This is a genomic window from Streptomyces sp. NPDC001135 (assembly GCF_053598395.1).
Map to the genome: position 1 here is coordinate 169,855 of NZ_JBSFKD010000006.1, position 91,780 is coordinate 261,634.

General features: G+C 71.6%; 80 protein-coding genes, 2 tRNA genes and 1 riboswitch (1 of these 83 cut by a window edge). Of the genes, 42 read left to right on the forward strand and 40 right to left on the reverse strand.

What is annotated here, in order from left to right; all coding sequences use genetic code 11:
* On the forward strand, positions 1–234 hold the end of the coding sequence (locus tag ACWC94_RS10670) for an AIM24 family protein (RefSeq protein ID WP_450796151.1). It extends 522 nt beyond the left edge of the window; only the last 234 of its 756 coding nucleotides appear in the window; the start codon falls outside the window, past its left edge; its stop codon occupies positions 232–234.
* A gap of 44 nt (positions 235–278) precedes the next feature.
* Here the strand turns inward: ACWC94_RS10670 and ACWC94_RS10675 are convergent, their stop codons facing one another.
* Together ACWC94_RS10675 and ACWC94_RS10680 are read right to left on the reverse strand one after the other, a co-directional pair.
* Positions 279–794, reverse strand: a complete 516-nt coding sequence (locus tag ACWC94_RS10675; RefSeq protein ID WP_450796152.1) for an NUDIX hydrolase — start codon at positions 792–794, stop codon at positions 279–281.
* The gene (locus ACWC94_RS10680; protein WP_450796153.1) at positions 791–2,218 is read right to left on the reverse strand and encodes a zinc-dependent metalloprotease; all 1,428 of its coding nucleotides are present in this window, start codon (positions 2,216–2,218) and stop codon (positions 791–793) included. Before ACWC94_RS10680 ends, ACWC94_RS10675 begins: the two co-directional genes overlap by 4 nt.
* A gap of 191 nt (positions 2,219–2,409) precedes the next feature.
* Between ACWC94_RS10680 and ACWC94_RS10685 the strand changes: the two genes are divergently transcribed.
* From ACWC94_RS10685 to ACWC94_RS10700, 4 genes are all read left to right on the forward strand, one after another.
* Positions 2,410–3,522: an SDR family oxidoreductase gene (locus tag ACWC94_RS10685; RefSeq protein ID WP_450796154.1), complete on the forward strand. Its 1,113-nt coding sequence runs from the start codon at positions 2,410–2,412 to the stop codon at positions 3,520–3,522.
* Positions 3,523–3,612: 90 nt separating this feature from the next.
* Positions 3,613–4,071, forward strand: coding sequence for a molybdenum cofactor biosynthesis protein MoaE (locus ACWC94_RS10690; protein ID WP_450796155.1), 459 nt, complete (start codon positions 3,613–3,615; stop codon positions 4,069–4,071).
* A gap of 157 nt (positions 4,072–4,228) precedes the next feature.
* Complete coding sequence (locus ACWC94_RS10695) at positions 4,229–4,402, forward strand: hypothetical protein (protein ID WP_450796156.1); 174 nt, start codon at positions 4,229–4,231, stop codon at positions 4,400–4,402.
* A 48-nt stretch (positions 4,403–4,450) separates the two neighbouring features.
* The gene (locus ACWC94_RS10700) at positions 4,451–5,548 is read left to right on the forward strand and encodes a YlbL family protein (RefSeq protein ID WP_450796157.1); all 1,098 of its coding nucleotides are present in this window, start codon (positions 4,451–4,453) and stop codon (positions 5,546–5,548) included.
* Positions 5,549–5,626: 78 nt separating this feature from the next.
* Here ACWC94_RS10700 and ACWC94_RS10705 read toward each other — a convergent pair whose 3' ends face one another.
* A complete protein-coding gene (locus tag ACWC94_RS10705) occupies positions 5,627–6,172 on the reverse strand; it encodes a PPA1309 family protein (RefSeq protein WP_450796158.1) in 546 nt (181 codons plus the stop codon).
* A 164-nt stretch (positions 6,173–6,336) separates the two neighbouring features.
* Between ACWC94_RS10705 and ACWC94_RS10710 the strand changes: the two genes are divergently transcribed.
* From ACWC94_RS10710 to ACWC94_RS10725, 4 genes are all read left to right on the forward strand, one after another.
* Positions 6,337–9,252, forward strand: coding sequence for a UPF0182 family membrane protein (locus ACWC94_RS10710; RefSeq protein WP_450796245.1), 2,916 nt, complete (start codon positions 6,337–6,339; stop codon positions 9,250–9,252).
* 41 nt (positions 9,253–9,293) lie between these two features.
* Positions 9,294–9,367, forward strand: a tRNA-Met gene (locus tag ACWC94_RS10715).
* Between the two features lie 204 nt (positions 9,368–9,571).
* Positions 9,572–11,383, forward strand: coding sequence for a tetratricopeptide repeat protein (locus ACWC94_RS10720; RefSeq protein ID WP_450796159.1), 1,812 nt, complete (start codon positions 9,572–9,574; stop codon positions 11,381–11,383).
* 98 nt (positions 11,384–11,481) lie between these two features.
* A tRNA-Met gene (locus tag ACWC94_RS10725) sits at positions 11,482–11,555 on the forward strand.
* A 116-nt stretch (positions 11,556–11,671) separates the two neighbouring features.
* Here ACWC94_RS10725 and ACWC94_RS10730 read toward each other — a convergent pair.
* A complete protein-coding gene (locus ACWC94_RS10730) occupies positions 11,672–12,088 on the reverse strand; it encodes a Fur family transcriptional regulator (RefSeq protein ID WP_450796160.1) in 417 nt (138 codons plus the stop codon).
* Positions 12,089–12,244: 156 nt separating this feature from the next.
* Between ACWC94_RS10730 and ACWC94_RS10735 the strand changes: the two genes are divergently transcribed.
* A complete protein-coding gene (locus ACWC94_RS10735) occupies positions 12,245–13,696 on the forward strand; it encodes a catalase (RefSeq protein ID WP_450796161.1) in 1,452 nt (483 codons plus the stop codon).
* 120 nt (positions 13,697–13,816) lie between these two features.
* Here the strand turns inward: ACWC94_RS10735 and ACWC94_RS10740 are convergent, their stop codons facing one another.
* Both ACWC94_RS10740 and hisN read right to left on the reverse strand, forming a co-directional pair.
* Positions 13,817–14,212, reverse strand: a complete 396-nt coding sequence (locus ACWC94_RS10740) for a CBS domain-containing protein (protein WP_450796162.1) — start codon at positions 14,210–14,212, stop codon at positions 13,817–13,819.
* 148 nt (positions 14,213–14,360) lie between these two features.
* A complete protein-coding gene (gene hisN, locus ACWC94_RS10745; protein ID WP_450796163.1) occupies positions 14,361–15,161 on the reverse strand; it encodes a histidinol-phosphatase in 801 nt (266 codons plus the stop codon).
* Positions 15,162–15,512: 351 nt separating this feature from the next.
* Here hisN and ACWC94_RS10750 point away from each other — a divergent pair, with 351 nt between their 5' ends.
* Entirely contained in the window at positions 15,513–16,118 is a 606-nt protein-coding gene (locus tag ACWC94_RS10750; RefSeq protein ID WP_450796164.1) for a TetR/AcrR family transcriptional regulator, read from the forward strand.
* A gap of 33 nt (positions 16,119–16,151) precedes the next feature.
* Here the strand turns inward: ACWC94_RS10750 and ACWC94_RS10755 are convergent, their stop codons facing one another.
* The 5 genes from ACWC94_RS10755 to ACWC94_RS10775 form a co-directional block, all read right to left on the reverse strand.
* The gene (locus tag ACWC94_RS10755; protein WP_450796165.1) at positions 16,152–16,319 is read right to left on the reverse strand and encodes a hypothetical protein; all 168 of its coding nucleotides are present in this window, start codon (positions 16,317–16,319) and stop codon (positions 16,152–16,154) included.
* A gap of 128 nt (positions 16,320–16,447) precedes the next feature.
* A complete protein-coding gene (locus tag ACWC94_RS10760) occupies positions 16,448–16,771 on the reverse strand; it encodes a DMT family transporter (protein ID WP_450796166.1) in 324 nt (107 codons plus the stop codon).
* An 85-nt stretch (positions 16,772–16,856) separates the two neighbouring features.
* On the reverse strand, positions 16,857–17,867 hold the full coding sequence (gene rsgA, locus ACWC94_RS10765; protein ID WP_450796167.1) for a ribosome small subunit-dependent GTPase A: 1,011 nt from the start codon (positions 17,865–17,867) through the stop codon (positions 16,857–16,859).
* A gap of 9 nt (positions 17,868–17,876) precedes the next feature.
* A complete protein-coding gene (gene aroA / locus ACWC94_RS10770) occupies positions 17,877–19,193 on the reverse strand; it encodes a 3-phosphoshikimate 1-carboxyvinyltransferase (RefSeq protein ID WP_450796168.1) in 1,317 nt (438 codons plus the stop codon).
* A 67-nt stretch (positions 19,194–19,260) separates the two neighbouring features.
* Positions 19,261–19,983, reverse strand: coding sequence for a M50 family metallopeptidase (locus ACWC94_RS10775; protein ID WP_450796169.1), 723 nt, complete (start codon positions 19,981–19,983; stop codon positions 19,261–19,263).
* 50 nt (positions 19,984–20,033) lie between these two features.
* Here ACWC94_RS10775 and ACWC94_RS10780 point away from each other — a divergent pair, with 50 nt between their 5' ends.
* The 10 genes from ACWC94_RS10780 (at position 20,034) to ACWC94_RS10825 (ending at position 30,034) form a co-directional block, all read left to right on the forward strand.
* Entirely contained in the window at positions 20,034–20,888 is an 855-nt protein-coding gene (locus ACWC94_RS10780) for an SOS response-associated peptidase (protein ID WP_450796170.1), read from the forward strand.
* Position 20,889: 1 nt separating this feature from the next.
* Positions 20,890–21,516 carry an alpha/beta hydrolase family protein gene (locus ACWC94_RS10785; RefSeq protein WP_450796171.1) on the forward strand — a complete coding sequence of 209 codons (627 nt, stop codon included), beginning with the start codon at positions 20,890–20,892 and terminating at the stop codon, positions 21,514–21,516.
* 256 nt (positions 21,517–21,772) lie between these two features.
* Positions 21,773–22,468: an RNA polymerase sigma factor SigR gene (sigR, locus tag ACWC94_RS10790; RefSeq protein ID WP_351238197.1), complete on the forward strand. Its 696-nt coding sequence runs from the start codon at positions 21,773–21,775 to the stop codon at positions 22,466–22,468.
* A complete protein-coding gene (rsrA, locus tag ACWC94_RS10795; protein ID WP_031163379.1) occupies positions 22,465–22,767 on the forward strand; it encodes a mycothiol system anti-sigma-R factor in 303 nt (100 codons plus the stop codon). Before sigR ends, rsrA begins: the two co-directional genes overlap by 4 nt.
* 117 nt (positions 22,768–22,884) lie before the next feature.
* Positions 22,885–24,195, forward strand: a complete 1,311-nt coding sequence (locus tag ACWC94_RS10800) for an HD-GYP domain-containing protein (protein WP_450796172.1) — start codon at positions 22,885–22,887, stop codon at positions 24,193–24,195.
* A complete protein-coding gene (locus tag ACWC94_RS10805; RefSeq protein ID WP_450796173.1) occupies positions 24,192–25,472 on the forward strand; it encodes an HD-GYP domain-containing protein in 1,281 nt (426 codons plus the stop codon). Before ACWC94_RS10800 ends, ACWC94_RS10805 begins: the two co-directional genes overlap by 4 nt.
* Positions 25,473–25,583: 111 nt before the next feature.
* Positions 25,584–26,564 carry a hypothetical protein gene (locus ACWC94_RS10810; RefSeq protein ID WP_191871517.1) on the forward strand — a complete coding sequence of 327 codons (981 nt, stop codon included), beginning with the start codon at positions 25,584–25,586 and terminating at the stop codon, positions 26,562–26,564.
* Between the two features lie 73 nt (positions 26,565–26,637).
* Positions 26,638–27,288: a peptide deformylase gene (gene def, locus ACWC94_RS10815; protein ID WP_450796174.1), complete on the forward strand. Its 651-nt coding sequence runs from the start codon at positions 26,638–26,640 to the stop codon at positions 27,286–27,288.
* Positions 27,289–27,581: 293 nt separating this feature from the next.
* The gene (gene cyc1 / locus ACWC94_RS10820; RefSeq protein ID WP_450796175.1) at positions 27,582–28,667 is read left to right on the forward strand and encodes an epi-isozizaene synthase; all 1,086 of its coding nucleotides are present in this window, start codon (positions 27,582–27,584) and stop codon (positions 28,665–28,667) included.
* The gene (locus ACWC94_RS10825) at positions 28,664–30,034 is read left to right on the forward strand and encodes a bifunctional albaflavenone monooxygenase/terpene synthase (RefSeq protein WP_450796176.1); all 1,371 of its coding nucleotides are present in this window, start codon (positions 28,664–28,666) and stop codon (positions 30,032–30,034) included. Before cyc1 ends, ACWC94_RS10825 begins: the two co-directional genes overlap by 4 nt.
* A 91-nt stretch (positions 30,035–30,125) precedes the next feature.
* On the opposite strand, the gene ACWC94_RS10830 is transcribed toward ACWC94_RS10825, so the two are convergent.
* From ACWC94_RS10830 to nagB, 6 genes are all read right to left on the reverse strand, one after another.
* Entirely contained in the window at positions 30,126–31,139 is a 1,014-nt protein-coding gene (locus ACWC94_RS10830; protein ID WP_450796177.1) for a ribonucleotide-diphosphate reductase subunit beta, read from the reverse strand.
* Positions 31,139–33,502 carry a ribonucleoside-diphosphate reductase subunit alpha gene (locus ACWC94_RS10835; RefSeq protein WP_450796178.1) on the reverse strand — a complete coding sequence of 788 codons (2,364 nt, stop codon included), beginning with the start codon at positions 33,500–33,502 and terminating at the stop codon, positions 31,139–31,141. The genes ACWC94_RS10830 and ACWC94_RS10835 overlap by 1 nt, the downstream gene beginning before the upstream one ends.
* A gap of 125 nt (positions 33,503–33,627) precedes the next feature.
* A riboswitch (cobalamin riboswitch) is annotated at positions 33,628–33,767 on the reverse strand.
* Positions 33,768–33,967: 200 nt separating this feature from the next.
* Positions 33,968–35,596 carry a monocarboxylate uptake permease MctP gene (gene mctP, locus ACWC94_RS10840; RefSeq protein ID WP_450796179.1) on the reverse strand — a complete coding sequence of 543 codons (1,629 nt, stop codon included), beginning with the start codon at positions 35,594–35,596 and terminating at the stop codon, positions 33,968–33,970.
* Positions 35,593–35,853, reverse strand: coding sequence for a DUF3311 domain-containing protein (locus ACWC94_RS10845; RefSeq protein ID WP_450796180.1), 261 nt, complete (start codon positions 35,851–35,853; stop codon positions 35,593–35,595). The genes mctP and ACWC94_RS10845 overlap by 4 nt, the downstream gene beginning before the upstream one ends.
* 133 nt (positions 35,854–35,986) lie before the next feature.
* Positions 35,987–36,751 carry a GntR family transcriptional regulator gene (locus ACWC94_RS10850; protein WP_450796181.1) on the reverse strand — a complete coding sequence of 255 codons (765 nt, stop codon included), beginning with the start codon at positions 36,749–36,751 and terminating at the stop codon, positions 35,987–35,989.
* A gap of 176 nt (positions 36,752–36,927) precedes the next feature.
* Positions 36,928–37,713 carry a glucosamine-6-phosphate deaminase gene (gene nagB, locus ACWC94_RS10855; RefSeq protein WP_450796182.1) on the reverse strand — a complete coding sequence of 262 codons (786 nt, stop codon included), beginning with the start codon at positions 37,711–37,713 and terminating at the stop codon, positions 36,928–36,930.
* A gap of 127 nt (positions 37,714–37,840) precedes the next feature.
* Here nagB and ACWC94_RS10860 point away from each other — a divergent pair, with 127 nt between their 5' ends.
* Both ACWC94_RS10860 and ACWC94_RS10865 read left to right on the forward strand, forming a co-directional pair.
* The gene (locus ACWC94_RS10860; RefSeq protein ID WP_450796183.1) at positions 37,841–38,479 is read left to right on the forward strand and encodes a TetR/AcrR family transcriptional regulator; all 639 of its coding nucleotides are present in this window, start codon (positions 37,841–37,843) and stop codon (positions 38,477–38,479) included.
* A gap of 330 nt (positions 38,480–38,809) precedes the next feature.
* Complete coding sequence (locus ACWC94_RS10865; RefSeq protein WP_450796184.1) at positions 38,810–40,285, forward strand: sensor histidine kinase; 1,476 nt, start codon at positions 38,810–38,812, stop codon at positions 40,283–40,285.
* Between the two features lie 219 nt (positions 40,286–40,504).
* On the opposite strand, the gene ACWC94_RS10870 is transcribed toward ACWC94_RS10865, so the two are convergent.
* A complete protein-coding gene (locus ACWC94_RS10870) occupies positions 40,505–40,762 on the reverse strand; it encodes a WhiB family transcriptional regulator (RefSeq protein WP_003992873.1) in 258 nt (85 codons plus the stop codon).
* A 331-nt stretch (positions 40,763–41,093) separates the two neighbouring features.
* Positions 41,094–42,062: a diacylglycerol/lipid kinase family protein gene (locus ACWC94_RS10875; RefSeq protein ID WP_450796185.1), complete on the reverse strand. Its 969-nt coding sequence runs from the start codon at positions 42,060–42,062 to the stop codon at positions 41,094–41,096.
* A gap of 221 nt (positions 42,063–42,283) precedes the next feature.
* On the opposite strand from ACWC94_RS10875, the gene ACWC94_RS10880 reads away from it, so the two are divergent.
* Positions 42,284–42,730 (forward strand): hypothetical protein, encoded by a 447-nt coding sequence (locus ACWC94_RS10880; RefSeq protein ID WP_450796186.1) that lies wholly within the window; start codon positions 42,284–42,286, stop codon positions 42,728–42,730.
* 36 nt (positions 42,731–42,766) lie between these two features.
* On the opposite strand, the gene ACWC94_RS10885 is transcribed toward ACWC94_RS10880, so the two are convergent.
* The 3 genes from ACWC94_RS10885 to ACWC94_RS10895 form a co-directional block, all read right to left on the reverse strand.
* Positions 42,767–43,858, reverse strand: coding sequence for an RNA polymerase sigma factor SigF (locus ACWC94_RS10885; RefSeq protein ID WP_450796187.1), 1,092 nt, complete (start codon positions 43,856–43,858; stop codon positions 42,767–42,769).
* A 17-nt stretch (positions 43,859–43,875) separates the two neighbouring features.
* Positions 43,876–44,292, reverse strand: a complete 417-nt coding sequence (locus ACWC94_RS10890; protein WP_031163342.1) for an ATP-binding protein — start codon at positions 44,290–44,292, stop codon at positions 43,876–43,878.
* 310 nt (positions 44,293–44,602) lie between these two features.
* On the reverse strand, positions 44,603–44,863 hold the full coding sequence (locus tag ACWC94_RS10895; RefSeq protein WP_450796188.1) for a UBP-type zinc finger domain-containing protein: 261 nt from the start codon (positions 44,861–44,863) through the stop codon (positions 44,603–44,605).
* A gap of 61 nt (positions 44,864–44,924) precedes the next feature.
* Here ACWC94_RS10895 and ACWC94_RS10900 point away from each other — a divergent pair, with 61 nt between their 5' ends.
* Positions 44,925–46,520, forward strand: coding sequence for a Na+/H+ antiporter (locus tag ACWC94_RS10900; protein ID WP_450796189.1), 1,596 nt, complete (start codon positions 44,925–44,927; stop codon positions 46,518–46,520).
* Here ACWC94_RS10900 and ACWC94_RS10905 read toward each other — a convergent pair.
* Together ACWC94_RS10905 and ACWC94_RS10910 are read right to left on the reverse strand one after the other, a co-directional pair.
* Positions 46,517–47,440, reverse strand: a complete 924-nt coding sequence (locus ACWC94_RS10905; RefSeq protein ID WP_450796190.1) for a 1-aminocyclopropane-1-carboxylate deaminase/D-cysteine desulfhydrase — start codon at positions 47,438–47,440, stop codon at positions 46,517–46,519. The genes ACWC94_RS10900 and ACWC94_RS10905 overlap by 4 nt on opposite strands.
* Before the next feature lie 237 nt (positions 47,441–47,677).
* On the reverse strand, positions 47,678–48,295 hold the full coding sequence (locus ACWC94_RS10910) for an N-acetylmuramoyl-L-alanine amidase (protein WP_450796191.1): 618 nt from the start codon (positions 48,293–48,295) through the stop codon (positions 47,678–47,680).
* 219 nt (positions 48,296–48,514) lie between these two features.
* Between ACWC94_RS10910 and ACWC94_RS10915 the strand changes: the two genes are divergently transcribed.
* The 3 genes from ACWC94_RS10915 to ACWC94_RS10925 all read left to right on the forward strand — a co-directional run bounded on the left by ACWC94_RS10915 (position 48,515) and on the right by ACWC94_RS10925 (position 51,689).
* Complete coding sequence (locus ACWC94_RS10915; protein WP_450796192.1) at positions 48,515–49,921, forward strand: family 2B encapsulin nanocompartment shell protein; 1,407 nt, start codon at positions 48,515–48,517, stop codon at positions 49,919–49,921.
* 112 nt (positions 49,922–50,033) lie between these two features.
* A complete protein-coding gene (locus ACWC94_RS10920) occupies positions 50,034–51,173 on the forward strand; it encodes a family 2 encapsulin nanocompartment cargo protein polyprenyl transferase (protein WP_450796193.1) in 1,140 nt (379 codons plus the stop codon).
* Between the two features lie 183 nt (positions 51,174–51,356).
* The gene (locus ACWC94_RS10925; RefSeq protein ID WP_450796194.1) at positions 51,357–51,689 is read left to right on the forward strand and encodes a DUF952 domain-containing protein; all 333 of its coding nucleotides are present in this window, start codon (positions 51,357–51,359) and stop codon (positions 51,687–51,689) included.
* Positions 51,690–51,972: 283 nt separating this feature from the next.
* Here the strand turns inward: ACWC94_RS10925 and ACWC94_RS10930 are convergent, their stop codons facing one another.
* The 4 genes from ACWC94_RS10930 to sodN form a co-directional block, all read right to left on the reverse strand.
* Positions 51,973–52,737 (reverse strand): VOC family protein, encoded by a 765-nt coding sequence (locus ACWC94_RS10930; RefSeq protein ID WP_450796195.1) that lies wholly within the window; start codon positions 52,735–52,737, stop codon positions 51,973–51,975.
* A 75-nt stretch (positions 52,738–52,812) separates the two neighbouring features.
* Positions 52,813–53,229 (reverse strand): VOC family protein, encoded by a 417-nt coding sequence (locus ACWC94_RS10935; protein WP_023546852.1) that lies wholly within the window; start codon positions 53,227–53,229, stop codon positions 52,813–52,815.
* 40 nt (positions 53,230–53,269) lie between these two features.
* Positions 53,270–53,668 (reverse strand): helix-turn-helix transcriptional regulator, encoded by a 399-nt coding sequence (locus ACWC94_RS10940; RefSeq protein WP_450796196.1) that lies wholly within the window; start codon positions 53,666–53,668, stop codon positions 53,270–53,272.
* Positions 53,669–53,909: 241 nt separating this feature from the next.
* A complete protein-coding gene (gene sodN / locus ACWC94_RS10945) occupies positions 53,910–54,305 on the reverse strand; it encodes a superoxide dismutase, Ni (RefSeq protein WP_014674929.1) in 396 nt (131 codons plus the stop codon).
* A gap of 145 nt (positions 54,306–54,450) precedes the next feature.
* Here sodN and sodX point away from each other — a divergent pair, with 145 nt between their 5' ends.
* On the forward strand, positions 54,451–54,885 hold the full coding sequence (sodX, locus tag ACWC94_RS10950; protein ID WP_450796246.1) for a nickel-type superoxide dismutase maturation protease: 435 nt from the start codon (positions 54,451–54,453) through the stop codon (positions 54,883–54,885).
* Here the strand turns inward: sodX and ACWC94_RS10955 are convergent.
* Entirely contained in the window at positions 54,789–55,418 is a 630-nt protein-coding gene (locus ACWC94_RS10955; protein ID WP_450796197.1) for a CGNR zinc finger domain-containing protein, read from the reverse strand. The genes sodX and ACWC94_RS10955 overlap by 97 nt on opposite strands.
* A gap of 407 nt (positions 55,419–55,825) precedes the next feature.
* Between ACWC94_RS10955 and ACWC94_RS10960 the strand changes: the two genes are divergently transcribed.
* On the forward strand, positions 55,826–56,074 hold the full coding sequence (locus ACWC94_RS10960; protein ID WP_450796198.1) for a hypothetical protein: 249 nt from the start codon (positions 55,826–55,828) through the stop codon (positions 56,072–56,074).
* 69 nt (positions 56,075–56,143) lie between these two features.
* Here the strand turns inward: ACWC94_RS10960 and ACWC94_RS10965 are convergent, their stop codons facing one another.
* The 3 genes from ACWC94_RS10965 to ACWC94_RS10975 are packed head-to-tail and all read right to left on the reverse strand — an operon-like array spanning position 56,144 to position 58,898.
* Entirely contained in the window at positions 56,144–56,896 is a 753-nt protein-coding gene (locus ACWC94_RS10965) for an amino acid ABC transporter ATP-binding protein (protein ID WP_450796247.1), read from the reverse strand.
* Positions 56,897–56,946: 50 nt separating this feature from the next.
* Entirely contained in the window at positions 56,947–57,900 is a 954-nt protein-coding gene (locus ACWC94_RS10970; RefSeq protein ID WP_450796199.1) for an amino acid ABC transporter permease, read from the reverse strand.
* Positions 57,901–57,947: 47 nt separating this feature from the next.
* On the reverse strand, positions 57,948–58,898 hold the full coding sequence (locus ACWC94_RS10975; RefSeq protein ID WP_450796200.1) for an ABC transporter substrate-binding protein: 951 nt from the start codon (positions 58,896–58,898) through the stop codon (positions 57,948–57,950).
* Positions 58,899–59,455: 557 nt separating this feature from the next.
* On the opposite strand from ACWC94_RS10975, the gene ACWC94_RS10980 reads away from it, so the two are divergent.
* Positions 59,456–60,679, forward strand: a complete 1,224-nt coding sequence (locus ACWC94_RS10980) for an NAD(P)-dependent malic enzyme (RefSeq protein WP_450796201.1) — start codon at positions 59,456–59,458, stop codon at positions 60,677–60,679.
* Between the two features lie 209 nt (positions 60,680–60,888).
* Complete coding sequence (locus tag ACWC94_RS10985) at positions 60,889–61,854, forward strand: zinc-binding dehydrogenase (RefSeq protein ID WP_450796202.1); 966 nt, start codon at positions 60,889–60,891, stop codon at positions 61,852–61,854.
* Positions 61,855–61,924: 70 nt separating this feature from the next.
* On the opposite strand, the gene ACWC94_RS10990 is transcribed toward ACWC94_RS10985, so the two are convergent.
* The 3 genes from ACWC94_RS10990 to ACWC94_RS11000 form a co-directional block, all read right to left on the reverse strand.
* Positions 61,925–62,968 (reverse strand): PadR family transcriptional regulator, encoded by a 1,044-nt coding sequence (locus ACWC94_RS10990; RefSeq protein ID WP_450796203.1) that lies wholly within the window; start codon positions 62,966–62,968, stop codon positions 61,925–61,927.
* A gap of 1 nt (position 62,969) precedes the next feature.
* Positions 62,970–63,965, reverse strand: coding sequence for a DUF4097 family beta strand repeat-containing protein (locus tag ACWC94_RS10995; protein ID WP_450796204.1), 996 nt, complete (start codon positions 63,963–63,965; stop codon positions 62,970–62,972).
* Between the two features lie 296 nt (positions 63,966–64,261).
* Positions 64,262–64,441 (reverse strand): DUF6104 family protein, encoded by a 180-nt coding sequence (locus tag ACWC94_RS11000; protein WP_003992906.1) that lies wholly within the window; start codon positions 64,439–64,441, stop codon positions 64,262–64,264.
* Positions 64,442–64,623: 182 nt separating this feature from the next.
* On the opposite strand from ACWC94_RS11000, the gene ACWC94_RS11005 reads away from it, so the two are divergent.
* The 8 genes from ACWC94_RS11005 to fxsT all read left to right on the forward strand — a co-directional run bounded on the left by ACWC94_RS11005 (position 64,624) and on the right by fxsT (position 78,691).
* Positions 64,624–65,169 carry a CU044_2847 family protein gene (locus ACWC94_RS11005; RefSeq protein WP_450796205.1) on the forward strand — a complete coding sequence of 182 codons (546 nt, stop codon included), beginning with the start codon at positions 64,624–64,626 and terminating at the stop codon, positions 65,167–65,169.
* Positions 65,166–67,922 carry a VMAP-C domain-containing protein gene (locus tag ACWC94_RS11010; protein WP_450796206.1) on the forward strand — a complete coding sequence of 919 codons (2,757 nt, stop codon included), beginning with the start codon at positions 65,166–65,168 and terminating at the stop codon, positions 67,920–67,922. Before ACWC94_RS11005 ends, ACWC94_RS11010 begins: the two co-directional genes overlap by 4 nt.
* Positions 67,923–68,031: 109 nt before the next feature.
* The gene (locus ACWC94_RS11015) at positions 68,032–69,048 is read left to right on the forward strand and encodes an AAA family ATPase (RefSeq protein ID WP_450796207.1); all 1,017 of its coding nucleotides are present in this window, start codon (positions 68,032–68,034) and stop codon (positions 69,046–69,048) included.
* Between the two features lie 184 nt (positions 69,049–69,232).
* Complete coding sequence (locus ACWC94_RS11020) at positions 69,233–72,565, forward strand: SAV_2336 N-terminal domain-related protein (protein ID WP_450796208.1); 3,333 nt, start codon at positions 69,233–69,235, stop codon at positions 72,563–72,565.
* Between the two features lie 38 nt (positions 72,566–72,603).
* Positions 72,604–72,786: an FxSxx-COOH cyclophane-containing RiPP peptide gene (gene fxsA, locus ACWC94_RS11025; protein WP_450796209.1), complete on the forward strand. Its 183-nt coding sequence runs from the start codon at positions 72,604–72,606 to the stop codon at positions 72,784–72,786.
* Positions 72,787–73,008: 222 nt separating this feature from the next.
* Positions 73,009–74,133 (forward strand): FxsB family cyclophane-forming radical SAM/SPASM peptide maturase, encoded by a 1,125-nt coding sequence (locus tag ACWC94_RS11030; protein ID WP_450796248.1) that lies wholly within the window; start codon positions 73,009–73,011, stop codon positions 74,131–74,133.
* Positions 74,133–75,554 carry an aKG-HExxH-type peptide beta-hydroxylase gene (locus tag ACWC94_RS11035; protein WP_450796249.1) on the forward strand — a complete coding sequence of 474 codons (1,422 nt, stop codon included), beginning with the start codon at positions 74,133–74,135 and terminating at the stop codon, positions 75,552–75,554. The genes ACWC94_RS11030 and ACWC94_RS11035 overlap by 1 nt, the downstream gene beginning before the upstream one ends.
* A 128-nt stretch (positions 75,555–75,682) precedes the next feature.
* Positions 75,683–78,691 (forward strand): FxSxx-COOH system tetratricopeptide repeat protein, encoded by a 3,009-nt coding sequence (fxsT, locus tag ACWC94_RS11040; RefSeq protein WP_450796210.1) that lies wholly within the window; start codon positions 75,683–75,685, stop codon positions 78,689–78,691.
* A gap of 168 nt (positions 78,692–78,859) precedes the next feature.
* Here the strand turns inward: fxsT and ACWC94_RS11045 are convergent, their stop codons facing one another.
* The 4 genes from ACWC94_RS11045 to ACWC94_RS11060 all read right to left on the reverse strand — a co-directional run bounded on the left by ACWC94_RS11045 (position 78,860) and on the right by ACWC94_RS11060 (position 85,612).
* On the reverse strand, positions 78,860–82,663 hold the full coding sequence (locus ACWC94_RS11045; RefSeq protein ID WP_450796211.1) for a multifunctional oxoglutarate decarboxylase/oxoglutarate dehydrogenase thiamine pyrophosphate-binding subunit/dihydrolipoyllysine-residue succinyltransferase subunit: 3,804 nt from the start codon (positions 82,661–82,663) through the stop codon (positions 78,860–78,862).
* Positions 82,664–82,965: 302 nt separating this feature from the next.
* On the reverse strand, positions 82,966–84,081 hold the full coding sequence (locus ACWC94_RS11050) for a HAMP domain-containing sensor histidine kinase (protein ID WP_450796212.1): 1,116 nt from the start codon (positions 84,079–84,081) through the stop codon (positions 82,966–82,968).
* Complete coding sequence (locus ACWC94_RS11055) at positions 84,078–84,818, reverse strand: response regulator transcription factor (protein WP_031163266.1); 741 nt, start codon at positions 84,816–84,818, stop codon at positions 84,078–84,080. The genes ACWC94_RS11050 and ACWC94_RS11055 overlap by 4 nt, the downstream gene beginning before the upstream one ends.
* Before the next feature lie 113 nt (positions 84,819–84,931).
* The gene (locus ACWC94_RS11060; protein WP_450796213.1) at positions 84,932–85,612 is read right to left on the reverse strand and encodes a spermine/spermidine synthase domain-containing protein; all 681 of its coding nucleotides are present in this window, start codon (positions 85,610–85,612) and stop codon (positions 84,932–84,934) included.
* A gap of 196 nt (positions 85,613–85,808) precedes the next feature.
* On the opposite strand from ACWC94_RS11060, the gene ACWC94_RS11065 reads away from it, so the two are divergent.
* Together ACWC94_RS11065 and lon are read left to right on the forward strand one after the other, a co-directional pair.
* The gene (locus ACWC94_RS11065) at positions 85,809–86,630 is read left to right on the forward strand and encodes a rhomboid-like protein (RefSeq protein WP_450796214.1); all 822 of its coding nucleotides are present in this window, start codon (positions 85,809–85,811) and stop codon (positions 86,628–86,630) included.
* A 129-nt stretch (positions 86,631–86,759) separates the two neighbouring features.
* Positions 86,760–89,180 carry an endopeptidase La gene (gene lon / locus ACWC94_RS11070; protein WP_450796215.1) on the forward strand — a complete coding sequence of 807 codons (2,421 nt, stop codon included), beginning with the start codon at positions 86,760–86,762 and terminating at the stop codon, positions 89,178–89,180.
* A gap of 82 nt (positions 89,181–89,262) precedes the next feature.
* Here the strand turns inward: lon and ACWC94_RS11075 are convergent, their stop codons facing one another.
* A complete protein-coding gene (locus tag ACWC94_RS11075; protein ID WP_450796216.1) occupies positions 89,263–91,626 on the reverse strand; it encodes a SpoIIE family protein phosphatase in 2,364 nt (787 codons plus the stop codon).
* Between the last annotated feature and the right edge of the window lie 154 nt (positions 91,627–91,780).

A 91,780-nucleotide genomic window follows, 5' to 3' on the forward strand; every position in this document is an offset into this window, starting at 1 on the left:
ACCGGGCTGCGCGTGCAGATGCAGGCCCAGACGCACTCCTCCGGGGTGTGGCGCCGGCGCGGCAACACCGGTGAGGGCTGGGAGCTGAGCTTCATGGGCTCCGGGTTCGCGCTGGTGCAGCCCAGCGAGCTGCTGCCGCCGCAGAACGCGGTGATCGGCCAGGGCCTCGCCGCCCAGTTCGGTATGGGGCAGCAGGGGGCGCGCGGGCAGAACCAGGGGAACGTCTGGAGCTGAGGAAGAGGTGAGGGGTGACCGTGGCGGTCACCCCTCTCACCCGGTCACAGCCGGGCGCGTGTCGCTTCCAGCAGCCGTACGACCGATTCGTCGGCTACGGCCCCCACCTCGCCGTAGGCGAACCAGCGCAGGTCGAGAGACTCGTCGCTGATCGCCTCCACGGCCCCGCGCGGGGCGACGGCGGCGTACTGCACGTCCAGGTGCCAGGCACAGGGAGTGCGATGGCGGTCCAGGCGCACCGGGCCGCCCGGCAGCAGGACCAGACCCGTGATGCCCGACTCCTCGGTCGCCTCGCGCAGGGCCGCGTCCGCCAGGGTGGCGTCGCACGGCTCGCAGTGGCCGCCCATCTGCAGCCACATCCGCATCTTCCTGTGGAGGGTCAGCAGGACCCGCTCGCGCGCCGGATCGATCACCAGGGCGCTCGCCGTGATGTGCCCGTCCTCGCACGCCTTCCACATGCCGTCCGGGTGGGCCGCCAGATGGTCCAGGTAGACCTGGCGCAGCTCCTCCTGGTCCTCGTACCCCTTCAGGACGAGGACCGCGTCGTCATGAAGGCTCACTCGGTGTCGTCGTCCTTCTTGTGCAGGTCCGGCTTGCCGTGAGAACCGCCCGCCGCCTCCCCGAGCATCTTGTCCAGCTCGGAGAAGTCCAGCTGCTCGCGGTGCACGAACCCGTCCGGGTCGTCCAGGTCGGTCGCCGTCGGCAGCATGTCCGGGTGCGCCCACAGACCGTCCCGGCCGTCGACCCCGCGCGCGTCCGTGAGCGAGGCCCACAGGCGGGAGGCGTCGCGCAGCCGGCGCGGGCGCAGCTCCAAGCCGATCAGCGTGGCGAACGTCTGCTCCGCCGGGCCGCCGGTCGCGCGGCGGCGGCGCAGGGTCTCGCGCAGGGCGTCGGCGGACGACAGACGCGGCTTGGCGGCCGCGTGGACCACCGCGTCCACCCAGCCCTCCACGAGCGCCAGAGCCGTCTCCAGACGGGCCAGGGCGGCCTTCTGCTCCGGGGTGTCCTCCGGCTGGAACATGCCCTGCTGGAGCGCGTCCTGCAGCTGCTCCGGGTTCTGCGGGTCGAACTGGCCGACCACGTCCTCCAGCTTCGCGGTGTCGACCTTGATCCCGCGCGCGTAGCCGTCGACCGCGCCGAACAGGTGCGAGCGCAGCCACGGCACATGCGCGAACAGGCGCTGGTGGGCCGACTCGCGCAGGGCCAGGTAGAGCCGCACCTCCTCCTGCGGCACGCCGAGGTCCTTGCCGAAGGCCTCCACGTTGGCCGGGAGCAGCGCCGCCTTGCCGGCCGGTCCGAGCGGCAGGCCGATGTCGGTGGAGCCGACGACCTCGCCCGCGAGCACGCCGACGGCCTGCCCGATCTGCGTGCCGAACATGGCGCCGCCCATCGAGCGCATCATGCCGATCAGCGGGCCCGCCATGGCCTGCATCTCCTCCGGCAGGACGTCGCCCATGGCCGCGCCGACCCGCTCGGCGACCGGGTCGACCAGCTCCTGCCAGGCCGGCAGGGTCGCCTCCACCCACTCCGCGCGGGACCAGGCCACCGCCGAGGCGGAGCCCGACGGCAGGGACGTCGCGTCGTCCAGCCACAGGTCGGCCAGGCGGACGGCCTCCTCGACCGCCTTGCGCTCGGCCGGCCCCACACTGGCGTCCTTCGTGCCGTCCGGGGTGCCCTGGGCGACCGTCTGGCGGGCGATCTGCTTGGCCATGTCCCAGTTCACCGGACCGCCCTCGTAGGAGAGCATCTGGCCCAGCTGCTGGAACGCGGCGCCCAGGTCGGTGGGGTTCAGGGAACCGAACATGGCTGCGAGCGGATTGTCGGCGCCGGGGCCGCCAAAGCCTCCGGCTCCGGGCAGGCCGCCGAAGCCGAACGGGTTGGCCGGTCCCTGCCCACCACCGCTCTGCTGGTCCTTCTTCTTGCCCTCGTCGCCGTCTTCCGGCTCCTCCGGCGGAAGGCCGAAACCGAATGGGGTGTCACTCACGGGATTCCTCGGCTGGTAAGGCCGCCGGTTCTCTCCGGCGGCGCGGCTGCCCGACAACACCACCCAGCGTAGACACCCGGACCCGATCGGGCCTCGGTGCTTCGCCCACAGCACGCCTGCGGCAGGATGGATGCACCTGGTACGTACGCGTCACTCGCGCTCGTACTGAAGACAACCGCTGGAGACGCCCGGTGAGTTCCCCAGATCCGCAGGTTCGCGCAGCGCGAAACCCCTCAGCCCCGTCCGCCGTGCGCGGACCCGTCGTCGCGGTCACCGGCGCCGCCGCGGGTGTCGGTGCCCTGCTCACCGAGCGACTCGCCGCCTCCGGGGAGATCAAGCAGGTCATCGCGATCGACGAGCGGCGCGGCGAGTGCGCCGCCGCCACCTGGCACATCCTCGACGTGCGCGACCCCGCCATCGCGGACAAGCTGCGGGGCGCCGACGTGGTCGTCCACCTCGCGCTGGACCTCGATCTGGAGACCGATCCGGCGGCTCGTACCGCTTACAACGTCCGGGGGACGCAGACCGTCCTGACGGCCGCCGCGGCGGCCGGCGTGCCCCGGGTCGTGCTGTGCACCTCGGCGATGGTCTACGGCGCGCTCCCCGACAACGAGCTGCCCCTTTCGGAGGACGCCGAGCTGCGGGCGACCGCCGAGGCCACCGGGGTCGGGGACCTGCTGGAGATCGAGCGGCTGGCGCGGCGGGCGCCGCGGGCGCATCCGGGGCTGAACGTCACCGTCGTACGGCCCGCGGTGCTGGTCGGCGGCACGGACACGGCGCTGACCCGGTACTTCGAGTCGCCGCGGCTGCTCGTCGTCGCCGGGTCGCGGCCCGCGTGGCAGTTCTGCCACGTCGAGGACCTGTGCAGCGCCCTGGAGTACGCCGTCCTGGAGAAGGTCGACGGGGAACTGGCCGTCGGCTGCGACGGGTGGCTGGAGCAGGAGGAGGTCGAGGAGCTCAGCGGGATCCGGCGGATGGAACTGCCGTCGGCGGTCGCGCTCGGCGCGGCGGCCCGGCTGCACCGGATCGGGCTCACGCCGTCTCCGGCGGGGGACCTGGCGTACACGATGTACCCGTGGGTGGTCAGCGGGAGCCGGTTGCACGACGCCGGGTGGCGGCCCCGGTGGACCAACGAGGAAGTGCTCGCGGAGCTCCTGGAGGAGGTTTCCGGGCGGCACACGGTCGCCGGGCGGCGGCTGGGGCGCAAGGACGCCACGGCCGCGGGGGCCGCGGGGGCGACGGTGGCCCTGCTGGGCGCTGCCGCTGTGGTCCGGCGGGCCCGGAAGGCCCGGCGGCGCGTCTAGCGGCGCTGTGACAAACTCCAAACGCCACCACGCGCGTGCCTGGTGAATCTCGTATTCCTCCGTGTCACAGGCGTGCGGCACGATGGGGGCATGGCACATGCGAACGAGCACCCCGGTGAGCAGGGGGCGCAGGACCCCATCAAGTTGATCGGTGTCCGGGAGACCGCGCTCTCCGTGGACGAGGTCCTCCAGGCCGTCGGGGACGCCGCGGCCGGAGGCATCGCGCTGTTCGTGGGCACCGTGCGCAACCACGACGGGGGCGCCGACGTGGACGCCCTCGGGTACTCCTGCCACCCCAGTGCCGAGGCCGAGATGCGGCGGATCGCCGAGAAGGTCGCGGCCGAGTACCCGGTGCGGGCGCTGGCCGCCGTGCACCGCGTGGGCGACCTGAGCGTGGGGGACCTCGCCGTGGTCGTCGGCGTGGCCTGTCCGCACCGGGCCGAGGCCTTCGACGCCTGCCGCAAGCTGATCGACGACCTCAAGCACGAGGTGCCCATCTGGAAACACCAGAAGTTCTCGGACGGGACGGACGAATGGGTCGGCGCGTAGCGCCGTCGTCGAGGGGCGGAGCCTGTCGACGTCCGTCACTCGGGGCATCTGTGCCCCCCAAGTTGCGTAACCGCCCCCCTCGCGTGAGCGTTGTCAGTGCGGATGGTTAATCTGCTGATCAGTCAGTTGCGGACGCTCGTGGCGTTGGGAGGTCGGCATGGGGGCGCTTGTCTGGCTGCTGATTCCGCTCTTGGCCGCGGTCGGCGGCGGACTGTGGGGCAGCTGGGCCAACAGAACACGCAAGGTGCGCGGCGACGGCCCCGAGCTGGACGGCTATGCCCGTTTCCGGGAGGCCATGGAGAGGTCCCACACGGGCGCCGACGGCGCGTGACGGGTGCCCTGACGGTCCGCTGACACAGGCGTCCCGTACTGTCGTGGCATGCCACGCCGCACCGCGACGATGCTCGCCTCCACCCTGATGCTGATCGCGCTCCTGTGCGCGGGAGTGCTCATCCCCGTGCCGTACGCGGAGATGTCTCCCGGCCCGACCGTGAACACACTGGGGGACCACGACGGCGAGCCGGTGCTGCAGATCACCGGGCACAAGACGTACCCGACCGACGGTCACCTGAACATGACGACGGTCCGGGTGACCAGCGCGGACTTCCGGATGAACCTGGTGGAGGCGGTCTACGGCTGGCTGGCGCACGACAGCAAGATCGTGCCGCACGACACGCTCTACCCGGACGGCAAGACCGAGGAGCAGTCCACCCAGGAGAACGCCGAGGAGTTCAGCCAGTCCCAGGAGAGCGCCAAGGTCGCCGCCCTGAAGGAGCTCGGCGTTCCCGTGAAGTCCTGGGTGATCGTCTCCACCGTCGTCAAGGGCTCACCGGCCGAGGGCAGGCTGCACGCCGGTGACGTGATCAAGGCCGTCGACGGTACCGCCGTGAAGCAGCCCTCCGACGTCGCCAAGTTCGTCACCGAGCACAAGCCCGGTCAGAAGGTCGTGTTCACCGTCGTCCCGGCCAAGGAGCAGGCCGCTGCCGAGAAGGCGCACAGGACGGCGACCAAGACCCAGGACGTCACCGTCACCACGACCACCTCGGAGGACAGCGGCGCCAAGCGGGCCATCGTCGGGATCTCCGCCGGGACCGACCACACCTTCCCGTTCACCATCGACATCAAGCTCGCCGACGTCGGCGGGCCGAGCGCCGGCCTGATGTTCTCCCTCGGCATCTACGACAAGCTGACCCCGGGCAGCCTGACCGGCGGCAAGTTCGTCGCGGGCACCGGCACCATCGACGACAACGGCACCGTCGGGCCGATCGGCGGCATCGAGATGAAGACCGTCGGCGCGCGCGACAAGGGCGCCCAGTACTTCCTGACGCCCGCCGACAACTGCGCCGCAGCCGCCAAGGACACCCCGAGCGGGCTCAGGCTGGTGAAGGTCAAGACGATCGGTGACGCGCTCGACGCGCTGAAGGACATCCGCAGCGGGAACACGGCGGCGCTGCCCAAGTGCACCACCAACGGCTGACCGGCACGCGCGTGTGACGCGGCTGGGGGCGCCCCGCAGAGCAGGGGCGCCCCCATCGCCGTACCGCACCGGGCGGGATCAGTCCGCGAACGTCGCCGCCAGGGCCTCCGCCAGGCCGGGGACCAGTTCCGGGCCCGTCAGGACCTCCGTCGGGGAGTCCTTCTCGCGCAGCCGCAGCGCCGACTCACGGGCGCCGTCACGCAGCACCGCGACCGTCATGCGCACCTCCTGGCGCTCGGGGTGCTCGGCGACCCACCTGGCCAGCTTGGCCTCGCTCAGGTTCTGCGGGACCTGCGCCTCGGCGGACGGCGGCAGCATCAGGCGCTCCACCGAGAGCGCGCACCCGACCACCGCGTCGGGCCAGGCGATGGTGCCGAGGAACTCGTCCAGCGGCTTGCCGGACGGGATCTCGTCCTGCTCGATCGGGGTGAGACCAGAGGTCTCGGACTCGTCCCCGTCCAGGCCCAGCTGGGCCGCGAGCGAGGGTTCCTGAGCCCGCAGCCGTGCGGTGTCGACAAGGGCGAAGAGGCGAGCGGGCTGGTCCCAGCCGAGGCCGGAGACGTACTCGTCGATCTCGAGTACGGCCCGGGTGAGCGGGCTCGCTGCCATGGGAGTGTTGGACATGGTCACAATCCTGCCTCGTTCCCCGCCGGAATCGGGAACCGAGCAGCGCGTGAGTAAGTTGCATAGGTGTTGGCCCGCGATCACGGGGGGCAACCGAGGCCCCGCGAACACGAGGGCCTGACGGATCGACAGCGAACTTCGAGGTGCACACCTTGGCTTTCCAGATGCCGGACCGCGGCGGAGGCCCGACGGGGCCGCGGATCACAGCGGGCCGCCCGTCCCGGCGCGTTCGGGCCCTGCTCATGACACTGGGCGTCCTGGCCGTCCTCGGCATGGCGTTCACCATGTTCGCGGGCTTCTGGACGGACTGGCTGTGGTACCGGTCGGTGCACTACTCGTCCGTGTTCACGACCGTGCTGTGGACCAAGATCGGGCTCTTCTTCGTCTTCGGTCTGCTGATGGCGGTCGCCGTGGGGGTCAACATCTGGCTCGCGCACCGGCTGCGGCCCCCGCTGAGCGCCATGTCCATGGAGCAGCAGAGCCTCGACCGCTACCGGATGGGCATCGCGCCGTACAAGAAGTGGCTGCTGCTCGCCGTCACCGCGCTCGTCGGGCTGATCGCCGGCACCTCCGCGGCCGGCCAGTGGCGGACCTGGCTGATGTGGGTCAACGGCGAGCCCTTCCACCAGAAGGACCCCCAGTTCCACCTCGACGTCTCCTTCTACGCCTTCGACCTGCCCTGGTACCGATTCCTGCTCGGCTTCGGGTTCGCCGCCGCCGTCCTGTGCCTGATCGCCGCCGCGCTCACGCACTACCTGTACGGCGGGCTGCGCGTCACCAGCCCCGGCGCGCGCGCCACCGCCGCCGCGACCGGGCATCTGTCGGTGCTGCTCGGCATCTTCGTCGCCCTGAAGGCGGTCGCCTACTGGCTCGACCGGTACGGCCTGGCCGTCAAGTCCAGCGACTTCAAGGCCACCGACGACTGGACCGGCCTGCGCTACGTCGACGCCAACGCCTATCTGCCGGCGAAGACGATCCTGTTCTGCATCGCCGTGATCTGCGCGCTGCTCTTCTTCGCCACGCTGTGGCGGCGCACCTGGCAGCTGCCCGTGATCGGCTTCGGCCTGATGGTCCTCTCGGCGATCCTGATCGGCGGCCTGTACCCGGCGATCGTGCAGAAGTTCCAGGTCCAGCCCAACGAGCAGGCCAAGGAAGCCCCGTACGTCCAGAAGAACCTCAAGGCGACCCGCGAGGCGTACGGCATCGACGACGCCAAGGTCACCGAGTACGCGGGCAAGTCCACGACGTCGGACCAGGCCACGGCCTCGGACAAGGCCAGGCTGCGGGGCGACGCCGACGACGCGGCGAGCATCCGCATCATGGACCCGAACATCGTCTCGCCGACGTTCCAGCAGCTGCAGCAGATGAAGAACTACTACGGGTTCCCGACCAACCTGGACGTCGACCGCTACAGCACCAAGGACGGCAAGGACCAGGACACGGTCATCGGTCTGCGCGAGCTGAACCTGGACGGCATCCCGAAGAACAACTGGATCAACGACCACTTCCGCTACACGCACGGCTACGGCGTGGTCGCAGCCAAGGGCACCGAGGCCGACACCCAGGGCCAGCCGGTCTTCACCGAGTCCAACCTGCCGTCCAAGGGTGACCTCCCGCCGTACGAACAGCGCGTCTACTACGGCGAGAAGACCACCACGTACTCCATCGTCGGCGGACCGCAGAAGGAGGTCGACTACTCGGCGGACAACGGCGACGAGAAGACCACCAGCTACACCGGCCAGAGCGGCGTCAACCTCGACAATCCGATCAACCGGGCCGCGTACGCGGTGGCGTTCAACGAACCGCAGATCCTCTACTCGGGCGCGATCGGCAAGGGCTCGCGGATCCTGTACAACCGCACGCCCAAGGAGCGTGTGGAGGCGGTCGCCCCCTGGCTCACCATCGACGGGGACGCCTATCCGGCGGTCGTCGGCGGCCATATCCAGTGGATCGTCGACGCGTACACGACGTCGAACGGCTACCCGTACTCCTCCCGTACGACCCTGGGCAACACGACGGCCGACTCGCTGACCGCCACCAACGACAACCGCGCGGTGGTGGCCCAGCAGAACCAGGTCAACTACATCCGCAACTCGGTGAAGGCGACCGTCGACGCGTACACCGGCGAGGTCAGGCTCTACCAGTGGGACACCCAGGACCCGGTGCTGAAGACCTGGATGAAGGCCTTCCCCGGCACGGTCGAGCCGCGCACGGCCATCTCCCCGGAGCTGATGGCCCATCTGCGCTATCCGCAGGACCTGTTCAAGGTCCAGCGTGAGCTGCTCACCCGCTACCACGTGACGGACGCGCAGACGTTCCTCACCGGCAGTGAGGTCTGGCAGGTGCCCGACGACCCGACCAACGACTCGGGCAGCGCGGTGCCGCCGTACTACCTGAGCATGAAGATGCCGGACCAGAGCAAGCAGTCGTTCTCGCTGACGACGACGTTCACGCCGAACGGACGGGACAACCTCAGCGCGTTCATGGCGGTCGACTCCGATCCGGGCACCAGTGACTACGGCAGGATCAGAATCCTGAAGCTGCCGACCAGCACGACGGCCGACGGTCCCAAACAGGTGCAGAGCCAGTTCAACTCCCGGCCGGACATCGCGGAGACGATCAGCCTGCTCACCCGGGGTCATTCCAAGGTCGAGTACGGCAATCTGCTGACCGTGCCGCTCGACGGCGGACTGCTCTACGTGGAGCCGGTCTACATCCTCGGCGGCAGCAAGCTGAAATACCCCTTGCTCGGCAAGGTGCTGGTTTCCTACAACGGCAACACGGCGTTCGAGAACACCCTCGGCGAGGCGCTCGACAAGGTGTTCGGCGTGGAGGGTTCGACCACCACCCCACCGGACAACGGCACCGCCAACCCGCCGTCGTCCGCCAACCCGACCGTCCAGCAGGCCCTGGACGACGCCCAGAAGGCGTTCGACGCGGGTCAGCAGGCCCTCAAGGGGCCGAAGGGCCCGGACTGGACCGCGTACGACAAGGCGCAGAAGGATCTGAAGGCCGCGCTGAAGCGGGCCGAGGAGGCGCAGGCCAGGGCCGGCAAGAACGGGACGGGAAGCAAGAGCTGATCAAGGACACCCCGCGTCGTGGTACGGTTGACACGCAACGGCGCGGGGTGGAGCAGCTCGGTAGCTCGCTGGGCTCATAACCCAGAGGTCGCAGGTTCAAATCCTGTCCCCGCTACTGCAGTCGAAGGCCCGGATCCCAAGGGATCCGGGCCTTCGTGGTGTGCGAACTCATGTACTGAGGGGAGGGACGGCCGCGCCGCCGTGGGGAGTTGGGTGGTGTGTGTTTGACTTGTCTCCCTGTGGGCATGTCGACAAAACGCTGAAGTGACCTCACGGGCTGCGGTATACCGGGTGTACCCAGGTTGCAGGTGGTGCGACGATGGACGTTATGGGGGACAAGGCAACTCTGTTCGAGTCAGGGCGATTTGTGCAGTCTGCCGATGAAGAGCCGTCCCGGGACGATGTGAGTGACATGGGGGACGCCGCGGAAGAGGTACGCCTCGGACTGGCCGCGCAGAGCGGCGACGCCGAGGCGGCGAGCGTCCTCGGAGCCATGCTGCTGCGCCGCGGTGACCTCGACGGAGCGGAATCCCATCTGCGGGCCGCCACCGCGGCCGGCGACCGGGCCGCCGCCAACAACCTGGGTGTCCTGCTGCACCAGCGCGGCTACCCCGAGGAGGCCGCCGGCTGGTGGCGCGTCGCCGCCGTCGCCGGGTCCGCCGCCGCCGCGCACGCGCTGGGCCGCCACCACCGTGAGCGCGGGGACGAGCCCGCCGCGGAGTACTGGCTGCGCCAGTCCGCCGAGCAGGGGCATGCCCTCGGTGCCTACGCGCTCGCCGACCTGCTGGAGCACCGCGGGGACGTCGGCGCCGAGCACTGGATGCGGGCCGCGGCCGAGCGTGGACACCGGGAGGCCGCCTACCGGCTCGCCCGCGTGCTCGACCACAGAGCCGGGCGCGAGGACGAGGGCGGGCCTGACAACGCTGTCGCCGAGGCCGAACAGTGGTACCGGCAGGCCGCCGCACGCGGACACCGGCGCGCCGCGCTGCACCTCGGCGCGATCCTGGAGAGGCGTGGGGAACTGAAGGAGGCCGGGCGCTGGTACCTGACCTCCGCCAAGGACGGCGAGCCGCGGGCCGCCTGCGCGCTCGGCTTCCTGCTGCGCGACGCCGGGGACACCGAGAGCGCGGCCGTGTGGTGGCTGCGTGCCGCCCAGGAGGGCGACGGCAACGCGGCCAACGCGCTCGGCGCGCTGCACGCCGAGCGTGGCGAGACCCAGACCGCCGAGCGCTGGTACCGGGCGGCGCTGGACGCCGGTGACGACAACGGCGCGTACAACCTCGGGCTGCTCTGCGCCGAGCAGGGGCGGACCGCCCAGGCCGAGCAGTGGTACCGGCGGGCCGCCTACGCCGGGCACCGGGAGGCCGCCAACGCGCTCGCCATCCTGCTGCTCCAGGGCGGCGACACCACCGGCGCCGAGCCCTGGTTCTCCAAGGCCGCCGAGGCCGGGAGCGTGGACGCCGCGTTCAACCTCGGGATCCTCTACGCCGGGCGCGGGGCGGACGTGATGGCGCTGCGCTGGTACGAGCGGGCGGCCGCCGCCGGGCACACCGAGGCGGCCCTCCAGGTCGGGATCGCCCGGCTGCGCGAGGGTGACGAGCTGGAGGCCGAGCGGCATCTGCGGTGCGCGGCGGGCGCGGGCAGCACGGAAGCGGCGTACCGGCTGGCCACGCTGCTCGACGCGCGCCGGCCGCCGGAGCCGGCCCATGAGCTGGGCGAGATCGTGCACGAGAAGACCGAGTGCGAGGAGTGGTACGAGCGGGCGGCGACCCAGGGGCACCGGCGGGCGCAGGTGCGGGTCGGCATGCTCGCGGCGGCGCGGGGGGACGTGGTCGAGGCGGCGCGGTGGTACCGGGCGGCGGCGGAGGCCGGGTCGCGCAACGGCGCCTTCAATCTGGGGCTGCTGCTGGCCCGGGAGGGGAGCGAGCCGGAGGCGGCGGTGTGGTGGGCGCGGGCCGCTGATGCGGGGCATGGCCGGGCGGCTCTTCGGCTGGCCCTTGTCTACGCGCGTCGGGGGGAGCTGGCGGAGGGGCAGAAGTGGGCGGACCGGGCGGTCGAGCTGGGGTCGGCGGAGGTTGCCGAGCGGGCGGGGCGGCTGAGGGACGCGCTGCGGGAGGAACTGTCGGCCTGATCGGCGCTCTGCGTCGCAGCAGGGGAGTGGCCCTGGTCACTCGCCCCCTAAGTGATTTGCTTCCGTCGGCTTCTCTCGCGTAATGTCGTGTTCACCGACGCGGGGTGGAGCAGCTCGGTAGCTCGCTGGGCTCATAACCCAGAGGTCGCAGGTTCAAATCCTGTCCCCGCTACTGAAGGCCGAGGGCCGGAATCCAGAGATGGGTTCCGGCCCTCAGTCGTTTGTTCGTGGAATGCGAGCAAAGAAAAAAAGGGGGCTTGCGCCCCCTCTCTCACGCGCTCGCGTCCCTCACGCGCTCGCGCAGTCGGGGCACAGGCCCCGGTACGTCACCTCGACGTCCGACACCGTGAAGCCGAAGCGCTCCGTGTCGGGGAGGTCGGCGAGCGGGTTGCCCGTCGGGTGGACGTCGCGGATCGCGCCACAGCGGGCGCAGACCAGGTGATGGTGCGGCTGGTGTGCGTTCGGGTCGTAGCGCTTGGCCCGTTTGTCCGTCGCGACTTCCAGTACCTCGCCGAGGGAGACCAGCTCGCCCAGCGTGTTGTAGACGGTCGCCCGGGAGATCTCGGGCAGCTTCGCGACAGCCCGCGCGTGGACCTCGTCGGCTGTCAGGTGCACATGCTCGCCGTCGAGGACCTCGGCCACGACGCGCCGCTGCGCGGTCATTCGCCATCCGCGTCCACGCAGCCGTTCCAGAAGGTCGCTCATGGCCACCAGCCTAACAGGAACGGGTACCAGGACGGGAATAGGTGTGACTTTGGAACATTGTTTGACTTAGATCTAGTCCAATGTAGGATCGAGACCGGATTTGGCCGCAGGGCAGGACTGGGACAGGACTAGTCAGCGATGACGCAGGAGGCGCACGTGACGCAGGGACCGCTCACCACGGAGGCCGGGGCTCCGGTCGCCGACAACCAGAACAGCGAGACGGCGGGCGTCGGCGGGCCGGTCCTGGTCCAGGACCAGCTGCTGCTGGAGAAGCTGGCCCACTTCAACCGGGAGCGCATCCCCGAGCGGGTCGTCCATGCCCGCGGCGCGGGCGCGTACGGCACCTTCACGGTGACCGCCGACGTCACCCCGTACACCCGCGCCGCCTTCCTCTCCGAGGTCGGCAAGGAGACCGAGGTCTTCCTGCGCTTCTCGACGGTGGCCGGCAACCTCGGCGCGGCGGACGCCGTCCGTGACCCCCGGGGCTTCGCGCTGAAGTTCTACACCGAGGAGGGCAACTACGACCTCGTCGGCAACAACACCCCGGTGTTCTTCATCCGGGACGCGATCAAGTTCCCGGACTTCATCCACACCCAGAAGCGCGACCCGTACACCGGCTCCACGGAAGCCGACAACGTGTGGGACTTCTGGTCGCTGTCGCCGGAGTCGACCCACCAGGTGACCTGGCTGTTCGGTGACCGAGGCATTCCGGCGTCGTACCGCCACATGGACGGCTTCGGCTCGCACACCTTCCAGTGGAACAACGCGGCCGGCGAGGTCTTCTGGGTCAAGTACCACTTCAAGACCGACCAGGGGATCAAGAACCTCACCGCCCAGGAGGCCGAGGTCCTCGCGGGCAGGGACCCGGACTCCCACCAGCGTGACCTGCGCGAGGCGATCGAGCGCGGCGAGTTCCCGAGCTGGACCGTGGGTGTGCAGATCATGCCGGCGGCCGACGCGGCGGCGTACCGCTTCAACCCGTTCGACCTGACCAAGGTGTGGCCGCACGCGGACTACCCGGTCGTCGAGATCGGCCGGCTGGAGCTGAACCGCAACCCGCGGAACGTCTTCGCCGAGGTCGAGCAGGCGATCTTCAGCCCCGCGCACTTCGTGCCGGGCATCGGTCCCTCGCCCGACAAGATGCTGCAGGGGCGTCTGTTCGCCTACGGCGACGCGCACCGCTACCGCGTCGGCATCAACGCCGACCACCTGCCGGTGAACCGTCCCCGCGCCACCGAGGCGCGGACGAACTCCCGTGACGGCTTCCTGTACGACGGCCGGCACGGCGCGGCGAAGAACTACGAGCCCAACAGCTTCGGCGGGCCGCGGCAGACCGGCCACGCGCTGTGGCAGTCCACCTCCGTCGACGGCTCCACCGGCAACCACCCGACGCCGGCGCACGCCGAGGACGACGACTTCGTGCAGGCGGGGGCGCTCTACCGGCTGATGTCGGAGCAGGAGAAGGAGCGGCTGGTCGCGAACCTGGCGGGCTTCATCGCCAAGGTCTCGCGCGAGGACATCGCCGAGCGCGCGATCGGCAACTTCCGCAACGCCGACGCCGACTTCGGCAAGCGGCTGGAAGTGGCGGTGCAGGCGCTGCGCGGCTGAGCCGGCGGCACGCCCGTGCCGCTGGGCGGGCCGGATCCCACGGTGCTCGGGGTCCGGCCCGTTCCGCGTGCTCGCAGCGCGCTCGGCGCGTGCTGCTGTGCGTGCGTGTCCGGAACGTGCTCAGAGCGCCGCCGCGGGCTCGCGGGCCGGGACCCAGCAGCGGATGATGTCGCGGACCGAGACGATGCCGGCGACCTCGCCGCGGTCGAGGACGACCAGGTGCCGGAAGCCGCCGTGGGCCATGGTGCGGGCGGCGTGCTCCAGGGTCCAGGTCGGGGCCGCGAAGACGACGTCGGTGGTGGTGTGGGCGTGGGTGCGTTCCGTGTCCGGGTCCTGGCCGAGGCCGACGGAGTTCAGGATGTCGCGTTCGGTGAGGATGCCGATGCCGCCGGCGTCCGGGTCGAGGACCACGGCCGCGCCGACGCGACGGGCGGACATCAGGGCGGCTGCCTGGCGGAGGGTGTGGGCGGGGCCGACGGTGAGGATCACCGTGCTCATGGCGTCTCGGACGAGCATGGAAGGGGCCACCTCCTAGGAATCCCCGCCGTTGGAGGGGGATTCACAATTTCACAAGTGGGGGTGGGTTCAGAGTGCCAGGTAAAGGACGGGTCAACAAGAGGGCGCGCGACGCCAGTTGGGGGCGTGTGCGGGTTCCTCCCGTGTCTCACTGGCGCTGGTTGAGATACCCCAGCAACTCGTCGTGCAGCAGGCCGTTGGACGCGGCGGCGTTGCCGCTGTGCGGGCCCGGGCGGCCGTCGAGGCCGGTGAAGGTGCCGCCGGCCTCGGTGACGACGATCGAGTTGGCGGCCATGTCCCAGAGCGACAGCTCCGGCTCTGCGCAGATGTCCACGGACCCCTCGGCGACCATCATGTAGGGCCAGAAGTCGCCGTACGCGCGCGTGCGCCACACCTTGCGGGTCAGGTCCAGGAAGCCGTCCAGGTGGCCCCGCTCCTCCCAGCCGGAGAGGGAGGAGTACGCGAAGGACGCGTCCGCGAGCTTGCCGACACGGGAGACGTGGATGCGGCTCGCGGAGGTCAGGCTGCGGCCGGTGAAGGCGCCGTGGCCCTTCGCGGCCCACCAGCGGCGGTTCAGCGCGGGGGCGGAGACGACCCCCACGACGGGCTGGTAGCCCTCCTCGCCTGCTTCCATCAGGGAGATGAGCGTCGCCCAGACGGGGACGCCGCGGACGTAGTTCTTGGTGCCGTCGATGGGGTCGATCACCCAGCGCCGGGGGCCGGTGCCCTCGATGCCGTACTCCTCGCCGAGGATGGCGTCCCTCGGGCGGGCGCGCTGGAGCTGGCCGCGGATGAGTTCTTCCGCGGCCTTGTCCGCTTCGCTGACCGGCGTCATGTCCGGCTTCGTCTCCACCTTCAGGTCGAGGGCCTTGAAGCGGTCCATGGTGGCGGCGTCGGCGGCGTCCGCGAGGACGTGGGCGAAGCGGAGGTCGTCGAGGTAGTCCAGCATATGAGGAACGGTATCTGCCGCCGCTGCCGTGGGGCCAGCAGGGCGGGGGGTGTCGGGGGCGCCGTGTGCCGTGGCTGGGCGGGGGAAGGGGGAAGTCCGCACGCTCGCGCTCGCGGGGGCCGCGAGCACCCCGTGAAGGGCGCTGGGGGACGGCGCGATCAGCCGGCCGCGCACCCGCACCGGGCCGCGGTGGCGTACGCCCACGGCGATCCCCCGCCCGCACCGGGCCGCGGTGGCGTACGCCCACGGCGATCCCTCACCCGCGGCGCGAAGCAGGCCCCGGAACCCTTGACAGTGCATACCGGCGCGTCAAATCTGGGCGCAGAGCCGCACCGTGTCAGGGAGGCGAGAATGCCTGCTGCCCGGGAGTCCCTACTGGACGCCGCCCATACGGCCCTCGCGCGCCGGCCGTGGTCCACGGTGCGGATGGTCGACGTGGCCGCGGCGGCCGGAGTGTCCCGGCAGACCCTGTACAACGAGTTCGGCAGCAAGGACGGACTGGCCCGGGCACTGGTGCGGCGGGAGGCCGACGGATACCTCGCCGGGGTGGAGCGGGCCCTCGCCGGGCCGGGCGGGCCGAGGGAGCGGCTCATCGCCGTGGTCGAGTGGACGAGCGCCGCCGCGCGGGAGAACGCGCTGGTCCGGGCCATGCTCACCGGCTGCTGGAGTGAGCGGCTGCCCGCCCCTGCGCTCGCCGCCGTGCCGTCCTCTTCCTCGGTGCCGGCGCAGCGCCGCGCGGACGGGCCGCTGCCGACGCCCCGTGACTTCGTGCGGATCGTGCGGGACCGCGCGGTCAGCGCCCTGGCGGACCCCACCGCCGCCCCCGCCGACACCGCCGAGCTGACCCGCCCCTGCGAACTGGTCGTACGCCTCGCCCTGTCCTGCGTCGCGGCCCCACCGGGCGAGAGCGGCATGGCGGAACTGGTCCGAGCGGTCGTCCCGCACCGGACGGTGTGAGCCCGATGAGCCCGAGCGGTCCCGGACGCCGGGCTACTTCGCCAGCCACCCCGCCTTCGTGTCGTCGATGTCCGCAGGCCCCTCCGCCCCGAAGTCCGCCAGGCCGGAGCGGACGGCGAGGATCTCCGGGCGCCGGTTGAGCCCGACGGAGTGGGCGAGGCGCCAGACGCCGGTGTCGGCCCGGTTGTAGGGACCCTTCACCCCGGCCTGAACGGGCCCTCGGTTCCGCCTGGTTGTGCCGCGACCAGCCCGCCGCCCCGCGGGTCCGCCCGCCACTCGGCGTTCGCGCCGCACGCCCCGCGGGTCCGCGCGCAGTCCATGCCACGGCCTCAGTGCGCCGACCCGGACAACTGCAGGCCGATCACCCCGACGATGACCAGGCTGATCGAGACGATCTTCAAGGTGGAGACCAGGTCGCCCAGGAAGACCATGCCGTAGATCGCGGTGCCGGCCGCGCCGATACCGGTCCACACCGCGTACGCGGGGCCGACGTCGAGCTTCTTCAGGGACAGGGTCAGCAGACCGAAGCTGCCGAGGGCGAAGGAGGCGAAGGCGATCGTCGGCCAGAGCCGGGTGAACCCGTGCGAGAGCTTCAGGCACACGGCGAATCCGGTCTCCAGGATCCCGGCCACCATGACCAGCAGCCACGCCATGTGCTGTCCTCCCGCTTGATCCGGATCTCCGGCTCGGTGCGATTATGCACTTACCGGCCTCGCACCCGGCCAAACAACGCGGTGGTCAGTCGCCTTCCCTGCGCTCCCGGGTGGCCAGCAGCCGGCGAAGGGAAAACAGCCGCGCCGGATCCGCGTGGCCCTCCTCGACCCAGGCGTCCAGCGCGCAGTCCGGCTCGTCGTGGCTGCACGCGCGCGGGCAGCCCTCCGTGCCGGGTTCGAGGTCCGGGAAGGCGTGGATCACACGCGAGGGGTCGATGTGCGCCAGGCCGAAGGAGCGGATGCCGGGGGTGTCGATGACCCAGCCGTCCGCATCGGACAGGGGCAGGGCCAGGGCGGAGGTCGTGGTGTGGCGGCCGCGGCCCGTCACCGCGTTCACATGGCCCGTCATACGGCGGCGCTCCTGCGGCACCAGCGCGTTCACCAGCGTCGTCTTGCCCACGCCCGAGTGACCCACGAACGCGGTGACCCTGCCGTCCAGGTGCTCCCGGACCCGGTCCGCAGCGTCCCCGTTCTCCAACTCCTCGCGGCTGGTGACGACGTAGGGGATGTCGAGCGCGCCGTACAGCTCCAGCAGCTTGTCCGGAGGGGCCAGGTCCGACTTGGTCATCACCAGCAGCGGCTCCAGACCGCCGTCGAAGGCCGCGACCAGACAGCGGTCGATCAGCCGGGGACGGGGCTCCGGGTCGGCCAGCGCCGTGACGATCGCCAGCTGGTCCGCGTTCGCCACGACCACCCGCTCGAACGGGTCGTCGTCGTCGGCCGTGCGCCGCAGCACCGATGTGCGCTCCTCGATCCGGACGATCCGGGCGAGGGTGTCCTTCTTGCCGGACAGGTCGCCGACCAGGGCCACCCGGTCCCCGACCACCGCCGCCTTGCGGCCCAGCTCGCGGGCCTTCATCGCGATCACGGGCCGGTCGTCGACCAGGCAGGTCAGCCGGCCGCGGTCGACCGTGAGGACCAGGCCCCCGGCGGCGTCCTCGTGCTTGGGCCGGATGTTCGTCCGCGGCCGGTTGCCCTTGCGGTTGGGACGGGTGCGGATGTCGTCCTCGTCGGTGTGCTTGCCGTAGCGGCGCATGGCGTGTCCCTACTGCCCGAGCATCCCGGTCCACAGCTCGGGGAAGTCCGGCAGGGTCTTCGCCGTGGTCGCCACGTTCTCGATCCGGACGCCCTCGACCGCCAGGCCGATGATCGCGCCGGCGGTCGCCATGCGGTGGTCCTCGTAGGTGTGGAAGGTCCCGCCGTGCAGCTTGCGCGGGCGGATGTGCAGGCCGTCGGCGGTCTCGGTGACGTCACCGCCGAGCTCGTTGATCTCCTTGGTGAGCGCGGCCAGCCGGTCCGTCTCGTGCAGCCGCAGATGCGCCACGCCCCGCAGGGTCGAGGGGGAGTCCGCGAGGGCCGCCACCGCCGCGATACCGGGGGTCAGCTCACCGACGTCGCCCAGGTCCACGTCGATGCCGTGGAGGGCACCCGAACCGGTGAACACCAACCCGAACTCGGTGAGTTCGCAGGAACCGCCCATCTCGGTGAAGATCTCCCGCAGCCGGTCACCGGGCTGGGTGGTGCGCTCCGGCCAGTCCGGGATCAGCACCTTGCCGCCGGTGACGAGGGCCGCCGCCAGGAACGGCTGGGCGTTGGACAGGTCCGGCTCGATCGTCAGGTCCCGGCCGAGCAGCGCGCCCGGGGTCACCCGCCACACGTTCGGCTCGCCGCCCGACTCCGGGGTGTCGACCTGGGCGCCGACCGCGCGCAGCATGTCGACGGTCATCCGGATGTGCGGCACGGAGGGCAGCGAGGCGCCGGTGTGCCGGACCTCGACGCCCTGGTTGAAGCGCGGGCCGGACAGCAGGAGGGCCGACACGAACTGGGAGGACGAGGAGGCGTCGACGGACACCGGGCCGCCGTCCAGGGCCCCGCCGCCGTGCACGGTCAGCGGCAGCGCGCCCCGGCCGTCGTCGTCGATCCGGGCGCCGAGCTGCCGCAGCGCGTCGATCACGCCGTGCAGGGGACGCTCGTACGACCGCGGGTCGCCGTCGAACCGGATGGGGCCGTCGGCCAGCGCGGCCACCGGCGGTAGGAAGCGCATCACCGTGCCGGCGTTGCCGACGTCGACCGTGGCCGGGCCGTGCAGGCCCGTCGGCAGGACCCGCCAGGCCTCGCCGGACCCGTCCGGGCCGACCCCTTCCTCGATCTCCACGCCCATGGCCCGGAGCGCACCGGCCATCAGCAGGGTGTCGCGGGAGCGCAGCGGCCGGCGCAGCCAGCCGGGCTCGGAGGCGAGGGCGGCCAGCACCAGTGCGCGGTTGGTGACCGACTTGGACCCGGGCACGTGGACCGTCGCGTCGACGGCTCCGCTCGCGTGCGGGGCGGGCCAGAGGGCGGGAGGGGCGGTGTTCGGGGCCATGGGGCCACTGTATAAGGACGGCAGTGGTGTCGTTTTTCGTGTGGGCCGAGTGGGGGCTGCGCGTGCTTCAGACCTCCAGCAGCCAGCGGCCCCCGCCGATCAGTGAACTCAGCGTCACCGCGTGGAACAGGAACAGCCACAGCCCCGCCGGTACGTGCGTGAGCCGGGACAGCTGGTCCGCGTCCGAGTCCCCCGCGCCACCCCGTGACCGCTTCATCTGCAGCTCGAAGGGCGGGCGTACCCCGCCGGACAGCAGGAACCACACCACCGCGTACGCGAACGCCGCCTGCACCTGGGGCCCCGCCAGCCAGGACACCAGCAGGAAGGCGCCCCCGGCCAGCACCACGGTCAGGACGCCGTACGCGTTGCGGATCATCACCAGCATCGCCACCAGCAGCGCCGTCGCCGCCCACAGCAGCAGCGTGATGCGCCCCGCGGCCAGGAGGGCCGCGCCCCCGAGGCCGAGCAGCGAGGGCGCCGTGTATCCGGCGGCGGCCGTCAGGATCATGCCCAGTCCGTACGGCTTGCCCCGGCTGACCGTGAGGCCGCTGGTGTCGGAGTGCAGCCGGATCCCGGTGAGCTGTCGGCCGGTGAGCAGCGCGATCAGGCCGTGGCCGCCCTCGTGCGCGATGGTGATCGCGTTGCGCGATATGCGCCACGGACGGTGCGGGACGACGACGGCGAGCGCGGCGCCCAGGGTGGCGAGCACCACCCACAGGTCGGGATCGGGCTGGGTACCGGTGAGCCGGTCCCAGAGGTCGGGCAGCGCGAGGGCGGCGAGGCTGTCCATGTTTCTGAGCGGCTCCCTGTCGTCGGACGAAGTCTGGCAGTGTGACACGTATGTGCGGACGGTATGCATCGAGTCGTAGACCCGAGGATCTCGCAGGAATCTTCGGGATCGAGATGGGGGTCCCCTCAGAGCGAGCGGAGTCGGGCCTCCGGGGGAGGGAGCCCGAGGAGACCCTGGAGCCGGACTACAACGTGGCTCCGACCAAGGAGGTCTACGCCGTCCTCGACCGTCCCGTGAAAGACGCGGACTCCCCGCGTCCGGTTCGCCAGCTGCGCAAGCTGAAGTGGGGCCTGGTGCCCTCCTGGGCCAAGACACCCGAGGGCGGCGCCCGGATGATCAACGCGCGCGCCGAGACCGTGCACGAGAAGCCCGCCTACCGCCGCGCCTTCGCCGCCCGCCGCTGCATCATCCCCGCCGACGGCTACTACGAGTGGGTCACCGGCACGCAGGAGCGCGAGCTGGAGGTCGAGGGGAAGAAGAAGCGGCCGCGCAAGCAGCCGTACTTCGTGCTGCCGGCCGACGGCTCGGTGTTCGCGATGGCCGGGCTGTACGAGTTCTGGCGCGACCGGACCCTGCCCGACGACCACCCGCGGGCCTGGTGGGTGACCTGCTCGGTGATCACCACGGAGGCCGAGACGACCCCGCTGGCCGTGGCCCCCGCCGACGGCCCGCACACCCTCGCCGACATCCACCCCCGGATGCCCCTGATGCTCACCCCGGACCGCTGGGACGCCTGGCTCGACCCTTCCCGCACCGACCCCGACCACCTGCGCGACCTGCTCGCCCCGCCCCCGCCCGGCCTGATGCGTGCCTACCCGGTCTCCACGGCCGTCAGCAACGTCCGCAACAACGGTCCGGAGCTGCTGAAGGAGCTTCAGGCGCCGGAAGAGGGCACACTCTTCTAGCGTGATCGAGATTGTCGAGACCGACGCCGGAACCGCACGCATCACCTGGCACCGGGCGGAGGACCCCGGGCTGGTCCTCGCCGTGAGCCATGGCGCCGGCGGGGGCGTCGAGGCACGTGACCTCCAGGCGCTCGCCCGGGCCCTCCCCGCGCACGGCGTGACCGTGGCCCTGGTGGAGCAGCCCTGGCGCGTCGCCGGGAAGAAGGTCGCCCCCGCGCCGAACACCCTGGACAGCGGCTGGCGCGGCATCTGGCCGGCACTGGCCGGAATGGAACTGCCCGTGGTCTCCGGCGGGCGCAGCGCCGGTGCCCGGGTCGCCTGCCGTACCGCCGCCGAACTGGGCGCGCACGCCGTGCTCGCGCTGAGCTTCCCGCTGCACCCGCCGGGCAGGCCCGAGAAGTCCCGCGCCGCGGAACTGCTCGGCGCCGGGGTGCCCACGCTGGTCGTGCAGGGCGGCAACGACCCCTTCGGGAAGCCGGCGGAGTTCCCCGAAGGCGACTTCGGGCTGATCGAGGTGCCGTACGGGGATCACGGTTTCGCGGTTCCCAAGCGCGCGGAGATCACCCAGGAGCGGGCCCTGGAGATCGTCACCGAGGGCGTCGCGCAGTGGCTCACGTCACTCGGGTGACGGGCGGGAATGCGCCGCCCCGGACCACTGTTGTGGCGGACAGAAGTGCTGAGGCCTCGGCACAGACGTCGTGGGAGAGGAAGTCCGCCGCATGGGTTCGACCGTTTGCCCGAGCCGTGAGCGCCGCGCTGACCTGGACTGGACGGTGCTGCACGCGGCCAAGGCCCCTCGTATTCGAGGGGCGGCAGGCACGGGTCGTGTTCTATCCTCCGAATCGAGTGGGACCGCTCTCGGTCCTGCCCGGGATCTTGAGGAGGTGGGTCCGGTCACCGGTACCGACGCAGGGACCGACAACGGCCAGGCGGAGCAGCCCGAGGGCCAGGGTGTGAGCGCGGAGACGACCTCCGAGTCCACCGCCGAGCGCAGTGCGCGCTTCGAGCGGGACGCGCTGGAATTCCTCGACCAGATGTACTCGGCCGCGCTGCGCATGACGCGCAACCCGGCCGACGCCGAGGACCTGGTGCAGGAGACGTACGCCAAGGCGTACGCGTCCTTCCACCAGTTCCGCGAGGGCACCAACCTGAAGGCGTGGCTGTACCGGATCCTCACCAACACCTTCATCAACTCCTACCGCAAGAAGCAGCGCGAGCCCCAGCGCTCCGCCGCGGAGGAGATCGAGGACTGGCAGCTCGCCCGCGCCGAGTCGCACATGTCGACGGGCCTGCGCTCCGCCGAGTCGCAGGCGCTGGACCACCTGCCGGACTCGGACGTGAAGGAAGCGCTGCAGGCGATCCCCGAGGAGTTCCGCATCGCCGTCTATCTCGCGGACGTCGAGGGCTTTGCGTACAAGGAGATCGCGGACATCATGGGGACTCCCATCGGTACGGTGATGTCCCGGCTGCACCGGGGCCGCCGTCAACTGCGCGGCATGCTGGAGGACTACGCCCGTGAGCGCGGGCTGGTCCCGGCGGGCGCCGGAGAGTCGGACGAAGCGAAAGGTTCGGGCTCATGAGCTGCGGAGATCCGCACGAGACGGACTGCAGTGAGGTCCTCGACCATCTGTACGAGTTCCTCGACAGCGAGATGCCGGACGTCGATCGCGACAAGTTCCAGCACCACTTCGAGGAATGCTCTCCGTGCCTGGAGAAGTACGGCCTGGAGCAGGCCGTGAAGAAGCTGGTCAAGCGGTGCTGCGGACATGACGACGTGCCCGCCGACCTGCGCGCCAAGGTCATGGGACGGATCGATCTGATCCGCTCCGGCCAGGCGGTGCCGGACCACGACGTGACCGTCACACCGCAGGAGAGCTGACCGCCGGGTCACCGCTCCCTTCACCCGAATGTGCTAATCCTCAGGTCATAGGCCCCGTACCCCCCGGTTCCCGCCCTAGGCTCCGAGCCTGGACCGGCACGGTCGGGGAGGGGCGCGATGGAGGCGGTACCGTCGAGGGCTCGCGGCTATGTGGCCGGTGTCGCCCTGCTGGCGCTGCTCTGCCTCCTGCCACTGCCGCGGCTCCACACCCCCTGGTGGGCGCTCGGCCTGCTCTCCGCCGTCTGCGCCGCCAGCGAGCACGTCGTACGCCGCCGATTCGGCGGCACCTTCTACCCCGTCCTGCTCGCCGGTGCGTTCCTGCTGCCGCCGCCGGCCGCCGCGCTCGTCCCGCTGCCCGCGGCCCTGCTCTCACCGGTCGAGCACCGGCCCGCGCTGCTCAGACGCGTCTGGCGGGCCGCACAGCCCGCGCTCGCCGTGTGGGGCGCCGCCCGGGTGCACTGGGCGCTCGGCGGGCGGGACGCCGTCGTCGGCTGCGACTTCCCGTACGCACTGCTGCCCGCCGGCGCGGCCGTCCTCGTCTTCTGCCTGGTCCTCACCCTCCTCGACGGCGGCCTGCGCGCCGTCGCCCTGGGCGTTCCGCTGCGCCGGGCCTGGCGCGGGCTGCTGTCCCGTTCCCTCGCGCCGGTCGCGGTGCACGGACTCGCGGGGCTGATGATGGCCGTGCTGTGGCGCAGCCCGTACGGCCCGGTCGCCGCGCTGCTCGTGCTGCTGCCGATGTGCGTGTCCTGGTGGATCTTCGCCCAGTACCACCGTGAACGCGCCGCCCACCAGGCCACCATCCGCGCCCTCGTCCAGGCCGTCGACATCAAGGACGGCTACACCCGCGGCCACAGCGAACGCGTCGGACAGGCCTCCGTGATGATCGCCCGCGAACTCGGCATGGACGACGACCGCGTCGAGACGCTCCGCTTCGCCGGCATCCTGCACGACGTCGGCAAGCTCGGCGTCCCCACCCGGCTGCTGCGCAAGGACGGCCCGCTGACCCCCGAGGAACGCCGGATCATCGAACTGCACCCCGAGTACGGCCACGAGATGGTCCGCGGCATCTCCTTCCTCGGCGAGGCCCGCGCCGCGATCCTGCACCACCACGAACGCCTCGACGGCAGCGGCTACCCCTACGGCCTCGTCGGCGACCGGATCCCCGAGTGCGCCCGGGTCGTCGCCGTCGCCGACGCCTTCGACGCGATGACCTCCACCCGCTCCTACTGCAGGGCCCGGCCGGTCGAGGTGGCCGTCGCCGAGCTGGAGCGGTGCGCCGGGACGCAGTTCGACCCCCGTATGGTCACCGCGCTCGCCCGGGCCCTCGACCGCCAGGGCTGGCATCCGGCCGTCACGGCCGACGAGACGGCGCGCGGGATCCCGGACCGGCAGCCGGCCGCCGGCCCCCGGACCGGGGCGCCGCGATGACCGCCCTCCGGTTCATCCACACCGCGGCCGGGCTCACCGCAGCCGCCTCCCTCGGCACCACCCTGTGGACCGGCATGGCCGACCGGGGGGTCGCGCTCGCCTTCGGGGTGCTCATAGCCGTCGGCGAGCTGACCCGGTGGAGCGGAGCCCCGGCGCGGCAGGCCGCACCGCTGGGCACCGCCGGATCCCTGTCGTACGCCCTGCTCGGACCCGACGCCGGACACCCGACGCTGCACGACGCGCCCCAGGTCGTCACCGTCGTCCTCGCCGCCTCCCTGCTCGGCGGCGTCCCGCACATCTGGTGCGGCCGTACCCCGACCCTCGATCATCTCGCCCGCCGCGTCCTGAGCGTCGGGTTCGCCGCCGTCTGCTTCCAACCCCTCTTCAACAAGGGCGTGTTCGCGTCCTGGAGCGGCCCCGCCTACGCCCTGCTGCTCGTCGCCCTCCTCGTCCTGACCGCCCTGTGCGACGCCGTCCTCGCCGCGGCCCTCGCCCACTCCCGCACCCGCTGGCCGTTCGGCCCGCTGCTGCGCGACGAACTGCGCGGGCTGCTCGGCATCGGATCCGCCGTCTGCGCGACCGGCGCGGTGATGGCGCTCGCGGTCGCCGTGGTCGGCCTGTGGGCGCTGCCCGTGTTCTGCCTGCCCCTGCTGCTCACCCAGCTGTCCGTGCGCCGGTACGCGGCCGTCCGCGCCACCAACCGGCAGACCATCGCCTCCCTCGCCCGCGCCACCGAGATCGCCGGATACACCCCCGCCGGACACGCCCGCCGCGTCGCCGCGCTCAGCCTCGCCGTCGGCCGGGACCTCGGCCTGAGCGAGGGCGAGCTGACCGTCCTGGAGTACGCGGCCCTCATGCACGACATCGGCCAGCTGAGCCTGGTCGACCCGGTCCCGGCCGGTGCCACCGCCGGCCTGCCCCCCGAGGAGCAGCGGCGCATCGCGCTGCTCGGCGGGGCCGTCGTACGGCAGACCGGGGTGGCCGCGGCCGTCGCCGTGGTGGTGGAGCGGCAGGCGGACCCCTCCTGTGAACAGCCGGTGGCCGCGCGGATCATCCGGGCCGTGAACGCCTACGAGGAGAAGGCCCGGGACGCCGGACCCGAGGGGCCCCTGCGGGCGCTGGAGGAGCTGCGCCTCGGCACCGCCGGTGACTACGCCGGTGAGGTCGTGGAGTCCCTCGCCCGGGTCCTCGCCCGGTCGCGGGCCTGGTGCGAGAGCGCGCCGGCGGAGGGCGACGGAGACGCACGGCACTGTCTGACCCCGCGCGCGGCTGGGTAACCCATGGGTAATGAGCGCCTTTCCCGCCGTACGTGGTTGGATGCGAGGGAGAGGGTGTCCGGGGGCACAAGCCAGCCCACTGTGCGGAACTGGAACTGGCAGGCGGGAATCGTGAGGATCTTCGGCAAGGGACGGCACCGGCCCTCCGCCTCCTGGCGGCAGGCCACCGACCGCGCGTTCACGCTGATCGGCGACGGCAGGTACGAGGACGCGGGCGAGCTGCTGACACGGGCCGCCGACCTGGAGCCCTGGCTGTCGGAGTCCTGGTTCAACCTCGCCCTGCTGCACAAGTTCCGGCACGACTGGGAGCAGGCCCGCGCGGCCGGGCTCCGGGCGGTCGCCCTGCTGGACCGGGAGACCGGGGCGCCCGACTGGTGGAACGTCGGTATCGCCGCCACCGCCCTGCAGGACTGGCCGCTGGCCCGCCGCGCCTGGCAGGCGTACGGGCTGAAGGTGCCCGGGGGTGCCGCCGCCTCCGCCGAGCCCCTCGGCATGGAGCTGGGCAGCGCGGCCGTACGGCTCTCCCCGGAGGGCGAGGCCGAGGTCGTGTGGGGCCGCAGGCTGGACCCGGCGCGGCTGGAGGTGCTGTCCATCCCGCTTCCCTCGTCCGGGCGGCGCTGGGGCGAGGTGGTGCTGCACGACGGTGTCCCGCACGGCGAGCGCACGACGTCCGCCGGACACTCCTACCCGGTCTTCGACGAGATCGAGCTGTGGGCGCCCTCGCCCGTGCCCACCTGGGTGGTCCTGCTGGAGGCGGCCACGGAGGCGGACCGGGACGCGCTGGAGCAGCTGGCCGCCGACGCCGGGTTCGCCGCGGAGGACTGGTCCTCGTCCGTGAGGCTGCTGTGCCGCATGTGTTCGGAGTCCCGGATGCCCTCGGACGAGGGTGAAGGTGTGCACCTCGACCCGCACGACCACAGCGAGCCCGGTCATCCCGGCCCGCTGGGGCACCGGACGGACGGGCAGCTGTGGGTGCCGGAGCGCGAGTGCGGGGTGGCCGCGCCGGCTTCGCTGGTCCGTGGGCTGCTGGACGGGTGGGTCGCGGACAGCCCGGACTCCCGGGACTGGCGGGATCTCGAAGAGGTTTGCTGAGCCGACGGTGACCGGCCGCCTTTAGGCTGTACCCGAGACTTTTCACAGGTTTGCAGGAAGGCGTACGTCGGTCATGGCGCAGCAGGACACCGATCAGCAGCACGCGGGCGTGCTCCCCGTGGACGACGAGGGCTACGTCGTCGACACGGAGGACTGCGAGGAGCGCGAGACGGCCTGGCGGGAGCGCGGCACCTCGCGGCCGATCACGGTCGTCGGCAACCCGGTGCTGCACAAGGAGTGCAAGGACGTCACCGAGTTCGGCGAGGAGCTGCAGCAGCTCGTCGCCGACATGTTCGCCAGCCAGCGCACCGCCGAGGGCGTGGGCCTGGCCGCCAACCAGATCGGTGTCGACCTGAAGGTCTTCGTCTACGACTGCATGGACGACGAGGGCGTCCGGCACGTCGGCGTGGTGTGCAACCCGAAGCTGGTCGACCTGCCGGCCGACCGGCGCCGGCTGGACGACAGCAACGAGGGCTGTCTGTCCGTGCCGACGGCGTACGCGCCGCTCGCCCGTCCCGACTACGCCGAGGTGACCGGCCAGGACGAGCAGGGCAACCCGATCAAGGTGCGCGGCACCGGCTACTTCGCACGCTGTTTGCAGCACGAGACCGACCACCTCTACGGCTACCTGTACATCGACCGGCTGTCCAAGCGGGACCGCAAGGACGCGTTGCGGCAGATGGCCGAGAATGAGCCACGTTATCCGGTGGTCGCCAACGGCTAGGCGGCACGCGGCGGTTGGGGCGCCCGGTCGGGATCACTCCCGGTCGGGCGCCCTTCCCATGCGTCGCCTCGCTCATCCGTGCGTCGTACAACTGACCTCTTCTGCCCTCGTTGTGATCCTTAATCGGTCACACAACGCGGGATTCTCGGCACCCTCGGGGTAGTGAGTGAAGCAAATCCGTTCCCATGACGGTCAGTTGTGGTGCTGAATGTAAGAGCGGGGATACGCAACGGCGCACGCCCGGCACAACCGGAGAGGGGCATGCGCTCCTGGCGGCTGAGAGGGGTTTGTTCGTGCAAGCTTTCCCACACAGCACCACAGCGACGCCGACGGCGATCGTCGTACCACCCTCACTGGCACTCCCGGTGATCGAGTCCGCCTTTCCCCGGCAACTGCATCCGTATTGGCCGCGGCTACAGCACAGCACACGGCTCTGGCTGCTGGAAAAACGGCTCATGCCGGCGGACAAGGTGCAGGAATATGCCGACGGACTGTGCTACACCGACCTGATGGCGGGCTACTACCTCGGCGCCCCCGACGAGGTCATGCAGGCCATCGCCGACTACAGCGCGTGGTTCTTCGTCTGGGACGACTGCCACGACCGCTGTGTGGTCCACGGCCGGGCGGACGACTGGCGGCGGCTGAGGTACCGCCTGCACGCGGCCCTCGACGCACCCCGGCACCATCTGCACCACCCCGACCCGCTGGTCGCCGGGTTCGCGGACTGCGCGCTGCGGCTGTACGGCTTCCTGTCGCGCACCTGGAACCAGCGGTTCGCCCGGCACTTCCACGCGGTCATCGAGGCCTACGACCGGGAGTTCCGCAACCGCACCGAGGGATACATACCCGGTGTCGAGGAATACCTCGCCCTGCGTCGGCACACCTTCGCGCACTGGATATGGACGGACCTGCTGGAGCCGAGCGCCGGATGTGAACTCCCGGACGCCGTACGAAAAAAGCCCGCCTATCGCCGGGCCGCACTGCTCAGTCAGGAATTCGCCGCCTGGTACAACGACCTGTGCTCGCTTCCGAAAGAAATTGCGGGCGACGAGGTCCACAATCTCGGAATCAGTCTCATCACCCATGAGAGGATGACTCTCGAAGACGCGGTGGACGAAGTCAGGCGGCGGGTCGAGAAATGCGTCAGCGAATTCCTCGAAGCCGAGCAGGACGCCCTGAGGTTCGCCGACGACCTCGCCGACGGAACGGTCCGCGGAAAGGAACTCAGCGCCGCGGTACGCGCCTGTGTCGGCAATATGCGCAACTGGTTCAGCTCCGCCTACTGGTTCCACCACGAGTCCGGCCGGTACATGGTCGACACCTGGGACGACCGGTCCACGCCCCCCTACGTCACGAACGAAGCGGCAGGTGAGAAATGACCGTCGAGTCTGTGCGGCCCGCCACCCCCGAGGAGACCGAACTGCGCGAACCGCCCCTGGCGGCGGGCGCGGTACCGGGCCTCGGGCACGGCCTGAAACTGGTCCGCGACCCGCTCGCCTTCATGGCGCGGCTCCGCGACCACGGCGACGTCGTACGCCTCAAGCTCGGCCCCAAGACGGTGTACGCCGTCACCACGCCGGAGCTGACCGGCGCGCTCGCGCTCAGCGCCGACTTCAAGATCGACGGGCCCCTGTGGGAGTCCCTCGAGGGCCTGCTCGGCAAGGAGGGCGTGGCCACCGCCAACGGCCCCCGGCACCGCCGTCAGCGCCGCACCATCCAGCCCGCGTTCCGGCTGGACGCGATACCGGCCTACGGGCCCGTCATGGAGGAGGAGGCGCATCGGCTCACCGAGCGCTGGCGGCCCGGCGAGACCCTCGACTGCACCTCCGAGTCCTTCCGGGTGGCCGTGCGCATCGCCGCCCGCTGCCTGCTGCGCGGTGAGTACATGGACGAGCGCGCCGAGCGGCTGAGTGTCGACCTCGCCAGCGTCTTCCGGGGCATGTACCGCCGGATGGTCATCCCGCTCGGACCGCTGTACCGGCTGCCGTTTCCGGCCAACCGCGAATTCAACCGGGCCCTGGCCGATTTGCATCTGCTGGTGGACGAGATCGTCGCCGAACGGAGGGCATCTGGTCAAAAGCCGGACGATTTGCTGACGGCATTGCTGGAGGCAAAGGACGACAATGGCGACCCCATCGGGGAACAGGAGATCCACGACCAGGTCGTCGCGATACTCACCCCCGGAAGCGAAACGGTGGCGTCCACGATCATGTGGCTGCTGCAGGTTCTCGCGGAACACCCGGAACACGCCGAGAAGGTACGGACCGAGGTCGAATCCGTGACCGGAGGCCGGCCGGTCGGATTCGAGCACGTTCGCGCGCTCACACACACCAACAATGTCGTCGTCGAGGCCATGCGGCTCAGGCCCGCCGTATGGATATTGACGCGGCGCGCGGTGACCGACACCTCACTCGGTGGCTATCGCATTCCGGCCGGGGCGGACATCATCTACAGCCCCTACGCGATCCAGCGCGACGCCCGCTCCTATGACCGCCACCTCGACTTCGACCCCGACCGGTGGCTGCCGGAGCGGGCCAAGGACGTGCCGAAGTACGCCATGAGCCCGTTCAGCGTGGGCAACCGCAAGTGCCCCAGCGACCACTTCTCCATGACCCAGCTGAGCCTGATCACCGCGGCGATCTCGGCGAAGTACCGCTTCGAGCAGGTCGCGGGGTCGAACGACACCACCCGGGTGGGCATCACCCTGCGTCCGCACAAGCTGCTGCTGAGGCCGATGCCTTGGTAGAACCTGGTACCGGCGCGCGCTCAGGCGGCTCCAGGGCCCCGGAACGCGCGCCGGTAGGTGTTCGGCGCGGTGCGCGAACGGCGCGGGAGGATCAGAAGTCCTCGTCCAGGTCGACGGTGCCCTCCACCGCCACCTGGTACGCCGACGGGCGGCGCTCGAAGAAGTTCGTGAGCTCCTGAACGCCCTGCAGCTCCATGAAGGAGAACGGGTTCTCCGAGCCGTACACCGGGGCGAAGCCGAGGCGGATGAGGCGCTGGTCGGCGACGCACTCCAGGTACTGCCGCATCGACTCGGTGTTCATGCCCGGCAGGCCGTCGCCGCACAGATCGCGCGCGAACTGCAGCTCGGCCTCGACGGCTTCCCTCAGCATGTCGGTGACCTGCTGCTGGAGCGCGTCGTCGAACAGGTCCGGCTCCTCCTTGCGGACGGTGTCGACCACGTCGAAGGCGAAGGACATGTGCATCGTCTCGTCGCGGAACACCCAGTTGGTGCCGGTGGCGAGACCGTGCAGCAGCCCCCGGCTGCGGAACCAGTAGACGTACGCGAAGGCGCCGTAGAAGAACAGGCCCTCGATGCACGCGGCGAAGCAGATCAGGTTGAGCAGGAAGCGACGGCGGTCGGCCTTCGTCTCCAGGCGGTCGAGCTTGTCGACCGAGTCCATCCACGTGAAGCAGAACCCGGCCTTCTCGCGGATGGAGGGGATGTTCTCGACGGCCGCGAAGGCCGCCGCCCGGTCGTCCGGGTCGGGGAGGTAGGTGTCCAGCAGGGTCAGATAGAACTGGACGTGCACGGCCTCCTCGAACAGCTGCCGGCTCAGGTACAGCCGCGCCTCGGGCGAGTTGATGTGCTTGTACAGCGTCAGGACCAGGTTGTTCGCGACGATCGAGTCACCCGTCGCGAAGAAGGCCACCAGCCGGCCGATCAGGTGCTGCTCGGCCGGGGTCAGCTTGGCGAGGTCGGCGACGTCCGAGTGGAGGTCGACCTCCTCCACGGTCCAGGTGTTCTTGATGGCGTCCCGGTAGCGCTCGTAGAAGTCCGGGTAGCGCATGGGGCGCAGCGTCAGTTCGAAGCCCGGGTCGAGAAGGTTCTGAGGACGGTTGGACATTACTGGCAGGCCTCGCAGGACTCGGGGTTTTCCAGGGAGCAGGCGACCGCGTCGGGATCGGCCACCTGCTGGACGGGGATGGTCTTCGGTGCCTGCGCCTGGGCGGCGCGGGCGATGCGCGTCGCGGGCCGCGAGCGCAGGTAGTACGTCGTCTTCAGGCCCGACTTCCAGGCGTACGCGTACATCGAGGAGAGCTTGCCGATGGTCGGCGTCTCCATGAAGAGGTTGAGCGACTGCGCCTGGTCGAGGAACGGGGTCCGCGCCGCCGCCATGTCGATCAGGCCGCGCTGCGGGATCTCCCACGCGGTGCGGTACAGGGCCCGTACGTCGGCCGGGATCCAGGCGAAGTCCTGCACGGAGCCGTTGGAGTCGCGCAACGCCTCACGGGTCCGCGCGTCCCAGACGCCGAGCTCCTTCAGATCCTTCACCAGGTACGAGTTGACCTGCAGGAACTCACCGGACAGCGTCTCGCGCTTGAACAGGTTCGACACCTGCGGCTCGATGCACTCGTACACGCCCGCGATGGAGGCGATGGTGGCGGTGGGCGCGATCGCGAGGAGGAGCGAGTTGCGCATGCCGACGGCCGCGATCCGCTCGCGCAGGGCCGCCCAGCGCTCGGGCCAGGTGAGCTCGACGTCGTAGTGGTCGGGGTGCAGGACCCCCTGGGCGGTACGGGTCTTCTCCCAGGCCGGCAGCGGGCCGCTGCGCTCGGCGAGGTCGGCGGAGGCCTCGTACGCGGCGAGCATGATCCGCTCGGCGATCCGCGTGGACAGGGCCCTGGCCTCCGGCGAGTCGAAGGGCAGGCGCAGCTTGAAGAACACGTCCTGCAGACCCATGGCACCGAGGCCGACGGGCCGCCACCTGGCGTTCGACCGGCCCGCCTGCTCGGTCGGGTAGAAGTTGATGTCGACCACGCGGTCGAGGAAGGTGACGGCCGTGCGGACCGTCTCGTCGAGGCGCTCCCAGTCGATGTCCCCGTTGCTCACGAACGCACCGAGGTTGACCGAGCCGAGGTTGCAGACCGCCGTCTCGCCGTCGTCCGTGACCTCCAGGATCTCCGTGCAGAGGTTGGAGGAGTGGACGACGTGACCGGGCAGGGCCGTCTGGTTGGCGGTGCGGTTGGCCGCGTCCTTGAAGGTCATCCAGCCGTTGCCGGTCTGCGCGAGGGTACGCATCATCCGGCCGTACAGCTCACGGGCCGGGATCGTCTTCTTCGCCAGACCCGCGTCCTCGGCCTTGCGGTAGGCGGCGTCGAACTCCTCGCCCCACAGGTCCACCAGCTCCGGCACGTCCGCCGGGGAGAACAGCGACCACTGCGCGTCGGCGTTGACCCGGCGCATGAACTCGTCCGGGATCCAGTGCGCGAGGTTCAGGTTGTGCGTACGGCGGGCGTCCTCACCGGTGTTGTCCCGCAGCTCCAGGAACTCCTCGAGGTCGGAGTGCCAGGTCTCCAGGTACACCGCCGCCGCGCCCTTGCGCCGGCCGCCCTGGTTCACGGCCGCCACCGAGGCGTCCAGGGTCTTCAGGAACGGCACGATGCCGTTGGAGTGCCCGTTGGTGCCGCGGATCAGCGAACCGCGGCTGCGGATCCGGGAGTACGACAGGCCGATGCCGCCGGCGTGCTTGGAGAGCCGGGCCACCTGGTGGTAGCGGTCGTAGATGGAGTCCAGCTCGTCCAGCGGGGAGTCGAGGAGGTAGCAGGACGACATCTGGGGGTGCCGGGTGCCGGAGTTGAAGAGGGTGGGGGAGGAGGGCAGGTAGTCGAGGCGGCTCATGAGCCCGTAGAGCTTGGCGACTTCGTCCACGGAGCGGACGCTGTCGTCCTCGGCGAGGCCTGCGGCGACCCGCAGCATGAAGTGCTGGGGGGTCTCGATGACCTTGCGGGTGATCGGGTGCCGCAGCAGGTAGCGGCTGTGCAGGGTGCGCAGCCCGAAGTAGCCGAAGCGGTCGTCGGCGCCGGTGTCGACCAGCGCGTCCAGCCGCTCGGCGTGCAGCCGCGCGAACTCGGCGGTCCGGTCGGCGATGAGCCCCTCGCGGTGCCCCACGGCCACGGACCCGGTGAAGGACGTCACGCCCTGCGAGGCGGCCTCGGCGCGGATGGTGAGGGTCAGCAGCCGGGCGGCCAGCCGGGAGTAGGCGGGATCCTCGGAGATGAGCCCGGCGGCGGCCTCCGTGGCCAGCTCGCGCAACTCCGCCTCGTCAGCGTGCGCCGACCGGCCGCGCAGCGCGGCGGCGGCGACCCGGCCGGGGTCGGTGTCGGGGAGGTCGGCGGTCAGCTCGGTCAGGGTCCGCAGCAGCGCGGTACCGGGACCGTCGGTCTCCAGGCCGCTGGCTGAAGCCGGATCTGCTGGCGCGATGGTCACGTGGGGCTCTCCCTCGCTCGGCACGGGGGCCTTGCGGAGGGCAGGGGGCAGCCACGAGCGCACACGGCGTCGCGTCCACCGGCCCACTCCGCGAGGCCCGGACGTCTCAGGGCACACCGGCCGGACGGCCGGGTGCGCTGTCGGCAGGTCCTCGGACTGACTCCTGGGCACGGCGTTCCGGGGAACGGACATGCACAAGTACACCGTTGCGGGACAGTTCCGGATTCGCACCGGATTCCCCTGCGGCGACAGCGAGGATGAGCATACATCTAGTGCCGGGCTGTCGTGGCAGCCCCAGATGTTGTGTCTGTTGTGTGGTGTGGTGGCTTCGGAGCGTCAACTCCCGGTGACGGTGCGGGGGTCGGGTCGCGGGCCGCCCGCCCGCCCGTCGGGGACGCCTTCCGGGACGAGAAGGCCGGGCGCACGGGCGGCCCGCAAGCCGCCCGCGCGCCCGGCCGGGTCTCGTCAGTGCGCGGAGCCCGCCGTCGCCGGCGGCAGTTCCACCTGCACGCCGGGGTCCCCCGCGTCCGCCGTGTAGTCGTCCGGGCTGGTCTCGTCGACGCCCTCCGGGGCCTTGACGGCCTTGAGGACGAAGGTGAGGACCACGGTCACGGCGACGTTGAGCACGAACGCGGTCAGGCCGATGTAGCCGATCTCCCCGATGCCGGGGATCTCCTTGGCCGAGCCGCCGAAGTGCTTCTGGGTCGGCGAGGCGACCCCGTACGCCGCGACCGTGCCGTACACCATGCCGACCGCCCAGCCGGCGAGCAGCGCCCACCGGTGGAACCAGCGGGTGAACAGGCCGCCGACCAGGGCCGGGAAGGTCTGCAGGATCCAGATGCCGCCCAGCAGCTGGAAGTTGATCGCGACCGTCTTGTCCATGGTGAGGACGAAGACCAGGGCGCCGACCTTCACCAGCAGCGAGACGATCTTGGATATCTGGGCCTCCTGCCTGGGCGTGGCGTCCGGCTTGATGAAGTCCCGGTAGATGTTGCGGGTGAAGAGGTTCGCCGCCGCGATCGACATGATGGCCGCCGGTACGAGTGCGCCGATGCCGATCGCAGCGAAGGCCACGCCCGCGAACCAGTCCGGGAACATGTCCTCGAACAGCTGGGGGATGGCCTGCTGGCCGTTGGTGACCTTGACGCCGGCCGCGATCGCCATGAAGCCGAGCAGGGCCAGCAGACCGAGCATCAGGGAGTACAGCGGCAGGATCGTGGTGTTGCGGCGGATCACCTCACGGCTCTTGGAGGACAGGGTCGCGGTGATCGAGTGCGGGTACATGAACAGCGCGAGCGCCGAACCCAGCGCCAGGGTGGCGTAGGTCCACTGACCCGCCTCCGGCGGCGCGAGCGCGCCGCGCGGCTTGCCGGTGGCCGGGTTGACCTGGCTGAACGCGTGGCCCGCCTTGGCGAAGACGTCGTCGAAGCCGCCCAGCTTGATCGGGATGTAGATGATCGCCACCGCGATGACGATGTAGATCAGCGCGTCCTTGACGAAGGCGATCAGGGCGGGGGCACGCAGACCGGACGAGTAGGTGTACGCCGCGAGCACACCGAAGGCGATCAGCAGCGGCAGGTCCCGTACGAACCAGTTGCTGCCGCTGTCCCCGCCGACGCCCATCACGTCCAGCACCGCCTGGATGCCGACGAGCTGGAGCGCGATGTACGGCATCGTCGCCAGGATGCCGGTCAGCGCCACCGCCAGCGACAGGCCCTTCGAGCCGAAGCGCCCGCGCACGAAGTCGGAGGTCGTGACATAGCCGTGGCGGTGGCTGACCGACCACAGGCGCGGCAGGAAGGTGAAGATCAGCGGGTAGACCAGGATCGTGTACGGCACCGCGAAGAAGCCGGACGCGCCCGCCGCGTAGATCGCCGCCGGTACGGCGACGAAGGTGTACGCCGTGTACAGGTCGCCGCCGAGCAGGAACCAGGTGATCCAGGTGCCGAACGACCGTCCGCCCAGGCCCCATTCGTCCAGGGAGTGTTCGTTCTCGGCCCTGCGCCAGCGTGCGGCGAGGAAGCCCATGACCGTGACGGCCAGGAAGAAGAAGACGAAGACGCCGAGCGCGACGCCGTTGACGCCGTCCTTCACTTCGCCTCACCGCCCTCGTGGGCGCGGGCGCGCTGGTCCCGCTGCCACAGCTTGTACGCGGTCATGGTGAGTGCGGCGGAGACCGGTACCCAGAGCATCTGGTACCAGTAGAAGAAGGGGATCCCCATGAGGGCCGGATCCGTCTTGGCGTAGGAGCCGACCCAGAGCATCGCCACGAAGGGCGCGACGAGACACAGGGCGATGATCACCCGGACCGGGGTGACGACCGGTGGTCTCACTTCAGGTGTATCGGACATGCCACGGCTCTCCGTCCCCTCGCTGATCACCTGTGTAATGCGCAGGCAATCTAGGTGACGGTGTCGAGACAGCGGAAGACCTCGTCCGTATGTCGGTATATCGATTCAGCGAAGGTCCCCGCCTCCAACCCGCCTACTCCGCCGGGCGCTTGAGCCTCGCCACGAACTTGTAGCGGTCCCCCCGGTACACCGACCGCACCCACTCCACCGGCCTGCCCTCGTGGTCCAGGGAGTGGCGGGAGAGCATCAGCATCGGCAGGCCCACGTCGGTCCCGAGCAGGCCCGCCTCGCGCGGGGTGGCGAGCGACGTCTCGATGGTCTCCTCGGCCTCGGCGAGGTGGACGTCGTAGACCTCGGCGAGGGCGGTGTACAGGGACGTGTACTTCACCAGGGAGCGGCGCAGCGCCGGGAAGCGCTTGGCGCTCAGGTGCGTGGTCTCGATGGCCATCGGCTCGCCGTTGGCCATGCGCAGCCGCTCGATGCGCAGCACCCGTCCGCCGGCGGTGATGTCCAGGAGCCCGGCGAGCCGGTCGTCGGCGGTGATGTAGCCGATGTCCAGCAGCTGCGAGGTGGGTTCCAGCCCCTGGGCGCGCATGTCCTCGGTGTAGGAGGTGAGCTGCAGGGCCTGGGACACCTTGGGCTTGGCGACGAAGGTTCCCTTGCCCTGGATGCGCTCCAGCCGGCCCTCCACGACCAGCTCCTGCAGGGCCTGGCGGACGGTGGTGCGGGAGGTGTCGAACTCGGCCGCGAGGGTGCGCTCGGGCGGCACCGGCGTGCCCGGCGCCTGCGTCTCCGTCATGTCGAGCAGGTGCTTCTTCAGGCGGTAGTACTTGGGCACGCGCGCCGTACGGACGGTCGTGCCGGCCTCGTTCTCCGCACTGCTGACGTCGGTGCTCATGCTCTGCCTTCCCGGCTCCGGATGCCGAAAGCGACCGACTGGCATCGGCCACGCCCGACCGACTCACATCGGCCACGGCTCACATCGTGGCACGGCTTCGCGTGTTCGGGAGTCCATCCGCACGCTCCGTGATCACCTCTATATACCGCTGCCCCAGGGCTGGTCTAGTCCATGCCTCAGATCCCCTGCCAGTCCGGCTTGTGCGCGTAGGTGTGCCGAAAGTAGTCGGCCAGCTTGAGCTTGGACGCGGCGGCCTCGTCGACGACCACCGTGGCGTGCGGGTGGAGCTGGAGCGCGGAGGCCGGGCAGACGGCCGCGACCGGTCCCTCGACGGTCGCGGCGACCGCGTCCGCCTTGCCCTCGCCGGCCGCCAGCAGCACCAGGTGCCGGGCCTCCAGGATGGTGCCGATGCCCTGGGTGACGACGTGGTGCGGGACCTGCTCGATGTCGCCGTCGAAGAAGCGGGCGTTGTCGACCCGGGTCTGCTCGGTCAGCGTCTTGATCCGGGTGCGCGAGGCGAGCGAGGAGCACGGCTCGTTGAACCCGATGTGTCCGTCGGTGCCGATCCCGAGCAGCTGCAGGTCCACTCCGCCGGCCTCGGCGAGCGCGCGGTCGTACGCCTCGCACGCCGCCTGGATGTCCCGGGCGGTGCCGTCGGGTCCGAGGAACGCGTCCATGCCGATGCCGAGCGGCTCCAGCACCTCCCGGCGCAGCACCGAGCGGTAGGACTCGGGGTGGTCCGCGGGCAGTCCCACGTACTCGTCGAGCTGGGCTATGCGCGCCCGGGAGGTGTCGGCGGTGCCGGAGCGGACCTTCGCGGTCAGCGCCTGGTAGACGGGCAGCGGGGTGGAGCCGGTGGCCACGCCGAGCAGGGCGTCGGGCTTGCGTCGCAGCAGCTGGGCCATGGCCTCGGCGATCAGCTCGCCGCCGGCCGCGGCGTCCGGAACGATGACAACTTCCACGCTGGGCCTGCCGTTCTGAAGTGGGCTCTGGGCGTCTCTATGTGGTTTAGACCAATCTAACAGAAGCGGCCTCTGCCGGCCCAGGAGGCGGGCAAGAGGGGGTCGATTCTCTAGGGTCCGCTATAAAATGCCCTCCATGGTGCAGGGGCAGGACGCGAAAGCGCAGGTCGGCACGGCCAGGACACGCGGTCGGCCGCGTTCCTTCGACCGGGCCGCCGCGCTGGAGAAGGCGCTCATGGCCTTCTGGGAGCACGGCTACGAGGCCACCTCGGTCTCCGATCTGACCCGGATCATGGGCATCGGGGCGCCGAGCCTGTACGCGGCCTTCGGTGACAAGCGGACCCTGTTCGAAGAGGTCGTCCAGGTCTACACCGGCACCCACGGCGCCTTCGTGGACCGCGCCCTCGCCGAGGAGCCCACCGCCCGCGCGGCCGTCGGGCGCGCGCTGCGCGAGGCCGCCGCCGAGTACACCGACCCCGCGCACCCCTACGGCTGCCTGGTCGTGCACGCCGCCACCAACTGCACCAGCCCCGAGGTCGAGGACCTGCTGCGCGAGCGGCGCAACGGGAACATCGCCGCCCTCGAATCCCGGATCCGGGACGACCTCGCGGCCGGGCGCCTCCCGGCCGGCACCGATGCCGCGGCCCTCGCCCGGCACACCGGCGCCGTCATCCAGGGCATGTCCCAGCAGGCCCGCGACGGAGCGAGCCGGAAGGAACTGGAGGCACTCGCGGAAATTGCCATGGCCATCTGGCCCCGCGACTGACCGAGGCGGGCTAGGCTGCGTGGCATCGGGTGCCATCAGTCGTGCATGCCGACAAGACCATGGACACGCCGTTGTGGTCTAGTCCAGAATCGACAAGAACGCATCAACGTGCACAAGCCTCCGTCTTCCCCGCACAGGAAGGCGGATCGAGGAACCGGCGCTCTCTGCCCTGACTGCCCCGGCTCCTCGACCTTCGGCCGAACGGGACCGCACACCCCGCGGCCGATGATGCTCCGGGCTGCGGTGCCGGGAGGGTTGAGGGTCCCTTCCAGGCGCCGCGGCCCGCGGGTGTTTTCCGGCCACCCGCGGCCCGCGGGTACGCTCGCAGACGTGCCCTCCATGAACGAACTGGTCCGCCAGCACACCGCCCTCGACGACTCCGACCTCGAGTGGCTCCATCTGCTGGTCTCGGAGTGGCAGCTGCTCTCCGACCTCTCCTTCGCCGACCTGGTCCTGTGGGTCCCCACCCGTGACGGCACGCGGTACGTCTCGGTCGCCCAGATGCGCCCCAACACCGGCCCCACCTCCTACCAGGACGACATGGTCGGCCACCTCGTCCCACGCGGGCGCCGGCCCCTCCTGGACGCGGCGCTGGACGAGGGCCGGATCGTGCGCGAGGGCGACCCGGAGTGGCGCGAAGAGGTCCCCGTACGGGTCGAGTCCATCCCCGTACGGCGTGAGGGTCGCGTCCTCGGCGTGATCGCCCGCAACACCAATCTGCTGACCGTGCGCACCCCGAGCCGGCTGGAGCTGACCTACCTGCAGAGCGCCTCCGACCTCGCGCAGATGATCGCTGCAGGATCGTTCCCCTTCCCCGACCAGCAGGTCGACATGGACGCCTCGCCGCGCGTCGGCGACGGCCTGATCCGGCTGGACGCCGACGGCTTCGTCCAGTACGCCTCCCCGAACGCCCTGTCCGCCTACCACCGCCTCGGCCTCGCCGCCGACCTGGTCGGCCAGCACCTCGGGCAGACCACCGCCGAACTCGCGCCGACCCGGGGACCGGTGGACGAGGCGCTCGCCAAAGTGGCCAGCGGCTGGGCGCCGCGCGAGTTCGAGATCGAGGCCAACGACGGGGTCATCCAGTTCCGGACGATCCCGCTCAAGCCGAAGGGCACCCGGATCGGTTCCCTGGTGCTGTGCCGGGACGTCACCGAACTGCGGCGCCGCGAACGGGAGTTGATCACCAAGGACGCGACGATCCGGGAGATCCACCACCGGGTGAAGAACAACCTCCAGACGGTCGCCGCGCTGCTGCGCCTGCAGGCCCGGCGCATCGACTCCGAGCGAGGCCGGGAGGCCCTGGAGGAGGCCGTCCGCCGGGTCGGCTCCATCGCGATCGTGCATGAGACGCTGTCTCAGAACCTGGATGAGCGCGTGGAGTTCGACGACATCGCCGACCGGGTGCTGGCGATGGTCGCGGAGATCTCGCCGGGCAAGGTGACCGGCCGGCGCAGCGGGCGCTTCGGCATACTCGACGCCGAGGTGGCCACCCCGCTGTCGATGGTCCTCACCGAGATCCTGCAGAACGCCCTGGAGCACGGCTTCCGCGAGGGCGACACCGGCACGGTCGAGGTCTCGGCGGTGCGGGGCGGTACGACGAAGGAGGCCCGCCTCCTCGTCACCGTCCAGGACGACGGTGTCGGCCTGCCCGAGGACTTCGACCCGCACCGCTCCGGAAACCTGGGGCTGCAGATCGTACGAACGCTGGTGGAGGGCGAGTTGGGCGGTTCGTTCGACATGGTTCCCGCGCCGGGGCGGGGGACCCGGGTGGTCCTGGACATTCCGGTGCGGGCGCAGAAGTAGCGCGTCGGGGCGAAGTGGTACGTCAACGCAAGTCCCTTTGTCCCCAAGGGGCTTGAGCGCAGCAAAAAGCCCCGGACCGTCATCGGTCCGAGGCTCGTGCTCGTTGCTGCTTATATCGCTAAGCGCATCGGGGGATACTGCGCGCTGCGGCTCGGGGGCGGGAGATGCGTGCGTGCTGCACGCGCCGCCAAGCTCAGGCTGTCAGCAGGGGTGGGTATGTCAGGCGGAGGCCTGACGGGCCCGGTTGCGGGCGGCGCGGCGCTTCATGGCGCGGCGCTCGTCCTCGCTGAGACCACCCCAGACGCCGGAGTCCTGACCGGACTCGAGCGCCCACTGCAGACACTGCTCGATCACCGGGCAGCGACGGCAGACGGCCTTGGCTTCCTCGATCTGCAGCAGCGCAGGACCGGTGTTGCCGATGGGGAAGAAGAGCTCGGGGTCTTCCTCGCGGCAAACGGCGTTGTGACGCCAGTCCATGGCTGCTACCTCTCCTAGGTTCTCTGTACGTATTACGTACAGGTTGCTTGTGAATGTGAACGCTTTCACGAATCCCTCAACAAGTGAAGGGCCGACCGCCGAGTCTTCCCCGGCGTGGTCCTTGGTGTGAAGAGGGGTTCCGGTGATCAGTGGAGGCCGGTGTTGCGGGCCGTCCCGATCGCCACGTAGAGACTCGCAAACCTCAGCGGCGGATACAACCCCTTCCGGAAAGTTTTTTTTGATTCCTCGGTGTCGACTAGGTCACAGCCGTACTTCCATGGGGTGGATCCTGGCCTAAACGTTCGAGTGAAAGGACTTTTGCGTCTTCCGCTCACACAATCACACGCAGTGCACGGCGTACGCCTGTGAACGTCACGCTCGTACGGAGCCCCAGGTGGTCACCGTCCATCTGCAGGGGGAGAGGCACCTTCGAATGCAAGGTGAACCGGTCCAGGTCGTGCAGGGAGACCACATGCCTGCCATGGGGGCCGCGCTCGGGGGACGAAGTGAGCAACTGGGTGCCATACCGGGCAACCGAGGCCGTCGACAGGCGGCTGAGACCGAGCACGTCGACGCCGGTATCGAACGAGGCCTTAGGCGACGTGTACATGGGGCGATTGCCGAGATACGTCCACGGGGACGTGTTCGAGACTATGGCGACCACAAGATCGGCGATCGGGTCCTCGCCGGGCCGCTCCAGCGTGATCGAACCGTGCCGGCGGTTCTGCTCGCCGAGGAACTGCCGGACGACCTGACGGACGTAGAGCGCGTGTGTCGATTTCTTCCCGCGCTCGCGCTGCTGCTCGACCCGGCCGACCACGCCCGCGTCGAAACCGAGGCCGGCGTTGAAGGTGAACCAGCGGTCCGGGACCGCCTCGTCCTCGGTGCCGGGGGTGCCCGAGGCCAGCCCGAGCCCGACGACCCGCTCACCGCCCTCGCGCAGGGCGTCCAGCAGGGCCCCGGTGGCCTCGACGGGGTCGTTGGGCAGGCCCAGGGCGCGGGCGAAGACGTTGGTGGAGCCGCCGGGGACGACGGCGAGACCGGGCAGGCGCTCGGGGTCGGGGCCGGCGTGCAGGAGGCCGTTGACGACCTCGTTGACCGTGCCGTCGCCGCCGAGGGCCACCACGAGGTCGATGTCGTCACTGTCCGCCGCCTGCCGGCCGAGGTCGCGCGCGTGGCCGCGGTACTCGGTGGTGACCGCCTCCAGCTTCATCTCGCTCGCCAGCGCGTGGATCAGCACGTCGCGCCTGCGTGCGCTTGTGGTGGTTGCCGCCGGATTGACCACGAGAAGTGCACGCATGGAGGGCAGCGTACCTACTGGGGGGTACCGGGCCCACACCGAGGTAGGGATCCGGTAAGAGGTGGGGGCGCGAGCCTGGGCACGTGACCCGCCGCTGGGCCGTGGCCGACTTTCGGGCGCGGTCCGCGGCGGCTGGTCGCGCCCACGGGGCGGAGCCGCGTATCGGTCCGGCCTCGCGCCCCTTTCGGGGTGCTTGCACCGCCCCCCGCTACCCTGCTGGGGTGAGCAGTGAGCAGAACCCCGCCCAGGAGACCGCCGAAGCCGGCGCAGGGGCACGCCCCCGTCGGCTGATCTACGCCGCCGTGCTGGCCGGGCTGGAGGGCGTCGCCCTCGGGGCCGGCGGGCTGTGGGTGCTCGTGCTCGGGATCACCGGCTCCCCGGACGACCGGCAGCAGGCCGTGACCCTGGGCATCACACTGGCGGTGCTCGCGCTGCTGCCGCTGCTCGCCGCGCGCGGACTGCTGCTGCGGCGCAGCTGGAGCCGCGGCCCCGCGGTGATCACCCAGCTCCTGGCGCTGCCGGTCGCGTACAACCTGATCCATGCCGACAGCGTGGCCGTCCCGGCCGGTATCGCCCTCACGGCCGTCGCCGTGGCGGCGCTGGTGCTGCTCGTCAACGGCGAGACGACCCGGGCCCTCGGCATCAAGGGACCGGGCCGCGCCGAGTAGCCCGCTCCTCGCGGATCACTCTGCGACCTTCGCGGATCACTCTTCGACGAGCAGCTTCTCCCGCAGCTGGGCCAGGGTGCGGGCCAGCAGCCGGGAGACGTGCATCTGGGAGATGCCGACCTCCTGCGCGATCTGCGACTGGGTCATGTTCCCGAAGAAGCGCAGCAGCAGGATCCGCTTCTCCCGGGGCGGGAGATCCTCCAGCAGCGGCTTCAGCGACTCCCGGTACTCCACGCCCTCCAGCGCCTCGTCCTCCGCGCCGAGGGTGTCGGCGACCGCGGGGGACTCGTCGTCGGTGTCGGGGACGTCCAGGGACAGCGTGGAGTACGCGTTGGCGGACTCCAGCCCCTCCAGGACCTCCTCCTCGGAGATCGCGAGCTTCTCGGCCAGTTCGTGCACCGTGGGGGAGCGGCCGTGCAGCTGGGACAGCTCGGCCGTCGCCGTGGTCAGCGCGAGCCGCAGCTCCTGCAGCCGGCGCGGCACGCGGACCGCCCAGCCCTTGTCGCGGAAGTGCCGCTTGATCTCGCCGACGACGGTCGGGGTGGCGTACGTGGAGAACTCCACGCCGCGCTCCGGGTCGAACCGGTCGACGGACTTGATCAGGCCGATGGTGGCGACCTGGGTGAGGTCGTCCAGCGGCTCACCGCGGTTGCGGAAGCGGCGCGCGAGGTGCTCCACGAGCGGCAGGTGCATACGGACCAGCTGATTGCGCAGCTCGGCGTACTCCGCGCTGCCCGCGTTCAGTGTGCGCAGCTCCACGAACATCGCCCGCGCCCCGCTGCGGTCCTGGGGGCCGTGCTGTGCTGCCTGCACGGCCTCCGCGCCCAGCGCGTCGTCCCCGGCGTACCGCTCGTGCTCGCTCATCGTCCCGCCCGTAGCCCTTCCCCGAGCCCTGGCCGCCGCACGGGGTTCCACCGCGGGCGCGCCCTCAACGGAACCGTCACCGCCGGCCCGCGCGGAGTCGTCCTCCGGGTGCGGTCTGGCCTGCTCGGGGATGCCGTCGATGCCGTCCGCCATGCGCCGGGAACCGTCCCGGGGGCCCTCCCCGGACGTCTCGGCCGTCCTCGACCGGGGGGCACCCCCGTCCCCGGTCGGCAGCTCCCGTGTGCCGCGCTCTTCGTCCCGCACCGGACCGTCCCCGTTCCTCACGCCGGCCCGGGACCCGCGCCGCGCTGTTTGTAGAGGCTGATCGACACGGTCTTGTCCTCGTCGACGGCGGACGAGACCTTGCCCGCGAGGGCCGACAGCACGGTCCAGGCGAAGGTGTCACGCGAGGGGGCGTGACCGTCCGTGGTCGGCGCCGCGACCGTGACCTCCAGCGAGTCGTCGACGAGCCGGAAGACACAGCTGAGTACGGAGCCGGGCACGGCCTGTTGGAGCAGGATCGCGCAGGCCTCGTCCACGGCGATGCGCAGATCCTCGATCTCGTCCAGGGTGAAGTCCAAGCGGGCCGCGAGACCGGCCGTGGCCGTCCGCAGCACCGACAGGTAGGCACCCGCAGCCGGCAGCCGGACTTCCACGAAGTCCTGATTCGCCGTGGGCTCGCCTGCGATCTGGGACACCCTCACCTCCATGGTGGTACAAGCTTTACGGGGCCGAGGGTCGCCCCCCGGGGTAACGCGTACGTGGTTCCGCGGTGACGCTATCGCGCTCCGAACGTTCCTGTCCCGGGACCCCAACCCCCCTGGCGTCACTCACAGTAAAGCTGTGCATACGCTCCGTGTCTAGAGGGTTTGCGGGCCCAAATGGGAAGAGGGCGCGCCGGGTTGACGTACCCAGACGTCACACGCTCGAACCGTCGTGCGGTCGCCGCCGCATGCAGTGTCACACGAGAACGCGGTCAGGCGGGAATGTGATCACGAGACGGCGTGCTCAGACCAGTACATGGTCCACGAAGCACCACCGCCATTCCTCGCCCGGCTCGAAGGACCGCATGACCGGGTGACCGGACGTCTCGTGGTGCTGCGTGGCGTGCCTGCCCGGCGAGGAGTCGCAACAGCCGACGTGTCCGCAGCTGAGACACAGCCGCAGCTGGACGGGGTGCGTGCCGTCCCGCAGGCACTCAGGGCAGGTGGCGTCGAGCGGATCCGGCTCCGGGTGCGGCAGCGCGTCGGCGTGCGTGCACTGTTTCATGATTGCCAGATTACGACGGGTGTGCGGGTGGCCGCGCGGAAAACGAGGGTGGGCGAGGATCATGGACGTGATGCCGCTGCTGTTGCTGGTCGCGGGCAGTGCGGCGGTCGCGGGGGCCGCCCGGCGCACCCCCCTGCCGGCCCCGCTGCTGCTGGTCGCCGTCGGCCTGGTGGTGTCGTACGCCCCCGGGGTCCCGCACTACACGCTGGACCCGGAGATCGTCCTGCCCCTGGTGCTGCCCCCGCTGCTGTACAAGGAGGGCACCGAGAGCTCGTACCTCGATCTGCGCGCCCAGATGCGGCCCGTGGGGCTGCTGTCGATCGGGTACGTGCTCTTCGCGACCTTCGCCGTCGGCTGGGTCGCCTACCTCGTCGTTCCGGGGCTGCCGCTGCCCGCCGCGCTGGTGCTGGGCGCGGTGGTCGCGCCGACGGACGCGGTCGCCGCCGCGGCGATCGCACGCCGGGTCGGGCTGCCGTCCCGGATCACCACCATCCTGCAGGGCGAGTCCCTGCTCAACGACGCCACCGCGATCACCGCGTACAAGGTGGCCCTCGCCGCGGCCGTCGGCGAGGGTGCCACCTGGGCGGGCGGCATCGGCGAGTTCCTGCGGGCCGCCGTCGGCGGTGTCGTCGTCGGACTGGTGCTGATGGTGCCGATCCACTGGCTGCGCACCCGCCTGAAGGAGGCGCTGCTGCAGAACACCCTCTCCCTGCTGATCCCGTTCGTCGCCTACGGCGTGGCCGAGCAGTTCCACGGCTCCGGAGTCCTCGCGGTCGTGGTGGTCGCGGTCTATCTCGGGCACCGCGCGTGGGAGGTCGACTTCGCCACCCGGCTCCAGGAGGACGCGGTGTGGCGGATGGTCGCCTTCGTGCTGGAATCGGCGGTGTTCGCGCTGATCGGCCTGCAACTGCCGACCGTCCTGAAGGGGCTGGGCGCGTACCAGGGCGCCGACGCGGCCTGGTACGCGGGCGTGGTCTTCCTCGTGGTCGTCGCCGCCCGCTTCGTCTGGGTGTTTCCGGCGACCTTCCTGCCCCGCCGGCTCTTCCGCCGCATCAGGGAGCGCGAGGACAACCCCACCTGGCGGGGGCCGGTCGTGACCGGGTGGGCCGCCATGCGCGGTGTGGTGTCCCTGGCCATCGCGTTCTCGATCCCGCTCACGGTGCACGGCGGCGCCCCCTTCCCGCAGCGGAACCTGATCCTCTTCCTGACCTTCACCACCGTCATCGGCACCCTCGTGGTCCAGGGTCTGACCCTCGCGCCGCTGATCCGCCTGATGCGGTTCCCCGGCCGCGACCGGCAGGCCGAGACGCTCGCCGAGGCCAACGCCCAGGCGCAGGCCTCCCGGGCCGCCGAGAGCCGCCTGGACGACCTTCTCTCCGACGAGCGCAACGCCCTGCCCCCGCCGCTCGCCGACCGTCTGCGCACCGTCCTGGAGCGCCGCCGCAACGCGGTCTGGGAGCGCCTCGGCCAGACCAACCCGGTCACCGGCGAGACCGTGGACGACACCTACCGCCGGCTGTCCCGCGAGATGATCAGCGCCGAACGGGAGGTCTTCGTCAAGCTGCGGGACCACCGCTACATCGACGACGAGATGCTGCGCGCGCTGCTCAGACGCCTGGACCTGGAGGAGGCGGCGGCCTACCGGGAGGCGGCCTAGGCTGATCCGGACGAAACCCCCTGGCCCTCCGGGAACGGCCGCCCGGTGACGACGGCCGCGATCGTCGTCCCGCGCGCGAAGGCACCCTCCCGGGCCAGGGTGACAAGTCCGTAGAGCGACTTGGCGACATAGAGAGGTTCGACGGGCAGTCCGTGACGGCGCTCGAAGTCCTCCGCGAAGGCCTGCAGTTCGGGTGTCGTGCGGGCGTAACCGCCGAAGTGGAAACGCTCGTCGAGGGTCCAGGAGCCAGTACGGGACCCGAAGGCACGTTCCTGCAGGCTCTGTACGTCGCCTTCCAGGAAACCGCCCTTGAGGACCGGTATGCCGAGCGTGCGCTGCCCGGCCGTCAGCCCGGCGGCGAGGCCCGCGAGGGTGCCGCCGGTGCCGCAGGCGACCGCGACGACGTCGGCGTACCCGCGCAGTTCCTCGCCGAGGGCCCGGCAGCCGTGCACGGCCGCGCTGTTGCTGCCGCCCTCGGGCACGACGTACGCCTCCTCGGCGCCGGCCGCGCGCAGGATCGCGGCCAGGGTCTCCGGCTCGGTCTTGCGCCGGTACGTCGACCTGTCGACGAAGTGAAGTCGCATGCCGTCCGCCGCGCACCGGGCCAGCGAGGGGTTGAGCGGGCGGCCGGCCAGCTCCTCGCCGCGGACCACGCCGGTGGTCGGCAGGCCGAGGAGGCGGCCCGCGGCGGCGGTGGCGCGCAGGTGGTTGGAGTAGGCACCGCCGAAGGTGACCAGGGGGCGGCCCTCGGCCGCCTCGATGTTCGGCACGAGCTTGCGCCACTTGTTGCCGATGAGGTCGGGGTGGATCAGGTCGTCGCGTTTCAGGAGCAGCCGCAGACCGTGCCGCTCGAACCTGTCGTCCCGTACTTCTTCAAGGGGGGAGGGGAGGCGGGGAGCGAGCGGGCCGTTGCTGGTCACGGCTTCATTGTCGCCGGTGCGGGGGCCGGGCGGGTGCGGGGGCCGCCCGCCGGCACCGGCCCGGTACCGACGAATGCGACGGCACCGCAGCTCCCCGAGGGCGCGGGGCCGGGCCGTGCGCGGCTCCGCCGCGTGGGCGCGAACGGTGACGACGCAGCCGCACCCGGCAATGGCCCGCGAGCCCGATGGCGCCCCTCCGGACGGTGCCACCTCCACGGCGCCCCCGGACGGTGCCACCTAGAGGGCGCCACCCCGACGGTGCTCTCCCGTCAGCCGCTCAGCCACCCGCTCCCGCAGCCACTCCATCCCGAACCCCCTCGGATCCACCTTCCCCGGCTGCCACTCCAAGTGGCCGATCACCGAACTCTCGGTCCACCCGTGCCGCCGGCACACCGCGGCCGCCGCCCGGGTGATCGCGTCCAGCTGGACCTGCGGCCAGGGATCCTCCCCGTCGCCCAGGTTCTCGCACTCGAAGCCGTAGAAGTGCCGATTGCCGTCGGTGTTCGCCTCGTTGTCCGGCGGCAGCCCCTCCTCGGCGACCACCGCGCGCAGCACGTCGTCGTCGCCCAGGCCGGCGTGGTTGGCGCGGCCGTAGCCGACCAGGTGCACGCTGCCGTCCTTGGTGATCACGCCGTGGCACAGCGGGCCCGGCAGCGCCGGACGGCCGTCCTTGCACATCTGCACCGTGTGCGCGCTGCCGCGGGTCACCGTGTGGTGGATCATCACACCGTGGACGGGCCCCCACGGGCCCTTGTGGTTGCGGTTGTGGTTCCGCCAGTCGCCGACCTCGACGACGGTGACGCCCTCCGCTCGCAGGGCGTCCAGAAACCCGCTCGCCGACATGGGTGGGGCCATGCCGCCTCCTTCGTTCCGTGCCGGTCCGGTCCGGCCGCCGGACGCTACCGAATCCGGACGTCCCGGACCACGACGTGATCACTCTTCGTGCCCAGTAATCCGATGATCCATTCCCGCTCTTTTGGGTAATGGCACGGCGACGGACGGTGATGAAAGGCTCGGTCCCGAGACCGGTGCCCGTGCGATTCGGCACCGGGCATACCTGGGAGGCAATTCTCTATGTCGGTAGGCGAAGAGGTCCGCACGGATCAGAGCAAGCCGCAGCAGTCCCTCGGGACGGCGGCCGCGCGGAACCTGGCCACCACCACCAAGTCCGTTCCGCAGATGCAGGAGATCAGCTCCCGCTGGCTGCTGCGCACGCTCCCGTGGGTCGACGTCCAGGGCGGCACGTACCGCGTCAACAGGCGGCTGACGTACTCCGTCGGCGACGGCCGCATCACCTTCGTCAAGACCGGGGACCAGGTCGAGGTCATCCCGGCCGAGCTCGGCGAGCTGCCGGCCCTGCGCTCCTACGAGGACGAGGAGGTGCTGACGGAACTGGCCCGGCGCTGCCGTCAGCGCGACTTCGCGCCCGGTGAGGTGATCGCCGACTTCGGCAACCAGACGGGCGAGGTGTACCTGCTGGCGCACGGCAGGGTCGAGAAGATCGGCACCGGCCCCTACGGCGACGACGCCGTCCTCGGAGTCCTCGCCGACGGCGCCTACTTCGGTGAGCAGGCGCTGCTGGACCCGGACGCCATCTGGGAGTACACCGTCCGCGCGGACACCGCGACCACGGTGCTGATCCTCAGCCGCCAGGACTTCCAGCAGATCGCCGAGCGCTCCGACACCCTGCGGGCCCACGTGGAGCAGCTGCGCTCCGTCCCGGAACAGCGGACCAACAAGTACGGCGAGAAGGAGGTCGAGCTGGCGGCCGGTCACTCCGGCGAGCCCGACATCCCGCACACCTTCGTGGACTACGAGGCACGGCCGCGCGAGTACGAACTGAGCATCGCCCAGACCGTGCTGCGCATCCACTCCCGCGTGGCCGACCTGTACAACCAGCCGATGAACCAGACCGAGCAGCAGCTGCGGCTCACGGTCGAGGCGCTCAAGGAGCGCCAGGAGCACGAGCTGATCAACAACCGCGACTTCGGCCTGCTCACCAACTGCGAGTACGACCAGCGGATCCAGCCGCACGACGGCGTGCCCAGCCCGGACGACATGGACGAGCTGCTCAGCCGCCGGCGCAGCACCAAGCTGTTCCTGGCCCACCCGCGCGCGATCGCCGCGTTCGGACGTGAGCTGAACAAGCGGGGACTGGTCCCGGAGACCGTCGAGATCGGCGGCAACCGCATCCCCACCTGGCGCGGGGTGCCGATCTACCCGTGCAACAAGATCCCGGTCACCCCGGAGCGCACGACCTCGATCATCGCGATGCGTACCGGCGAGGCGGACCAGGGCGTCATCGGCCTGAGGCAGTCGGGCATCCCGGACGAGATCGAGCCGAGCCTGTCGGTCCGCTTCATGGGCATCAACGAACAGGCCATCATCAAGTACCTCGTGACGGCCTACTACTCGGCCGCCGTGCTGGTGCCCGACGCGCTCGGCGTGCTGGAGAACGTCGAGATCGGCCGCTGGAGGTGACGTTTCCGCACTTCGCGGCCGTGTCCCCGCCCGCGGCGGCGGGTAGACCCTCGGAACATGCGTCCGGCCGGGCCGGCGACGCCGGCGTCCGCGGACGCGGCGAGGGGGAGACATGGCCGAGTTCATGACGGAGACCGAACAGCGTTCCCCCGCCGTGCCGCACCCCGGTACGGCGGGGGAACGGCGAGGGAGGACCGGCGACGCCGACGGCGGTCCGCTCGAGGGGCAGGAGGCGGCGGTCCTGCTGGAGCGCACCCGGGCCGTCGTCGACCCCGAGCTGCGCGCGGCCCTGGAGTCGCTGCCCGGCTCCATCCGCCGGATCGCGCTCTACCACTTCGGCTGGCAGCACGCGGACGGCACCCCGGCAACCGGCGAGGCCGGCAAGGCCATACGGCCCGCGCTCGTCCTGGCGGCAGCCGCCGCACTCGGCGGCCCGGCGGCCCGTACGGGGGCGGTGCGGGCGGCGGTGGCGGTCGAACTGGTGCACAACTTCACGTTGTTGCACGACGACGTGATGGACCGGGACACCTCCCGCCGGCACCGGCCCACGGCCTGGACGGTGTTCGGCGACGCCGACGCCATACTCGCGGGTGACGCCCTCCAGGCGCTGGCCCTGCGGCTGCTCGCCGAGGACCCGCACCCGGCCTCGGGCTCGGCCGCGGCCCGGCTCGCCGACTGTGTCCTGGAACTGTGCGCCGGCCAGCACACCGACACGGACCTGGAGCGCCGCGCCCCGGACGAGGTCACCCTCGACGAGGTGCTCACCATGGCCGAGGCCAAGACGGGCGCGCTGCTGGGCTGCGCCTGTGCCCTCGGCGCGCTGTACGCGGGTGCCGACGACGAGGACGTGGCGGCGCTGGACGGCTTCGGCCGCCAGGCGGGGCTCGCCTTCCAGCTGATCGACGACGTCATCGGCATATGGGGTGACCCCCGGCGCACCGGCAAGCCGGCCGGCGCGGATCTCGCGGCCCGCAAGAAGTCGCTGCCCGTCGTCGCGGCCCTGTCGACCGGTACCGAGGCAGCGGCCGAACTGGCCGAGCTGTACGGCGCGCCGTACGTCTCCGGTGACGCCGAGGGCATCGCGCGCACGGCCCTGGCCGTGGAACGGGCGGGCGGCCGGGACTGGGCGCAGGCCGAGGCGGCCGACCGGATGGCCCGTGCCGTGCAGGAGCTGTCCCGCGCGGTCCCCGCCCCCGAGGCGGCCGACGGTCTGCTGGCGCTCGCCGAGTTCGTGACCCGGCGCAGCAGCTGAGCGCCGCCGGCACCGGCGGCCGGGAGAAGCCCCGGAGTCCCGGGCCCCTGCGACTCCTGACCTCGCACGGGCCCCGGGACTCCGGCCGGGTGGTCCCGCACATCCCCACGGTGTGCGGGGCCCGCCGTTCGCGCTCGCGGGTAAGCACCGCTGAGCCCGTCGGCGGCGCCGTACCGTGGGCGCATGCCGAAACTGCCCCGGATCTTCCACATCACCGAACGCTCCCTCTGGGAGACGGCGCGCGAGCGCGGCTCCTATGAGGTGTCCACCCGTGGCCGCACCCTCCAGGACGAGGGCTTCATCCACTTCTCCACCCGCGAGCAGCTCCCGCGTATCGCCGCGTTCCTCTACGGCGACTACGACGGGCCGGACGAGCTGGTCGTGCTGGTCGTGGACCCGGCCCTGGTCGGCGTGCCGGTGAAGTACGAGGCCGTGGAGCCGGGCGGGGAGGAGTTCCCGCACGTGTACGGGCCGGTGCCGGCCGGCGCCGTGGTGGACGTGGAGTCCTGGGGGTGACCGTCGAGGGGGGTGCCCGCCGCCGGCGCCGGTGGCGGTGGGCGGTGACGGGCTGGGCGGTCATCGTGGCCGTGGGGGGAGCACTCACGCTCGTGCTCCAGGAGGACGCCCGGCCCGGGGGACCGTACGTCTGGCAGAACGGGAACGGCCCGACGCCCCCGCCGGGCCGTGCGGGCGTGCGGGCCCGGCCGGCGGGCGGTGACGACCGCGGCGAGCAGGACGGCGGCGGGGACGCGTGCTCGCCGCGTCCGGCGCCCTCCGGCACCACCGCGGTCCTGTGCCTCTACGCGTCCACCGGGGGCCGGCCGGCGCCGGGCAGTCCGCCGGTCCCCGGGTCCCGGCCGGTCAGGCAGTAGGTGCCGCCCGCCGGGTCGCGCATCACCGTCCAGTGCGGCCCCCCGCCCACCCGGACCGCCCCGTTCTCCTCGTGCCGGGCGCGGACGCCGGCGACGTCCGTGCACGCGAGGTCGAGATGGGCGGAGGCGGGCCGCTCCTCGTCGAGCCGCTGCAGGAGGATCCGGACGGGCAGGCCCGGCGGCGGCTTCAGCACCTCGAACTCCGGTCGTGAACCGGTCTGCCGTTCCCAGCCGGTGAGCCGGGCCCAGAAGGCGGACTCGGTGGCGTACACCGACGGCGGGATGCCGAGGCACACCTGGTCGAGCCGGCTGCCCGCCACCACCGGGGGCCGCACCGACTCCCCGTGCCAGGGCACGGCACAGAACAGCTGCCCCGCCGGGGAGCGCAGTACGGCCCAGCCGTCGTGGTCCGCCACCAGCCCCGCGCCGAGTTCACGGGCTGTCCCCGTCCACTCCCGTACGTCATCGACGCAGAGGTCGAGGTGGGCGCCGCCGTGGCCCTCGGTGACGCCCTGGAGCTTCACGCAGGCGTCCGCGCCGTCGGCGTCCCCGGGCAGCAGGGTCAGGAACTCCCGCTGATCGCCGCGGGGTTCGGACGGCCGGGTGCCGGTGACGGCGGTCCAGAAGGCGCGGGCCTCGGGCAGCCGGGCGGCGGGCCGGTCGACGAAGGCGTACGTCCAGCGAATGACCATGCCGGGGAGTGTAGGCGCCAACTCCTCGGCGGCCCGGCGTATTTCACGTGCGTGGCACTTCAGGCTCCCGGTAGGTCACTCCGCGGGCCGCTGGAGGAAGCGCAACTGGTTGCCCGCCGGGTCCCGGAAGGCGCAGTCGCGCACCCCGTACGGCTGGTCCGTGGGTTCCTGGAGCACATCGGCGCCGGACTCCCGCACCCGCTCGTACAGCGCGTCGCAGTCCTCGGTCGTGAAGATGACACCCCGCAGCATGCCCTTGGCGAGCAGTTCGGCCATCGCCTGCCGGTCGGCGGGGGAGGCGTCCGGGTTCGCGCCGGGCGGCTCCAGCACGATCTCGACGTCCGGCTGGAGCGGCGAGCCCAGCGTCACCCACCGCATGCCTTCGAAGCCCACGTCGTTGCGGACCTCCAGGCCGAGCACGTCACGGTAGAAGGCGAGGGCCTTGTCATGGTCGTCCACCGCGATGAAGCACTGCTTGAGTTTCACGTCCATGGGCTCACGCTAGGCCCATCCGGACCCGGGCGCGCGCGTGTCACCAGGGCCGGCGGCGCGGGCGGGTGAACGTACGGGCCACGCAGGACGGGATCACCGCGCTCTCCTCGTGGTCACGGGCCCGATAGGCGCTCGGGGTCTCGCCGACCAGCTCGGTGAAGCGGGAGCTGAAGGAGCCGAGCGACGTACACCCCACGGCGAGGCACACCTCGGTCACGGTGAGGTCGCCGCGGCGCAGCAGCGCCTTGGCCCGCTCGATCCTGCGGGTCATCAGATAGCTGTACGGCGTCTCGCCGAAGGCCTTGCGGAAGCTGCGCTGGAAGTGGCCCGGCGACATGTGGGCGCCACGGGCCAGCTCGGTCATGTCGAGCGGCTCGGCGTACTCGCGGTCCATGCGGTCGCGCACCCGCCGCAGCTGTCTGAGGTCCTCCAGGGTCACGCCGACAGCTTGGCACAGGGCACTGACACCGAGACGATCGAGCTGCCCGGCACCATCACGGTTCACGATCCGGAGCCCGTCATCGCACACATGGCCTCGTACCGGGCCTGGGCGGCATCCTCGTCTGCCGTCGCTGAGGGACGAGCACACTGCGGACAAGCTGGAGCTGTCCGCGTACAGGCAGCACAGGGGCCCGGCCGGAACGACCGGCCGGGCCCCTGTGCAAGCAGGACAGAAGACCTCAGGCCTTCTTGGTCTCCCAGAAGATCTTGTCGATCTGGGCGATGTAGTCCAGCGCCTTCTGGCCCGTCGCCGGGTCGGTGGACGCCTTGGCGGCCGAGAGGGCCTTCAGGGTGTCGTTGACCAGCTGGTGCAGCTCCGGGTACTTCTCGAAGTGCGGGGCCTTGAAGTAGTCGCTCCAGAGCACGGAGACGTGGTGCTTCGCGAGCTCCGCGCGCTGCTCCTTGATGACGGTGGCGCGTGCCTGGAAGTGGGGGTCGTCGTTACCGGCCATCTTCTCCTGGACGGCCTTCACCGACTCCGCCTCGATGCGGGCCTGGGCCGGGTCGTACACGCCGCAGGGCAGGTCGCAGTGGGCGCTGACCTTGACCTTGGGGGCAAACAGGCGGGAAAGCATGGAGCATTCCTTCCTCGTGATCGTCTTCTCAGGTGCGACATTACTCCCTGCAGAAGGCGATTTCTCGGGTGCCCCCTAGGGCTTAGGACAAAAGTCCAGGGTCAGACTGAGACTGGTGGAGGAACGGACCGGGGAGGTGCCGGGGATGCCGGAGCTGTCGCAGGAGACGGATCGGGGGCGGGCGGTGGCGCCGTTCGGGCTGGCCGAGGTGACCGGCCCGTCCATGGTGCCCACGCTCCATCACGGGGACCGGCTGCTGGTGCAGTACGGGGCCTCGGTCAGGCCGGGGGACGTCGTCGTCCTGCGTCATCCGTTCCAGCAGGACCTGCTCGTCGTCAAGCGTGCCGTGGAGCGGCGCGAGGGCGGCTGGTGGGTGCTCGGGGACAACCCCTACGCGGGCGGGGACAGCACCGACTACGGGGTCGTACCCGACGACCTGGTGCTGGGTACGGCGCGTTTCAGGTACCGGCCGCTGCCGGCCGGTCAGCGTTCGCCGCTGACGCTGGTGCGCTGGGCGCTCTCGGCAGCCAGGCCACTGCTGGCCGACCGGTCGGCCTCCAGGCGCTTGCGGGCCCGGTAGGCGGCAACGTTGGCACGGGTCGCGCAGCGGTCGGAGCAGTAGCGCCGGGAGCGGTTGGTGGAGGTGTCGAGGTAGGCGTTGCGGCACGGGGCGGCTTCGCACAGGCCGAGGCGGTCGACGCCGTACTCCGTCAGGTGGAAGGCGAGGCCCATCGCCGCGATGGCCGCGTAGCCGGCGGTGGCGTTGGAGGGGTGGTCGGCCAGGTGCATGTGCCACAGCGGGCGGCCGTCCTCGTCACGGTGGTCGTGGCCGGAGATCTGTGGCGACACCGGGAACTCCAGCAGCAGTGAGTTCAGCAGGTCCACGGCCAGGGTCTCGTCGCCCTTGTCGGCCGCCTCGAAGACCGCGCGCAGCCGGGCCCGTACCGAGCGGAAGCGGGTGACGTCGGCGTCGGTGGCGCGGCGGGCCGCCGACGAGTTGTCACCGAAGAGGTCGCGGACGGCCTCGACCGAGGTCAGCGCGTCCTTGCCCCGGGCCGGTTCCTCGGTGTTGACGAGGCGGACGGCGTAATCCGAGTAATAGGCCAGTTCCACTTGTAGTCCTTACGAGGGCGCTTCACGGTCGTGTCTGCGGTCGGGTAACAGCCGGTCGTGTGTCCAGGGTATTACGCGAACCGAGGAGTCCGGCATGGCCGAGGGGGTGGTCGGCCGTCGGGGGTGCCTTCGGGGCTCGCCTGCAGCGGTGAGGGCGCCGCTTTCCCTTGGAGCGGCAGTGGTGCGGCGCGGTGGAGTGGAGTTCCGGAAAGCGTGAGAGGTTTGTCGTGGGTCGGAATCCGCCGCAATGGGGCCGCGGCCTTTCCGCTCCTTATATACGCGAGATGTCGGACTCCGCTGTTCCGACGTGCTCGGCCGTGCGAGTGGTTAGGTCGATGAGCGGTTTTTGAGAATGGATGCACGGGTAGCTAGGCGGCGACATATTGTCCCCAATGTGGAGGAAATTCGTGTTTGCACGTAGGGCCCTGGCCATCACGATCGCTACCCCTGTCCTGCTCGCCACGATCGGAATGACGGGTGCGGCCGCGTCCACTCCGACCCCTCCGGAAGCGCCCGCCTTTGCGCAAACGGCCGACCGGCCCGAGCCCGCCCATGGCCACAAGCACGACGAGGCCGCTCGAAGAAATGCCGAAGAGGACGAGGAAGAGGGCGGCATCCTCGGCACCCTCACACGTGAACTCGCGGGTCGTATGTGAAGCTGTCCCGCGGGAATGCGTGGGAAGGGGCGGTACGGAATATCCGTACCGCCCCTCACCGCTGTGCGCTCAGAGGACCTTCGACAGGAACGACTGGGTCCGTTCGTGCTGCGGGTTGGTCAGGACCTCGCGCGGATGGCCCGACTCGACCACCACGCCCTCGTCCATGAACACCAGGCTGTCGCCCACCTCGCGGGCGAAGCCCATCTCATGGGTGACGACGACCATCGTCATGCCGGACTCGGCGAGATCCCGCATGACGTCGAGGACGTCACCGACCAGCTCCGGGTCCAGGGCCGAGGTCGGCTCGTCGAACAGCATCAGCTTCGGCTCCATCGCCAGGGCCCGGGCGATGGCCACCCGCTGCTGCTGGCCGCCGGACAGCTGGGAGGGGTAGTGCCCGGCCCGGTCGGCGAGGCCCACGCGCTGCAGCAGCTGCATGGCCTGCTCCCGGGCCTGCGTCTTGCTCACGCCCTTGACCTGCACCGGGGCCTCCATGACGTTGTCCAGCGCCGTCATGTGCGGGAACAGGTTGAAGCGCTGGAAGACCATGCCGATGTCCCTGCGCTTGCGCGCGACCTCGCTGTCCTTCAGTTCGTACAGCTTGTCGCCCTTCTGCTGGTAGCCGACCAGCTCGCCGTCGACGTACAGCCGGCCGGCGTTGATCTTCTCCAGGTGGTTGATGCACCGCAGGAAGGTCGACTTGCCGGAGCCGGACGGGCCGATCAGGCAGAACACCTCGCCCGGCTCGACCTCCAGGTCGATGCCCTTGAGCACCTCGACGTGGCCGAAGGACTTGTGGACGCCCTGCGCCCTGACCATCGGGACCGCGTCCGTGGGCGGGGTGTCCTGCGTCTTGCTCAGCTTGTCGCTCATGCCGCGCCCACCGCTCCCCTCGGACGGCCCAGCGAGAACATGTTCGCCTTCACCCTCTGCCACGGCGTCGGCGGCAGCTGGCGGCTGGAACCGCGGGCGTAGTAGCGCTCGATGTAGTACTGGCCGACGCTCAGCACCGAGGTCATGATCAGGTACCAGGCCGCGGCGAGGAAGTACATCTCCACCGGGGCGCCGGAGTTCTGGCCGATGTCCTGGGCGTAGCGGAACAGCTCGGGGTACTGGACGGCCGCGACGAGCGAGGTCGTCTTCAGCATGTTGATCACTTCGTTGCCCGTCGGCGGCACGATCACCCGCATCGCCTGCGGGATGATCACCCGGCGCAGCGTCTTGCCGTGGCTCATGCCGAGCGCGTGGGCCGCCTCGGTCTGGCCCTCGTCCACCGCGAGCAGGCCCGCGCGGCAGATCTCGGCCATGTACGCCGCCTCGTTCAGACCCAGGCCGAGCAGCGCCGTCAGCAGCGGCGTCATGAAGTTCGACCAGTAGTCCTTGTAGAACGGCATCAGGTTGATGTAGTGGAAGACCAGGCCCAGGTTGAACCACAGGAACAGCTGGACCAGGACCGGGGTGCCGCGGAAGAACCAGATGTAGAACCAGGCGATCGACGAGGTCACCGGGTTCTTCGACAGTCGCATGATCGCGAGGACGACGCCGCCGGCGATGCCGATCAGCATCGACAGGACCGTCAGCATGAGGGTCTTGTAGACACCGGTCATGATGCGGTGGTCGAAGAAGTAGTCCGGCACCGCCTGCCAGCTGATGGCGCCCTGGCTGAAGGCGTAGACGATCGCGACGAGGATCGCGATGGCGACGACGGCGGAAACGTATCGTCCGTAGTGCCGGACCGGGATGGCCTTGATGGCCTCCGGGCCGGCCGGGGGAGTGGTGCCCTCCCCGCGGCCCCCTCCGGCCGTCTTCTCGATGTCAGTCACGGATGTTGCCTCTCAGTGGCCGCTTCTGCTTCGTCTGCTTCCGCGGGTCACTTGCCGCCGTTGATCACGGACTCCTTGACGGCGCCGTCCTGGGCGCCCCACTTCTGGAGGATCTTCGCGTACTCGCCGTTCTTGATGATCGCGTTCATCGCGGCCTGCAGCGCGTCGCGCAGCTGCGTGTCCTTCTTGGCCACGGCGATGCCGTACGGGGCCGCCTCGACCTGCTGGCCGACGATCTGGAAGTTCTTGCCGCCGCCGGAGGTCTTCACCGCGTACGCGGCGACCGGGAAGTCGGAGGAGGCCGCGTCCACACCGCCGGAGCGCAGCCGGGTCTGGGACTGCTGGTCGTCGTCGAACGGCTCGATGGTGAGCTTCTTGCCGCTCGGACACTTCTTGGCCTCCTGCTTGGCCAAGTCCTGCGAGACGGTGGCGCGCTCGACGGCGATCTTCTTGCCGCACAGGTCCGACCAGCCGTTGATGCCCTGGGTGTCGCCCTTGCGGGTGTAGATCGAGACACCGGCGGTGAGGTAGTCGACGAAGTCGACGCCCTCGCCGACCTTCTTGCCCGTGTCCGGGTCGATGCCCTGCTGGCGGTTCTTGCTGTCCGTCATCGCCGACATCGCTATGTTGTAGCGGCCGGAGCGCAGACCGGTGAGCAGACCGTCGAAGGTGCCGTCCTGGAACTCCAGCGTGACACCGAGCTGCTTGCCCAGGGCCGCCGCGAGGTCCGGGTCCACACCGACGGCCTTGCCGGAGGAGTCCTTGAACTCCATCGGGGCGTACTTGATGTCCGAACCGACCTCGATCTTCCCCTTGTCCCTGATGTCCTTGGGGAGCTTGCCGGCCAGCGGAGCGCTGGTGGAGCCGGAGTCCTTGCTCTTGTCCTTGGTCTGGTCACCACAGCCGGTGAGCAGCAGGGCGCCCGCGACCGCGATCGCACCGACCGCTGCCAGACGGGAGCGTGCGGCGGTCGTACGACGGGTGGAGCTTGCGGTCATCGTGGTTCCTCCGGCGGTTGAAAGAGGTGCCGATGGGTCGACGAGAACACACACCTTCGGGTGTCGCGACCTCGTGGGTTTACCGCATCTTGCCATTTGGACTACGCCGTTCAGGGGACTCGCTATGTCAAAATCGGATAACGGGTGACCCCCCGAACCGCCTCAGGTCGGTACATCCCTGCTGCAACGGCACCGAACCATCTGCGGTAATCCAGCCATCTGACCGGAAAAACGTCGGCCCGTCTCACCATGTGGTCAGCGTGTGCGGCCCGCGTACGACGTCTTCGCGCGCTTGGCGTGGTTGTCAGCCGCGCGTCACCCCATGGCGGCTTTCCGGTTCCGAGATGTGACCTTGCGCCTATTGGACTCGTCGTGGGCGCCGTCCGTCCGGTAAGAAGGTTCTTTACACCCCTCATCCGGGGCTCAGGGCGCGTGTGCGGCGCGCCCGTCGCGTATGTGCTCGTACGTATCAGCAATCGGGCCGTACGCGGTGCCCGCCCACCCCTCACCAGGAGTGGTCGACCCTCAAACCATGCATACCTAAGGGGTAAAACAAAGTGGCAGCGGAGATCGTCAATCCTCGCAGCGACAGCAAAACGGATCAGGACGGCGGGGCCGAGCCCCTCGATTCCTTCGATCCGGCGTTCGCGCTGCACCGCGGCGGCAAGATGGCCGTGCAGGCCACCGTGCCGGTCCGCGACAAGGACGACCTTTCCCTCGCGTACACGCCCGGTGTCGCGCGCGTGTGCACCGCGATCGCGGAACAGCCGGAGCTCGTCAACGACTACACGTGGAAGTCCTCGGTGGTCGCCGTCGTGACCGACGGTACGGCCGTGCTCGGACTCGGGGACATCGGTCCCCAGGCCTCCCTCCCGGTGATGGAGGGCAAGGCGATCCTGTTCAAGCAGTTCGGCGGCGTCGACGCGGTGCCGATCGCGCTCGACTGCACCGACGTGGACGACATCGTCGAGACCGTCGTCCGGCTCGCTCCCTCCTTCGGCGGAGTGAACCTCGAGGACATCTCGGCGCCGCGGTGCTTCGAGATCGAGCGCCGGTTGCAGGAGCGCCTCGACATCCCGGTCTTCCACGACGACCAGCACGGTACGGCCGTCGTGACGCTCGCGGCGCTGCGGAACGCGGCGCGGCTGAGCGGCCGTGAGATCGGGCAGCTGCGGGCCGTCATCTCGGGCGCCGGCGCGGCCGGTGTCGCCATCGCCAAGATGCTGGTCGAGGCCGGCATCGGGGACGTGGCGGTGGCGGACCGCAAGGGCGTCGTGTCGGCCGACCGGGAGGACCTGACCCCGGTCAAGCGCGAGCTGGCCGGTTTCACCAACAAGGCGGGCATCACGGGCTCGCTGGAGGACGCCCTCGCGGGCGCCGACGTGTTCATCGGCGTCTCCGGCGGTACGGTTCCGGAGAAGGCCGTGGCCTCCATGGCTCAGGGCGCCTTCGTGTTCGCGATGGCCAACCCGAACCCCGAGGTGCACCCCGACGTCGCGCACAAGTACGCGGCGGTCGTCGCGACCGGGCGGTCGGACTTCCCGAACCAGATCAACAACGTGCTGGCGTTCCCGGGCATCTTCGCGGGCGCGCTGCAGGTGCGGGCCACTCGGATCACCGAGGGCATGAAGATCGCTGCCGCTGAGGCTCTGGCCGCGGTGGTGGGGGACGACCTTGCCGCCGACTATGTGATTCCGTCTCCGTTCGACGAGCGGGTCGCTCCGGCGGTCACGGCGGCGGTCGCGGCCGCCGCTCGCGCCGAGGGCGTCGCTCGCCGCTGACGTGGTGTCGGAACGGCCCCGCCCGTCCGGGCGGGGCCGTTTCCCTTCCCGCCCGCCCATCCGCCCGACCGCCTGTCGCGGCCGTCGCCATCGGCGCCGTCGACGGCGCCGGTGCCGGGCTGCTCTGGATGGATGCCCCTGCGCAAGAGGGCATGTGTCACAGGGCTGCCTGGTTCCGTCGGCTGATCATCGCCCCTATCGTCGGCAGCATGTTCGCTGTCTACGCCGCCCGAATCGACCGCGACCAGCCGCTCAACGGCCTGGAGTCGGGGGAGCGTCCCGCCCCCGAGGCCCGGCCCGGCTGGAGCACCATCACTGTGCGGGCCGCCTCCCTCAACCACCACGACCTCTGGTCCCTGCGGGGCGTCGGCCTCCCGGAGGAACGGCTGCCGATGATCCTCGGCTGCGACGCCGCCGGCATCGACGAGGACGGCAACGAGGTCGTCCTGCACTCCGTCATCGGCCAGACCGGCCACGGCGTCGGCCCGAACGAGCCGCGCTCGATCCTCACCGAGCGCTACCAGGGCACCTTCGCCGAACAGGTCGCCGTGCCGACCTGGAACGTCCTGCCCAAGCCCAAGGAGCTGTCCTTCGCCGAGGCCGCGTGTCTGCCGACGGCCTGGCTGACGGCGTACCGGATGCTGTTCACCAACGCCGGGGTACGGCCCGGCGACTCGGTTCTCGTGCAGGGCGCGGGCGGCGGTGTCGCCACGGCCGCGATCGTGCTCGGCAAGGCGGCCGGGCTGCGTGTCTTCGCCACCAGCCGGGACGAGGCCAAGCGGAAGCGGGCCCTGGAACTGGGCGCCGTGGAGGCCGTGGAACCCGGGGCGCGGCTGCCGCAACGGGTGGACGCCGTCATCGAGACCGTCGGCGCCGCCACCTGGTCCCACTCGGTGAAGTCCCTGCGGCCCGGCGGCACGATCGTCATCTCCGGTGCCACCAGCGGGGACCGGCCCTCGCACGCCGAGCTGACCCGGATCTTCTTCCTGGAGCTGAAGGTCGTCGGCTCCACCATGGGCACCAAGGAGGAGCTGGAGGACCTGCTCTCCTTCTGCGCCGCGACCGGCGTACGGCCCGTCATCGACGAGGAGCTGCCGCTGGACCGGGCCCGTGAGGGCTTCGAACGGCTCGCTTCCGGCGGGCAGTTCGGGAAGATCGTGCTCACCCATTCCTGAGGTCTCCCGCTTCGGGGAGAGCGGTCGTCGGGCGGGTCCGGGTGCCCGGGCCCGCCCTCCGTGCCTTCCGTCAGGGTTTCGGTGACCGCAGGAGTGCGCCGATGTGGGCCGCCGCCGTCGACAGGTGGCGGCGGGCGTCGCGGAGCTGGGCAGGGGTGACGCCGTGGTCGCGGGCCGCGTCGCGGATGTCGTCGCGGAAGCGGTCGAGGAGGCGGTCCAGGTCGCGGACCGGGTCGCCGGTGAGGTCCTCCTGCGCCCAGGTGGGTTCGTACTCGGCCGGGAAGTCCTCGGCGGGCGGGACGTAGTGCAGGTCCCCGGTGGCGGCGGACGTGGGCGCCGGCTCCTCGGGGGTGCGGGAGTGGCCCCAGTCCTTGCCGAAGTCCCCGAGCTCCCGGGCCAGTTCGGACAGGCCCTCGCGGACGCCCGTCGGCCAGTCGCCCTGCGTGAAGTGGTCCTGGACGCGGTCCTGGACCTGGCGCGCGATGCGCTGCATCTCCTGCTGCGCCTGGGCTCGCGCCCGCGCCTGCGCCTCCTGGGCCTGGCGGCGGGCCCGCTGGGCCTCCTCGCGGGCCCGGCGGCTCTCGTCCTTGGCGCGGCGGGCCTGCTCCTTCCACTCCTGCTTGACGCGGCGCATCTCCTCCTTGGCGGCCCGCCAGGCCTCCTTGTCGGTGAGGTCGCCGTACTCCCCGAAGGGGCCCGCCGCGCCCGCGCCCGTCTTCGCGCTCCGGTGGGCCTCGGACGCGGCCGCGCGCATCTCGCGGCGCAGGTCCCCGGCCGCGCCGCGCACGTCGGCCCTTATCTCGGCGGCCAGTTCCGCGACCGACTCGCGGATCTCCAGCTCCAGATCGGCCAACTCGCCGCTGCGGTCCGCCAGTTCGGCACGGCCGGCGTCCGTGATGGCGTACACCTTGCGGCCGCCCTCCGTGGTGTGCCTGACCAGGCCCTCCGCCTCCAGCTTGGCCAGCCGGGGGTAGACCGTGCCCGCCGAGGGGGCGTACAGCCCCTGGAAGCGTTCCTCGAGGAGCCTGATCACTTCGTAGCCGTGGCGGGGGGCCTCGTCGAGCAGCTTGAGCAGGTACAGGCGCAGGCGCCCGTGGGCGAAGACGGGGGGCATGTCAGAGCACCTTCTTTTCGGTCGTGCCGTCGGCCGGGGCGGCGGTTCTGCCGGTGTCCTGGCCAAAGTCGGCATTGTCCCCCGGAGCGGCCGGCTTGCCGGCTGCGGGTGCGGCTGGTGCGGTGGGTGCGGTGCCGGGGGTCCGTGGCGGCTCGGTGGGCGCGGCGTCCTCCGGGATGCCCGCTTCGTCCTCGCGCGGCGGGCGGCGCAGCAGGGCTATCGAGCCGGAGACCGTGGTGGCCCGGAGTCTGCCGGTGCCCGCGCCCAGGCGCCCCGTGATCTTGTGGGCACCCCACTGGCCGTGCACCCGCAGTCCGTCGAAGGCGTTGGAGATGGTGCCGCTCGCGGTGTTCGCCTCCACCTCGGCGTCCGCCGGATGCGGCAGGCGGATGGCGATCTCGCCGGAGACGCTGGTGAGGCTGACCTCCGTGGGGCCGTCCGGGTCCAGGTCGACGATCATGGAGCCGCTGACGGAGTCCGCGCGGACGGATCGGCCGGAGCCCTCGACCACCGTCAGGTCTCCCGAGACCGAGTGGAACCGGAGCTCGCCGGTGACCGCCTGGGCTTCGAGGTTCCCCGACACGGTGTCCGCGCGGACCGGGCCGGAGACGCCGACCAGGGTGGTGTCGCCGGTCACGCCCTTCACCACGGCGGGGCCGCGGATGCCCGAGACGACCGCGCCGGCGCCGACCACACCCACCTCCACGCGCGTGTCGGCGGGGACCGCCAGGGAGACCACGGCGCTGCGCCGCCAGCCCTTGCGGTCGAGCCACTTGAGGAAGCCCTTCCAGGGCAGGTCCTCATAGGCCACCGTGAGGGTGTCGCCTTGCTGGGTGACCACGAGGGGTGGGCCCTCGATCTCCGAGATTTCGAGGCGGGCGGAACTCTCGTCCGTGCCCACCACGTTCACCGTTCCGTTGACGACGCGGACCTGGAGGTCGCTCACGCGGCCCTCAAAGGTCAGCTTCTGCGGCTCGGTGACGGACCACTCGGGCATGAGGACCTCCTCGGGCGTGGCGCGGCCAGGGCCCAACGCCGACATGACACGCCATATCGCGTCTTCCTCGATTCACGATATATCGTGGTCATGGAAAGTCAAGACACCCGTTCGTGGATCGCCCGACGCGCAACGCGACAGGCGCCGGGGCGCCGGTCGTGGCGCACCCGGCGCTGTGCGGGCGTGGACGTAGGCGTACGCGTGGTGCCTGGCTGTGCAGGCGTAGGCGTAGGGGTGTGTAAGGCGGGGCGTAGGCGTAGGCGGGGCGAGGGGGGCGGCGGGGCGTGCTGCCGTGCCTACTCGTCGTCCTCGTCGTCCAGGCGCGCCAGCCAGGTGGCGAGGCGTTCCACCGGTACCTCGAAGTCGGGGTTCAGGTCGACGAACGTCCGCAGCTGCTCGGCGAGCCACTCGAAGGTGACCTCTTCCTCGCCGCGCCGCTTCTCCAGTTCTTCGATGCCTCGGTCGGTGAAGTACATGGATGCCGCTCCGTCGTTCAGTGCAGGGGTAGGGCCGCTCCCGGGCGGGAAGAACCCTCAACCTGTGAGAGGTGGAAGATGCCGCATTTCCGCCTGAGGAGCCTGGCGAGAACAGGAAAATAATAGGCAGCCGTCCGGCCCGGCGGGCGGGCGGTCCCGACGGGGCGAGGGGACGGGGGAGCATGATGGACGCGGAGTCGAGGGATGCGGGGTCGACGCGGGTAGCGCGGATCCAGCTGCCGGACGGGACGCCGGTGTGGGCCCGGATATCGGGGGCCGAGGAACTGTCCGCGCCGTCGGGGGGAGGGTCGTCGGGGGGACTGTCGTACACGGACACCGGGTTCGCCGAGCGGGTCGAGGCGAGTGTCGAGAGCCTCCAGTCGCTGATCACCGGTGTCGCGCGGTCGCTGTCCGGTCCGCTGCGGGCGGTGCGGCCGGACGAGGTGAGCGTCGAGTTCGGCATCGAGCTGACCGCCAAGGCCGGAAAGGTGGTGGGCCTGCTCGCGGACGGCGAGGCCAAGGCCGCCCTCACGGTCACCCTGACCTGGAACGGGGACGGCCCGCCGGACACGGACGCGGACACGGCCACACCGCCGACCCCGTCCCGGCGCGCCCCCACCCCCGGCGGCGCGTCCCCGCCCGCCGCCCAGGATCCCCACACCGGCGCGTCGGCCGGCGTCCGGGGGCACAGGGGTGTCGGGGGCGGCGGCGTCGGGGGCACGGAATGACGGAGCGGTACGACGGGGGCGCACCGGACGGCTCCGATGCTGCCCGGCTTGCCCTGCGTGAACTCGTTCTCGCGGCGACGGTGCGCATTCATCGCCCGGGCGCAGGGTATGCCCCCGACGAGCCCGGCGGCTTCCTCGGCAGCGGCTTCTTCGTGGCGCCGAACTGGGTTCTGACCTGCGCGCACGTGGTTCACGCGGAAGAGGGGGGCGAGGTCACCGTGGTGTACCGGACCAGCCCTTACGACGACCCGTGCGCCGTGCCGGGGGAGGTGGCGGCGACCCTGCCGGAGCAGATCGGCCGACTCGTCCCGGGGAGCTGGCCCGCCCCGGATCTCGCGCTGGTCCGGCTCCGCGTGCCCGCCGGCCACACGTGCGTGTACGTCTCCGAGCGTCCCAACCCGCACTTCGGCGGGAACCGGGTGTACTACGCGGGGTGGACGGGCGCCCGGGGCCGGCTGGAGATCCTGGACGGGTACCTCTCCGTCCAGGGCACGATCAGTGCGTGGTCGCCGGAGGAGCAGGTGCGGCTCGGGCAGAACGACCTGCCGCCCGGTGTCTCGGGCGGTCCGGTGATCGACCCCGTGCGCGGTGAGGTCGTCGGTGTCCTGAAGTCACGCGCGGACCAGGGGGCGGGGGGCACGTCCATCGGGGTCGAGCAGTTACGCACCCTCCGGGCACCGACGGGAGCGGCCGGGACCGGGCGCGACACCGACCACGCGAGCAGTCCGAACGCCGACCGGCTGAGCGGTCCGCCGACCGCCTCCCTCCCGAACGCCGAGCGTGCGGGCGGTCCCTCTCCGGTCGGCCCTCTCCCGAGCGCCGCCCACGCGAGGGGTGCGTCTCCGAGCGGCTCCCTCCCGAGTGCCGACGGCACGAGTGGTCCGCATCCGGTCGGCCCCCTCCCGAGCGCCGCCCACGCGAGGGGTGCGTCTCCGAGCGGCTCCCTCCCGAGTGCCGACGGCACGAGTGGTCCGCATCCGGTCGGCCCCCTCCCGAGCGCCGCCCACGCGGGCGGTGCCTCTCCGAGCGGCTCCCTCCCGAGCGCCGACCGGACGAGTGGTCCGCATCCGGGCGGCCCCCTCCCGGATGCCGAGCGCGCGGGCGGTCCGCACACGGTCGGTTCCCTCCGGAGCGCCGAGCACGCGGGCGGTCCCCACCCCAGTGGCTCCCCCCGTACCGACGCCCACGCCGACGCCGACGGCCTCCATCCCGACGACTTCCCGCCCGGCCGCCTCACCCCCGCCGGTCTCAACCCGGAGGGGTTCCCCGCGGGCGGCGTCCACCGGGGCGACCTCTACCAAGCCGTCTTCCACGCCCACGACCGCTATCACCGCGACCGCCAGCAGCCCTCCGACTCGCCGGCCCCCACCTGGGCCGACATCCAGGGTGAACTCGGCGCACGCCCCGGTCGTGCGCTCAGCCCGCACGAGCGCGGTGAACTGCTCGGCCGGCTGGCCGATCTGCCGCCCCCGGCCAGTACCCGCGGCCTGCTCGACATCCTCGGCTCCCTGCCGGGCTTCCGGCTCCCGTCCCTGGTGCCCGCCCCGCGTGGCTGGCGGGACGGCCTGGGCGTGCTCTATGAGCACGCGCGGCAGGACGGGGCACGCAGACTCGTCATCGACTACGCGATGGGCGTCCTGGCCGCCGACCGCGACCTGACGCCCAGCGTGCGCGCAGCCGAACGCGCCCTGTGGGACTGGGTGCGGCACGCGTCGACGGGACTCGACAGCGGCTACCGCACCGAACTCGCCCGCCGCCGCACCGAGTTGCTGGGCCGGGTGTCTCCGGTGCGTCCGGTGCGTCCCGGTCACGAGCGGGCCGACGACACCGGTCAGGTGCCGGCGGAGCGCCCCGCCCCGCATCCGTCCCCCGCCCCGCACCCGTCCCTCGCGCCGCCCGGCCCGTCCGTGCTCCTGGTGGTGCTGCGCCGGGGCTGGGAGCCCGACCACTGCGACTGGTCGGTCTCCGTGGCGGACGCGGACGGCGGCACGCGACTGCTGCACGAGACCCAGCGCACCCCGCTGGCCGGCCTCGACTCCCAGGTGGCCGCCCCGCTCACCGAGGCCTTCCGGCAGTGCGACGAGCCCGGGCGGCCCGCCCCCCTGCACGTGGCCCTGCCCCATCTGCTCCTGGGCACGGCGGTGGACGACTGGCGGCTGCGGCCCGACGGGGTCCCGCTGGGCGTGGAACGGCCGGTGCTCGTGCGCTGCTCGGACCGTGACCAGCTGCCCGACGAGACGGCACAGGGCCCCGGCGCCTGGCCGGCGGCGGGCTGGGAGTCGTACGACGACGAGGACGACGAACGGCGGGACCGCTGGCGCCGGCTCCACGTCCGTCAGGCGCGGGCCGAGGTGCTGGACTGCGACGACGGCGTCCGCAGGCCCGTACCGGACACGGCGGCGCTGCGCGGCCTCGCACCGCATGACGTCCCCGTGCTGTGCCGCCTGGGCGACCTGCGCTACGAGAGCGACCCCGCCTCGCTCGGCCGGATCCTGCGCGCCGGCTTCGGGGTGGCGGTGTGGCGCCGCTGGCGGCGGGAACCCGAGTCCGTGTGCGGAGAGTTCCACCGGGGCGCCAAGACGGTCGTCGACGACGGCCACGGCGTGGCCCTCCTGCCCGAGGTGGTGCACGGGCTGCGCAGGCAGGTGCACGCGGGGCTCACCGAGGCCTACTGGGCGCACGGAATAGCGCTGTTGTACGACGATCCGCACAGGCCCCTGCCCGGCACCGGAGATCTGCTGGAGGCGCCGTGACGCGGGGTGCGCGTTCCCTCCGGATCCTCTTACCAGGCGTCCTGAGGGTCGATACCGTGATGCACGTGCGACGGCTGCCGTGGCGGACGAGTGACGACGAGGACCGGACATGACCGAATCCAGTGAGTGGCTCATCTACCGGGGCGCCGGGGAACCGCACGACGGGATGAGCCGACTCCCTCCGCCGCCGCCCTGGCGGGACTTCGCCGGCCGGGACGCGGGCGGCGACGGCTCGCAGGACCGCAGGCTCGGCGCGCACCGGCATATGGCCGAACTGCACCGGCCCGGCGCGGAAGAGCTGGAGATGATCAACGCGGCGCTCTACCTGCGCCGCCCGCTCCTCGTGACCGGCAGCCCCGGCGCGGGCAAGAGCACGCTGGCCCACTCGGTGGCGTACGAGCTGGGGCTCGGCGAGGTACTGCGCTGGTCCATCGTCAGCCGGACCACGCTCCAGGACGGGCTGTACCACTACGACGCCATCGCCCGGCTGCAGGACGTCCAGATCGCCGCGCAGGGGGGTTACGGCACGGCGGCGGGCAGTCCCGGAGCCGTGGAGGCCATCGGCAGTTACATCCGGCTCGGGCCGCTCGGTACGGCCCTGTTGCCCTCGGACACCCCGCGGGTGCTGCTCATCGACGAACTCGACAAGAGTGACATCGACCTGCCCAACGACCTGCTGAACGTGCTGGAGGAGGGCGAGTTCGAGATACCGGAGCTGCAGCGCATCGCCGACCGGCTGCCCGACGGTGAGGCCGAGGTGCTCACCGCCGACGGCACCAAGGTGCGGGTGCGCGACGGCCGGGTGCGCTGCCACGCCTTCCCGTTCGTGGTCCTCACCAGCAACGGGGAGCGGGACTTCCCGGCGCCGCTGATGCGCCGGTGCATTCACCTGGAGCTGGGCCGGCCGGACCACAACCGGCTCGCCACCTTCGTCCGCGCCCACCTCGGGGACGAGGCCGCGCGGGCGGGCGACGACCTGATCGCCCGCTTCCTTGAGCGCTCCCGCAGCGAACTCCTCGCCGCCGACCAGCTGTTGAACGCGATCCACCTCACCGACGCCGCCGCCCCGCCGAGCCGCGAACGACTCGCCGACCTGCTCATCCAGCGACTCGACCGTTCGAGGTGAGGCGTTGATGCCCGACGCAGCGGCACGACACGGCCCGCTCCCCCGGGACCCGGCCGGCCGGTCCGGCCCGCCCCGCCCTCCTGACCCTTCCGACCCGCCTGCCCCCGGACCCGCCCCCGGTCCTTCCGACCCGCCCGCCACCGCCCCCGGCCCCGGTCGCGCCGATCCGGCCGGCGGTGACCCCTTGGCCGAACTCGTGCGCCGGCTGCGGGAGATCGGGCTGGAGCCCGATGCCGAGGGGCTGAGCGACGCGTTGTGGCTGGCGTGCCGGGCCGGGGCGGACGACGCGGGCGAGGACGAGGCGACGGCCGGTGGGGGAGGGGGACCGGTTCCCGGGGAGGAGGGCGCGGGCGAGGGCGCGCACGGGCAGGGCGGGAGCGACCCCGGGGGGCCGGCCGTGCGGCCCGCTCCGTGGCAGGGGCCGCAGACGATCGACGCCGGGCCCGACCGGCGTGTGACGCTGTACCCGCTGCCCCGGGACGGCGCCCCGAGCGCGCACGGGAACGGGCGGATCACGGCGCTGCCGGTCGGCGTGCCCGCCGCCCCGGCGCTGCCCGCCCCCCTTGAACTCCAGCGCGCCCTGCGGCCGTTGCAGGCCTACCGCAGCGCCGCACCGGCCCTGCGCACGGTGCTGGACGAGACGGCCACGGCCGAGCTGAGCGCCCGCGCGGGCGGTCTGATCCTGCCCGTCCGGCGCGCCGTGACCCGCGGGGACGCCAGGCTCCAGCTGGTGCTGGACGCCGCCCCCTCGATGCGGGTGTGGGACCGGCTGTTCACCGAACTCCACCAGGTGTTCGCCCAGTTGGGCGCGTTCGGCGACGTCCAGGTCAGCCATCTGCACGCCGGCCCGGACGGCGAACCGGCGGTCAGCCGCAGCCCGGACGCCCAGGCGGCCCCGCTGCACAGCCTGGACCGGCTGAGCGACCCCACGGGGCGTCGGATCACCCTGCTGGTCAGCGACTGCGCGGGCCCGCTGTGGCGCAGTGGCCACGCGCACCGGCTGCTGCACCACCTGGCCCGGCTCGCCCCCGTCGCGGTGCTCCAGCCGCTCCCGCAGCGCCTGTGGAACCGCACCCGGCTGCCCGTGACGTACGGCGAACTGACCCGTGGCGACACCCTGGGCGGCACCGCACTGCGGGTGCGCACCCCCGACGGTGCCCTGGTGGCCGCGCCGCCGGGTGTGCTGCCCGTACCGGTGCTGCCGCCGGAGCCGGTGGCGCTCGGGGCGTGGGCGCGGCTGCTGTCCGGGGCCGGTACCGGACCGGTGCCGGGAGCGGTGGGCTGGGTGCGCGGGGACCAGCCGCCCGCGCCGGAGCCGCGCCGCACCCGCAGGCCGACGTCGGTGGAGCGGGTCAGCAGGTTCCGTGCCGCGGCCTCCCCGACCGCCGGCCGTCTCGCGGTGTATCTGGCCGCCGCCCCGCTGTGCCTGCCCGTGATGCAGCTGGTGCAGCGCACCATGCTGCCCGGCTCCGGCCCCTCCGAACTCGCGGAGGTGCTGCTCGGCGGCCTCGTCCAGCGCGCCGGGGAGGACTACGGGCAGGGTGACGCCCAGTGGTACGAGATGGACCCGGACGTGCGCGAGGCGCTGCTGTCGACACTCGGCCGGGACGAGGCGGTGCTGGTCCTCAAACACTGTTCCGAGTACATCGAGCAGCGCTTCGGCAAGGGCGGCGCCAACTTCCCGGCCCTGGCCCTCGCCCAGCTCGGCGGCGGGGAAGCGGCCGCGGCCGACCGGGAGTCCGCCGCGGCCCGCGCGCGTGCCTACGCGCCCGGCTACCCCGAAGAGAACGGCGACAACGGCGAGGCCACGCTGGTCCCGCAGCCCTTCGCCGAGGTCGCGGCCCGGGTACTGGAGCGCTTCATGCCGCTGCCGGAACAGTTCCGTCTCTACGGCACCCGGGGCAACGGCGTCCCGCCCGGGGAGCGGCCCACGCATCCGGCGGTGGTCCGGGCCCGCGACCTGCTGGCGCGGTTCGACACCGAGGGCATGGTGCAGGACGCGATCGACGCCGTACAGCTGCTGCGCGGCGCCACCGAGCACGAACGGCCGGCCGGGGCCGATCCCGGGCTGTGGGCGGAGTACGCCTACGCCACACTGCGGCTGTGGGAGGTACAGGGCGGGGCCGAGCTGCTGCGGGAGGCGGAGAGCGCCGCCGAGCGGGCCGTGGCGCACCCGCACGCGCTGCGGGAGAGGGCGGCGCTGGCCCGGGTGCTGCGCGCGGCGGCCACCGACCGCAGGCGCCGCGGCGACCAGCACGGCGCCCTGGACCTGCTCAGCCGCGCCGACCGGGAGTACGCGGTGGCCTGCGCCGCACCCGGGCTGGACCCGCAGGAGGCGCTGGGGCTGACCCTGGAGCGGGTGGGCGCGCTGGAGACGCAGTGGCGCCTCGGCGGTGACAGCGCACTGCTGCAGGGCGCGGTCGGCATGCTGGAGGCGTTCGCCGACATCTGGCCGGACCGCCGGCACCGCCCGCCCGAACTGCCGCTCGCCCACGGCAGGCTCCTGCTGCGCCTGGCGGACGCCACGAGGGACCCGGAGCAGGCCCGCGGCTACGCCGAGCAGGCCTCCCGGTCCCTGCGCGACGCGCTGGCGGCCGAGGCTCAGGACGCGACCCCCGGCGGCGCCGACCGGGCGTGGGAGAGCGTCCGGATCCGTCTCGACCTCGTCGACGCCCTGCTGCGGGCGGGCGGGGACCTGGCCGAGGCCCAGGACCGCCTGGACGAGGCGCTGGCGAGCACCACCCGGCGCAGCCTGCGCTCCCTGCTCCACGTGCGGGCCGGACGGGTCCGGGTCGCCCGGTACACCGAGTCGGGCGACCTGCGTGAACTGCGGGACGCCGCCGGTGCGTTCGCGCTGGCGGCGGCGGACATGCCGAGGGACGCGACGGGCTACTCCGACGTCCTCGCCGAGTGGGGCGAGGCGCTGCTGCGCCGGGCGGGGGCGGAGAGCCCGGCCCGTGCCTGGGAGCCGCTGTCCCAGGCGATCCGGGTTCTGCGGGACTGCCGTACGGAGACGCCCACGGGCAGCCCGCACACGGCGTACCGGCTGCTGATGCTGGGCCGGGCGCTGATCCTGCGCTACCGGCTGCGCGGCGACCGGGTGGACCTGCGGGAGGCCGAGCACCTCTTCGGCCTGGCGGCGGCGGACGCGGACGATCCGCTGCTGGCCGCCCGCTGCCGGCTCCAGCTGGGGCAGGCGCAGTACGAGGCCCACCGGAGCCTGGGCCGGCCCACCCGCCTGGACGACGCGGTGGACGCCTTCCGGTCGGCGGCCGAGTCGGCGCGGGAGGCCGAGGAGGAGGCCGAAACCGAGCGCGGGCGACTGGACGCGGTGGAGCTGGGTGCGCAAGCGCACCACTGGCGGGGTATGTCCTACGAGGCGGCCGCCCGCCCCCGCGCGGCCCGCGAGGCCTACCGGGCGGCACGCGCCGAGTGGACGCGGCTGCCCGACGGCAGTCTCGGCACGGGCGGCCCGACGGCGGCGGACACGGCGCTCCGGCTGGCCGAGCTGGAATGAGCACACGGGCAGGGGAGACAGGGGAGAGGGGAACGCGGATGAGCGCACGGGACGGGGCACCCGCACCGGAGAACGCCGGGCCACTGCCGGATCTGCCGGCGCTGGACCTGGAGGAGCTGCGCACGGTCCGGCATCCCGTGCTCGAGGAGGTGCTGGCGGGCCTGCGGGAGCGGGCACAGCGCCCGAGCGAGATGCTCTGGGGCTTCAACAACTGCCTCTGACCGGTCAACCAGGAGCAGATACAGACAACTTCGCGCGGGCGGGGTTTGCGCCCGGCCGCTGGCCGGGAATGCGCGTCCATACGGGCGGAAGGGGCCGTGGCGCGCTCGTATCGCAGCCGGCGGGGCCTACGGCGTGGGGGTGCTGGAGTGTCCGAAGACACCGCCGCCTGTCTGCCGTCCCAAGACCGGCTCCCCCGCCCCTTCCGGCAGTTCATCGTGAAGATGCACGGCCGCTGCAACCTCGCCTGCCGCTACTGCTACCTGTACGAGGGCCCCGACCGCACCTGGCGCACCCGCCCGGCCGCCGCCCCCGCCGAGGTCCTCCGGCGCACCGCCGACCGCATCGCCCGGCACGCCCGCACCCACGCCCTGACCACCCTGTCCCTCGTCCTGCACGGCGGGGAACCCCTGCTGGCCGGCGCGGACGCCCTCGCCCGCTTCACCGACGACGTCCGAGCCCGCGTCCCCGCCGGCTGCACCGTCCAGGCCACGGTCCAGACGAACGCCACCCTGCTGACCCGCGAGCGGGCGGCCGTCCTCGCCCGGCACGGCATCCGCATCGGCATCAGCCTCGACGGCGGCACCGCCGCGCACAACGCCCGCCGCGTCGACCACGCCGGACGGCCCTCCTGGCCCGCCGCGGCACGCGGAGCCCGCCTGGTCGCCGAGCACTTCCCCACGGCGTACGCCGGCCTCCTCACCGTAGTCGACCCCACGACCGACCCGGTCGACCTGTACGAGTCCCTGCTCGCCCTCCGCCCGCCCGCGCTGGACCTGCTGCTGCCGCACGGCAACTGGTCGGCGCCGCCGCCGCACTGGGGCGGCGCCCGCCACGGCGCATGGCTGTGCCGGGTCTTCGACCGCTGGTGGGCGGCCGGGCACCGGGAGACGCGGGTGCGGCTCTTCGAGGAGTGCCTGGCGCTGCTGCTCGGACTGCCGGCCGCCACGGAGTCGCTCGGGCTCCAGCCCTTCGACGCCGTCGTGGTCGAGACGGACGGCTCGATCGAGCAGGTCGACTCGCTGAAGTCGGCCTACGAGGGTGCCGCCGAGACCGGTCTCGACGTCTTCCGGCACGACTTCGACCAGGCCCTGCGCCACCCCGGCGTCACGGCACGGCAGGCCGGCCGGGCGGGCCTGTCCGACCGGTGCCGGGCCTGCCCGCTGGTCGCGGTGTGCGGGGGCGGACACTACGCCCACCGGTACCGGGCCGGACAGGGCTTCGGCAACCCGTCCGTGTACTGCGCGGACCTGCAGCTCTTCATCCAGCACGTGGCCGGACGGCTGGCCGGGGACACCCAGGGCACCCGCCCCGCGGCCCCGGCCTCTCTCGAAGGGGGCACCCCGTGATACTTCCGGCGGTCCCGGACCGGGCACTTGACGAACTCGGCCGCACCGAGGGCGGTCCCGGCACCCTCGCGCTCCTCGTCCGCGACCAGGACACCCGGCGCCTGCTCATGCTGCGCGCCGTGCTCGACGCCGCCGAGGCGGCCGGCCCCGCCGTCTGCCCCGGCGCGGCCAAGGACCGGCTGCGGGAGGACTGGGCGCTGCTGACGGCGGCTGACCGGGCCACCGGCGGCGGCGCGCACTCCCCGGCCCGGGCGCGGCTCACCCATCCGCTGACGGGCCCCTGGGCAACGCGCTGCCTGACCGGTCTGAGCCCCCGCGACGGCCGGCTCACACCGGACAGCCGTGGCGAACTCCTGCGCGACCTGGCCCACTTCAGTGCGGTCGCCGCGGTCGCGGCGGCCCGCGCCGGCCTGTCGTTCACCACCTGCCTCACCGCGCGCGACGGCGTCCTGACCCTCCCCTCCCTCGGCGCCCTGCACACCGCCGAGCGGGCGGACGTACGGGTCGAGGTCCGCTGCGCCGACGGCCGGCTGACCCTCCGCCAACCCGGCGCGCCCCACGTCACCGTGCACCTGGAGCAGGGCACCGGCGCCTGGTCCGCGACCCCCGCCTGGACACCGGCGTACGCCCTGCCCGGCCTGGTGCCCGGCACCGGCCCCCTGCCCCTGGACGACCTCGACCCCTACCGCGTCCCGCCCCGCGAGGCGGGCCAGTACGCGCTGAGCGGCCCCGCGACCCCCGACGACGCCGAACGCAAGCGATGGCTGCAGACGTGGTCCGGCACGGCCGCCGTGCTGCGCACCGGGGGCGAGCAGCGGCTCACCGAGGCCCTCACCCTGCTGCGCTGCCTGGTCCCCCTGGAACCGCCGCCCGGCTCCGACGGCCGCGGCGGCTGCAGCGCGACCCGGCGCGAGGCGTTCGGCGCGCTCCTCAGCAGCGCGCCCGCGACCCCGGTGGCCTTCGCCGCCACCCTCGTGCACGAACTGCAGCACACCAAACTCGCCGCGCTCAGCGAGATGACGGAACTGCACCGGGCCGGCCCCGAGGCCCGCTACTTCGCTCCTTGGCGTCCCGACCCGCGGCCGTACGACGGTCTGCTCCAGGGCGCCTACTCCCATCTGGCGCTGGCGGACTTCTTCCAGCGCCGGGCGCTGACGGACCCGGCCCGGCGGGAGTCCGCGTGGGCGGAACACGCCCGCTACCACGCCCAGGTCGGCGCGGCCCTGCCCGCGCTCGTCGGCTCGCCCGACCTGACACCGGTGGGCCGCCGCTTCGTCGACGGCATGGTCGCCGTCCACGAACGGCTCGCCGAGCGTCCCGCACCCCGGGGGTACACGGCGCGCGCGCAGGCGTACATCAAGGCCGTACGCACCCTGTGGACACAGCGTCAACCTCCGGCACCCCCGCTCACGAATCGATGAAATGCCGACTTCCCGCTCTCCGCTGCGGGAAGATCGTCGGGCCGAGGCGTGCCCCGCTGCAGTCACCGGACTCCCCAGGGCCGCGCCGAGGTTCTACGATTTCAGGACTACGTGCTGGAGGCCGCTGCATGTCTGAAGCTCGTACGCCGGTCCGGTCCACCGGGAAGGGGGCCGCGCGGCAGACCGTCACGATCAGCTTCGCCGGGTTCAACCGGCCCTGGGCGGCATGGATCGGGGACCGGCTGGAGCGGCGCGGTCTGCGGGTGGTCTACCTGCGCTGGGACGCCCCGCCGGACCAGTCCCTGGCCGGCCTGCTGCGCGACCTCACCCTGGCCGAGGGCCGTACCCTGATCCTGGTCAGCGAGTGGTACTTCCAGCTCGGCCCGCGCACCCACGAGGAGTGGAACGCGGCCCTGCGCGAGGTCGTCGCCCCCGACCCGGCCAGGTTCGCCGCGGTGTCCGTCACCAACGCCTCCGTGCCCTCCGCCACCGCCGCCCTCGCCCCGGCCGACCTCACCAACATGGGCGCCGACGAGGCCGAACGGCGCCTGCTGGACCGGCTGGACGTGCCGCTCGACACGCCCGTGACCGCGGACGTCACCCGCCCGGCCCCGCGCTTTCCCGCCTCGATGCCCGACGTCTGGGGCGGCGTACCGCGCCGCAACACCCGCTTCACCGGCCGCGAACCGCTCCTGAACGACGCCTACCACCTCCTCCAGGGCAGCGAGCCCGGCGCCGGGGTCCTCACGCTGCACGGCATGTCCGGGGTGGGCAAGACCCAGCTGGCCGCCGAGTACGCCTACCGGTTCGGCTCCGAGTACGACGTCGTGTGGTGGGTCGGCTCCGAGAAACGGGTCACCTACCGCCGCCTGCTCGCCGAACTGGCCCCCAAACTCGGCCTGTCCACCGGCCCCGAGTACGGCGAACGGCTGCGCGCCGTCCGGGACGCGCTGCGCCGCGGCGACCCGCACTCCCGCTGGCTGCTGATCCTCGACGGCGCCGACGAGCCCGAGCAGATCTGGGACCTGGTCCCGACCGGCCCCGGCCATGTGATCATCACCTCCCGCAACCCCGAGTGGGGCGAGCACAACAGCAAACTGCTCGAAGTGCCCGTCTACGCCCGCGACGAGTCGGTGGCCTTCATCCGGCGCCGCGCGCCCCGGCTGAGCGAGGCGGACGCGGACCAGCTGGCGGAGGCCCTGGAGGACCTGCCGCTGCTGCTGGACCAGACCGCGGGCTGGCTCAACGACTCCGACCTGTCCGTCGACGAGTACATCGCCCTCCTGGAGGGCGGCATCGACCAGGACGTGGTCAAGGTGTCGGCGGACTTCCCGCTCGCCTTCCAGACCGCGTGGTCGATACTGCTGAACAAACTCCGCGAGACCGTCCCCGAGTCGGTCGACCTGCTGCGCCTGTGCACCTTCTTCGCCCCCGGGTTCATCCCCGTCCGGCTGCTGAAGGAGATGTCCCACGACGACCTGCCCGAACAGATCGCCGGACTGCTGGACGACCCGCTGCTGTGGAACAAGGCGATCAACCAGCTCCGCCAGTACTCGGTCGTCCGCCTGGAGTCGCACGAGGCGGCCCTGGACGAGACCGCCTCCGCGGGCGAGTCGGTCTACCTGCACCGCATGGTCCACCAGATCGTGCACAAGGACATGCCCGAGCAGGACCGGCGCGAGTTCATCGAGGTCGTCCGCCGGGCCCTGGCCGAGGCGGACCCCGGCCGTCCCACGGACACCCGCAACTGGGACGCGTACGCGGAGATCGTGCCGCACCTGAAGTACGCCGACGTGCTGCAGAGCAAGGACCGCAAGGTGCAGTCGCTGGTGCTGAACTGTCTGCGGTACATGCTGTTCGCGGGCGAGTACACCGCCGGCGTCAACCTCGGCGCGCGCGCCCTGCGCGCCTGGCGCCGTCTGCTCGGCGAGTCGCACCCCCGGGTGTGGGAGCTGACGTACCACTACGCCAACCTGATGCGCTCCGCCGGCCGTTTCCAGGAGACCGAGGCCATCGACCGGGCGGCGATGCAGCAGCTCCGCGAGGACCGCGGCGAACACGACCTGGACCATCTGCGGATGGCCGGCGGACTCGCCGCCGACCTGCGTGAACTCGCCCAGTACGAGGACGCTCTCGAACTGGACCAGTGGCTCTACCCGACCTACCGCGACCTCTTCGGCGAGCAGGACTCACGCACCCTCAACGCCCTGAACAACCTCGGCTACACCATGCGGCTGCTGGGCCGCTACGAAGAGGCCAGGACCATCGACCTGAAGACGCTGGAGGCCCGCCGCCTGCTGCTCAAGGGCCGCCATCCCTGGACCCTGTTCTCCGAGGCGTCCTACGCGATCGACATGCGTCTGCTGGGCCGGTACTCCGAGGCCGATTCCGCCCAGACCAAGAACGTGCACGAATACCACCGCGTCATGGGCCGGGACCACCAGAGCACCCTGCGCGCCGAGCACAACCTCGCCCTGTGCAAACTGCGCGGCGGAGACCGGGCCACCGCGGGGGAACTGCTCACCCATGTCCTGGAGGGCTACGAGCGCAAACTCGGCGACACCCATGTGCACACCCTGGCCGCCGCGGTCAGCCAGAGCTGCTTCGCGCGCGAGCACGGCGACATCGACCAGGCCCGCGAGGCCAGCGAGTCCATCATCGCCCGCTACGAGATGCTGCTGTCCGAAGGGCACCCCTTCCTCATCGGAGCCCGCGCCAACCACGCCCTGGTCCTGCGCAGCGTCGGCGAGCGCGAGCACGCCCACGTGCTCATCGAAGAGGCACTGGCCGGCATGACCGCGGCCCTCGGCGAGGGCCACCCGCACACCCTCGGCTGCGCCATCAACGCCTCGGCCCTGCGCAACCTCGTCGGCGAGCCCGAGTCCGCCGCCGAACTCAGCAGGGTCACCAGCCTCCGGGCCACCGAGACCCTGGGCCGCACCCACCCCCTCACCCTCTCCGCCCGTATCGCCCACGCGGCCGACCTACGCGCCCTGAGAGACCGTCAACAGGCGGAGAAGGTCGAGCAGGAGGCCCTCTCCGACCTGGCCGCCACCCTCGGCCCGCAACACATCCACACCCTCTCGGCCCGCTCCCGCAACCGCCCCTACTGGGACTTCGAACCCCAGGCGAACTAGACGCCCCGTAGAGAAGCGCTCCCCAAAGGGGCGCGGGAAACTGCGCGGCAAGCCACAACGAGCCGGCACTCGCAAACGCTCGCAACCACCCCTACGCATGGGCAAAGGGCCCGGTACCGAGTAAGAACTCGACACCGGGCCCTTGCGTGCGGCCGGACCGCCGGAGGCCTACGCCTCGAACACCTCACGCACCAGCTGCTCCTGCTCCGCCTGGTGCCGCTTCGCGGAGCCCACCGCGGGGGACGAGGAGTGCGGACGCGAGATGCGCCGCAGCCGCTCGCCGTGCGGAACGTCCGCGCCGACCGCCAGGTCCAGGTGGTCGATCAGGTTGAGCGCGATGAACGGCCAGGCACCCTGGTTCGCCGGCTCCTCCTGCGCCCACAGGTACTTCTCGGCGTTCGGGTACTTCTTGATCTCCTCCTGCAGCTCGGCACCCGGCAGCGGGTACAGCCGCTCGAGGCGGATGATCGCCGTGTCCGTGGCCCCGCGCTTGACCCGCTCGGCCTCCAGGTCGTAGTAGACCTTGCCCGCGCAGAAGACGACCTTGCGGACCGCGGCCGGGTCGACCGTCGAGTCGCCGATGACGGGGCGGAACTGGCCCGAGGTGAACTCCTCCGTCTTCGACGCGGCGGCCTTGAGGCGCAGCATCGACTTCGGGGTGAAGACCACCAGCGGCTTGTGGTGCGGGTTGTGCACCTGCCACCGCAGGAGGTGGAAGTAGTTCGACGGGAGGGTCGGCATCGCGACCGTCATGTTGTTCTGGGCGCACAGCTGGAGGAACCGCTCGACACGGGCCGAGGAGTGGTCCGGGCCCTGGCCCTCGTAGCCGTGGGGGAGGAGCAGCGTGACGCCGGACATCTGGCCCCACTTCTGCTCCGCTGCCGAGATGTACTCGTCGACCACCGTCTGCGCGCCGTTGACGAAGTCACCGAACTGCGCCTCCCACATCACGAGCGCGTCGGGGCGGGCCAGCGAGTAGCCGTACTCGAAGCCCATGACCGCGTACTCGGACAGCAGGGAGTTGTAGACGTTGTAGCGCGCCTGGTCCTCGGCGAGGTACTGGAGCGGGGTGTACTCCTCGCCGGTCTCACGGTCGATGAGGACCGCGTGGCGCTGGCCGAAGGTGCCGCGCTGGGAGTCCTGGCCGGACAGGCGGACCGGGGTGCCCTCCAGCAGGAGGGAGCCGACCGCGAGGGTCTCGCCCATGCCCCAGTCGATCGTGCCGTCCTCGACCATCGTCGCCCGGCGCTGCAGCTGCGGCAGCAGACGCGGGTGTACGTGGAAGGAGTCGGGGATGTTGACCTGGGACTCGGCGATCCGCTTGACGACCTCCGAGGAGATCGCGGTCGGCACCGCGACCGGGAAGCCGTCCTGCGGCGCCTGGGTGTCCGCGGCGGCCGGCTGGGAGGTGGCCTCGCGGACCTCCGTGAAGACCTTCTCCAGCTGGCCCTGGTAGTCCTGCAGGGCCTGCTCGGCCTCTTCCAGGGTGATGTCGCCGCGACCGATCAGGGACTCGGTGTAGAGCTTGCGCACCGAGCGCTTCTTGTCGATCAGGTCGTACATCAGCGGCTGGGTGAAGGCCGGGTTGTCCGACTCGTTGTGACCGCGGCGGCGGTAGCAGATGAGGTCGATCACGACGTCCTTGTTGAACGCCTGGCGGAACTCGAACGCCAGTCGGGCAACGCGGACGACGGCCTCGGGGTCGTCGCCGTTCACGTGGAAGATCGGGGCCTCGATCATGCGGGCCACGTCCGTCGCGTACATGGAGGAACGCGAGGACTCGGGGGCCGCGGTGAAGCCGACCTGGTTGTTGATGACGATGTGGACCGTGCCGCCGGTGCGGTAGCCGCGCAGCTGCGACATGTTCAGGGTCTCGGCCACCACGCCCTGGCCCGCGAAGGCCGCGTCGCCGTGGATCGCCACCGGCAGGACCGTGAAGTCCGTGCCGCCCTTGTTGATGATGTCCTGCTTGGCGCGGGCGATGCCCTCGATGACCGGGTCGACGGTCTCCAGGTGGGACGGGTTCGCGGCCAGCGAGACGGTGATCTGCTCGCCGTCCAGGCCGGTGAAGGTGCCCTGGGCGCCCAGGTGGTACTTCACGTCGCCGGAGCCGTGCATCGACTTCGGGTCGAGGTTGCCCTCGAACTCGCGGAAGATCTGCGCGTACGACTTGCCGACGATGTTGGCCAGCACGTTCAGCCGGCCGCGGTGGGCCATGCCGATGACGACCTCGTCCAGGCGGGACTCGGCCGCGGAGTCGATGACCGCGTCCAGCAGCGGGATGACGGACTCGCCGCCCTCCAGCGAGAAGCGCTTCTGGCCGACGTACTTCGTCTGCAGGAACGTCTCGAAGGCTTCCGCCGCGTTCAGCCGGCGCAGGATGCGCAGCTGCTCCTCGCGCTCCGGCTTGGAGTGGCCGCGCTCGACGCGGTCCTGGATCCACTTGCGCTGCTTGGGGTCCTGGATGTGCATGAACTCGATGCCGGTGGTGCGGCAGTACGAGTCGCGCAGCACGCCGAGGATGTCGCGCAGCTTCATCATCGACTTGCCGGCGAAGCCGCCGACGGCGAACTCGCGCTCGAGGTCCCACAGGGTGAGGCCGTGCTCGACGATGTCCAGGTCGGGGTGCTTGCGCTGGCGGTACTCCAGCGGGTCGGTGTCGGCCATGACGTGGCCGCGGACCCGGTAGGAGTGGATCAGCTCGAAGACACGGGCGGCCTTCGTGACGTCGTCGTCGTGGCTGGCGTCGATGTCCTTGAGCCAGCGGACCGGCTCGTACGGAATCCGCAGGGCCTCGAAGATGTCGTCGTAGAAGCCGTTCTCGCCGAGCAGCAGGTTCGCGACCTGGCGGAGGAACTCGCCGGAGGCGGCGCCCTGGATCACCCGGTGGTCGTAGGTCGACGTGAGGGTCATGACCTTCGAGATGCCGAGCTTGTTCAGGGTGTCCTGGCTGGTGCCCTGGAACTCCGCCGGGTAGTCCATGGAGCCGACGCCCATGATCACCGACTGGCCGGGCATCAGCCGCGGCACGGAGTGGACGGTGCCGAGGCCGCCGGGGTTGGTCAGGGAGACCGTGACACCGGTGAAGTCGTCCATCGTCAGCTTGCCGTCACGGGCGCGGCGGACGATGTCCTCGTAGGCCTGCCAGAACTCGAAGAAGTTCAGCGTCTCGGCCTTCTTGATGGCGGCCACGACGAGCTGACGGTCGCCGTTGGGCTTCACCAGGTCGATGGCGAGGCCCAGGTTGACGTGCGCCGGCTTGATGAGGGTCGGCTTGCCGTCCTTCTCGCCGAACGCGTAGTTCATCGACGGCATGGCCTTGATGGCCTGCACCATCGCGTACCCGATCAGGTGCGTGAAGGAGATCTTCCCGCCGCGGGCGCGCTTGAGGTGGTTGTTGATGACGATGCGGTTGTCGAACAGCAGCTTCACCGGGACCGCGCGGACCGAGGTGGCGGTCGGCAGCTCCAGCGAGGCGTTCATGTTCTTCGCGACGGCGGCGGCCGGGCCGCGCAGCGTGACCAGCTCCGGGCCCTCGGGGGCCTCCGGGGCCTTGGCGGCGGGAGCGGCCTTGGCCTTCGGCTGAGCGGGCGCCTGTGCGGGCGTCGCCGGCTTGGCCGGGGCGGGGGTCGCGGCCTTCGCCACGGGAGCGGGGGCCGGGGTGGCCGGCTTCGGCGCCACGGGGGCCGGCGCGGGCGCGGCCGGGGCCGGCGCGCTCTGGGCCTGCGCAGTCGTGGTGGTCTCTGCGGCCCCCGCGGCCGCAGTACCCGCCGGAGCCGAGGCGGCAGGCGCCCCCGGCTTGTAGTCGGCGAAGAAGTCCCACCAGGCACGGTCTACCGAATTCGGGTCCTGGAGGTACTGCTGATAGATCTCGTCGACGAGCCACTCGTTCGGACCGAACGCGGCAGCGGGGTTCTTCCCGGCTTGGTCGTCGGTGGAGATGCTCGAGTTACTGGGGGACTGTGGCGACACGGCGGCAACCGCCCTCTTCCGCTTCACAAGGTGATGGACAGCGGGAATAAAGGCTACGCCTCCAGGGCGGGGAAGGTCAGGTCGAGCAAGGTCATCGTCGCGTAAGTCACATCGGAAATCTTGTTTCAGGGCTTGATATGGCGGGAAACAAGCGTGGTTCCGGAGGGGAGAGGGTGCGCGGGACGGGCCCGGCGCGCCTTCGTTCGACGGGTGGCCCGGGCCTGCCCCTGATCACACGTGTCCAGCTGCACGGCAACGGCGGCGACCGTCGTGGATCTTGTGCTTCCGGATCGGACTTTACGTCAACTTGGGGCGGAAGTCAGTCCCGGAAGAGTGACGATGATCCTGCAGCCGCGCTCGGATTCGGCCACACCGATCCGGCCGCCGTGCAGATCCACCGCCCAGCGGGCGATCGCCAGGCCGAGGCCCGTACCGCCGTCGCTGCCCGGGCCGTGCGGCCGGGTCACCGCGCCCCGGTTGAACCGCTCGAACACCTTGTGCCAATCCGAGCGGGGGATCCCGGGGCCCTCGTCCAGGACCTCCAGCTCCAGCGACTCCGGCTGCGGCCCGCGCCGCGCCCTCACCGTCACCCGGCCGTGCGGCGGGCTGTGCTTGACCGCGTTGTCGATCAGGTTGGCGACGACCTGGTGGATGCGCTCGGGATCCGCGTGCGCGGTCAGCTCCGGCGGGGAGACGTCCAGGTGCAGATGGACGTCGGTGCGGGTGTGGCTGCCGGAGCCGGAGGCGATGCCGGCACGCGCCGAGGCCACCATGTTGGCCTCCTTCAGCACGCCCGACAGGTACGGCCACACCTCGAAGCGGCGCATCTTCAGCGGGACGACGCCGTTGTCGAGCCGGGACAGGTCCAGCAGGGTCTCCACCAGCCGGCCCAGCCGCTCGGTCTGCTTCAGGGCCGTCCGCATGGTCTCGGGGTCGGCCTCGGTCACCCCGTCGACGATGTTCTCCAGCACGGCCCGCAGCCCGGCGATGGGGGTGCGCAGCTCGTGCGAGACGTTCGCGACCAGCTCTTTGCGCTGGCTGTCCTGGGCCTCCAGCTCGTCCGCCATGACGTTGATCGTCCCGGCCAGATCGCCCAGCTCGTCCCGGCGGCCCTCGCTCACCCGGCGGGTGTAGTCGCCCTCGGAGATCGACCGCGCCACCGTGTTCATCTCGTCCAGCGGCATGGTGAGCGAATGCGCCACGAACTGCGTGATCAGCAGTGTGGCGATCATCGAGAAGACCGTGATGAAACGCAGCTCGGTCTTGGTGTGCACCGCGACGATCGACAGTCCGGTGGTGATCAGCACCGATATGACGACGAGTGCGCCCAGCTTGGTCTTGATCGAGAACGGGCGTACGCCGCCCCAGGGATCCTCCCCGGGGCTCCTCCGTGCGGCCTGCCGCCCGTCGCCGCTCACGGTGTCGGCGTCTCCAGCGCGTATCCCACGCCGTGCACGGTCCGGATCCGCTCGGCACCGATCTTCCGGCGCAGTGCCTTGATGTGGCTGTCGACCGTACGGGTGCCGGAGGCGTCCGCCCAGTCCCACACCTCGGCCAGCAGCTGTTCCCGCGAGAGCACCGCGCGCGGGGTGTTCGCCAGGCACACCAGCAGGTCGAACTCGGTGGGCGTCAGGTGGACGTCCTCGGACTTCACCCGCACCCGGCGCTGCGCGTGGTCGATCTCCAGCTCGCCGAGGCGCAGGATCCCGCTGCGCGGCGTCGCGGCGGCCAGGGCCGCCCGCTCCACCCGCCGCAGCAGCACGTGCACCCGCGCGGCCAGCTCCCGCATCGAGAACGGCTTGGTCATGTAGTCGTCCGCACCGACCCCGAGACCGACCAGCATGTCCGTCTCGTCGTCCCGCGCGGTCAGCATCAGCACCGGCACCGGACGCTGCGCCTGCACCCGCCGGCAGACCTCGAGGCCGTCGAAGCCGGGCAGCATGATGTCGAGGATCAGCAGGTCGGGCTGCCAGGCCTCGGCCGTGTCGACGGCTGCCGGGCCGTCCGACGCGGTTTGCACGAGAAATCCCTCGGCGCGCAGCCGGGCCGCGATGGCGTCGACGATCGTGGGGTCGTCCTCGACGACCAGCACCCGGCGCTGTGCGCCCGGGGTGGTCGTCGCCGCGCCGCTCTGGGAGGTGTGTGTCTGCTCCATCGCCCGCCCCTGCTTGTTGCTTTCCGGAACCAGTGGGGTGATCCCATGTCTGCGCTTGACGCTTGAATGATCCGCGTCAGGGCAGCACATTACGGGGATCCACCGTGCTGTCGCTATCCAGGTCGGATGCCGAGGTGTACGGCGTCCGGAACGCCCCGGGCAACGGGGACCTCTTCGGTACGCACCTGCCGGAACCCGGCATTCCGCAAGCTTCCTTCAAATTCCGGAGAGGGCTCGGCGGACCATACGGCCAGCACTCCACCGGGTTTCAACGCCCTTGCGCAGGCGGCGAGTCCGGCCGGCGAGTAGAGGCTGTGATTGCCGTCCGTGACGGTCCAGCCGGGGCCGTTGTCGATGTCCAGGCAGAGTGCGTCGAACGTGTCCGATGTCTCATGGACGAACGCCACCAGATCCGCCTGCACGATCTCGGTGCGCGGATCGCCGAGCGCACCGGCGGAAACCTCCGCCAGCGGCCCGTCCCGGTGCCAGTCGACGACGGCGGACTCCCGCTCGACCACGGTGATCCGCCCCCACCCGGGATCCGCCGCCGCATGTGCGAGTGAGAATCCCACGCCCAGCCCGCCGATCAGTACGTGCGGCTTCGGCCGCCCGTCCAGCGCGCCGTACGCGGCGTCCACCAGCAGCCGCTCCGAGCGGCCGTCGGAGGTGTCCATCAGGAAACAGCCGTTGGCGATGATCTGCAGCAGCGCTCCGTGCCGGCGCAGTACCACCTCGCCGTACGGGCCGTCGCGCCGGTCGAGGACCACGGGAGAGTCGTACACGGCAGCAGTCATGCCCACCATCCTGCTTGAACGCGCCCCGTCCTTCACGGGAATTGCGGATGACACGCGCACGCTGTGGACAACGGGGCCGGCCCGGACGCATCTGCCACGTGAGAGGTTGCTGTGAATCCGCTCTCGCGTGGCGTCGGTCATAGACAGCGGCCCGCGCAACACGAAGGGTGGGGCGCGACGGAAGGAGCGCCACACCGTGGAACCGATCGCGACGGGCCCTGCGTCGGCCGCGTCCGCGCCCCTTCCGGGCGCTCCGCTCACCGACGGCGGTGGCGTCGTTTCGACACCCGCGCTCGCGGACCTGCTGGACGGCATGCCGCGCCAGCGGCACGCCACGGCTCCCGCCTGCGACCCCGCTCCCGCCGACCCGCCCCCGGCCCTGCGGGTCCCGCGGCTGTGGCGCCTGCTGCCCACACCCACCGGAACCCCGTTCACCTTCTCCTACGGCGTCGTCCTGGCCGTCACCTCGGTGATCGCGGCCCTGGCCGCCCCGGACCTGGTGCACTCCCTCTACCAGGACTCCAGTACGGACGTCGCCCATCTGGTGCGCACCCCCGTGCTGGTGCTGCTGGCGAGCGCCCTGTGGATCGCGGGCGGCGTCCTGTCGCCGTACGCGCTCGCGTTCGTGCTGGTGCTCACCGCCCTCGAACGGCGCATAGGCGGCGCGCGGGCGGCCTGCGTCTTCCTGGCCGGGCACGTCCTGGCCACCCTCGCGACCGAGATCCCGGTGGGCCTGGCCGTCCTGTTCGGTCACCTTCCCGTCACCTCGCTGCACCGGCTCGACTACGGCATCAGCTTCGGCGTCGCCGCCAGCACCGGCGCCCTGGCCGGTCTCCTGCGCCCCTGGTTGCGCTGGCCCGTCCTGGCCCTGGCGACCACCGCCCTCGTCAACGACCTGATCGCCTTCCAGGACCCGATGACGAACTGGGGCCATCTCATCGCCCTCGGGATCGGCATCAGCGGCTGGCCGCTCGTACGGCGCTGGCGCGTCCCGGTGGTTTCGCCGGTTTCCCCGTGACCACCCGCTCGACGGCGGCACCGCGCGGCGGCCCCAACTGATCGCTCACAGCGAACAGATGCGGGGAACACCAGCTACCCCCCGGCAGTTGAGTCGACATAGCTCAACTTGACTGCCGAAGGGGAGATCATGGCTACTGAGTCCACGGCGTTCACGCTCGTCCTGCCCGTGCTGCCGCTCGACGACGAGGTCGTGCTGCCCGGCATGGTGGTTCCGCTGGACCTGAGCGACGCCGAGGTGCGGGCCGCGGTGGAGGCCGCGCAGGCCGCCGCCCGGTCCACGCCCGGAAAGCCCAAGGTGCTGCTGGTGCCCCGCATCGACGGCACGTACGCGAAGACCGGTGTGCTGGGCACGGTCGAGCAGGTCGGCCGGCTGGCCGACGGTGACCCGGGGGCTCTGATCCGCGGCCGCAGCCGCGTGCGGATCGGCGCCGGCACCACCGGTCCCGGCGCGGCCCTGTGGGTCGAGGGCGCCCGCGTCGACGAGAGCGCCCCCGATCCGCTGCCGGGTCAGGTCGCCGACCTCGTCAAGGAGTACAAGGCGCTCGCCACCACCTGGCTGAAGAAGCGCGGCGCCTGGCAGGTCGTGGACCGCGTCCAGGCCATCGACGACGTCTCCGCGCTCGCCGACAACTCCGGCTACTCGCCGTTCCTCACCACCGACCAGAAGGTCGAACTGCTGGAGACCGCCGACCCGGTGGCCCGGCTGAAGCTCGCCACGCAGCAGCTCCGCGACCACCTCGCCGAGCAGGACGTGGCCGAGACCATCGCCAAGGACGTCCAGGAGGGCGTCGACAAGCAGCAGCGCGAGTTCCTGCTGCGCCGCCAGCTGGAGGCCGTCCGCAAGGAACTGCGCGAGCTGAACGGCGACAAGGACAGCGAGGAGTCCGACGACTACCGCGCCCGCGTCGAGGCCGCCGACCTGCCGGAGAAGGTCCGCGAAGCCGCGCTCAAGGAGGTCGACAAGCTCGAGCGGGCCAGCGACCAGTCGCCCGAGGGCTCCTGGATCCGGACCTGGCTGGACACGGTCCTCGAACTCCCGTGGAACTCCCGCACCGAGGACACGTACGACATCCAGGGCGCCAAGGCGATCCTGGACGCCGAGCACGCCGGTCTGCAGGACGTGAAGGAGCGCATCACCGAGTACCTCGCGGTACGCAAGCGGCGCGGTGAGCGCGGGCTCGGCGTGATCGGCGGCCGGCGCGGTGGTGCGGTCCTGGCGCTGGTCGGGCCCCCCGGCGTCGGAAAGACGAGCCTGGGGGAGAGCGTGGCCCACGCCATGGGCCGCTCGTTCGTCCGTGTGGCCCTCGGTGGCGTCCGCGACGAGGCCGAGATCCGCGGCCACCGCCGTACGTACGTCGGCGCGCTGCCCGGCCGGATCGTACGGGCGATCAAGGAGGCCGGGTCCATGAACCCGGTGGTCCTGCTGGACGAGATCGACAAGGTGGGCTCCGACTTCCGCGGCGACCCGGCCGCGGCCCTGCTCGAGGTCCTGGACCCGGCACAGAACCACACCTTCCGGGACCACTACCTGGAGGTCGAACTCGACCTGTCGGACGTGGTCTTCCTGGCCACCGCCAACGTCCTGGAAGCCATCCCGGAGGCCCTCGCCGACCGTATGGAAATCGTCCGCCTCGACGGCTACACCGAGGACGAGAAGGTCGTCATCGCCCGCGACCACCTGCTCCCGCGCCAGCTGGAGCGGGCGGGACTCGGCGGGGACGAGGTCGCCTTGGACGAGAGCGCCCTGCGCAAGCTGGCCGGCGAGTACACGCGCGAGGCGGGTGTGCGCACCCTGGAGCGCTCGATCGCACGCCTGCTCCGCAAGGTCGCGGCCCAGCACGAACTCGGCGAGCGACAGCTGCCGTTCACCGTCCGGGACGAGGACCTGCGGGGTCTGATCGGGCGCCCGCACCACGTGCCCGAGTCCGCCCAGGACCCGGCCGAGCGCCGTACGTCCGTCCCGGGTGTGGCGACCGGCCTCGCGGTCACCGGCGCCGGCGGTGACGTCCTCTTCGTGGAGGCGTCCCTCGCCGATCCGGAGACGGGCGCGGCGGGCCTGACCCTGACCGGTCAGCTCGGTGACGTGATGAAGGAGTCCGCGCAGATCGCGCTGAGCTTCCTGCGCAGCCACGGTGCCGAACTGGAGCTCCCGGTCGGCGACTTGAAGGACCGCGGCGTACACATCCACTTCCCGGCGGGCGCGGTCCCGAAGGACGGCCCGAGCGCCGGCATCACGATGACGACGGCGCTGGCGTCGCTGCTGAGCGGACGGCTGGTCCGCACGGACGTGGCGATGACGGGTGAGGTCTCACTGACGGGCCGTGTCCTGCCCATCGGCGGCGTGAAGCAGAAGCTGCTCGCCGCGCAGCGTGCCGGGGTGACCACCGTGATCATCCCCAAGCGCAACGAGCCCGACCTGGACGACGTCCCGGCCGAGGTGCTGGACAAGCTCGACGTCCACACCGTGACCGACGTCCGGCAGGTCCTGGAGCTGGCGCTCGCGCCCGCGACGAACGGGGCGGCGCCGGAGGTTCCCGTGGCGGCGTGACGGACGCCGCGGGACGAGCGAGGGCCCGGGTCCCGTGAGGGAGGCCCGGGCCTTCGCCGTACGCGTACACGGACGGGCCGGCTCACCGGGCGGCCCCGGCCACCGACTGCTCCGCCCAGACCGTCTTGCCGACCCGGTCGTGCCGGGTGCCCCAGCGGTCGGCCAGCTGGGCGACCAGCAGCAGGCCCCGGCCGCCCTCGTCGAAGATACGGGCGCGCCGCATGTGCGGGGTGGTGCCGCTGGAGTCGTACACCTCGCAGATCAGGGTCGAGTCCTGGTGGATCAGCCGGAGCCGGACGGGCGGGCGGCCGTACCGCATGGCGTTGGTGACCAGCTCGCTGACCATCAGCTCCGTGGAGAAGGCGACCTCGTCCAGGCCCCACGCGGCCAGCTGGTCACAGGCCAGGTGGCGGGCCCGCGAGACGTCCGTGGGGTCGTTCGCCAGCTGCCAGGCGGCGACCCGGTCCGCGCGCAGGACCCGGGTGCGGGCGACGAGCAGGGCGATGTCGTCGTCGGGGCGGTGGCTCAGCAGCTCGGTGAGCACGCGGTCGCAGACGGCGTCCAGCGTGGTCGCGGGCCGGCCGAGCGCGGCGAACATCTTGTCCAGTGCCTCGTCGATGTCGTGCTCGCGGGCCTCGAACAGCCCGTTGGTGTAGAGCGCGAGCAGACTGCCCTCGGGCAGTTCGGTCTCGATCGACTCGAAGGGCAGCCCGCCGAGCCCGAGCGGAGGCCCCGCGGGCACGTCGAGGAACCGCACGGCGCCGTCCGGCGTGACCACGGCGGGCGGTGGATGACCGGCCCGGGCCAGGGTGCACCGGCGCGAGACCGGGTCGTAGACGGCGTACAGACAGGTGGTGCCGATGCCGCCGGCGGTCTCGGCGGCCGGGTCCGCGCTGCCCTCGTCGGCGGCGAGCCGCAGGACCAGGTCGTCGAGGTGGGTGAGGAGCTCGTCGGCCGGCAGGTCCACGTCCGCCAGCGTGCGCACCGCCGTACGCAGCCGGCCCATGGTGGCCGAGGCACGGATGCCGTGGCCCACCACGTCGCCCACGACGAGCGCCACCCGCGCCCCGGACAGCGGAATCACGTCGAACCAGTCGCCGCCCACGCCGGCCCGGGTCGCGGTGGGCAGATAGCGGGTGGCGATCTCCAGGGCCGCCTGGGCGGGCAGCGTGTGCGGGAGCAGGCTCTGCTGGAGGGCCATGGTGGTGGTACGGGACCGCGAGCGGGCGAGGGTCTGCCGGATGCCGACGGCCGCCTTGGCCGTGAACTCCTGGGCCTGCCGCAGCTCCCGCGGGCCGAACGGCCCCCGGCCGGGGCGCCGGCCGAAGAGCGCCACCCCGAGCGCCCTGCCCTGGACGAGCAGCGGCACCGCCAGCAGCGAGCGCGCCCCGGACGCGCGCAGCCACGCGGCGCCCGGGTCCACCGCCGCCCACTCGGCGACGACCGGATCCGCCGTGTCGTACAGCAGCGGACGGCTCGCCGCGAGGCACTGGACCGGCGGGGAGTCCACCGGGCAGACGACCGCCTCGCCCGGGCCGGCGCCGTAGGCGGGTCCGTGATCGTCCGGGACGGCGCGCAGCGCGGCGCGGCGCAGCACCACAGGGCCGGGCTGCCCGGGCTCCTCGTCCGCGTCGCGGGGCGTGTCGAGCAGGTCGACCGCCATGACATCGGCGAGCCGGGGAACCGTGACCTCGCCGAGTTCCTGGGCGGCACGGGCCTGGTCCGCCGCCGGGCCGACGCGCGAACCGCTCTCGTCCGCCGGCCGGGGCGGGCCGGCGGCGTCCTGGCCGGGGGCCTGCGTGGACAGGCAGACGGCGCGCACCCGGCCGCCGGCGTCCTTCAGCGGGGTCAGCACGGCGGCAGCGCCGAGTTCCGGGCCGAGCCCGGCCCCGGTCTCCTGCGGCCGGCCGGACTCCAGCGCGCGCCGCATCGACCGGTCGGCCTCCTCGCTGGCGGCGCCCGGCGCGATGTGCGGCAGGCGCAGTCCGCGTATCGCGGCCTCGGGCAGGGCGAGGGCGTGTTCCATCCGGCGGTTGGCGCGCACGAGCCGCAGGTCGGCGTCGAAGATCGCCAGGGGGAAGGGGGACTGCAGGAACGTCCACTCCTCCAGCGGTTCGCCCCGGGGCGGTTGCGACCGGGCCGTCACGGCGCTCACCACGAGCCAGTCGGTGACCCCGCCCTTCGAGGTCCGGCGGTGGGCGAGCACGCCCAGCTCCAGCAGCCGGCCGTCGCGGTGGCGCAGCGGGACGGTGCCGTTCCAGCGCTCGCGTCCGGCCAGGATCCGGCGGGCCGCCGAGCCGTCGGCGGCGAGCAGCGCGGTGGCGGGCCGTCCGACGACGGCCGGGGGGTCGTAGCCGAGCAGCCGCCGTGCGCCTTCGCTCCAGCCCGTGAGGATGCCCTGCTCATCGATGGTGGCCGTGGCCGTGTACGTCGACTGTCGCTCCATCGCCGCTCATCTCGCCCTAGCTCGGCAGGCTCTTGCTGACCAGCATGATCCCGGGCGGCGGTGAGCACCAACGCGGCGGAAACGGCCCCTGCCGGGCGGGCAGGGGCCACCGAAGGAACATCAGCCGTCGGCCAGGGCTTGTACCCGGTCCAGG

Excerpts from the sequence above, each read along its gene's own strand:
- ACWC94_RS10750 (WP_450796164.1), top strand. The coding sequence starts at position 15,513 with ATGCCTGCTGCCCGGGAGTCCCTACTGGACGCCGCCCATACGGCCCTC.
- ACWC94_RS10740 (WP_450796162.1), bottom strand. The coding sequence starts at position 14,212 with ATGCTCGTCCGAGACGCCATGAGCACGGTGATCCTCACCGTCGGCCCC.
- ACWC94_RS10760 (WP_450796166.1), bottom strand. The coding sequence starts at position 16,771 with ATGGCGTGGCTGCTGGTCATGGTGGCCGGGATCCTGGAGACCGGATTC.
- ACWC94_RS11030 (WP_450796248.1), top strand. The coding sequence starts at position 73,009 with ATGCACGGCCGCTGCAACCTCGCCTGCCGCTACTGCTACCTGTACGAG.
- ACWC94_RS10845 (WP_450796180.1), bottom strand. The coding sequence starts at position 35,853 with ATGTCCGATACACCTGAAGTGAGACCACCGGTCGTCACCCCGGTCCGG.
- ACWC94_RS11015 (WP_450796207.1), top strand. The coding sequence starts at position 68,032 with ATGACCGAATCCAGTGAGTGGCTCATCTACCGGGGCGCCGGGGAACCG.
- fxsA (WP_450796209.1), top strand. The coding sequence starts at position 72,604 with ATGAGCGCACGGGACGGGGCACCCGCACCGGAGAACGCCGGGCCACTG.
- rsgA (WP_450796167.1), bottom strand. The coding sequence starts at position 17,867 with ATGCGCCGCTACGGCAAGCACACCGACGAGGACGACATCCGCACCCGT.
- ACWC94_RS10935 (WP_023546852.1), bottom strand. The coding sequence starts at position 53,229 with ATGGACGTGAAACTCAAGCAGTGCTTCATCGCGGTGGACGACCATGAC.
- ACWC94_RS10925 (WP_450796194.1), top strand. The coding sequence starts at position 51,357 with ATGCCGAAACTGCCCCGGATCTTCCACATCACCGAACGCTCCCTCTGG.
- ACWC94_RS10705 (WP_450796158.1), bottom strand. The coding sequence starts at position 6,172 with ATGTCCAACACTCCCATGGCAGCGAGCCCGCTCACCCGGGCCGTACTC.
- ACWC94_RS10720 (WP_450796159.1), top strand. The coding sequence starts at position 9,572 with ATGGACGTTATGGGGGACAAGGCAACTCTGTTCGAGTCAGGGCGATTT.
- ACWC94_RS11055 (WP_031163266.1), bottom strand. The coding sequence starts at position 84,818 with ATGGAGCAGACACACACCTCCCAGAGCGGCGCGGCGACGACCACCCCG.
- ACWC94_RS10985 (WP_450796202.1), top strand. The coding sequence starts at position 60,889 with ATGTTCGCTGTCTACGCCGCCCGAATCGACCGCGACCAGCCGCTCAAC.
- ACWC94_RS10695 (WP_450796156.1), top strand. The coding sequence starts at position 4,229 with ATGGGGGCGCTTGTCTGGCTGCTGATTCCGCTCTTGGCCGCGGTCGGC.
- def (WP_450796174.1), top strand. The coding sequence starts at position 26,638 with ATGGCGCAGCAGGACACCGATCAGCAGCACGCGGGCGTGCTCCCCGTG.
- ACWC94_RS11060 (WP_450796213.1), bottom strand. The coding sequence starts at position 85,612 with ATGACTGCTGCCGTGTACGACTCTCCCGTGGTCCTCGACCGGCGCGAC.
- ACWC94_RS10830 (WP_450796177.1), bottom strand. The coding sequence starts at position 31,139 with ATGTCCAACCGTCCTCAGAACCTTCTCGACCCGGGCTTCGAACTGACG.
- ACWC94_RS11075 (WP_450796216.1), bottom strand. The coding sequence starts at position 91,626 with ATGGAGCGACAGTCGACGTACACGGCCACGGCCACCATCGATGAGCAG.
- ACWC94_RS10875 (WP_450796185.1), bottom strand. The coding sequence starts at position 42,062 with ATGCGTGCACTTCTCGTGGTCAATCCGGCGGCAACCACCACAAGCGCA.
- ACWC94_RS10990 (WP_450796203.1), bottom strand. The coding sequence starts at position 62,968 with ATGCCCCCCGTCTTCGCCCACGGGCGCCTGCGCCTGTACCTGCTCAAG.
- ACWC94_RS11010 (WP_450796206.1), top strand. The coding sequence starts at position 65,166 with ATGACGGAGCGGTACGACGGGGGCGCACCGGACGGCTCCGATGCTGCC.
- lon (WP_450796215.1), top strand. The coding sequence starts at position 86,760 with ATGGCTACTGAGTCCACGGCGTTCACGCTCGTCCTGCCCGTGCTGCCG.
- ACWC94_RS10930 (WP_450796195.1), bottom strand. The coding sequence starts at position 52,737 with ATGGTCATTCGCTGGACGTACGCCTTCGTCGACCGGCCCGCCGCCCGG.
- ACWC94_RS10910 (WP_450796191.1), bottom strand. The coding sequence starts at position 48,295 with ATGGCCCCACCCATGTCGGCGAGCGGGTTTCTGGACGCCCTGCGAGCG.
- ACWC94_RS10775 (WP_450796169.1), bottom strand. The coding sequence starts at position 19,983 with ATGGACAGCCTCGCCGCCCTCGCGCTGCCCGACCTCTGGGACCGGCTC.
- sodN (WP_014674929.1), bottom strand. The coding sequence starts at position 54,305 with ATGCTTTCCCGCCTGTTTGCCCCCAAGGTCAAGGTCAGCGCCCACTGC.
- fxsT (WP_450796210.1), top strand. The coding sequence starts at position 75,683 with ATGTCTGAAGCTCGTACGCCGGTCCGGTCCACCGGGAAGGGGGCCGCG.
- rsrA (WP_031163379.1), top strand. The coding sequence starts at position 22,465 with ATGAGCTGCGGAGATCCGCACGAGACGGACTGCAGTGAGGTCCTCGAC.
- ACWC94_RS10730 (WP_450796160.1), bottom strand. The coding sequence starts at position 12,088 with ATGAGCGACCTTCTGGAACGGCTGCGTGGACGCGGATGGCGAATGACC.
- ACWC94_RS10975 (WP_450796200.1), bottom strand. The coding sequence starts at position 58,898 with ATGACCGCAAGCTCCACCCGTCGTACGACCGCCGCACGCTCCCGTCTG.
- ACWC94_RS10805 (WP_450796173.1), top strand. The coding sequence starts at position 24,192 with ATGACCGCCCTCCGGTTCATCCACACCGCGGCCGGGCTCACCGCAGCC.
- aroA (WP_450796168.1), bottom strand. The coding sequence starts at position 19,193 with ATGGCCCCGAACACCGCCCCTCCCGCCCTCTGGCCCGCCCCGCACGCG.
- hisN (WP_450796163.1), bottom strand. The coding sequence starts at position 15,161 with ATGCTGGACTACCTCGACGACCTCCGCTTCGCCCACGTCCTCGCGGAC.
- ACWC94_RS10710 (WP_450796245.1), top strand. The coding sequence starts at position 6,337 with ATGCCGGACCGCGGCGGAGGCCCGACGGGGCCGCGGATCACAGCGGGC.
- sodX (WP_450796246.1), top strand. The coding sequence starts at position 54,451 with ATGCCGGAGCTGTCGCAGGAGACGGATCGGGGGCGGGCGGTGGCGCCG.
- ACWC94_RS10915 (WP_450796192.1), top strand. The coding sequence starts at position 48,515 with ATGTCGGTAGGCGAAGAGGTCCGCACGGATCAGAGCAAGCCGCAGCAG.
- ACWC94_RS10690 (WP_450796155.1), top strand. The coding sequence starts at position 3,613 with ATGGCACATGCGAACGAGCACCCCGGTGAGCAGGGGGCGCAGGACCCC.
- ACWC94_RS10850 (WP_450796181.1), bottom strand. The coding sequence starts at position 36,751 with ATGAGCACCGACGTCAGCAGTGCGGAGAACGAGGCCGGCACGACCGTC.
- ACWC94_RS10870 (WP_003992873.1), bottom strand. The coding sequence starts at position 40,762 with ATGGACTGGCGTCACAACGCCGTTTGCCGCGAGGAAGACCCCGAGCTC.
- ACWC94_RS10780 (WP_450796170.1), top strand. The coding sequence starts at position 20,034 with ATGTGCGGACGGTATGCATCGAGTCGTAGACCCGAGGATCTCGCAGGA.
- ACWC94_RS10860 (WP_450796183.1), top strand. The coding sequence starts at position 37,841 with ATGCCCTCCATGGTGCAGGGGCAGGACGCGAAAGCGCAGGTCGGCACG.
- ACWC94_RS10900 (WP_450796189.1), top strand. The coding sequence starts at position 44,925 with ATGGACGTGATGCCGCTGCTGTTGCTGGTCGCGGGCAGTGCGGCGGTC.
- ACWC94_RS10800 (WP_450796172.1), top strand. The coding sequence starts at position 22,885 with ATGGAGGCGGTACCGTCGAGGGCTCGCGGCTATGTGGCCGGTGTCGCC.
- ACWC94_RS11000 (WP_003992906.1), bottom strand. The coding sequence starts at position 64,441 with ATGTACTTCACCGACCGAGGCATCGAAGAACTGGAGAAGCGGCGCGGC.
- ACWC94_RS10825 (WP_450796176.1), top strand. The coding sequence starts at position 28,664 with ATGACCGTCGAGTCTGTGCGGCCCGCCACCCCCGAGGAGACCGAACTG.
- ACWC94_RS11005 (WP_450796205.1), top strand. The coding sequence starts at position 64,624 with ATGATGGACGCGGAGTCGAGGGATGCGGGGTCGACGCGGGTAGCGCGG.
- ACWC94_RS10965 (WP_450796247.1), bottom strand. The coding sequence starts at position 56,896 with ATGGTCAGGGCGCAGGGCGTCCACAAGTCCTTCGGCCACGTCGAGGTG.
- ACWC94_RS10895 (WP_450796188.1), bottom strand. The coding sequence starts at position 44,863 with ATGAAACAGTGCACGCACGCCGACGCGCTGCCGCACCCGGAGCCGGAT.
- ACWC94_RS10700 (WP_450796157.1), top strand. The coding sequence starts at position 4,451 with ATGCCACGCCGCACCGCGACGATGCTCGCCTCCACCCTGATGCTGATC.
- ACWC94_RS10920 (WP_450796193.1), top strand. The coding sequence starts at position 50,034 with ATGGCCGAGTTCATGACGGAGACCGAACAGCGTTCCCCCGCCGTGCCG.
- ACWC94_RS10995 (WP_450796204.1), bottom strand. The coding sequence starts at position 63,965 with ATGCCCGAGTGGTCCGTCACCGAGCCGCAGAAGCTGACCTTTGAGGGC.